The 114,742-nt window shown below is 64.5% G+C and carries 98 protein-coding genes and 1 tRNA gene (1 of these 99 cut by a window edge); 56 read left to right on the forward strand and 43 right to left on the reverse strand.

The genetic code is table 11. The features are described 5' to 3' along the window. The 10 genes from VBO01S_RS01570 to VBO01S_RS01615 form a co-directional block, all read left to right on the forward strand. Positions 1–2,901: translocation/assembly module TamB domain-containing protein (locus VBO01S_RS01570; protein ID WP_062469479.1), on the forward strand; the 2,901-nt coding region annotated here is incomplete at its 5' end. A gap of 58 nt (positions 2,902–2,959) precedes the next feature. Then, positions 2,960–3,034: transfer RNA gene (locus VBO01S_RS01575), tRNA-Arg, on the forward strand. A 176-nt stretch (positions 3,035–3,210) separates the two neighbouring features. Beyond that, positions 3,211–4,434 carry a tyrosine-type recombinase/integrase gene (locus tag VBO01S_RS01580; protein WP_062469482.1) on the forward strand — a complete coding sequence of 408 codons (1,224 nt, stop codon included), beginning with the start codon at positions 3,211–3,213 and terminating at the stop codon, positions 4,432–4,434. Between the two features lie 70 nt (positions 4,435–4,504). Next, positions 4,505–5,134: a site-specific integrase gene (locus VBO01S_RS01585; protein WP_062469485.1), complete on the forward strand. Its 630-nt coding sequence runs from the start codon at positions 4,505–4,507 to the stop codon at positions 5,132–5,134. Further along, the gene (locus tag VBO01S_RS01590; protein WP_062469487.1) at positions 5,131–5,838 is read left to right on the forward strand and encodes a hypothetical protein; all 708 of its coding nucleotides are present in this window, start codon (positions 5,131–5,133) and stop codon (positions 5,836–5,838) included. Before VBO01S_RS01585 ends, VBO01S_RS01590 begins: the two co-directional genes overlap by 4 nt. 190 nt (positions 5,839–6,028) lie before the next feature. Beyond that, entirely contained in the window at positions 6,029–6,292 is a 264-nt protein-coding gene (locus tag VBO01S_RS01595) for a helix-turn-helix transcriptional regulator (protein ID WP_082817927.1), read from the forward strand. A 5-nt stretch (positions 6,293–6,297) separates the two neighbouring features. Beyond that, positions 6,298–6,744: a hypothetical protein gene (locus VBO01S_RS01600; protein ID WP_062469490.1), complete on the forward strand. Its 447-nt coding sequence runs from the start codon at positions 6,298–6,300 to the stop codon at positions 6,742–6,744. Next, positions 6,731–7,153 carry a hypothetical protein gene (locus tag VBO01S_RS01605; RefSeq protein WP_062469493.1) on the forward strand — a complete coding sequence of 141 codons (423 nt, stop codon included), beginning with the start codon at positions 6,731–6,733 and terminating at the stop codon, positions 7,151–7,153. The genes VBO01S_RS01600 and VBO01S_RS01605 overlap by 14 nt, the downstream gene beginning before the upstream one ends. Next, positions 7,150–8,673 carry a YfjI family protein gene (locus VBO01S_RS01610; protein ID WP_062469496.1) on the forward strand — a complete coding sequence of 508 codons (1,524 nt, stop codon included), beginning with the start codon at positions 7,150–7,152 and terminating at the stop codon, positions 8,671–8,673. Before VBO01S_RS01605 ends, VBO01S_RS01610 begins: the two co-directional genes overlap by 4 nt. Further along, a complete protein-coding gene (locus VBO01S_RS01615; protein ID WP_062469499.1) occupies positions 8,670–9,164 on the forward strand; it encodes a hypothetical protein in 495 nt (164 codons plus the stop codon). Before VBO01S_RS01610 ends, VBO01S_RS01615 begins: the two co-directional genes overlap by 4 nt. A gap of 1,120 nt (positions 9,165–10,284) precedes the next feature. Here the strand turns inward: VBO01S_RS01615 and VBO01S_RS01620 are convergent. Further along, on the reverse strand, positions 10,285–11,088 hold the full coding sequence (locus VBO01S_RS01620) for a GIY-YIG nuclease family protein (protein ID WP_062469502.1): 804 nt from the start codon (positions 11,086–11,088) through the stop codon (positions 10,285–10,287). A gap of 340 nt (positions 11,089–11,428) precedes the next feature. On the opposite strand from VBO01S_RS01620, the gene VBO01S_RS32185 reads away from it, so the two are divergent. Next, complete coding sequence (locus VBO01S_RS32185; RefSeq protein ID WP_157627255.1) at positions 11,429–11,596, forward strand: hypothetical protein; 168 nt, start codon at positions 11,429–11,431, stop codon at positions 11,594–11,596. Positions 11,597–11,969: 373 nt separating this feature from the next. Here VBO01S_RS32185 and VBO01S_RS01625 read toward each other — a convergent pair whose 3' ends face one another. Beyond that, the gene (locus tag VBO01S_RS01625; RefSeq protein ID WP_062469506.1) at positions 11,970–13,202 is read right to left on the reverse strand and encodes an alpha/beta fold hydrolase; all 1,233 of its coding nucleotides are present in this window, start codon (positions 13,200–13,202) and stop codon (positions 11,970–11,972) included. 333 nt (positions 13,203–13,535) lie between these two features. Here VBO01S_RS01625 and VBO01S_RS31610 point away from each other — a divergent pair, with 333 nt between their 5' ends. After that, positions 13,536–14,063 (forward strand): MltR family transcriptional regulator, encoded by a 528-nt coding sequence (locus VBO01S_RS31610; protein ID WP_082817928.1) that lies wholly within the window; start codon positions 13,536–13,538, stop codon positions 14,061–14,063. Between the two features lie 17 nt (positions 14,064–14,080). Here the strand turns inward: VBO01S_RS31610 and VBO01S_RS01635 are convergent, their stop codons facing one another. From VBO01S_RS01635 to VBO01S_RS01670, 8 genes are all read right to left on the reverse strand, one after another. Continuing rightward, positions 14,081–14,974, reverse strand: coding sequence for an anti-phage nucleotidyltransferase (locus tag VBO01S_RS01635; protein ID WP_062469754.1), 894 nt, complete (start codon positions 14,972–14,974; stop codon positions 14,081–14,083). A gap of 11 nt (positions 14,975–14,985) precedes the next feature. Continuing rightward, positions 14,986–15,909, reverse strand: coding sequence for an anti-phage phospholipase (locus tag VBO01S_RS01640; protein WP_062469510.1), 924 nt, complete (start codon positions 15,907–15,909; stop codon positions 14,986–14,988). 94 nt (positions 15,910–16,003) lie between these two features. After that, positions 16,004–16,861, reverse strand: coding sequence for a DUF5677 domain-containing protein (locus VBO01S_RS01645; RefSeq protein WP_157627256.1), 858 nt, complete (start codon positions 16,859–16,861; stop codon positions 16,004–16,006). A gap of 397 nt (positions 16,862–17,258) precedes the next feature. Beyond that, a complete protein-coding gene (locus tag VBO01S_RS01650) occupies positions 17,259–17,909 on the reverse strand; it encodes an ABC transporter ATP-binding protein (protein WP_062469517.1) in 651 nt (216 codons plus the stop codon). A 5-nt stretch (positions 17,910–17,914) separates the two neighbouring features. Next, the gene (locus VBO01S_RS01655; RefSeq protein WP_062469520.1) at positions 17,915–18,670 is read right to left on the reverse strand and encodes an ABC transporter ATP-binding protein; all 756 of its coding nucleotides are present in this window, start codon (positions 18,668–18,670) and stop codon (positions 17,915–17,917) included. Then, entirely contained in the window at positions 18,670–19,653 is a 984-nt protein-coding gene (locus VBO01S_RS01660; protein ID WP_157627257.1) for a branched-chain amino acid ABC transporter permease, read from the reverse strand. Before VBO01S_RS01660 ends, VBO01S_RS01655 begins: the two co-directional genes overlap by 1 nt. Before the next feature lie 11 nt (positions 19,654–19,664). Next, positions 19,665–20,561, reverse strand: coding sequence for a branched-chain amino acid ABC transporter permease (locus VBO01S_RS01665; RefSeq protein WP_062469522.1), 897 nt, complete (start codon positions 20,559–20,561; stop codon positions 19,665–19,667). A 24-nt stretch (positions 20,562–20,585) separates the two neighbouring features. Beyond that, positions 20,586–21,911 carry an ABC transporter substrate-binding protein gene (locus VBO01S_RS01670; RefSeq protein WP_062469524.1) on the reverse strand — a complete coding sequence of 442 codons (1,326 nt, stop codon included), beginning with the start codon at positions 21,909–21,911 and terminating at the stop codon, positions 20,586–20,588. A gap of 263 nt (positions 21,912–22,174) precedes the next feature. On the opposite strand from VBO01S_RS01670, the gene VBO01S_RS01675 reads away from it, so the two are divergent. Then, positions 22,175–23,161: an NAD(P)H-quinone oxidoreductase gene (locus tag VBO01S_RS01675; RefSeq protein ID WP_218005375.1), complete on the forward strand. Its 987-nt coding sequence runs from the start codon at positions 22,175–22,177 to the stop codon at positions 23,159–23,161. 61 nt (positions 23,162–23,222) lie between these two features. On the opposite strand, the gene VBO01S_RS01680 is transcribed toward VBO01S_RS01675, so the two are convergent. Genes VBO01S_RS01680 through VBO01S_RS01695 form a run of 4 tightly spaced genes read right to left on the reverse strand, consistent with a single transcriptional unit; the run spans position 23,223 to position 29,039 of the window. Then, entirely contained in the window at positions 23,223–26,009 is a 2,787-nt protein-coding gene (locus VBO01S_RS01680; protein WP_062469526.1) for a winged helix-turn-helix domain-containing protein, read from the reverse strand. 32 nt (positions 26,010–26,041) lie between these two features. Further along, a complete protein-coding gene (locus tag VBO01S_RS01685) occupies positions 26,042–27,085 on the reverse strand; it encodes a phosphotransferase (protein WP_062469528.1) in 1,044 nt (347 codons plus the stop codon). After that, a complete protein-coding gene (locus VBO01S_RS01690) occupies positions 27,082–27,855 on the reverse strand; it encodes an SDR family NAD(P)-dependent oxidoreductase (RefSeq protein ID WP_062469529.1) in 774 nt (257 codons plus the stop codon). Before VBO01S_RS01690 ends, VBO01S_RS01685 begins: the two co-directional genes overlap by 4 nt. After that, a complete protein-coding gene (locus VBO01S_RS01695; RefSeq protein ID WP_062469531.1) occupies positions 27,852–29,039 on the reverse strand; it encodes an acyl-CoA dehydrogenase family protein in 1,188 nt (395 codons plus the stop codon). The genes VBO01S_RS01690 and VBO01S_RS01695 overlap by 4 nt, the downstream gene beginning before the upstream one ends. 169 nt (positions 29,040–29,208) lie before the next feature. Here VBO01S_RS01695 and VBO01S_RS01700 point away from each other — a divergent pair, with 169 nt between their 5' ends. Continuing rightward, positions 29,209–29,877 carry a GntR family transcriptional regulator gene (locus VBO01S_RS01700; protein WP_082817929.1) on the forward strand — a complete coding sequence of 223 codons (669 nt, stop codon included), beginning with the start codon at positions 29,209–29,211 and terminating at the stop codon, positions 29,875–29,877. 253 nt (positions 29,878–30,130) lie between these two features. Here VBO01S_RS01700 and VBO01S_RS01705 read toward each other — a convergent pair whose 3' ends face one another. Together VBO01S_RS01705 and VBO01S_RS01710 are read right to left on the reverse strand one after the other, a co-directional pair. Then, the gene (locus VBO01S_RS01705; protein ID WP_062469537.1) at positions 30,131–30,967 is read right to left on the reverse strand and encodes an alpha/beta fold hydrolase; all 837 of its coding nucleotides are present in this window, start codon (positions 30,965–30,967) and stop codon (positions 30,131–30,133) included. Between the two features lie 239 nt (positions 30,968–31,206). Then, positions 31,207–31,656: a MerR family transcriptional regulator gene (locus tag VBO01S_RS01710; protein WP_062469539.1), complete on the reverse strand. Its 450-nt coding sequence runs from the start codon at positions 31,654–31,656 to the stop codon at positions 31,207–31,209. Positions 31,657–31,802: 146 nt separating this feature from the next. On the opposite strand from VBO01S_RS01710, the gene VBO01S_RS01715 reads away from it, so the two are divergent. The 4 genes from VBO01S_RS01715 to VBO01S_RS01730 all read left to right on the forward strand — a co-directional run bounded on the left by VBO01S_RS01715 (position 31,803) and on the right by VBO01S_RS01730 (position 35,417). After that, positions 31,803–32,642 carry a type 1 glutamine amidotransferase domain-containing protein gene (locus VBO01S_RS01715; RefSeq protein ID WP_082817930.1) on the forward strand — a complete coding sequence of 280 codons (840 nt, stop codon included), beginning with the start codon at positions 31,803–31,805 and terminating at the stop codon, positions 32,640–32,642. Between the two features lie 81 nt (positions 32,643–32,723). Beyond that, positions 32,724–33,710, forward strand: a complete 987-nt coding sequence (locus VBO01S_RS01720) for a hypothetical protein (protein WP_062469543.1) — start codon at positions 32,724–32,726, stop codon at positions 33,708–33,710. Between the two features lie 138 nt (positions 33,711–33,848). Then, positions 33,849–34,781 carry an SDR family oxidoreductase gene (locus VBO01S_RS01725; RefSeq protein WP_062469546.1) on the forward strand — a complete coding sequence of 311 codons (933 nt, stop codon included), beginning with the start codon at positions 33,849–33,851 and terminating at the stop codon, positions 34,779–34,781. 240 nt (positions 34,782–35,021) lie between these two features. Continuing rightward, a complete protein-coding gene (locus VBO01S_RS01730) occupies positions 35,022–35,417 on the forward strand; it encodes a hypothetical protein (RefSeq protein WP_255221030.1) in 396 nt (131 codons plus the stop codon). A gap of 787 nt (positions 35,418–36,204) precedes the next feature. Here VBO01S_RS01730 and VBO01S_RS33540 read toward each other — a convergent pair. Then, the gene (locus VBO01S_RS33540) at positions 36,205–36,309 is read right to left on the reverse strand and encodes a hypothetical protein (protein ID WP_491513625.1); all 105 of its coding nucleotides are present in this window, start codon (positions 36,307–36,309) and stop codon (positions 36,205–36,207) included. Between the two features lie 244 nt (positions 36,310–36,553). Between VBO01S_RS33540 and VBO01S_RS01735 the strand changes: the two genes are divergently transcribed. Together VBO01S_RS01735 and VBO01S_RS01740 are read left to right on the forward strand one after the other, a co-directional pair. Next, entirely contained in the window at positions 36,554–38,293 is a 1,740-nt protein-coding gene (locus VBO01S_RS01735; RefSeq protein WP_062469551.1) for an MORN repeat-containing protein, read from the forward strand. 1,252 nt (positions 38,294–39,545) lie between these two features. Continuing rightward, positions 39,546–39,905 (forward strand): hypothetical protein, encoded by a 360-nt coding sequence (locus VBO01S_RS01740; protein WP_062469554.1) that lies wholly within the window; start codon positions 39,546–39,548, stop codon positions 39,903–39,905. Positions 39,906–40,109: 204 nt separating this feature from the next. Here VBO01S_RS01740 and VBO01S_RS01745 read toward each other — a convergent pair whose 3' ends face one another. After that, positions 40,110–40,796, reverse strand: a complete 687-nt coding sequence (locus VBO01S_RS01745; protein ID WP_062469558.1) for a TetR/AcrR family transcriptional regulator — start codon at positions 40,794–40,796, stop codon at positions 40,110–40,112. Between the two features lie 95 nt (positions 40,797–40,891). On the opposite strand from VBO01S_RS01745, the gene VBO01S_RS01750 reads away from it, so the two are divergent. The 6 genes from VBO01S_RS01750 (at position 40,892) to VBO01S_RS01775 (ending at position 47,910) form a co-directional block, all read left to right on the forward strand. Next, positions 40,892–41,692 carry a cyclase family protein gene (locus tag VBO01S_RS01750; RefSeq protein ID WP_070061241.1) on the forward strand — a complete coding sequence of 267 codons (801 nt, stop codon included), beginning with the start codon at positions 40,892–40,894 and terminating at the stop codon, positions 41,690–41,692. Positions 41,693–41,704: 12 nt separating this feature from the next. Then, on the forward strand, positions 41,705–42,691 hold the full coding sequence (locus VBO01S_RS01755) for a fumarylacetoacetate hydrolase family protein (RefSeq protein WP_082817931.1): 987 nt from the start codon (positions 41,705–41,707) through the stop codon (positions 42,689–42,691). Position 42,692: 1 nt separating this feature from the next. Beyond that, a complete protein-coding gene (locus VBO01S_RS01760) occupies positions 42,693–43,934 on the forward strand; it encodes a thiolase family protein (RefSeq protein WP_062469567.1) in 1,242 nt (413 codons plus the stop codon). Positions 43,935–43,945: 11 nt separating this feature from the next. Beyond that, complete coding sequence (locus VBO01S_RS01765; RefSeq protein ID WP_169805015.1) at positions 43,946–44,926, forward strand: Bug family tripartite tricarboxylate transporter substrate binding protein; 981 nt, start codon at positions 43,946–43,948, stop codon at positions 44,924–44,926. 1 nt (position 44,927) lies between these two features. Further along, the gene (locus tag VBO01S_RS01770) at positions 44,928–46,541 is read left to right on the forward strand and encodes an AMP-binding protein (protein WP_062469573.1); all 1,614 of its coding nucleotides are present in this window, start codon (positions 44,928–44,930) and stop codon (positions 46,539–46,541) included. A gap of 73 nt (positions 46,542–46,614) precedes the next feature. Next, on the forward strand, positions 46,615–47,910 hold the full coding sequence (locus tag VBO01S_RS01775) for a porin (protein WP_062469577.1): 1,296 nt from the start codon (positions 46,615–46,617) through the stop codon (positions 47,908–47,910). A gap of 195 nt (positions 47,911–48,105) precedes the next feature. Here VBO01S_RS01775 and VBO01S_RS01780 read toward each other — a convergent pair whose 3' ends face one another. Next, on the reverse strand, positions 48,106–49,356 hold the full coding sequence (locus tag VBO01S_RS01780) for an MFS transporter (RefSeq protein ID WP_157627258.1): 1,251 nt from the start codon (positions 49,354–49,356) through the stop codon (positions 48,106–48,108). A gap of 337 nt (positions 49,357–49,693) precedes the next feature. Here VBO01S_RS01780 and VBO01S_RS01785 point away from each other — a divergent pair, with 337 nt between their 5' ends. Together VBO01S_RS01785 and VBO01S_RS01790 are read left to right on the forward strand one after the other, a co-directional pair. Next, positions 49,694–50,698, forward strand: a complete 1,005-nt coding sequence (locus tag VBO01S_RS01785; protein ID WP_062469584.1) for a cyclase family protein — start codon at positions 49,694–49,696, stop codon at positions 50,696–50,698. Positions 50,699–50,747: 49 nt separating this feature from the next. Further along, entirely contained in the window at positions 50,748–51,668 is a 921-nt protein-coding gene (locus VBO01S_RS01790; protein WP_082817934.1) for a LysR family transcriptional regulator, read from the forward strand. Here VBO01S_RS01790 and VBO01S_RS01795 read toward each other — a convergent pair. Next, on the reverse strand, positions 51,634–52,293 hold the full coding sequence (locus tag VBO01S_RS01795; RefSeq protein ID WP_062469590.1) for a GntR family transcriptional regulator: 660 nt from the start codon (positions 52,291–52,293) through the stop codon (positions 51,634–51,636). The genes VBO01S_RS01790 and VBO01S_RS01795 overlap by 35 nt on opposite strands. A gap of 126 nt (positions 52,294–52,419) precedes the next feature. On the opposite strand from VBO01S_RS01795, the gene VBO01S_RS32190 reads away from it, so the two are divergent. The 7 genes from VBO01S_RS32190 (at position 52,420) to VBO01S_RS01825 (ending at position 59,627) form a co-directional block, all read left to right on the forward strand. Continuing rightward, positions 52,420–52,614: a hypothetical protein gene (locus tag VBO01S_RS32190; protein WP_157627259.1), complete on the forward strand. Its 195-nt coding sequence runs from the start codon at positions 52,420–52,422 to the stop codon at positions 52,612–52,614. Positions 52,615–52,621: 7 nt separating this feature from the next. Then, the gene (locus VBO01S_RS01800; protein ID WP_062469593.1) at positions 52,622–54,001 is read left to right on the forward strand and encodes an amidase; all 1,380 of its coding nucleotides are present in this window, start codon (positions 52,622–52,624) and stop codon (positions 53,999–54,001) included. 17 nt (positions 54,002–54,018) lie between these two features. Next, a complete protein-coding gene (locus tag VBO01S_RS01805) occupies positions 54,019–55,215 on the forward strand; it encodes a CaiB/BaiF CoA transferase family protein (protein ID WP_062469596.1) in 1,197 nt (398 codons plus the stop codon). Continuing rightward, positions 55,212–56,000 (forward strand): enoyl-CoA hydratase, encoded by a 789-nt coding sequence (locus VBO01S_RS01810; RefSeq protein WP_062469598.1) that lies wholly within the window; start codon positions 55,212–55,214, stop codon positions 55,998–56,000. Before VBO01S_RS01805 ends, VBO01S_RS01810 begins: the two co-directional genes overlap by 4 nt. 33 nt (positions 56,001–56,033) lie before the next feature. After that, entirely contained in the window at positions 56,034–56,969 is a 936-nt protein-coding gene (locus VBO01S_RS01815) for a polysaccharide deacetylase family protein (protein ID WP_062469601.1), read from the forward strand. Continuing rightward, positions 56,966–58,333 (forward strand): MmgE/PrpD family protein, encoded by a 1,368-nt coding sequence (locus VBO01S_RS01820; RefSeq protein ID WP_062469605.1) that lies wholly within the window; start codon positions 56,966–56,968, stop codon positions 58,331–58,333. The genes VBO01S_RS01815 and VBO01S_RS01820 overlap by 4 nt, the downstream gene beginning before the upstream one ends. 133 nt (positions 58,334–58,466) lie before the next feature. Then, entirely contained in the window at positions 58,467–59,627 is a 1,161-nt protein-coding gene (locus VBO01S_RS01825; RefSeq protein ID WP_062469608.1) for an acyl-CoA dehydrogenase family protein, read from the forward strand. Between the two features lie 647 nt (positions 59,628–60,274). Here the strand turns inward: VBO01S_RS01825 and VBO01S_RS01830 are convergent. Next, the gene (locus tag VBO01S_RS01830) at positions 60,275–62,554 is read right to left on the reverse strand and encodes an acyl-CoA dehydrogenase family protein (RefSeq protein WP_082817936.1); all 2,280 of its coding nucleotides are present in this window, start codon (positions 62,552–62,554) and stop codon (positions 60,275–60,277) included. A gap of 109 nt (positions 62,555–62,663) precedes the next feature. Next, entirely contained in the window at positions 62,664–65,348 is a 2,685-nt protein-coding gene (locus tag VBO01S_RS01835; RefSeq protein ID WP_062469614.1) for a winged helix-turn-helix domain-containing protein, read from the reverse strand. 143 nt (positions 65,349–65,491) lie between these two features. On the opposite strand from VBO01S_RS01835, the gene VBO01S_RS01840 reads away from it, so the two are divergent. The 11 genes from VBO01S_RS01840 (at position 65,492) to VBO01S_RS01890 (ending at position 77,297) form a co-directional block, all read left to right on the forward strand. After that, positions 65,492–66,277, forward strand: coding sequence for an enoyl-CoA hydratase/isomerase family protein (locus VBO01S_RS01840; protein ID WP_062469617.1), 786 nt, complete (start codon positions 65,492–65,494; stop codon positions 66,275–66,277). Positions 66,278–66,332: 55 nt separating this feature from the next. Beyond that, a complete protein-coding gene (locus VBO01S_RS01845) occupies positions 66,333–67,586 on the forward strand; it encodes a lipase family protein (protein WP_169805016.1) in 1,254 nt (417 codons plus the stop codon). Positions 67,587–67,632: 46 nt separating this feature from the next. Next, positions 67,633–68,802, forward strand: a complete 1,170-nt coding sequence (locus VBO01S_RS01850) for a thiolase family protein (RefSeq protein ID WP_223301496.1) — start codon at positions 67,633–67,635, stop codon at positions 68,800–68,802. After that, positions 68,799–70,001, forward strand: coding sequence for a thiolase C-terminal domain-containing protein (locus VBO01S_RS01855; protein WP_062469625.1), 1,203 nt, complete (start codon positions 68,799–68,801; stop codon positions 69,999–70,001). Before VBO01S_RS01850 ends, VBO01S_RS01855 begins: the two co-directional genes overlap by 4 nt. Continuing rightward, positions 69,998–70,495 (forward strand): Zn-ribbon domain-containing OB-fold protein, encoded by a 498-nt coding sequence (locus VBO01S_RS01860; protein ID WP_062469628.1) that lies wholly within the window; start codon positions 69,998–70,000, stop codon positions 70,493–70,495. Before VBO01S_RS01855 ends, VBO01S_RS01860 begins: the two co-directional genes overlap by 4 nt. 2 nt (positions 70,496–70,497) lie before the next feature. Then, a complete protein-coding gene (locus tag VBO01S_RS01865) occupies positions 70,498–70,965 on the forward strand; it encodes a Zn-ribbon domain-containing OB-fold protein (RefSeq protein WP_062469631.1) in 468 nt (155 codons plus the stop codon). A 51-nt stretch (positions 70,966–71,016) separates the two neighbouring features. After that, entirely contained in the window at positions 71,017–72,690 is a 1,674-nt protein-coding gene (locus VBO01S_RS01870; protein WP_062469635.1) for an AMP-binding protein, read from the forward strand. A 161-nt stretch (positions 72,691–72,851) separates the two neighbouring features. Continuing rightward, on the forward strand, positions 72,852–74,408 hold the full coding sequence (locus VBO01S_RS01875) for a class I adenylate-forming enzyme family protein (RefSeq protein ID WP_062469639.1): 1,557 nt from the start codon (positions 72,852–72,854) through the stop codon (positions 74,406–74,408). A 27-nt stretch (positions 74,409–74,435) separates the two neighbouring features. Continuing rightward, entirely contained in the window at positions 74,436–75,632 is a 1,197-nt protein-coding gene (locus VBO01S_RS01880) for a thiolase C-terminal domain-containing protein (RefSeq protein WP_062469640.1), read from the forward strand. A 39-nt stretch (positions 75,633–75,671) separates the two neighbouring features. Further along, complete coding sequence (locus VBO01S_RS01885; protein ID WP_062469643.1) at positions 75,672–76,451, forward strand: enoyl-CoA hydratase/isomerase family protein; 780 nt, start codon at positions 75,672–75,674, stop codon at positions 76,449–76,451. Between the two features lie 39 nt (positions 76,452–76,490). Continuing rightward, a complete protein-coding gene (locus VBO01S_RS01890) occupies positions 76,491–77,297 on the forward strand; it encodes an SDR family oxidoreductase (RefSeq protein ID WP_062469646.1) in 807 nt (268 codons plus the stop codon). A gap of 332 nt (positions 77,298–77,629) precedes the next feature. On the opposite strand, the gene VBO01S_RS01895 is transcribed toward VBO01S_RS01890, so the two are convergent. The 11 genes from VBO01S_RS01895 to VBO01S_RS01945 all read right to left on the reverse strand — a co-directional run bounded on the left by VBO01S_RS01895 (position 77,630) and on the right by VBO01S_RS01945 (position 93,120). Then, the gene (locus VBO01S_RS01895; protein WP_062469649.1) at positions 77,630–79,249 is read right to left on the reverse strand and encodes an AMP-binding protein; all 1,620 of its coding nucleotides are present in this window, start codon (positions 79,247–79,249) and stop codon (positions 77,630–77,632) included. Between the two features lie 13 nt (positions 79,250–79,262). Further along, positions 79,263–81,575, reverse strand: coding sequence for a molybdopterin-dependent oxidoreductase (locus VBO01S_RS01900; RefSeq protein ID WP_062469652.1), 2,313 nt, complete (start codon positions 81,573–81,575; stop codon positions 79,263–79,265). Between the two features lie 17 nt (positions 81,576–81,592). Beyond that, complete coding sequence (locus VBO01S_RS01905) at positions 81,593–83,041, reverse strand: MFS transporter (protein ID WP_062469766.1); 1,449 nt, start codon at positions 83,039–83,041, stop codon at positions 81,593–81,595. A gap of 152 nt (positions 83,042–83,193) precedes the next feature. Then, the gene (locus VBO01S_RS01910) at positions 83,194–83,604 is read right to left on the reverse strand and encodes a RidA family protein (protein ID WP_062469655.1); all 411 of its coding nucleotides are present in this window, start codon (positions 83,602–83,604) and stop codon (positions 83,194–83,196) included. Between the two features lie 22 nt (positions 83,605–83,626). Then, a complete protein-coding gene (locus tag VBO01S_RS01915; RefSeq protein ID WP_062469658.1) occupies positions 83,627–84,469 on the reverse strand; it encodes a phytanoyl-CoA dioxygenase family protein in 843 nt (280 codons plus the stop codon). 332 nt (positions 84,470–84,801) lie between these two features. Then, the gene (locus VBO01S_RS01920; RefSeq protein WP_062469775.1) at positions 84,802–85,491 is read right to left on the reverse strand and encodes a TetR/AcrR family transcriptional regulator; all 690 of its coding nucleotides are present in this window, start codon (positions 85,489–85,491) and stop codon (positions 84,802–84,804) included. 130 nt (positions 85,492–85,621) lie between these two features. Continuing rightward, positions 85,622–86,554, reverse strand: coding sequence for an MBL fold metallo-hydrolase (locus VBO01S_RS01925; protein WP_062469661.1), 933 nt, complete (start codon positions 86,552–86,554; stop codon positions 85,622–85,624). Positions 86,555–86,937: 383 nt separating this feature from the next. Further along, on the reverse strand, positions 86,938–88,281 hold the full coding sequence (locus VBO01S_RS01930; protein WP_062469664.1) for an NAD(P)/FAD-dependent oxidoreductase: 1,344 nt from the start codon (positions 88,279–88,281) through the stop codon (positions 86,938–86,940). Then, the gene (locus VBO01S_RS01935) at positions 88,278–91,400 is read right to left on the reverse strand and encodes an efflux RND transporter permease subunit (RefSeq protein ID WP_062469667.1); all 3,123 of its coding nucleotides are present in this window, start codon (positions 91,398–91,400) and stop codon (positions 88,278–88,280) included. Before VBO01S_RS01935 ends, VBO01S_RS01930 begins: the two co-directional genes overlap by 4 nt. After that, a complete protein-coding gene (locus VBO01S_RS01940) occupies positions 91,397–92,491 on the reverse strand; it encodes an efflux RND transporter periplasmic adaptor subunit (protein WP_255221032.1) in 1,095 nt (364 codons plus the stop codon). The genes VBO01S_RS01935 and VBO01S_RS01940 overlap by 4 nt, the downstream gene beginning before the upstream one ends. A gap of 71 nt (positions 92,492–92,562) precedes the next feature. Then, positions 92,563–93,120, reverse strand: a complete 558-nt coding sequence (locus VBO01S_RS01945) for a TetR/AcrR family transcriptional regulator (RefSeq protein ID WP_062469673.1) — start codon at positions 93,118–93,120, stop codon at positions 92,563–92,565. A gap of 83 nt (positions 93,121–93,203) precedes the next feature. Here VBO01S_RS01945 and VBO01S_RS01950 point away from each other — a divergent pair, with 83 nt between their 5' ends. Genes VBO01S_RS01950 through VBO01S_RS01960 form a run of 3 tightly spaced genes read left to right on the forward strand, consistent with a single transcriptional unit; the run spans position 93,204 to position 95,667 of the window. Continuing rightward, the gene (locus VBO01S_RS01950; RefSeq protein ID WP_082817940.1) at positions 93,204–94,601 is read left to right on the forward strand and encodes an efflux transporter outer membrane subunit; all 1,398 of its coding nucleotides are present in this window, start codon (positions 93,204–93,206) and stop codon (positions 94,599–94,601) included. Between the two features lie 40 nt (positions 94,602–94,641). Continuing rightward, a complete protein-coding gene (locus VBO01S_RS01955) occupies positions 94,642–95,205 on the forward strand; it encodes a hypothetical protein (RefSeq protein ID WP_062469676.1) in 564 nt (187 codons plus the stop codon). A gap of 39 nt (positions 95,206–95,244) precedes the next feature. Beyond that, the gene (locus VBO01S_RS01960; protein WP_062469679.1) at positions 95,245–95,667 is read left to right on the forward strand and encodes a hypothetical protein; all 423 of its coding nucleotides are present in this window, start codon (positions 95,245–95,247) and stop codon (positions 95,665–95,667) included. A gap of 300 nt (positions 95,668–95,967) precedes the next feature. Here the strand turns inward: VBO01S_RS01960 and VBO01S_RS01965 are convergent, their stop codons facing one another. Then, on the reverse strand, positions 95,968–97,092 hold the full coding sequence (locus VBO01S_RS01965; protein WP_082817941.1) for an AraC family transcriptional regulator: 1,125 nt from the start codon (positions 97,090–97,092) through the stop codon (positions 95,968–95,970). A gap of 111 nt (positions 97,093–97,203) precedes the next feature. Between VBO01S_RS01965 and VBO01S_RS01970 the strand changes: the two genes are divergently transcribed. Together VBO01S_RS01970 and lipP1 are read left to right on the forward strand one after the other, a co-directional pair. Continuing rightward, on the forward strand, positions 97,204–98,667 hold the full coding sequence (locus VBO01S_RS01970) for a flavin-containing monooxygenase (RefSeq protein ID WP_062469682.1): 1,464 nt from the start codon (positions 97,204–97,206) through the stop codon (positions 98,665–98,667). Positions 98,668–98,703: 36 nt separating this feature from the next. Then, entirely contained in the window at positions 98,704–99,642 is a 939-nt protein-coding gene (gene lipP1, locus VBO01S_RS01975) for a LipP1 family hormone-sensitive lipase (RefSeq protein ID WP_062469685.1), read from the forward strand. A 451-nt stretch (positions 99,643–100,093) separates the two neighbouring features. Here lipP1 and VBO01S_RS01980 read toward each other — a convergent pair whose 3' ends face one another. Next, complete coding sequence (locus VBO01S_RS01980; protein WP_062469687.1) at positions 100,094–101,722, reverse strand: TIGR04141 family sporadically distributed protein; 1,629 nt, start codon at positions 101,720–101,722, stop codon at positions 100,094–100,096. Positions 101,723–102,817: 1,095 nt separating this feature from the next. Here VBO01S_RS01980 and VBO01S_RS01985 point away from each other — a divergent pair. The 4 genes from VBO01S_RS01985 to VBO01S_RS02000 all read left to right on the forward strand — a co-directional run bounded on the left by VBO01S_RS01985 (position 102,818) and on the right by VBO01S_RS02000 (position 106,460). After that, complete coding sequence (locus VBO01S_RS01985) at positions 102,818–103,855, forward strand: outer membrane protein assembly factor BamB family protein (RefSeq protein WP_169805017.1); 1,038 nt, start codon at positions 102,818–102,820, stop codon at positions 103,853–103,855. 113 nt (positions 103,856–103,968) lie between these two features. Further along, positions 103,969–104,136 carry a P-loop NTPase family protein gene (locus tag VBO01S_RS01990; protein ID WP_185993671.1) on the forward strand — a complete coding sequence of 56 codons (168 nt, stop codon included), beginning with the start codon at positions 103,969–103,971 and terminating at the stop codon, positions 104,134–104,136. Positions 104,137–104,685: 549 nt separating this feature from the next. Beyond that, positions 104,686–105,039, forward strand: coding sequence for a hypothetical protein (locus VBO01S_RS32195; protein ID WP_139704773.1), 354 nt, complete (start codon positions 104,686–104,688; stop codon positions 105,037–105,039). Positions 105,040–105,173: 134 nt separating this feature from the next. Beyond that, positions 105,174–106,460: a hypothetical protein gene (locus VBO01S_RS02000; protein ID WP_169805018.1), complete on the forward strand. Its 1,287-nt coding sequence runs from the start codon at positions 105,174–105,176 to the stop codon at positions 106,458–106,460. 309 nt (positions 106,461–106,769) lie between these two features. Here VBO01S_RS02000 and VBO01S_RS02005 read toward each other — a convergent pair whose 3' ends face one another. Beyond that, the gene (locus tag VBO01S_RS02005) at positions 106,770–107,225 is read right to left on the reverse strand and encodes a hypothetical protein (protein ID WP_062469705.1); all 456 of its coding nucleotides are present in this window, start codon (positions 107,223–107,225) and stop codon (positions 106,770–106,772) included. Positions 107,226–107,493: 268 nt separating this feature from the next. Between VBO01S_RS02005 and VBO01S_RS33010 the strand changes: the two genes are divergently transcribed. Next, entirely contained in the window at positions 107,494–107,895 is a 402-nt protein-coding gene (locus VBO01S_RS33010) for a hypothetical protein (protein ID WP_174543619.1), read from the forward strand. Here VBO01S_RS33010 and VBO01S_RS02015 read toward each other — a convergent pair. The 7 genes in view from VBO01S_RS02015 to VBO01S_RS02045 are tightly spaced (at most 27 nt apart) and all read right to left on the reverse strand, a layout consistent with a single transcriptional unit that may run on beyond the window. After that, positions 107,858–108,577 (reverse strand): EthD domain-containing protein, encoded by a 720-nt coding sequence (locus VBO01S_RS02015; RefSeq protein WP_062469706.1) that lies wholly within the window; start codon positions 108,575–108,577, stop codon positions 107,858–107,860. The two genes, VBO01S_RS33010 and VBO01S_RS02015, sit on opposite strands and share 38 nt — an antisense overlap. Further along, positions 108,574–109,758, reverse strand: a complete 1,185-nt coding sequence (locus VBO01S_RS02020; protein WP_062469714.1) for an NADH:flavin oxidoreductase/NADH oxidase — start codon at positions 109,756–109,758, stop codon at positions 108,574–108,576. The genes VBO01S_RS02015 and VBO01S_RS02020 overlap by 4 nt, the downstream gene beginning before the upstream one ends. A 9-nt stretch (positions 109,759–109,767) precedes the next feature. Then, on the reverse strand, positions 109,768–110,691 hold the full coding sequence (locus VBO01S_RS02025; protein ID WP_255221031.1) for a DMT family transporter: 924 nt from the start codon (positions 110,689–110,691) through the stop codon (positions 109,768–109,770). 1 nt (position 110,692) lies between these two features. Then, positions 110,693–111,661: an MBL fold metallo-hydrolase gene (locus VBO01S_RS02030; protein WP_062469716.1), complete on the reverse strand. Its 969-nt coding sequence runs from the start codon at positions 111,659–111,661 to the stop codon at positions 110,693–110,695. 27 nt (positions 111,662–111,688) lie between these two features. Next, a complete protein-coding gene (locus tag VBO01S_RS02035) occupies positions 111,689–112,399 on the reverse strand; it encodes an ABC transporter ATP-binding protein (protein ID WP_062469719.1) in 711 nt (236 codons plus the stop codon). Between the two features lie 20 nt (positions 112,400–112,419). Then, positions 112,420–114,201, reverse strand: a complete 1,782-nt coding sequence (locus VBO01S_RS02040) for a branched-chain amino acid ABC transporter ATP-binding protein/permease (RefSeq protein ID WP_062469722.1) — start codon at positions 114,199–114,201, stop codon at positions 112,420–112,422. Next, on the reverse strand, positions 114,198–114,742 hold the 3' portion of the coding sequence (locus tag VBO01S_RS02045; protein WP_062469725.1) for a branched-chain amino acid ABC transporter permease. 379 nt of this gene lie beyond the right edge of the window; only the last 545 of its 924 coding nucleotides appear in the window; its start codon lies beyond the right edge, outside the window; it ends in the stop codon at positions 114,198–114,200. Before VBO01S_RS02045 ends, VBO01S_RS02040 begins: the two co-directional genes overlap by 4 nt.

Genomic DNA, 114,742 nt, shown 5'->3' on the forward strand with positions numbered 1-114,742 from the left:
AGCGAGCTGTCGGGCGCGCCCGTCGGCGGGCAGATCAGCGCGCGGCAGGCCGAAGACTCCGACACCCTCGTCTTCGACGTGGCCCTCCGCGCCGAAGGCAACGGCGGCGCCGGCAGCAAGGCGCTGCCCGGCTTCGGCCTGGACCGCGCGCTGGCGCAGGGCCAGTGGAAAGACCAGGTGCTCGACCTGCGCACGTTGCGTGTCGAAGCGATGCGCGCCAGCATCGACGGCAAGCTGCAGGTGCGCGTGGCCGAGCAGGCCGCCAGCGGCAAGCTCGCCCTGTCGCTGCCGGGCGGCAGCGCGCAGCTCGACGGCCGCATCGCGCCCACCACCGGCGGCGGCGACCTTCAGGCGCGCATCGACGACGCCGAAGCCATGCAGCGCTGGGTGCAAGGCCTGCCGGGCCTGTCGAGCGTGTTCGCGAACGCCAGCGCCAAGGGCAGCGCCCGGCTCGACGCCAGCTGGCAAGGCGGCTGGCAGACCGTGCAGCGCCGCATCGAGAACCCCGGCGCACCCACCGCGCGCGGCAACGCCGAGCCCAGCCTCAAGGCCGTGCTCGCCGTGCCACGTCTCGACCTGAACCTGCCCGCCGCCCAGCCCGGCGGCACAGCCACCAGCGTGCAGCTGCGCGCGCTGCAGGCCGACCTTGCCGGCAGCATCGCCCAGGCCACGCTGACGCTCAAGGGCGAAGCCACCACCGGCACGCAGAAGCTCGCACTCGACACCCGCGCCAGCGGCGGCCTTGCCAGCGCCAACCAGTGGCGCGCCACGCTCGCCAGCCTGCGCCTGCAGGCACAGGATACCGCCACCGCGCGCCCCGGCCAGGGCCCCTGGGTGCTGGAGCTGGGCCGCGAAGTCACGGCCACCGTGCGCGCCGCCGACAACCGCCTCGACGTCGAAGCCTCCGCCGCCGAGGCCACCCTGCGCGGCCCGCTGCCGGGCACCGTGCGCATCGACTGGCAGCCGCTGCGCTTCAACCAGAGCGGCGCCGCGCCCAACCGCGTGTTCCGCTTGCAGTCCAAGGGCCAGATGCAGGGCCTGCCGATGGCCTGGGCCGGTGCGTTCGGCGCCAACGCCACGCTGAGCGAACTCGGCATCAGCGGCGACCTGCTGTTCAACGGCGACTGGGACATCGACGCCGGCGACACCCTGCGCGCCAAGGCCCGGCTCGCGCGCCAGAGCGGCGACATCCGCGTGCAGGCCGGCGAAGCCGCGCTCGTCACCCGCATCACCAGCACCGGAACCGGCACCGCGAGCGAACGCACCATGAGCTCGGCCAGTGGCAAGAACGAGGTCAACGGCGTCGATGTCACGGCCACCCCGGCCGGCCTGCGCCGCGCCGAACTGCAGCTCGACGCGCAGGGCGACGCCGTGCGCGCCACCCTGGCCTGGGACAGCGAACGCGCCGGCCGCCTCGACGCCGAGCTCGGCACCCGCATGCAGCAGCGCAGCGGCGGCTGGCAGTGGGCGCCCGACGCGCCTCTGAACGGCACGCTGCGCGCCGCGCTGCCCAACCTGGGCGTGTGGTCCATGCTCGCGCCGCCCGGCTGGCGCATCGCCGGCACGCTCGACGCCAACGCCACCCTGTCGGGCATCCGCACCGCGCCGCGCTGGAACGGCACGCTCGGCGCCGACCAACTCGCGCTGCGCGCCCCGGTCGAAGGCCTCGACCTGCGCGACGGCCGCCTGCGCGCCTCGCTCACTGGAGACCGCCTGGAGATCACCGAGTTCACGCTCAAGGGCGGCGCCGGCAGCAACGCGCGCATCGGCGGCCAGAGCGGCAACCGTAGCACCGCCGCCAGCGAAGCGCGCACCGACGGCGGCTCGCTCACCGCGCGCGGCGACCTCAGCTGGGGCAGCAACAACAGCACGACCAGCACCGGCATCCGCATGGCCGTGCAGGCCGAGCTGCGCGCCCTGCGCGTGCTGGTGCGCACTGACCGCCAGGTGTCGCTGTCGGGCAACCTGCAGGCGCGGCTGGACGACGGCCAGTTCAACGTGCGCGGCAAGCTCAAGACCGACCGCGCCGTCATCATCCTGCCCGACGAGACCGCGCCCAGCCTGGGCAGCGATGTCGTCGTGCGCTCGGCCGCCAAGGACAAGGCCGCCGCCGAGGCCGCGCAGCGCGAATCCGCCAAAGCCGACGCCCAGGCGGCCAAGGCCGCCAAGCCCCAGACCGCCAAGCCGCCCGACATCGTCGTCACCTTCGACCTCGGCGACGACTTCGCCGTGCAGGGACGCGGCATCACCACGCGGCTCGAGGGCGAACTGGAAATCCGCAGCACCCGCCTCGATGCCCCGCCGCACATCACCGGCGAGGTGAAGACCGTCAAGGGCCAGTACCGCGCCTACGGCCAGCAGCTCGACGTCGAGACCGGCATCGCGCGCTTCAACGGCCCCTTCGACAACCCCGCGCTCGACATCCTGGCCATCCGCCCGAACATCGCGCAGCGCGCCGGCGTGCAGATCACCGGCTCGGCGCAATCGCCGCGCGTGAAGCTCTATGCGGAGCCCGCGCTGTCCGACGCCGAGACGCTGTCATGGGTCATCCTGGGCCGCGCCTCGGCCACCAGCGGCGGCGAGTCGGCACTCTTGCAGCAGGCCGCCCTATCGCTGCTCGGCAAGATCGGCGGCACCACCACCGGCGGCAGCCTGGCCAGCCGTTTCGGTCTGGATGAACTCGGCTTCAAGGGCCCCGGCAACGGCGGCGACCTGCGCGAGTCAGCCGTGACGCTGGGCAAGCGGTTGTCCAAAGACTTCTACATCACCTACGAACGCAGTCTGGGCGGCACCTTCGGCACCCTCTTCATCTTCTACGACCTGACCAAGCGCCTCACGCTTCGGGGCCAGGCGGGGCAGACGAGCGGGGTGGACCTGATCTACACGGTGAAGTACGACTGAGGGCCGGGACACCCCAAACTGTTAAAGTGCGGGCCGCGCTGCAGCAGCGGCGCACACCGTCTTCGTAGTTCAATGGATAGAACGGGGTCCTCCTAAGACTCAGATACAGGTTCGATTCCTGTCGAAGGCACCATGGGATCGAATCACAACATCCCACAAAGACCCAGAACCCGCACGTTTCCCAAGCGTAGCGGGCTTTTCTTTGCCCCACGTAGTGTCATGACGTAGCATGTCAGCGCAGAGAAATATGGGCATTTTTGTTGGTATCTCGAAAAAGCCCAAAAGCCAGATACCAACAGGAAGGCGGCAATGGCACTCACCGACATCCGCATCAGGCAGCTCAAGCCCCTCGGCGCGGCCAGCGGGGAAAAGTACGCGGACGAGCGCGGCCTGTACCTGCACGTCACCGCCACCGGGAAGTACTGGCGGATGAACTACCGCTTCGCCGGGAAGCAGAAGACCCTGGCCCTCGGGGTCTACCCCGATGTCACCCTGCTCAAGGCCCGCGCCCGGCGCGACGAGGCCCGGGCCCTTCTGGCGGATGACGTCGACCCCGGCGTCGCCAAACGCGACGAAAAGCGAAACAAGGCCGAGGCCTCCATCCACACCTTCGAGAAGGTCGCCCGCGACTGGCTCGCCAAGACGGCGAACAAGCGCGCCGCCATCACCCAGACCAAGGTCACCCGCTGGCTCGAGAAGGACGTGTTCCCGTTCATCGGCAAGCTGCCCGTGTCGACCATCCGCGCGAAGGACGTGCTCGACAGGGTCGCCCGCCGCATGGAGGACCGTCACATCCACGAGAGCGCGCACCGCATCGTGCAGATCTGCGCTCAGGTGTTCCGCTACGCGGTGGCGGTCGGGCTGATGGAGCGTGACGTGACGGTCGACCTGCGCGGCGCGCTGGCCTCGGTGCAAAAGACCAGCTACGCCGCAATCACCGAGCCCCGGCAGGTCGGCCAACTCCTGCGCTCCATCCATGCCTACGGCGGGCACCCGACGGCCGTGGCCGCCCTGCAGCTGACGCCGCTGGTGTTCGTGCGCCCCGGCGAGTTGAGGGCCGCGGAGTGGGCCGAGATCGACCTCGACGCCGCCGAGTGGCGCATCCCGGCCGCCCGGATGAAGATGAAGGTCGAGCACCTCGTGCCGCTGTCGCGGCAGGCCGTGGAGATCCTGCGTGCCCTGCACCCGTTCAGCGGGCACGGCCGCTACGTGTTCCCCAGCATCCGCACGGGCGAGCGCTGCATGAGCGAGAACACCATCAACGCCGCGCTGCGCGGAATGGGCTACGCCAAGGACGTGATGACCGCCCACGGTTTCCGGGCCACGGCCCGCACCCTCATGGACGAGGTGCTGGGCGAGCGCGTCGACCTGATCGAGCACCAGCTCGCGCACACCGTCAAGGACCCGAACGGGCGCGCCTACAACCGCACAGCGCACCTGCCGGCCCGCCGGGAAATGATGCAGCGCTGGGCGGACTACCTGGACAAGCTGCGTACCGGGGCAGACATCGTCCCGATCAACCGGGCCGCGTGATGACTCTCTGCCAGCCGGTCAAGGTGAAGCACATGGCGGCCGCCCTCAGCCCGCGCAGGCGGGCGCATTGATGCGCGTCATCGGCGCCGATGCAGGGCAGCGCGCTGTCCACGCGGGACCGAGGCCGTCTGCGCTGCTGTTCCAGTGGCCCGGCAACGTCCGCGCCATGGCGGGGACCGACCTCGACACCGAGACTGCGGCGCTCAGGACATCCCACCACCCGACGACGAAGCGCCCCCCTCTCGGGAAAGTCAACGGGTGGCCGCATCTCGTGCCGCTCGCGATCCTGGAGGCGTCGCGCGTCCCGACCTGGCGTGGCCGCTTCGTGCCCTCTTCATTGCTGACTGGCGGGCGCTGCGCGAGCAGGAAGACCGTCCGCTCGGCGCTGCGCCGCAGGGGCTACGCCAACGACAACAGGACTGCCCCCGAGTTTCGCGTCATGGCCTCCGGCCGCGCGGAGTTCATGGCCCGGCACCGCCAGCTGATGACGTCATGGGCCGCGTATTTGGATCGCCTGCGAGGGGGCACGGGCGATCATGTTCCAGAAGGCATGCCCCCCGTGAATCCCCTCTTTTGTTGGCAGGTCGCGTCTAGAGTGACGACCGAGAAATCGGTCTTCCCGGTCCCGGCGCGGCGTTCTTTTTCAACGCATCACGAGAGGTATTCATGGAACCGGATTGGATGGAACATTGGCGCTTGAGCGCCGACCTGAGCGTCGTTCACGCAGCACTGCTGATGGCGGGCATTACCCCGGGCAGCGAGGTAGGAGCAAATTGCGATGGCTGGGAGACGAGCCGGCAACCGCCGGCCTACGTCGCGGCGAAGGCTGCGCTGACGACCGCCATCAAGAACAACAGGCTCGAGGCGAAAATTCGTCGCAGTGCCTGGCACCGCGGCTGGGACGAAAACCCCGGAGAGGGAGAAAGCATCGCGAGAGCCGAGGTTTACCCGGACTACTCGGCCGAGGCCGAGTCGCCCGGTCGCGGCAGGGATTCTCCCTTGACCACGAAGTTGCGCGAGCTGGTCTACCGCGCAGCGCCGGACTGGAACTTGACCACGGTGGAGGTCGAGGCGCTGCGCGCTTGGCTCTCGACGCGCGGCATCAGGAACGGATTCTTTTTCCCCCAGGCACGGCACGCAACCGACCTGCCGGCCTACCTCGACAAGTCTCATCCGCGCTACGCGCCCAAGCTGGCCGCATCGTTGGTGGCGTGGGAGCGGGCGGAAGGCAGCCCGGACAGCAAATCCCCCAAGGAAACTCTCGAGCAGATCCTGTACGAAATCGCTGCGGACTTCGGGCTGATCGGCGATGACGGTAGGCCCAACAAACAGGGCATCGAGGAATGCAGCAAGGTCGCGAACTGGCGGCCTCGCGGAGGCGCTCCGAAGACCCCTGCGAAATAACCCACCCACCCCAAGAACCCGCGCCGTTGCTCGCGATTCATTGATTCAGTGGAATAAACCTACCCACCCCTAGGGCCCAAACCCACCCCCCCGCCTGTTCAGTAGGGGGGTGGGTTTTCTGAACCCGCCCATCTATTCCGAGTGCTGCCGACTTTCGAAGATGGCCTCCTGTTCATTCATGGAGGCTCACATGCACGCAGCACCGATCACCAAGCCGCAGGCCGCCCGCCCCAAGCGCGGCACGGTCAATCCTCAACCCCTGCACGTGGCGCAGATTGCCGAGGCGCTGCTCGTCATGAGGAACGTTTCCGCCCTGACGGGGCTGTCGCCGTCCTCGGTATACCGCCGCTTGGCGCGTCACGATTTCCCCCCGCCGGTGCGTCTCGGCAACCGCTGCACCCGCTGGCGCGCGGGCGACGTGACGGCGTGGCTGGCAGCCCAGGCGGAGGCGTAACGGTCATGACCACCAATCAAGATCCACAGAAAGCGCTGCGTACGCTTCAATACAAGGAGGGCCGGCATCTGATCCGCGCCTACCTCATTCGCCTCCACTCGAGCAAGGTCGCTCCCGAAGAAGAGCTGGCGGTCACGGTGGCCTCGCTGAAGGGCTACACGCTGGTGATCTTCTGCCGCTTTCTCGAAAATGCCCTGCTCGAGGGCCTCTCGGCCAAGGCGCAGGTCATCAAGCTCCGCGCACAGATCGACCCCGACGAGGCGCGCTTCGACGCTCTGGCGGTGCGTTTCGCCAAGACGGGCTGTGCGCTGCTGCGCAAAAAGACGGCTGGCTACCCGACCACCTATCAGGTGGCGTGCCTGGGCCGCGTCATCGAGTTCTTCAACGGCCTCGACGCTGCAGAGCGCTTTCTGCAGCAGCACACGATCGGCAACAGCGATGTCGCCACCTAGCCCCCTGCTGCACCGGTTTCTGCAACGGCTCGAATCCGTCAAGCCCTCCGCGCACGGGTTCTCCGCGCGCTGCCCGGTGCATGACGATCGCAGCCCCTCGCTGTCGATCAAGGAGGGCGAGGACGGCCGCGTCCTGCTGCACTGCTTTGCGGGCTGCCCCCCCCAGGAGGTGGTCGCCGTCCTCGGGCTGACGATGGCTGACCTGTTTCCCGAGAACGGACAGCTGCGCCGCCCGCCGCCCGCGCCCGGCGTCACCCGCACGGCACTGCACGCGGCGGTCGAAATCGAGCAACAAGTGCTGTTCATCGTCGCGTACGACCGTGTGAAGGGCAAATCCATCAGCCCGACGGACGCGGCCCGCGAGCGTCTTGCCAAGCAGCGCATCGAACTGGCGCGGAGGGCCGGATGAACGACCACAGCGATGTGTGGGCCGCGATGGCGGCGGCCGATGCCGCCGCATCGGGCTGGCCCGCCCCGACCCCTCTGCCTGACGCGCTGCCTCCCGTGCAGCCCTTCGTTCCCGAGCTGATGCCCGAGGAGCTGCGCGACTGGGTCGTGGACATCGCCTACAGGATGCAATGCCCCGCTGACTTCCCCGCAGTCGGCGTCGTGGCGGCGCTTTCGAGCCTGGCCGGCGCCCGGGTCGTGGTGCAGCCCAAGGCCTACGACGACTGGCAGGTGGTGCCGAATCTGTGGGCTTTGGTCGTGGGCCGTCCCGGCGTCATGAAGTCGCCAGCCCTGGGCGAGGTGCTGAAGCCGCTGCACAAGCTGCAGGCAGCCGAGGTCGAGCAGCACAAAGCGGCGCACCTGACATGGGCGCTCGACAGCAGGCTGGCCGAACTCCAGGGTGCGGAGCGCGAGAAAAAAGCCAAGGGGCTCGCAGGCAAGGACCCGGCGGCAGCGCGCGCGCTTCTGGAGCCGGTGGACACCACGCCCGAGCCGGTCGCGCGGCGCTACGTCGTGAACGACCCCACCGTCGAAAAACTCGGCGAGCTGCTGATGGCGAACCAGTGGGGCATCCTGACCTATCGGGACGAAATGCATGGCCTCCTGGCCGCCATGGACAAGCAAGGACAGGAGGGTGCGCGCGCCTTTTTCCTGCAGAGCTATGACGGGAATCAGGGCTACACCTTCGACCGCATCGGGCGCGGCACGGTGCACATTCCGCGTGTCTGCCTTGCCATGCTCGGCGGCATTCAACCGGGCAGGGTCCAAGAATATGTGCGCGGCGCCGTATCGGGCGGCAGTGCCGACGATGGCCTGTTGCAGCGCTTCGCCCTGACCGTATGGCCCGACACGGCCAGCGAGTTCGTCAACGTGGATCAATGGCCCGACACGCCCGCCAAGATGCGGGCATGGGCAGCGTTCGAGCGACTGGCATGCCTGCAGCCGGCGAGCGAGACCGAACCCAGGGTTTGGAAGTTCGATGCCGTGGCGCAAGCCCTGTTCGCGGAATGGCGCACGCCATTCGAGCAAGAACTCAAACGCGGCGAGCTGCACCCGGCGATGGAAAGCCACCTCGCAAAGTACCGCAAGCTGATCCCGGCGCTGGCACTCTTGTTCGCGTTGATCGACACGCCCGATGCCGGCGCGATCGGCGAGCGTGAGCTGCTTCGCGCCCTGGCCTGGGGCGACTACCTGCGCAGCCACGCGCAGCGGCTGTACAGCGCAGCAGTGACGCCGTCGACGGGCGCGGCTGTGGTGCTGCTGAAAAAGCTCAGGGCTGGCGCTCTGGGTGATTCATTCTCACCCCGCGAAGTGGCTGTGAAAGGATGGTCGGGCCTACCGGATCCGGAGGCGGTGCGCAAGGCGGCAGACCTGCTGTGCGACTTCGACTGGCTGAGGCGTGTCGTGATGCAGGGAGGCGTGATGGGCGGCAGGCCCAGCGAGCGCTACATCATCAACCCGGCGGCGAAGGGGGCGCCATGAGCTGGCTTGCCCGACTGAAAGATCAGAGCACCCCTGCGCCCCACCCTACAAAACCTACAAAAGAGGGTTTCGTAGGTTTTGTAGCCCCCTCTCAGGGGCAGATTGGGATTTTCGCAAAGACCGAGTCGCTCGAGGCGAACGGCACCATCCTCGACCCCGATCGCGATTGTTGGCCCGCCAGTGACGCCATGACCGGCGTGGAGATCGACCGCTTCACCGCGCGGCTGGCGAGGTTCACCGACAACGGGCTGCCCCTCGTCGAGGCCGAGGCGCTGGCCGACCGCTTGGTGATCCGTGACCGGGACGGTGACGACCGGCGGCTGTGCCTGGAATGCGCGCACCTCAGCGGCCGGCGCTGCGGCGCGTGGCAGCACGCGGCCGTGGGTGAGCCGGTTGTGTCGACCGCCCTTCTGGCACTGCTCCAGCGATGCCCCGCGTTCGACTCGGGTCGGACGAAGGAGGATGTTGCCGCACACACTCCGCGAACCTAGAACACCCTTGTGCACGCTTGGCATAGCGCCGCGGCTTCGTAAACGCAGCTTTGTCCCAGGCTCAGCTCGCGGCGGGTCAACTTGGTAGGCTGTCCGAATAGCCTGCAAAAAGACAGCCGCCTGCTTCGACAGGCTCGCGCCCGTAGGCCTCTCTCCACGAGGGGTCACCCCCCTCTTGACAGGGCACGAAAAGCAATCGCCGCGGTCCACCTGTTCACGGTCGGGGAAGGGGGTGGTTGAAGCCGTGATGATCCAGCAGGCGAGCCGATGCAGTCCGCACATGATTCCGCAACACGCGACGCCGCCGCCCACCGCCATGCCGAAGGCGCGTTCTCGTCGATGTGTTGCGGGGGGCGGCCCCCCGGTAGCGTTCGGCAGTGGGCCGCACATGAGCGCCTTGTCGGACCCGCTTGAAACGTTGTCATCATGTCGTGAGCTACCGAACAGGGGCGGACGGGCGGCTCCTCATCGTCGCTGGCGCGAGAGGCACCAACTGCAGCGCAGGGGTGCAAACGGGAACGCAAGGCCGGCAGCATGTAGGTCATCCCTGCATCCGTGCGGGTTCCAGCGCATCCTTCAATAGGTTTCATATGCCCGCGTCCACGCAGAGCATGCGGCCCTTCACCGAAGCCCGCCGAGTTGGCCCGCTCTCGCGGCGTTCGATACCGGTTTTGCCGCTACAGAGGGAGGCGCACCATGAGCGAACGGGTCGCATGCTTGTTCATGTGCATGCTACGAAGCGGCGATTCGGTCGATGAGGGCATTTCTGATACCTGCGAATCGACGCGTTAATCCTTTTTTATGCAGTGCACAAACTGCCAAAACTCATTGAGGTGTAGCGCCCCCAACCCGCTGAAGAACTCGCGAGGGGGTCCCTGGATCGACCGGCTTGCAGTAGTGTCCGTCGCATGGGCGTGCTCGAATGGATGATCCTCAAGGCGGTGGTGCTGGTCATCGCCGTGGCCATCTACGGCGCGTGGCGCGGCTGGACGGGCCGAAAATAGGCCCGACGCCGCCCTAGTTGCTGGTCAGCGCCAGCGGCCCGCCGCGCAGCAGCAACGGCTGCATCGCCACCGAATCTCGCACCAGCTCCTCGGAAGGCCTGATGAAGCGCCGAAGCTCAGGGTCTTGAAATCACGCCGGCAATAGCGGCGCTGTTTGAACCGGGGCCAAAACTCCTTGACCGGATGAGCCCCACGTCGTCGTCGCTCAGGTCGAACCACTCGCCGTTGATGCGCTTGTCGCCAAAGAGGCGGTGGTAGGCGGTTTCCGCTGCGATGTGGTCATCGAACCAAGCGCAAAGGGGGATGGTGTAGACGATGGGCAGTTTGACGCCGAACGTTCTCATGCGGCTTGGAACGTTGCGCGTTCTGCCGACCTTGCAGCCAAACGCGGATTTCAGGACGTAGACGTAGCCACCTCGCGCAGCCTGCGTCGGCTCGCCAATAATTTCCACTGGGTTCAGCCGTTCGGAAGAACCGCCTCGGCCTCGCGTGGCCGCCGCGTGCGGGCCGACGGGGGACCTGACACCACCGGGCAGGACTTCGCGCAACGTCAGTCCTTCGAAGTTCTCCATGAAGAGCTGGTGTAGCCCGTAGCCTGGAATCTTGCTGCGCGCGAAGCAGAACCCCGGTTGTTTCGTCCAAAATCCGCGCCCAGCCGGAGTGTCGACCCAGATTTCGGCCCGCGTCGCGCGCCAATTCACGGTGAGCGCCGTGCCGATCCGGCCGGTCACGAGTCCCATATGGCCGATGAGCCCGGTGTTGGTCGAGTTGTCATACGCGGCTAACAGCAATCCGTCGCCCACGGCCGGGGGCTTCGTTTGCGACGACAAGTTCTCGGGAACGGTGAACTCGCGAGGAGGATCGCTGCTCAAGTCCTCGACAGTTTGTGCGATGCGCCAGTACCGAGACGGAGTGAGCATGTTGTGACCTGCGGGTTAACGCGAAGAGCAGGCGTCGTGTGGGTGAACGGCCTGCTCGTTGACGGAGGGGACCTGACGATAAAAGTAGGTTATGGGCGCCCGAAGCCCATGTGAAGTGACATTTGTCCTTTTCACATGGGTGAAACACCCGGTCTCTTCAGCTGCGCTGGTTAGATCCGCAGTACAAGCCCGGGGCGTTCGGATCTGGTTGAAGCCGGTCATGGCAGGGGTTGGCTCGCTGCACATGGCGGAGTTGAAGGGGCTTTAACGTTGCAACAGGCGGTGCCGCTCTGCGCTGTCGGCAACTTCGACCAGACGCCTTGAAAAAGCGAACTGCGGCATGACAAATGTCCCGCGCGCCCGCGCCGTGGCCGCAGTAGGCCTGTATCAAATCGAAAGGCAGTCGACCATGGGCGTGCTCGAATGGCTGATCGTCGAAGCGGTGGTCCTTGTCATCGCTGTGGCCATCTATGGCTTTTGGCTCGGCCGCAAGGACCGTGACGGCTGAGCAGATGGTTTGCCGACAGCATGTCACGGCACCGCACAAGATTCGATGCCGATGCCGGTACGTTCGTCCGTGTCTCACCACGAAACACCCGGACGAAGGAGAAACAATGGCGGCTCGCAACTGTTACTCGGGCCAATGAGCGACCTTCTGGTCGAAGGCATCTTCATTCCGAGCTATCAGCGCGGCCACCTCACTCGGCGACACGCAGGCGGCGCAGTTGCCTGGTTTGGGGCCCGAAGCCGTCGTTCGAGCAACCATCCCAAAGGACCGCTTTGCAGCGAAAGCTGCCTTCAGGAAGGCAAGCACGGAAGACCGCAAGCCAGCGCTCTGCAGACATTCCTTTGCCGGGCACGCGAAGGTCACGTCCATCGGTTCACGACCGGCCGCGGACCATGTCGATCAGGCGACCCACGATGCGCTCGCCATCGGCCCGCAGGCCGTTGTGGGCGTACTCGTTGGTAACCCAGGCCCGCAGCCCACGAACGCCACGGGCCGTCTCCTCGGCAAATGATCGCTCCACGTAGACATCGTCGACGTACAGGGTCGCTGCCACTGGGACCTCATTGCGGGCGAGGCGGTCAGCGTCGTACAGGCGCGGCCATGGATGCTCGGCCAGAAGCTGGGCCACCTCGCGGTGCGCGCGCAAGCCCGAGTAGTCGTCCCACATCCAAGGGAAGACGTGCTCTGCGCTGAGGAGGTCGCCGGTCATCGCCTCTTCGGGCGCGAGGCGGTGTGCCGACCAGCGAGTGGCACCCCCGTCGGCGTACGAGGACTCATGGAGCGTCGCGTAGATCGGATTGCGCTCCCAGGGTGACGCCATCTGCGCGTCGACCATGAATGCGGCCGAGCGGAAGGGCAACTCGAGTAGATGATGCAGCCGTTCGAACCCGGCGCTATCGCCGAGCCACATTCCGGTCTGCCGAAACCGACGCGATGTGAGCCGGTCGCCGCTGGGCAAGCGGACATCTTCCTCGTCGAGCCGGCGCAGGATCGTCCGCAAGCGATCGAGGTCTCCTGGGTATCGCGCGTGATAGCGCTGGTTCGCCTCGCGCACGCGCGCCCATGTCGCCGCGTAGACCTCGTCGACCCGCCGATTTGTGATCGGCGCGAGGCCGCCGGTGATCAATACCTCCCGCAGACCCCCGGGCGCCAGCGACAGATAGGTAAGCGAGATGAATCCCCCGAAGCTCTGACCGAGCAGACTCCAGCAGTCGACGCCAAGCTCAGCGCGGATCAGTTCGAGGTCGCGCACGATCGAGTCGGCGCGGAAATGCGTGAGGTACTCGGCTTGGTCGACAGGCGCTGCCCCTGGGATGACCGGCCCGACGGGCGTAGAGCGCCCTGTGCCCCGCTGGTCAAGCAGTAGGACCCGGAAGTCCGCAAGGGCACGCGCCATCCACCCTGAGGGCGGGCTCGTCGGGCGGGCGGCCTCGAAGCCTGGGCCGCCCTGCAAGAACACGAGGTAGGGGCGATCGAGACCGTCTGGTGCAGCAAGCTCGCGCGTGAACACGCTGATCGTGCCGCGCAGCGGGTCGCCGTGAACCAAGGGAACGGAGTGCTCTCGCTCGGTCAAAACTGCCCCGGGCATGCGGTAGGTCGTACTCATGGCTCGCATTAGAACCCGAACGTATGCCTGCCTCCGGCGTGACCCGACTACCCGATTGCCTGCGGCGCCCATTCTCCATTCGGGTAGCGCTGAAAGTGCGGTGTAACAACGAGTAGCGAGCGAATCACTGAGACACTTGACGCTCTGTTGATCGAGGACACCCGAGCCAATATGGCCAGCGACATCACAGAACGTCTTGCCGAGTAGTAGAAGACTTCGGTGGGCAGGCGATCTCGCGAAGTTGATCATCGACTACAGTGAGGCAACGTGCTCAAAGGGACCGCTGTGCCTAAATCGCTGGCCGGGGCTATAAATCAAGGTGGGCATGCCCACATGGATGCGCTCAATCGTCTTCTGAGTCTTGTGCCTACGCACGACGAGCGAGGTCGTGTTCTCTGCCTTGCGTCCTTCGCCGAAGAAGCTTTGGGCCGATTACTTCTTGGCTATCTTCGTGAAACGAAGCAGGCCAAGGAGCTTGTGGAGGGCTTCAATGCGCCGCTTGGAACCCTGGCGACTCGCATAAAGGCCGCGTTCACCATGGGCCTCATTAATCGTGAGCAGTTTGAAGACCTTGAAATTCTGCGTCGCGTCAGAAATGCCTTCGCGCACAACTGGGAGGACGTGACTCTTCAACGAGGCGACCTCAAGAGCATAGTTGGCCAACTTCACGGCTATACATTTGATAATCAGAAGGTGACAGGCGACGAGAAGTCGCGACTGACGACTGCGATCAGCACAATCCTAGTTGAACTCACCGTGATGTGCCGTGAGAACGAGCGTCACAATCGGATCGTTCCTCTCCTCGCGTTGCGCTTAACGAACCAAGCGCCTACAAGGGTCAAATTCGTAGACATCACATAGTCGTCACCAACATCGCGCTACCAGTCGTTCCAAAGTTTGATGATCGCGTTCTTGAACGTCGCGTAGTTGCCGGTGGGCCAGCACGTCGCATAGCCGTCTCGCAGCAAGTAGTACTGCTCGTTCGCGGTGACCCACTTGGTATCGTCCTCGGTGTCGTACATCCATTGCAGGACCTTCTGGAGCGACGTGTTGTAGTTGGTCCCGAAGCATTCCAACGGGGCGTTGTAGAGCAGCCCTTCAAGGAAGTAGGAGGGCGCGATCCCAGCCTCAAGAGCTTCGTCGTTCACCATTTTGGTCCGCGCATTCTTGATGATGCGTACCATAGGCTTTAGCCATTCGTTCGAGTCCTGGTGCCGTTTGGTCATGTTCTCGCTGTGCTGCTTCGGGTAGTTGGCGATACGTGTTCCAGCCTTGTCATAGAAGCAGATGCCCTCGGCGTAGCTCTGATCCTGCAACCCATTGAACTTGAAGTATCGACGAAACTGAATTGCGGCGACTACGTCAGTGGCGCGTCGTGCATCAGAAGGAGGTACATAGATGGCCTTGTTGCCATCCTCCACGCCTTTTCCGTACTCGTTCCGGAGGACTATCAGTACGTCCTTCCTGAATTCAACGTGGCCATAGGTTGCGTTCGAGTACGCTTCTTTGTAGGCGGTCTTCTGTTCTTCATTCAGTTCGCTCAGGTCACTCTGCCAGCAGTCCTTGAGTCGTATCACAATATCGACGTCGCTCTCGCCAATGATGTTCGTGTCGTTTCCGTAGGAACCTTGCAGGAAAACGGAGACATCCTTGCCATGGTACGGAGCCACATCTTCTTCAAGGGTCTCTTTAACTAAGTTGTAGGTTTCGCTGGAGCCTTGAATGCTGCCCTGCTTTGCCCACGTGTTGAGTTGGTCTTCTGGAATCCCCATCGTTGCCTCCATCACCTTAGCATTTCGGTCAGTGCGTTTTCTTTGTCTGCAAACGACTCCCTGCCTCGTTGCCGGATCAGATCCAGCTTCTTCATGTCGTGCTCAAGGAAGTCTGTTGCGAGCTCAGGCACGTCAAACATGTCGCTGATGCGAATAGTCTGCACATCATCAAAGAGCAGCGAGCGCAACTGCTCCATGGACTTAGTGTTGACTTCAAGAATCTTCTGCGCCAGTTCAATAGTGACAATCTTCTTGCGTGCAAGATTCAACCAGAAGGATGGCGGCTTGGCCGGGAAGTCCCCAACGCCCACATTCACAACTCGAATCCGGCCACGGGTAATCCCAAGCGCCTTTGCCGCATCAGCGATGGCGTACAGGGTGGGGTTGTTGGCGCAGAAGCCCCCGTCAAACAATTCGATCTCCTCGCCCTGATCCGTCTGAACCCTTATCCGGTCAAAAAACGGATACGCGGAGCAAGACGCCTGAATGGCGCGCGGAAGAGATACTCCGAAGCCAGGTCTAAAAGTGGCCTTGCGTCCGAACGCTTGTGCCGGATCACTCTTGAAGATCATGGGCAACTCGCTCATCCAACGGGTCGCGACGATACCTACGCGGGTCTTCATGTCTGCGAAGGTGTGACTGCCGAACACCTCGTCAGCAAGCCGAGCCAGTGCCGCAGATTTTGGGGCGCCGTCCTTCTCGCCCATGATTGCCGGCACATGCTTCACATACAGCTTGTGAATTTCATCGACCGAGTAGCCCAACGCCAATAGGGTTCCGATGATCGAACCCGTACTGGTACCGTAAATTAAGTCAAAGCGCTCATAGAGGCGGCATCCGAGCATCGCCTCCAGTTCATGGAGAACGCCAAGGGTATAGAACCCTTTCGACCCGCCTCCATCCAAGGTCAGGATGCGAAACTGCTTGTCTTCCACGGCCCCTCCGGTCCAATCTCAAGTTCGTAGATGCTATCTTGTCGCCTGTCCTGGTCGCGCGCCCAAAGAAGTGACCGTTGCCAGTCGAGTCTGGTCAAGCGTTGTTTTCGACGGAGCTCTCTTGGCCTCTCTCTTTAGGGACCGTCAGGTCAGCGGCGATTGCTGCCAGCCTGAACGCCGCTGTCGAGCTAGCGGCAGCCTGCTGGACGCCTGACTGGCCCAGAGCCTGGAGGACTGACAGCAGAGTATCCATTGCGCCTCCGGCCATAAGGTACAGACATGCGAGCGTGCTATGGCGGTGACGATCCAAGCTTTCCTGGTCTCTTGGAATCGCGCCGACGTCGTACGTTCCAAGGTGGAAGACCGCCCCATAGAGCGTTCCATGTAGTGCCTCTGAAGCATCCGCGTAGATGCTGAGGAGGCTCATAAATAGGCCAGTTCGCCCAATTTTTGCCTCTACAACAGCTGCCCTGTCGGGAAGCGAAACGTTGGTCCATCTAGTCTTCTCGCGACCGCGTTCGCTGGTGAACTTCGCTACAGCAGCGGCTATCTCCGGCGGCAAGTCGAATACCCCATCTTTGAGTGCGATACGTGCCCTTGTGTGTCCCTCGGCTTCGATTGATCGGTCGAGTCGGCGACCAACCTTGTTCAAGGTGTAGTCGATGTAGTCGTCGAACTCGGTGTCGGTACAGAGTTGCAGAAAGCAGAAGTTTGTGACGCGCTCAAGTAGCGCACGAGAAATGATGTACGCCTGATTCAGCCTTGCGCTGTCCCCGAGAAGGCGCACCGATATGGCATCCTCGATCACGGCCGACAGCAATGCATAGAGGCGTGAGACCCTAGGAAGGGTACTCTCTCGCACCATTGGTGCGAGTTGGATGAAGCAATGGATCTGATGATCGAGGAAGTTGGCGAGCGCGGCTTCACCTTCGGTAGTTTGAACTTTTTCCACCATATCCTTATGCACGGAATGCGCCGTCTGCCCGTTGTGAAGGGCAAAGTATGACGTTTTTTCGGGGGCGGGCGGTGCCGTGAGTAGGCGCGTTGCCTCTTGGCAGCCCACGCCCGCCGGGCGACCGAGATGAAACGGGCCAACGACTGTTCTCGTCAGCCGCCGACATTCGGAAGGCGAAAGCGAACGGCTGCAACCAGTCTGAACCGGCTATCGGCAGAGGGCAGCTTCGCAGCGATTGCCACCATCAGACTCGCCCCCCGATGGCACGGTTGCATTTTGCGCGGTGCTGCATTCCATTTCGTGCCGAGGCCATCAAGCGCTCAGGACGCATGCGAGAGCGTTTTCATCGTTGCGCCACGCTCGAGGTCGACGAGATCGTTCTGGCCTGAGCTACCTATAGAACTGAGCTGACGTTGGCACCACGCTCTATGGTGTACTCCGCCTCGACGATGCGACGCGAGTGATTCAGATCACTCTGGGAAATGAGGATGGACAGGTCACTGGACTTGAGTTTCAGGATCACGTCCGCCAAGCGCTTGCTGAGTGCGGGCGCGACACCCTCGAAGGGCTCGTCGAGGAGCAGCAGCTTCGTGCCGACGGCGAGCGCACGCCCGAGTGCCACCAACTTCTGCTGCCCGCCGGACAACAGCAGCGCCCTGCGGTCCCGCATCTCTTTCATCTCCGGAAGGATGCGATAGACGAACGCCAAGCGTTCAGCCTCCGACAGCTTGCGATTCGTCCACACGGGCAGCAAGATGTTCTCTTCTACGGTGAGCTCCGGCACCAGGCCACGGTCCTCTGGCATGTAACCAATGCCCAACCGAGCGCGCTCATGCGGCGCCATGGCACAGAGGTCGTGACCGTCGAATAGGATCCGACCTTGGGACGGACGAAGGTGCCCCATCAGTGAGCGCATCAGGGTAGTTTTTCCCGCGCCGTTTCGCCCGACAAGTCCGATCATGGACCGGTCGGGCACGGTCACGGACAGCCCGCGCAGTACCGCGACGGATTGAATCGACACGTGAATGCCTTCGATCTTGAGCATGCTGATCACTCCACAGAGAGTTCGCCCGTGACGTACCGGCGCACGTCGTCCTGGGCAAGGACGGCCCCGGGCACGTCGTCGGCGATGATGCGGCCGCTATAGAACGCGATCACCCTCGTTGCATGCCGAGCGATGATTTCCATATCGTGTTCGACAAAGAGGACAGGCGTATCTGGGTCTTCTTGAAGAGCGGACATGATGGTTTCCATCATCTGGAACTTCTCGTCGGCGGCGACCGCGCTGGTCGGCTCGTCCAGCAGCAGAAGCTTGGGCCGGACTGTCAGCGCCATCGCGATGTCCAGCAGCTTGCGCACGCCACCCGGCAGTTCGCTGACACGCCGGTCGCGGTGCTCCAACAGCCGGAAACGCCGCAGCAGATCGTCCGCCTGCCCAACCCGCCGTGAATCCCGGCCAGATCGCAGAAAGCTCGACCGGCCGTCTCGACAGGCCAGCGCCACCAGCATGTTTTCGAGCACGGGCAGTTCGCCGAACAACTGCGGAATCTGGAAGGAGCGAGCCACGCCAAACGCGTTGATCGCACGGGGCGTCAGGTGCGTGATGTCAGTCCCGGCGAGCCTGATCTTCCCTTCGTCAGGCTTGAGGTAGCCGGTGATCATGTTGACGAAGGTGGTCTTGCCCGCACCGTTGCTGCCGATGAGACCGACGCGCTCACCGGGCCCGACCTTGACGTTGATGTCCGAGGCCGCCACCACGGCGCCGAAACGCTTCGCGACGCCGTGGACTTCAAGAATGGCTTGCATCAGCGTGCCTCCCGTGTCCAAAGAGAACCAATGCCCTGCGGCAGAAACCGAATCACCAGCAGAAGGAACAACCCGAGCACGAGCTGCCAGGTATTGGGGAAGTAGGCACTGGAGAACGAGCGCACGATCTCGAGCAGGAAGCTGGCGATGAACACCGCCGGTACGCTGCGGTATCCCGCCAGGACGGCAATGAAGACGAACTCACCCGAGGTGGTCCAGTAGCTGAAAGCAGGTTCGACGTGGCCCAGCGAGAGCACGACCAGGGCACCACCCACGCCGCCGAAGAGCGCGGCCATCAGGAAGTTCGCGCCGATGAGCCGCCGCACCGACGCGCCCAGGTACTCCACACGCAGTTCGTTGTCCCGCGCGGCGAGGGTGACCAGTCCGACGGGCGAAGCGAAATACGCCCGCGCCAGAAACCCTATCACCGCTGCAAATGCCATCGTAAGCAGGAACAACTTGTAGGAGCCTTCGGGTCCATCGAGACGCTGACCCAACAAGGTCGACCTACCAACAGTGAAACCGTCCGATCCACCGAGTGCCGGCCACTTCATCAGCACGCCATATGCGACCATGGAAAGTGCCAGCGTGAGCGTCGCAAAAAAGATACCGCGGTAGCGCGCAAGCAGCGGCGCGAAAGGCAGGGCCAGAACCATCGCCAACGCCCCACCAGCGATTGCCAGAGCCAGGGCGTCCGTCCACCCCGCATGGTTGAACAACAGGGCCGCCCCGTAACCGCCCGCCGCGAAGAACATGCCTTGCCCGAAGGAGACCACGCCCCCGCGCATGAGGGTCACGATGCCGAGCGAGACAAGCGCGTTGCCCGCCGCGACTGTGATCAGGTAGGTGAGCCAGGCGGGGACATACAGACCGAGCATGGCGAGCGCAGCGAATGTCCCGACCGTGGTCGCCAGCGCATGCAAAGGACGCGAATGCCTTTGCGCTCCCCGCATAAGGACAATGGAGTTGATGGTGGTGTTCATGTGACGTTGTCTCAAATCTTGCGAGCCTGGATGCGCTGGAACAGGCCCTCGGGCCGAAACACCAGCACGCCCGCCATGACGGCATAGATGACGAAGAGTTCGGCTGCGGGCGCCAGATGCACGGCGGCGGACCGGGCCAGCCCCACGAGCAGCGCGCCGATGGCAGCGCCTTCAATGCTGCCCAGGCCGCCGATGATCACAACAGCGAAGGACAGCACCACCACGCTGACCGACAGGCCAGGCTGGACCGAAATCATCGGCGCGGTGAAAGCGCCCGCGAGCGCCGCCAAGAACACGCCCGCCCCGAAAGCCAGCGTGTAGACACGCGAGACGTGGACACCCATGCTTGAGGCCACCTCGGCGCTGTGGATCACCGCAAGCACGATCTTGCCTTGGCGTGTGCGGTTCAAGGCCCACCATGCCACCAGCCCTGCCACCACCGCCAGACCCCACAGCGCGAAGTCGTAGCCAACATAGGACATCGATCCAAAATCGACACTGCTGAATAGGCCATAGGGCTCGGTCACGAAGTACGGGTTCGCCCCCCAGATCAGCTTCGTGAGGTCCTCCATCACGAGGAAAAGAGCATAGGTGACCAGCACGAGCAGTACCTCGTCCCTTCCGTAGAAGAAGCGCAGCAGGCCTCGCTCGACTGCAGGAGCGACCACCACGGCCACAGCGAAGGCCGCCAACAGCATGGCGATGAGCGACATCCACGGAGACCATGAGACGCCAGTGGACCAACCAACGAAGCTGGCGGCCGCATAGGCGCCGAGGGCGTAGAAACTGCCATGGGCAATGTTGAGTATCTTCAATACTCCGAACACGAGCGTGAGGCCGAGGGAAACGATGAACAACCAGGACGCATAGTTCAGGCCATCGATAAGCAAGGTCAGCAGACTATCCATGAGCGGACTCCCAGAAGAATGTGGTCAAGGGCAGCCCTTGGCGCCAGGAAAGCCCGCCTTGATCCACGCATCCGCCGTGGTGCCGGCAGGCGGATTCACGCATTCCGCAGGGAAGCGCACGATGTCTTCCAACACAACCCTCTTGTTGGCAACGTCGTAGCGGGTGCGTGCGATGGCTGTGTCTTGAATGGCTTGGCGCCCATCGGCGAGCGCCATGCGAATGCGCCCGCCCGGTGAGTCCCACTCGCTGCCGCGCAGTGCGGCGGCCAGTTGCTCAGGCGAAGGCTTCTTGCCGCCATTGGCGGCCATGGCCTTCTCCGCCGCGAGCTTGAGTCCCAGCAGGGCCTGCGCCATCCGGTAGGGCGAATGCAGCGGCTGCTGGCCGTTGTAGGCCTTCGCATAGACCTCGTTCCACCAATCGTTCAGCGCCGACTTGGGGGCCATCTGTCCATAGGCCCCGCGCGCGCCCAGGATGACGCCGTCGGGCATGCGCTGGCCCAACACAGGCAGCACGTGGTCGCCCGCGGAGATCACCAGTTGCGTGCGCTTGAACAGGCCGCGTGGCCCGGCCTGCAGCATCAGCGCCTGCAGATCGCCACCCCAGAGGCTGGTGTGCGTGACGTCAGCAGGCTTGGACAGCAAGGCCGAGATCTCCGTGCCGTACTGCCCCGCGCCGAACTTGGGCAGCAGGTCCTGGCCCGCCGTGGCAGAAGGGTAAAACTGGCCCATGGCCCCAGCGAAATCCGCCTTCGAATCATGGCCCCACGCATAGTCTTGGTTGATTAGGTTGATGGAACCTGCCTTGACGTTGCGCGCCTTCAGGTAGCGGGCCAGCGCCACGTTATCCATCGTGGCGTGCGACGCGGTTCTGAAGACGTAGGAGAACTTGTTGTCCTCGAAGATGCGTGGTGTGCCGCAATCGTGCAGGATCAAGAAGCGCTTGAGTTCCTCGGCCACAGGCGCCACGGCCAGACAATCTCCAGAGCCGACATACCCGACGACGGCATCGACCTTCTCGCGGTCATAGAGCGCGCGCAACTCCTGCACCTGCTTGGTGGCACCTCCGGCCTCATCGACGTAGACCGCTTCGATCTTCATGCCGCCAAAGCCCTTCCGGTCATAAGGCGCTGGCGCGGCACCCCGATTGAACGCGTCCACCAGAACCTTGGCACCGTTGACGGCGGGTATGCCGAAACTCTCCGCTGCCTGTCCCGAAAGGAAGGTCACGACCCCAATCTTGAACGACTCCTGCGCGTGCACGGCGCCTGAAAGCAGTAGGGCTGCACTGACGGCAGCAGCGCAGATGACCGAGTGAAACGGGCTGCGGGATGCCGATGGCTGGAAATGCATGAGCGTGTCTCCTTTTGGTGTAGGTGTGAGCGTGAGCCACGAGCGTATGAGTGCATGCCCCGTATGAAGCCCCCTCCGGCGGGGAGGGAGGGGGAAGACCCGCCCCCCCACCGGCCTCCCCGCTCGGGCGCCCCTCCACTGGCCAAGGCTTCCTAGAATTTTTGTGCGCAACCCCCGTGCACGTCCCGGCTACATGCCCACCCTTTCCACATGAATGGCAGAAAGCAAACACTCTCATGCAAGACATCACCGTCCCCACCCGCATGCAGCGGATAGAGATCACCTCGTACGGTGGACCCGAGGTACTGCAATTGAGGGACGCACCGGTGCCTGTTCCGTCTTCAGGGGAGTTGCTCATCCGCGTGCAGGCCGCCGGCGTCAATCGCCCTGACGTCATGCAGCGCATGGGCACCTATCCCATGCCCCCCGGCGTCACACCCATTCCTGGCCTGGAGGTGGCGGGGTGCGTCGTGGGGGTAGGCGAGCACGTCGCCGGATTCCGGGTAGGCGACTTGGTCTGCGGCCTGACCGAGGGCGGCGGCTACGCCGAATACTGCGTCGTGCCCGCAACGCAAGCGCTCCCGATCCCCAGCAGCGTGGATGCACTGCATGCCGCCGCGATCCCCGAGACCTTCTTCACCGTCTGGGCCAATGTCTTTCAGCGCGGCCACATCGCACCCGGCAGCACGCTACTGGTGCATGGTGGCACGAGCGGCATCGGTTCGACGACGTTGATGCTTAGCAAGGAGTTCGGCATCCGCACCATCGCAACGGATTCCGGTGCCGACAAGCTTGCAGCGGCCCTGAGGTTTGGCGCGCAGGAGGCGATCGACTATCGCGAATGCGACTTCGCCGAGGTTTCGCGCGAATGGACCGGCGGCCGAGGTGTCGATGCCATCCTGGACATCGTGGGCGGCGCTTATTTCGAGCGCAACGTCGCGGCGCTGGCCAAGGACGGACGGCTGCTGCTTATCGGCTTTTTGGGCGGCGAAGTAGCGCCCAACGTCAACCTGCTCACCCTCGCCGTCAAGCGACTGACCGTCACGGGCTCGACCCTGCGCGCCCGCTCGCCCGACGAGAAGGCGGAGATCGCGCGCGACCTGCAAGCCAAAGTGTGGCCCCTTCTGAGTGCGGGCCGCTGCCTCCCCACCATCCATGCAGAGTTCCCGCTGGAGCGCGCCGCCGACGCGCACCGCATGATGGAAAGCGGCAGTCACATAGGCAAGATCGTTCTGCGCGTGGCAGACTAGATTGCTGGCGAAGCGGCCTCCAGCGCTTGTCGGTCAAGTGCTGGCAGCTATTGGCAAGGAGCTACCGCGTTTCTCTCAAAGGCGCGAACCCCAGGCCCAGGCCCGCCTGCACGGCTTCGAGACGCGAACCGACGTTGAGCTTCTCGAAGATGTTCTTGAGGTGCCACTTGATGGTCTCGGGGGCCACGCTCAGCGCCCTGGCGATTTCCTTGTTGGAAAGGCCGCCTGCGATGTGTTCGAGGATTTCGATCTCCCGCACACTCAGTGACGCGGCGAAACGGGCCAAAACCGGGCTGGGCGCAGGGTGGTTCAGGGGCGTCGTCCCCTGCCCTTGGCCACCCTGAAGCCGGTCGTCCAACAGGGGTAGGTACGGCTGCCCGACGGACCTGGTATCGCCGCGCAGCCGATCCATGAGGTGGAGCATCGGCGCACCTTCGTCGTTGAAGCTGCTCACCATGGGCTCCACGCTCGCGTAGCGCAGCGCGGCATCCAGCGCACCGATCGCTTCGTCGCTCTCGTTCTGCTGCTCCCAGGCAAGCGCCAGCAGCTGCGACACACAGGCGCTGAGATAGCGCATGCCCGCCGCATCCAGTTGGCCGCGCAGCCGCAGGAGCAGTTCCACGGCGGCTTCGGGGCGGCCCTGGGCCATGGCGACGCGCGCCGAAGCGCAGCAGGCACTGCTCCAAGTTTCCAGGAAACTTCCCATGGGTTGGGGATGCCGCGCGGGCATCAGCCCGTTCAGTTCCGCCAGCACCTGCTGCGCATCGGTCAGCCGGCCAGCCTGCAGCAGCAAGCGAACTGCCTCGGCATCGCATCCGGCGCGCAAGCGCAGCCAATACCGCTCTGTAGCGACCTCGCGAGCCTCCTCCAACACCACGAGCGCGGAAGCCACATCGCCCTGGCGCGCGTACAGGCGTGCGCTGCCCAAGCTAAAGCGCAGTAATGAGCCCAGTGGGCATGCCTCCTTGGCCAGGGAAGTGCGTCCATCCATCACGCGGCAGGCAGCGGCCATGTCGCCGCGCTCATAGTGCAGCGCCACGAGATAGCCCGAGGGCACAGCCGCCGCGGCGGAGTCCCGGCCCACGGCCGTCTCCGCGCGCAGAAGCGCGCTTTCGAGGATCCGGGCGGCATCGGCCAACCGGCCTTCCACCATCGCCCCGAGCCCGACCATGCTTTGCCGGTACACGCTGGAATAGATGGGCTCGCCATCGGACATCTCTTGAGGCGTGGCAGCACGGCGACGGACTTCGCCAAACTGCCCGTCGTAGGCCAGGCCAAAGATCAACGAAGTCTGCGCGAAGCGGCGCGCCCAACGCGATACGGGAGTCGGCGCTTCTGCTTCCTCCACCTTGCGCCCCAATTCCAATGAGCGGGGCGTGTCGTCAGCGAAACCAGCGATGAGTGCGCTGACCGACGCCAGCTCGGCAGGCAAGGCGCTGTCGGCGCGAGCGTCTTCGCGTAGGGCATCAGCGGTGATCTCGTCGCCGATCTCCTGCACAAGGCGCTCGGCCTCGGCGATACGGAACGACAAGGTCAGACCCCAGGCCCGGGCGATACGCAGCCGCAGGCTGCGCTGCACCAGATCGGCGGGCAACTGCGAGAACCAGCCAAGCAACGTGGGGATGTCGCTGCGGTCGATGAGCGCGGCCGCGCAGCCCTCGGCCCACTGCACGGCCTGCTGCGCGTCTCCCGCTGCGATCGCATGGCGCACAGCCTCGGGCCACAGCCGCTGTCCGGCAAACCATCGGCTGGCACGTCGGTGCAGCGCGGTCAGTTCGCCGCCAAGCTGCACCCCGGCCCTGCGGCGCAGAGCGTCGGCCATGAGCGTATGGAAACGGAACCACCGCTGCTCATCGTCGAGCGCCCGAATGAACATGTTGTGCTGCTGCAGCCACTCTAGTTTCTCCCAGCTGCGCGTGCCGGGCTTGATCATCGCGTCGCACACGTCGCTGCAGAAACGGTCGAGGACAGACACGCGCAACGCGAACTGCAGCACCGCCACAGGCATGCGGGACAGCACGACCTCGTACAGATAGGCATCGCCGATCAGCTTCTTGCCGGCGAGCTCGCGCGCCAGCCTCGCCGGCTCATCGGTGTGACGCAGGGCGAGGGCCGCCAATTGCAAGCCAGTGACCCAGCCCTCGGACGCCGTGTTGATCAGCTCCACGCCGGGCCGATCGAGCAACACGCCGTGCGCGCGCTCAAAAAAGGCCAGGGCATCCTCGTTGCTGAAGCGCAGCGCGGCGGCGTCCAGCGTCAGTACCTGATCGGGCATGGCCCAGGCGCCCAGCGGAAGGCCCGGCTCGCGGCGCGTGCCGATGCAAACGTGAAAGTTCGCCGGCGCATAGCGCAGCAGCCGCGTGACAAGGGCGAGGCTAGCGCGTGATCCGATCCGCTCGAAATCGTCAAGGAACAAGAAGACATCGCAGCCCGTTCGCGCGATCTCGTTGAGCAGCATCGCCTGCACGGTCTTGATGGGCGTGAGTGGGTCACGCTGCAATAGCTCGGCCGCGCGGAGCCCGACGCCGCCGGCGGCGGCACTCAACGCCGAAACGAGATAGTGCCCGAGTTGCTGCGCATCGTCGTCCTCCTCGTCCAGCGTCAGCCACGCCACCGCATCGCCGCGCTTGCGCAGCGCCTCGTGCCACTCCGTCATCAATGTGGTCTTGCCAAATCCAGCCGGAGCAACAATGGCCGTGAGGCGCCTGTGCGCTACCTGGGCTAAGAGATCCAGCAAGGCCGGCCGGCCGACGGGCTCGCCCGCCAGGCGCGGCGGCGTCATCTTGGTGTGGATCAGCGCGAGGCTCCAGCCGCCCCCGTCACCCGCATGCGCAGTGTTCAAGTCCATGGTGGCGAAGATGAAACGCTGGGCGTGGTCCGTTATCGCGCCATGTAGCGCTGCGCGGCCTGCCAGCCCAAGTCGGCCAGCGGCCCCGCCTTTCGTCCGGTTTCCACCGCGTCCTGGGCGGCGGCGTTGCCGTCTGCAGCGCGCTGCGCGATGCCGTGCAAGATGGCCGCCATGCGAAACAGGTTGTACGCCATGTAGAAGTCCCAATGCTGCGCCGCACTGCGCCCCGTCGCCAGCTCGTACCACGCCACATACTGTCCTTCCGGTGGAATACCGAGGGACGCCAGATCCAGCCCGCCAATGCCTCGCCACAAGTCGTGTGGAATGCGCCAAGCCATGCACTGGTAGGCCAAGTCGGCCAAAGGATGGCCGAGGGTGGACAACTCCCAGTCGAGCACGCCGATCACGCGTGGCTCGCTCGCATGAAAGATCAGGTTGTCGAGTCGGTAGTCGCCATGTACCAGTGTGGTTTCGTCGCCAGGGGGCAGGTTGCCCGGTAGCCAGTCCATGAGCCTGCGCATGGATGCATTGAGCGGTACGCTCGATGCTTCGCACTGGCGGGACCAGCGCGCGATCTGGCGGCCGATGTAATTTCCCTCTCGGCCGTAATCGGCGAGGCCCACGGCCGCATAGTTCACGGCGTGCAGCGCCACGATCACCCGATTCATTTCGCGGTAGATTGCCGCCCGCTCGCTAGCCTGCATGCCCGGCAGGGCCTGGTCCATGAAGCTGCGGCCCCGCAGGTACTCCATGACATAGAACGGTGTGCCGATCAGGCCGACATCGTCACAGTAGGCCAGCATGCGCGGCACGGGAACGCCGGTGCCACCGAGTGCCTTCATCACGCGAAACTCCCGGTCGATGGCATGGGCGGAAGCGATCAGCGTTCCGGGCGGCTTCTTGCGCAGCACGTAGTCCCGCCCCTCCCCCGCGCTGATAAGGAAGGTGGGGTTGGACTGGCCGCCCGCCAGCACGCGTAGTTGGGGCGATGCACTGCCGATGAGGCGTTGCTGGCGCAGATAGCTGGCGAGTGCCCCGTCCGCCAGGTCCAACCTTGCTTGCTGCTGTACGGTCATAGAGCACTCACCAGATGTGTGCGGTCCACCGCCACAGCTGCGCCCGACATCGCCGCCCCCGCATCCGAGGCCAGCAGCAAGAGCGGGCCATCCAGATCCTCCAACTCGCCAAAGTTCCGACTCGGAATGCGATTGCGCAGTTTGTCCCCCGCCTCACTGAGCAGGAATTCCCGGTTGAAATCCGTCACCACATAGCCCGGCATCAGTGCGTTGACGCGGATGCCGTAGCGTGCGAGTTCGAGCGCCATGACCTTGGTCGCCTGGATCACGCCTGCCTTTGAGATGGCGTAGGGAGCCACGCCGCCAGACACCCGCTCACCCAGGATCGACGCCACGTTGACGATGGAGCCGCACTTGCCCGCCGCGACCATGCGGCGCGCGCCCTCGGTGGCCACCAGCCAGTTTCCCTTGAGGTTGGTGTTCATCACACTGTCGAAATCTTCCTCGGTCTGGTCCAGCAATGCGCGCGTCACGGTGATGCCTGCGTTGTTGACCACCACGTCGGGAACGCCCCATGCGGCAACCGCGTCGAAGCAGTCACGCACGCTGCAAGATTTGCCCACATCAAGCGAGAAGGCGCGTGCCTCGCCACCCGATCGTGTGATCCCGTCGACCACAGTCTGCAGCTTGTCTGCACGGCGCGCGGCCACAGCCACACGCGCGCCTGCATTCGCGAGTAACTGCGCAAAATGCATGCCCAGCCCGCTCGATGCGCCGGTCACCAGCACAAGACGTCCGTCGAGGCGGAAACGGTCGATGGCGGCACTCATGCGTGTGCCTCCATCTCGATCTTCTCGGCCAGATGGACCAGCTTGCGCGCCATGCTCCAGCGGTGCACCTCGCTGGGACCGTCGTAGATGCGGAAGGCGCGCATGTCAGTGAAGATGCGCATCACCGGCGATTCGCCCGTCACACCCTGGCCGCCGAGGATCTGCACGCTTCGGTCCACCACACGCCACTGCGCCTCCGAGCACACGACCTTGGCGCGGCTCGACTCGAAGTTGCACTTTTCCCCCTGATCCAGCAGCCAAGCCGTGTGCCAGATGTGCAGTCGCGCGGTATGCAGATCCATGTCGTTGTCGGCCAGCATGAAGCCCACGCCTTCGTGCTGTACCAGTGGCTGGCCGAACGCGTGGCGCTTGCGCGCATAGGCTAGCGCCGTGTCGTGCGCGCGGCGCGCCTGGCCCAGCCAGCGCATGCAGTGCGTGAGCCGCGCGGGAGCCAGGCGCACTTGCGCGTAGCGAAAGCCCTTGCCGATCTCGCCCAGCACGTCGGCGGCGGGCACGCGCAAGTTGTCGAAGCGAAGCACGCCGTGCCCGCCCGTGAAGCAAGCGTCCATCGCGTCCATGCTGCGTTCGAGCACGATGCCAGGGCGGTCCATGTCCGCGAGGAACATGGTGGCCGAGCCGTCCTCCATGCGCGCCATGACAATCACATAGTCGGCGCCCTCGGCGCCGGTGATGAACCACTTGAGGCCGTTGATCAAGTAGTCGTCACCGTCGCGCACGGCGGTGGTGGTCAGCATCGAGGGATCGGCGCCGGCGCCCGGCGCGGGCTCTGTCATGGCGAAGCATGAACGCGTCTGGCCTGTCACTTGGGGCCGCAGCCAGCGCTCCTTCTGCGCGGGAGTGGCCACCTCCTCCATGAGATGGATGTTGCCCTCGTCAGGCGCGTGGATGTTGAGCGCTGTGGGACCAAGCCAAGAGTAGCCCGCCTCCTCGAACACCACGGCCTTGGCTATATGGCTCAGCCCCAAGCCCCCCATCTCGCGCGAGGCATGGGGCGTGAGCAAAGCCGCGGCTTTGGCACGCCCGACCAATTCACGACGCAGCGCCTCGCTGGGACCGTGGGACGACTGGCGCTCATCGTTCTCGAGCGGAATCACCTGCTCGGCAATGAAGTCACGGGTGCGCTCGCGTAGCGCGCGCAATTCGGGTGAAAGCGAAAAGTCCATGTGGCCCTTTATTCACGGAGCGTTGTGATCCAGTGTTCTACAAAATTGTCCAACAATATTGTAGATACATGTTCACTACAATCACAGTCTCCTCACATGGCAGCTGACGCATACGCGTCACAAGTTCAGATTGCTCCTTCCCTTAGACACCGTGCAAAAGCCGCAACCCATGCGATCCGATGAAGTCACCTCTAGCGCGTCAAGCGCGGTGATTTATGGGATCCTGAATGGCTTGGCCGAGCAGAAACTTTTCCCCGGCCAGCGGCTCGTGGAGCTCGACCTGGCAGAGCAATACAAGGTGAGCCGCAATTCCGTGCGGGAGGCACTACAACAACTTGCAGCGCAAGGCGTCGTCGAGATACCGCGCAACAAGGGCGCCGCGATCCGCTCCCTCAGTCTCCAAGAGACCCAGGAAGTCCTGGATGTGGCAGAGCGCATGACAGGCCTGCTTGCCAGGAGCGCGGCATTGGGCATCGCATCTGGCCAGCCGCGTGATCCGATCCAGCAGGCCCTCGCCGAACTCGATCGCGCCAATACCGCCCAGGATGTCGACGCCTTCGCACGTGCGCGACGTGGGCTGTACCGCGCGCTGTTGAACACCAGTGGAAGTCGCGAGTTGAAGCGGCTGTTTCCGTCCATCCAGATGCCCATCGTCTATGCGCAACATCGCCCTTCGACCTTGCAGAAGGTTCGCATGCGCGACTACCAGGCCATGTGCGATGCCGTGCTGCGCGGCGACGCGCAGGCGGCGGACGAAGCAGGGATGGCTCACGTGCAGAATGTGCGCTCAGCCATCACCCATCGGTTTTCCAGCAGCCCCGCTGAAACCGAGACCTGAGATTCCTTGTAGCTCATACTGGAGCGCCGCTGGTCGAAAAATGGGCAAGTTCAACCAGGAACTGCGCAAGGGCTGACCGCCTGCTTGCGCAGGCCTGGCCCTTTCCATGTCCAAGGCAACGCCCATCAACCTGTCCTTGTGTCGTTGACCGCACGGGAGCGTCATCCGCGCCATCGGCCTGCGGCAACGCCGGATCGGACTGCCATCCAGTCAGACCCGGCAAGATCTACTCAAGCCTGCCCAGCGACGCAAATCACGCGCGAATGAATGCGAGCAAGTCGGCGTTGATGACTTCCGCATTCACGGTGCACATGCCGTGCGAGAAGCCAGGATAGACCTTGAGCTCGCTGTTTTCGATCAGTTCGGCCTGGCGCAGCGCGCCCGCCTTGTAGGGAACGATCTGGTCGTCATCTCCCACCATGACCAGCGTCGGCACCTTGATGGCTTTCAAGTCTTCTGTCTGGTCGGTCTGCGAGAACGCCTTGATGCCTTCGTAATGGGCCTTCGCGCTGCCCATCATTCCCTGGCGCCACCAGTTCTGGATGACGCCCTGGGAAACGCTCGCTCCAGGCCGGTTGTAACCGTAGAACGGTCCCGAAGGCACGTCGATGAAGAACTGCGCCCGGTTGTCGGCCAGCGCCTTGCGAAAACCATCGAACACCTCGACCGGGGTGCCCCCCGGATTGCTCTCGGTCTTCACCATGAGCGGCGGGACGGCACTGATCAGGACGGCCTTGGCGACGCGGCCCTGCGGCTGGCCATGCCTGGCGACATAGCGCGCTACCTGGCCACCGCCGGTCGAGTGACCGATATGGACGGAGTTCTTCAGATCCAGGTGCTCGACCACGGCGGAGGCATCCGCTGCGTAGTGGTCCATGTCGTGTCCATCGCTGACCTGCGACGAGCGACCATGCCCGCGGCGGTCGTGAGCGACGACACGGTAGCCCTGGGCCAGGAAAAACACCAGCTGTGCGTCCCAATCGTCTGCGCTCAAGGGCCAGCCGTGATGGAAGACAAGAGGTTGCGCACTCTTGGGCCCCCAGTCCTTGTAGAAGATCTGAACACCATCCTCGGTCGTCACATAGGCCATGGTCTTGACTCCTTGCTTTGCAATTGCAGGTTGAACGGGTCTTGAGCTGCGCCCCCAGTGAAGTCGGCAGCGATGCACAGGGCAGCGGCACAGACGGCGAGAGTGGGCCGAGCGCTCCCTCACGGGAACGCCCCTCGGCTCGGAGCAGACTTTAAGATTGAACCGGACTTCAATGTCAATACGCCTTCCGCTGTCAGGGGCAGCGATCGAGCGCAGGCAAGAGGTACTCAGTCCTTCACTCAGGTACGGTCGTCTGCAATCGATGGTGCGGGCTCCGCCTGCGTGCTCTCCATGCGAAGCCGATTCAGCACCCACAGCGGCCGGTCGGCACACGCCAGTTCCTCGGGCCGGTTCTTGATGCTGTCGATGGCCATCAGAAGCTGCGCCTTGTTCTGCGCCAGCCGCGCTTGCAGCTGCTCGATCTCGCCGACCTTGCGCTGCAGGCTGTCCACCAATGCCTCGTGCTGCCAGGTGTCCTGGGCATCGGGCAGGAGGCTTCGGATCTCGTCGAGCGAGAACCCTGCGCCCTGGGCGCTGGCAATGATCTCCAGCATCCACAGCGCCTCCGGCCCGTACTCGCGGTAGCCGTTCTCCTTGCGCTCGATGCCGTTGATCAATCCGCTCTTTTCATAGAAGCGGATGCGGGACGTCGCCAGACCGGTCCGCTTGGCCAACTCTCCGATCCTCATCGTCGATTCTCCAAAAATACGCTTGACATTAAAGTTAACTTTAACCTTAAAGTTTCGCCATCGTCAAGTGAAGAAGCGCCATGCCAGCGGGCACGGCCGGCCGCCTTCCTGGCACATGTGCTCGCCCTCCAACCTCTCGCGCCGTCATGAACTTGCTACTGAAAACCTGGATGCCCCTGCTCGCGGCGGCGCTCTTCGCGCTTCCCTTGCTGGGAAGGACTCAAACCCAATCCCTCGAGGAGGCCCACATGCCCAGTCCTGCTACGGCCCAGCAACGCGTGCTGATCGTCGTCACCAATCACGCGGACTATCCCGGTCGCCAGGACAAGACCGGGCTGTGGCTGACCGAATTGACGCACTTCTGGGACGTGCTCCATGAGGCGGGGATCGCCATGGACATCGCCAGTCCGAACGGGGGTCACAGCCCGCTCGACGAACGCAGCCTGGGCAACTTCTACCTCGACGATTCCGCGAGGGCGCACCTGAACGATCCGGCCTTCATGACTCAACTCGCCCATACGAAGCGCGCTGCGGATGTCGACCCGCAAGCCTATGCGGCCATCTACTTCACGGGCGGCCATGGAACGATGTGGGACTTCCGTGATGCCCCGGCGCTCAAGCGCCTGGCCGAGGCCATCTCCGGGCAGGGCGGCGTCGTTTCGGCGGTCTGCCATGGCAATGCGGCCCTGGTTCAGCTTCAGGGACCGGATGGCAAGCCTCTCATCGACGGACGTCGCGTCACGGGCTTCTCCAACCTGGAAGAACGCTTGTCAGGCATGAGGGACGTGGTCCCGTTCCATCTGCAGGATGCGATGGCCGGTGCGGGGGCGAAGTACGAGAAAGCGCTCCTGCCCTTCACGTCCTATGCGATCACCGACGGGCGTCTCGTGACGGGGCAGAACCCTCAATCCAGCCGGGCTGTCGCGACACGGGTACTTGCGTTGCTGCGGGCCAGGTCCCAGGCCACATCCACACCATCGAGCTGATCCGCAAGAGGCACAGCGAAGCCGGTCTTGCCGCCTTGAGCGGCACTCCGAACCATTGATCTCCACCCAGGAATGTCCAATATGAACATCAGAAACCTCACCGCAACCGCAGCCATCGTCCTCGGCACCCTCGCGAATGCTTCGTGGGCCGAAGGCTCGACGGACTCCAAGCAATCGGAATCCACCACGATCAACATCGCCGGCCATGTCGTCCCCTTGGTCAAGGGCGGGCTGTATGACCGTTATCGCTCCAACCCGCCGCTTTCCGTCATTGCGTCGGAGGCGCCGGAGGTTGACCTGAGCTGGTTCCAGCAACTGAAGAAGGAACGGGTCGACATCGGGTTCGAATCCTATTCACCCAACTTCTACTACCAGAACAGCCGGGTCACGGCCATCTTCACCGCGGACCTGGACACGTTGCGCGGCCTCATGCCGGCCAAGGTCCTGGAACAGGTTCAGCCGCTGCAGGTGTGGCCGGGCCGAGGCCTGGTCGCCCTGACTGCCTATTCGTACCGCTATTGCGACAACGACAGCTACAACGAAATCGGCCTGTCCGTCGTCACCAACAAGCCCGGGGCGACGAGCTTCGGACCGCTCACCCTGCTGGGCCAGTCGATGTCGAACGACTTCTGGGGCTACGTGCTCAAGCTCCCCGTGAACACGGAGCTGGCCAGGGTCCGGGGCGTCGTCGGCTACAACCTGCCGAAGTGGCTGACCGACATCACCTACAAGGAGACCGAGACGTCGGTCGTCGTCGAAATCTTCGACAGCGAGACCCGCAAGGTCGACGTCACCCTGGAGACCAAGAAACTGGGCGACGCATCCAGCAAGGAGACCCTGGTGACCAACAGCTTCACCAACGTGGACCCAAAGGGGCAACTGACCACCGGCTATTCGGTTTCGCGCCAGCTCAGTCACGCCAGCAGTTCGAGCTCGGACTCGGTCAAGCTCACGTTGACCGAGGGAAGCCTGTCGACGTACATCAAGGCGCTGAAGTTGGGAAAGCTGGTCAAGTATGAGTACGTGCCCGAGTTCCAGGGCGCGTTGTATTCCCCTAAGCCGCTGTGACCGCCCGCAGCCGATGCCCCGCGCCGTTGCAGCCGGCCCTGCGCTTTCTGTCCCGCGTCGCAGCGCAGGCCTGCTGACCCATCGGGCACCGGGGTTACGGTGCACAGTTCAGAGAACGCATTTCAGGAGCAGACAGACATGCAAACGATATTGGGAGCGAGCGGCCAGATCGCCATGGAGTTGGCGCGAGAGCTCAAGCACGGGTACACCAGCGACTTGCGGCTGGTGAGCCGCAATCCTCGCAAAGTCAACAAGACCGATGCCTTGGTGTCTGCCGACCTGCTCGATGCCAGGCAGACGGCCGAGGCGGTCAAGGGAAGCCGCGTCGTCTATTTCACCGCCGGCCTGCCACCTGACACGGCGCTGTGGGAAGCACAGTTTCCGACGATGCTGAAAAACGCCATCGAGGCGAGCCGAGCGGCTGGCGCCAGCTTCGCCTACTTCGACAACACCTACATGTACCCGCAAGACGACAGGCTTCAGACGGAAGACACCCCTTTCGCGCCGGTCGGGCGCAAGGGCAAGGTGCGCGCGGCGATGACCTCCATGGTGCTCGAGGAGATGGCACGCGGCGATATTCCTGTTGTCATCGGCCGCGCCCCGGAGTTCTACGGCCCGGGAAAAACGCAGAGTTTCACGAACGCGCTGGTCATCGACAAGCTCAAGGCCGGCAAGACACCTCGCGTGCCGGTGCGGGATGACACGCTGCGAACCCTCATCTGGACGCCCGATGCGAGCCGCGCGCTGGCGGCCCTTGGAAACACAGCGGACGCTTTCGGGCAGACCTGGCATCTGCCCACCTGCGACGACCGGCCGACCTACAAGCAGTTCGTCGGCATGGCGAGCGAGGCATTTGGCGTCGACGCCTCCTACAGCGTCATCGGCAAATGGACCCTACGCGCCGCCGGCCTCTTCTCCCGGCAGGTGCGCGAGATCCGGGAGCTGCTGCCACGGTACGAACAAGACAACCTCTTCGACTCGTCGAAATTCAAGCGACGGTTTCCGGAGTTCAAGGTGACGACCTATCGGGAGGGGCTCGGCCTGATTCGGCGTGAGTCGATGGGCAAGTAGACGGCAGACGACCACCGCCGGGGTGTCGCGGCGCGCCTCGGGACATCCGCATCGCGGCCACCCGTTTAAAGGGGGCATACCCGAAGGGCGGCTGTGCAGCGGAAACGGTCGCTGGACTCATGCTCGTGCACTACCAAGAACAGGACAAAAAGCCCATCGACGGGGATGCGTTTTTCGGAGAAGCTTGCCTAAAAATTTGGGTTAGGCACCATGCACGATCTCCGAGACCGACTCGTTACAGTGACTCTGGAATGGGAGCGTGCATTTGGAAACGCTCCCGCGATTACTTCAACGCTCTCGGAGTTTGACGCCGCAATTTTGCTTGGTCTCACCCTTGAGGAGTACGAGGAAAGCATGCGCGGTGCAACGGCGGTTCAGAAGGGCTATGACTTCAAGTACCAAGGCAAACGGTACCAAGTCAAGGGGAACCGTCCCAGCGGCAAGCCTGGGAGCTCCGTGACGTGGGTGCCGAAAGCGATGAACTACGATTGGGACTGCCTCGTGTGGATTCTCTATGACTCGAAGTACAAGATCGAGGAAGCGTGGCTCTGGGACGTTGCCGACTATCGCAATGAGTTTGACGTCATCAAACGCCTTTCGCCTACTCACTATCGGAGAGGACAGCAGCTTCGATGACTGGCCGCGACTTTTGCGAATGGCAAAGCTTTTCGCATGAGCGCCCAGTCCCAACGACGTTCCTACTACTCTGACGGCATGCCGGGCTCAGCCGCCCAAGGTTCCGCCATGGGCGCCCCCAACCGCGCTATCAATCCGCACATGGCAGTTTTACCCGGGCATTGGCGGCGGCGTCATCAATCCACGATCCAGCGAGGTGTACCCCCAGCAGCAGGGCCCAAACTCGTCGTCAATCCCCGGAACGGTCAGGCCATGCCGGTCCACGGATGTCCCTGACGATGTCCCCGAGGGATGCATTGAAGTTTGTTGGTACTTTTGTTGGTATCTTTTTTCTGGCGATCCAAGAAAGCCAGTCTCCAAGCGGGCATTGAGCCTTATTGCGATTCCTGTCGAAGCACCACGCTGACGTCCAACCAAGTTCGACTAAGGACGTTGGAGCGACAACCCTCCCTCTAAGCCATTGGGAATTTGTCCAGGATTGTCCAAAGAAGTGAGACACCATCCGAGAAATTTGGGGGCATCTCTGGGGGCAGAAAGCATCAGCCTGGGGGCACCTATTCTAAAGCGAGTTCTTCACAGGGAAAGGCAAGGGCGATTAGGGAACATCTCTTTCGCGGAAGCCATGGAGCGCAAGCTCAGATAGGCCGCAGAAGAGGGGCAGCCCTTCCCATCTGGACCACGAAAGTCGGATCGAAGAAGCTCAGGAAAGAAGACTTCGGGGCCTCCGCAGAAGGAAATTTAGGCCGACGTTCTATTGGCCCAATAGATATCCGCCCGCCGAATCGCATTACCAGATCCAAGGGCGTGCCACACGGTCGGCGCGTTGGAAGGCCTCGATCTCATCCTTTCGCTTCAACGTCAGTCCGATCCCGTCGAGCCCTTCGAGCAGCATCCTTCGCTCGTTGGGTGGCGCGTCAAAGTCCAGACGCCGTGTGTGACACCCCACGTACTCAGTACAGGCGTGGCACCAGGATTGATGATTGGCGCAAGCAACAAGCGTCTTCACCGTAGCACGCTCAATCCCACCTCACAACGAAGGCGATGCCACCGGGTTCCGTGGACTCCCACAAATGCGGTATTTGGCCTACAAATTGCACGACTAGACTTTTGGCCGTCCGGATCGAGGAGACGCCCCAATGATGAAGACAACCGCGCTAGGCCTTGCCTTCTGGGCAAGCGTTCTGGCCATCCCCCTGAGCGCCCAGGCACAGCCCCTGCCTGAGTTGAAGTGCGAGGAGTTGAAGGAAGAGGCCGTTGCGCCCATTGCGGCGCTCTGCAAAGCGCATATTGGCTGCGGCTATGTCCTGAACAGCCATCGCCGCTGCGCCGATGCCAAAGGTTATCTCGAGCGCTTGCAGCCACTTATCGGCGAGGGAACGAAAACGCTTTTTGGCATCCGCAAGGAGGTCACGCCGGACGCAGTGTTCACCGCCGTTTTGGGAGGCGAGGCCTACGCGAACGCGCGCGACTTGGAGGAGCGCTCCCCAGAAGCCAGAGAAACGATCCGAAAAATCGGCGAAGCGGTTCGCGCGGTCGGAGCAGGCGAGGTGTTGACCGGCCGGTGGAAAACCAACGTCCAGTGGGTCTATTACGGGCAGGTACGCGACGGCAAAAGCCAAGGCGTTGGCACGTTGATCTCGGAGTATGGCTCGATCGAGCGCGGAACATTCGGCGATGACGGCCTGAAGGGCGATGGAGACGCACCGAAGAAGACGACGCCCAACCCGATGACCGGGAGAAAGTCCATCGACGGGCCTGCCCGCACGGTCGGAAGATTTATCGATGGACACTTTGTTCGGGGGCAAATCCTCAGTATCAGCAGCGACGAGTTGTACCTGCTCGATGGAGCTTGGTCTTACGACAACGGCAAACAAACTTTCACCGGAATCAAGACTTATGCCGACGGCCGGCGCTTTGAAGGACGTATCGTCAGCAGTCTGTATGACGCGGGGCGGTTGTTGCGTGCAGACGGCACATTGGCGGAAGCGGGCAACTACGAAAAAGGCAAGCTATCGGTGGGCAGGCAATACGACGGATCAGGCAAGACCGTCATCGCTGAGATTGATCTTCCGGCCGAACGCAAGGCTGCCGAGGCGAAGGCGGAGCAAGACAAGCTGTTGCAGGCACAAGAGCAGGAACGACGTAAGCAGGAGGCTGCCGCACAGGCCGAGCAGCAATTCCGTGCCAGCTTGCAGGCGATGAATGCCGGCCAACTCTTCGCGCGAGCCGACGAACTGAACGTTCAGGGCGACCGCACCCGCGCCCGGGAAGTGCAGCGCGTACTGATGAGCCGCTTCCCCGACCATCCGCTGACGGCCACGACGGCGCGGCAGATAACAGGTGAGTCCGGTGGCAGCACGGCAGCGGGCGGAGGTTCGTCGCCAGCGGGTACGGCAAACGCAGCCGGCCGCCCCGCAGGAACGCGCCTTTCCAGCCAGACCTGCGAAGCCATGAAGCAAACTGTCATGACGACCAGGGTGCCGCCCGATGCATCGGTGACCGCCAGCACGGAAACGGTGATGTTCATGACGAAGACGGTGCTGGACATGATTGCCGGCGGCTGTCCGACGGACGGCACCACACCGGCACAGATCGAGGCGGAGCGACAGGAGCGCCAACGACAGTACGCAGCGGCCGAAAGCGCCTGCAACCAAGTGCAGTCTGGCGGGCGTCGCTGCGTGCCGCAGGCTCATTCGTCAGCAGGAGCGGTGAGCAAACCTCCAGTCGCATCAGCAGCAAACAATGCGCGGCAGTCCGCGGTCGGCTATGACCCTGTGACTGGTCGTTGCTTGCCGGTTGATTCGTGTGAATGCCAGCAGGCCTGTGGCGTGCCCCGCAGTTCTTCAGGCGGCGGGGGTATCCGAACGGCGCGCTGACCAGGCAGGTTTTTAATCTCGCCTCAAAGAGGTGCGCCAACGGTGATCTGCTTTTGGGCCACCTGTCAGCACGCTAGCAGCCCGCTCTAGTGCCGTAAGCATCGCTTTTTTTGGGCGCATCCACCTTGCTCACCGGAGATAGCGACGGCTGACTGCTTGGGCCTGTCAGCGTTAGTAGACCTTGGACGGCGACCGGTATGACTCGCGGCAAGGCGGCCTCGCGCTAGAAAGCAACCAATGCCGGCTTCGCAGCGATTTCCGCCGCCGAACTCGGGGGCCGCCGATGTCTGCTTTAAGGACGATCTCGACAGGCAAGTCCGTAGAACGGCCTGTCGTAGACCGCATTGGAACTCCCCTTGACCTGAAATTCCCTGTGCGATCGCAGCAACTGCTTCCTGCTCGCTCGGCAATGCACAACTCGATGCACTGAGCGCTCGCGGCGACGCGCCGATGATCCTGGCCATCGGCCCCGACAGCGATCTGCGTTTCGACGTGGCGATGCGCACCTATGACTACACGCCGTCGGTGCGCGCGGACGGTCCGACCTGGGACGACGAGGAGCGTGGTCGGCCAGGCGGCGGCGCCGATCATTTTCTCGACTTCATCGTCGCCCAAGCGGTGCCGGCCCTGGCGGCGCGCGCACCGCTGGATCCGCGACGCCGCACGCTGTGCGGGACACTCGTACGGTGGTTTTTTCGCGCTGCACGCGTTGTTGCGCCGGCCGCAGTTCTCCTTGCGCTACGCGGCGGCGGCCCCCCTCGTTGTGGTGGCAGGCCGGCTTCATCCTGCGCGAGGCCGAACACCCCGCCCCCTGCCGGCGGGGCGCGAGACCATGCTGTTGTTCATGCAGGGCGCCTCGACCGAAGGCGAGAGTCCTGCCGCGCCACCTCCTGCAGGTGTCAGCGCGGCGCGCGCCGAACGCCTGCGACGCCAGCGTGCCGCCGTGCCACCGCAGGCTGGCCGGGACCTGGCGGGGTGACTCGACCGCGCAGGCGTGCGTGCGCAGTACCTCGCCTTTCCCGGCATGCCTCACGGCCCGATGCTGGCGGCATCCCTGCCGCCCCGTTGACACTGGCTGCGCACCCGTTGCCGGCTTGAGCCGAAAGCTGGAGAAAAGTCGTTTCGTCCCCCCACAGGTCGCGAGGATTCTTGCGGGATCCATAGCCGCATATCCGACCCGGGCAGCCGGAATTCGGATGCATCAACCATTGCGCATGAGAAGCTCGGTGAGCTTCATCACTTTGAGAGTGCAATGGTCAAAAAGACAACTGGACAGAAAGCTGCAGAGGCGCTTCGTTACATCGCTGCCAGTGGAGCGGCCAATGCGGTTGAGCTCGAGCCCTTCTTGACTGATCCCAATCAGGCCATACGCGCCGTGGCGGCCATGAACCCGGATGCAGACGAAGAGATCCTGGATCGTTTTGCGAATGACAAGTTCTGGGGCGTCCGCATGGAAGTGGTGCGCAATGCCAATGTCAGCCAGGCCACGTTGCGCAGGCTGCTGGAGTCCGACACGCGCAAACGCGGCGTGGTGCACCACGCCGCGCGCGAGAAGCTGGAAGAGCGCGGTGTCGCATTTGGTGCTGGTGGCATGCCGGAAGACGCGGCGTAGAGAACGAAGTCGCATTTCCTGAGCGTCATTTGATCGCGTCGCTTTCGATCTCGATCACTGCGGCCGGTGTTCGTGCGGGGTCCTGTTATTGGCGCTCCGGCCTCTTGTTTCGGACGAGCAGTGCCATGGCCGCCAGCGCGACCGGAACATTCGAATCACGTATCTCAGTGCTGCCCCCCAGACGCTTGTCTGTCAGGTGGCCCGTCAACCCGCGGACCTGGGCGCCGGCTTTGCCTTGAGGCCCGCCTCGATGAAGTTCACCAGGTAGTCGACACCGGCCTCGATGCTTGTCTCCTGCAGCTTCTCGGGCCACAGCGCCTGCACCCGCGTGTGCGTGCTGTGCGAATAGAAGAATGCGCCGTAGACGAAGATGACGCGCCAGTAGAACTCTTCGCTGCTCAAGTGAGGAAGCTCGTGGCTTACGACATCCACGAAGCGGCGCGCGAAATCGTCCACGATGGAGGCTGTCAGCGCATGCACTTCATCGGCAGGGTCCATCAACATGCGGCCGTAGAACGCACGGAACGACTCGCGCTCCTGGACACTGGCTCCCGCGACAAGCAGTGAGGGCGCCATGGAGGCCCGCAGGATGTCTCGCAACGGGACCTTCCGACCCTCGAATGCATCCAGGCGCTCCTTGCGCTCCTTCATCACCGGCCCCAGGCGGCGCTCCAGCACGGCCTTGCACAGCGCCTGCTTCGATCCCCAGTAGTAGTGGAAGGCTCCCAGGTTGGCGTTGGCCCGCTCCGCGATCGCTCGCATGCTGGTGCCCCCGTAGCCATGTGCAGCAAACAGGGCCTCGGCGGCGTCGAGGATCTGGTTTGCGGTGGTGTCGGAAAGCGCCTGCCGCTTCGAAGAGACGGCGGTTTTCGCTGCGGTGGGCTTGGGCATGAGGGAAGTGGCGAGGTATTGAAGTTCGTTGACAGCCAATCCTTGAAATCATACAGTTGTATATTTATACGCACGTATGACTTAAAGGAGGCTTCATGAGATTGATCGATCTGTCCTCGACGCTGGATCCGCACGACCGCGATCTGCTTCCTCCCGCCATGGCCGCCGCTGCGGGCGTGGTGGCGCCCCGGGTGGACTATTCCCACCCGGCGACGCCGGACGGCCGAGATCGCTTCTGCCACTTCTTCGGCTGCAGCCACGACGACTTGCCCGACGGCGAGGGTTGGGGCTCGGAGGTGCTCAACGACATGTCGTCGCATTGCGGCACGCACGTGGACGCACCGCTGCACAGCGGATCGACCTGCGAGGGACGAACCTCACGCACCATCGACCAGGTCGAACTGAACGAGCTCTTCTGCCCCGGCAAGGTGCTCGATGTGCGCCCTTGGGCGCAGCCTGGGCAGGCCATCCCGGTCGATGCGCTTCGCCAGGCGTTGTCCGCAGTGGGCGAGCCCATCCGTCCCGGCGACGCCGTGCTGATCCGGACCGGACAGGAGCGATATCGCCTGGGCGAGCCGGCCTTCTTTCAGTACCCGGGGATGAGCCGCGAAGGCACGCTGTTCCTGTCGGAGCAAGGCGCCACCGTGCTCGGCACCGATGCGGTCGGCTGGGACCGTCCCTTCGCCGTGATGGCCCAGGCCTTCAAGGAAACGGGCGACAAGCAGCAGCTGTGGGACGGCCACAAGGCGATCCGCGAGAAGGAGGCCTTCATCGTCCAGCAACTGTGCAACCTCGGCGCCTTGCCGCTTCGCGGCTTCCACGTGGGCTTCTTCCCGTTGAAGCTGGCACGCGCCAGCGCCGCCCCCGCCCGTGCCGTGGCCTTCCTGTCCAACTGAGGAGCGACTTCAATGCGTATCGTGACTTTTGTGCGTGAGGGCTTTGACGCACCTCGCCTCGGTGCCCTCATCGGCGTCGACGGCGTGCTAGACCTCACGGCTCGCCACCCTGGCGAAGAGGCCTTCGGCTCGGCGTTGGCTTTCCTGCGCGCAGGCCCTGCATCCTGGGACCTTGCGCGTGCGCAGGTCGTCAAGCACGGCGGCGCTGCAGACTCCCTGGCCGGCGCCGCGTTGCTTCCCCCGCTGCCCAATCCGCCGCTGATCCGGGACTGGGGAACCATGCTCGAGCACCCCAGGTTCTTCCTGCGGCGACGCGCCGAGCAACTGGCCGCCCGAACAGCCGACCCGGAGGCCGCCATGGCCGCCGCACGAGCCGATGGCTCGCTCGAGTTGCCCCCGAACTGGTTCACCGTGCCTCGCTTCTACACCGGCAATCCGCTCAACATGATCGGGCCGGATGCCGAGATCGCCTGGCCGGGTTTCGCCGAATCGCTGGACTACGAACTCGAACTGGCCGTCGTCATCGGCGTGGGTGGCAAGGACATCCCCGTGTCGCGAGCACGCGACCACATCTTCGGGGTCACGCTGTTCAACGACTTCACCGCGCGGGATACGCAAGTGGCTGAAGGCAGCCCGGCCGGCAAGAGCAAGGACTTCGATGGCGCCTACGCCATCGGCCCCTGCATCGCCACGCTGGACGAGATCCCCGACCTCTACCAGCTGCAGGTGCAGTCGAGGCTCAATGGCCTCGTCCAGACCACCCGCAGCACCGCCGACATGCAGCTGACCTTCGAGGACATCGTGAGCTATGCCAGTCGCTCGTGCACGCTGCACCCTGGCGAACTCTTCGCCTCGGGCACCTTCGAAGGTGGCTGCGGCGTGGAGACCGGCCGGCTGCTGCGCGATGGCGATGTCATCGAACTCGAGGCGCAGGGCATCGGCACGCTGCGCAACCGGATCCGCCGCACGGCAGCGCCCGCCGCGGCAGCGAAGGCCTGAGATGACGGTTCCGCTGTACATCGTGGGCGTGGGCAGCACGCCCACGGGCCGCTTCGCGGACGTTGCGCTGCGCACGATGGCCCGCCAGGCCATCGATCTCGCCCTGGCCGACGCTGGTGCGACGGCCGACCAGGTGGGTGCGGCGTTCTTTGCCAACGTCGGCCAATCGCTCCTGCAGGGGCAGCACATGATCGGTGGTCAGGTGGCGCTGCGCGAGGCAGGATTGGATGGCATTCCGATCATCAACGTCGAGAACGCATGTGCCAGTGCGTCGACCGCCTTCTACCTCGCCTGCGCCCATCTGCGCGCCGGACTGTGTGACGTCGCATTGGCGGTGGGAGCGGAGAAGCTGTCGCACCCGGACAAGGCCCGCACCTTTTCCATCTTCGATGGCGCCCATGACGCCGAAAGGCCTGAGGCACTGCTGCGCTTTCTCGCACAACAAGCTGGTGAGGACCCCACACAAGCCCCCGTCGCACAGCAACGCAGCGTCTTCATGGACATCTATGCGGCCCTGGCTCGCGCGCACATGGCACGCCACGGCACCACGCAGCGGCAGCTGGCCCATGTGGCCGCCAAGAACCACGGCCACTCCGTGCACAACCCGTTGGCCCAGCATCGCGTCGCGATGTCGGTCGACGAGGTGCTCGCGGCCCGCGCCATCACCTGGCCCCTGACTCTGCCGATGTGTGCGCCGATCGGCGATGGCGCGGCTGCGGCGTTGATCGTGCGCGAGGACGCACTGGAGCGCTTCGATGCGAAGCGTGCGGTGCGCGTACGGGCCAGTGTTCTCGTCAGCGGATCGGACCGCATCGATGGACGCGAGACGCCCATCAGCCGCCGCGCCGCACTGCGTGCCTACGCAGAGGCCGGCGTCGGGCCCGAAGACATCGACGTGAGCGAAGTCCATGACGCCACGGCCTTCGGAGAAATCGTCCAGTGCGAACACCTGGGATTGTGCGAACCCGGCCAGGGTGGATGGCTTGCGGAACAAGGCCACACCACCTTGGGCGGTCGTCGACCCGTCAACCCCTCGGGGGGACTGGAGTCGAAGGGCCACCCCATCGGCGCCACCGGCCTGATGCAGATCCATGAGCTCGTCCTGCAATTGCGCGGCGAAGCCGGCGGACGGCAGGTGGCCAATGCGCGCCTGGCGCTCGCCGAGAACGGCGGCGGTTTTCTTGGCCATGAAGAAGCGGCCGCGACCATCACGATTCTTGAACAGGCTGCGCGACGCGCATGAGGAAATTCACCATGTATTCCAGACGCTCTCTCATCGGGCGATCACTCGCACTGGGGCTGTCCGGCCTTGCCGGCGGCGCAGCCCGGGCCGCAGCGGCCTGGCCGTCCAAGCCGATCCAAGTGATCGTGCCCGCAACCACCGGCAGCGCACCCGAGATCGTGGCTCGTCTGATCGCCGACGCGTTGTCGGCGCGCCTGTCGAACCCGGTCTATGTGGAAGGCATGCCGGGGGCCTCGGGGATCATCGGCACCGACAAGGCGCTCAAGGCGCCCGCCGACGGGCACACGCTGCTCTACGCCATGAACCAGGTGGCGACGATGAACCCGCACCTCTACCCGCGGCTTCCCTACAACCCGGCCAGGGACATGGCGCCGATCAGCCTGGTTGCGCGCGGCGGGTACGTGCTGCTCGCCCACAGCGGCCTGCCGGCCTCCGACCTCCCGTCGCTGATCGCCCTGGCCAAGCGCGAGCCCGGCAAACTGGCCTATGCCTCCACGGGCAACGGCAGCGCATTCCACCTGGGCATGGAGCTGATCAAGGCGCAGTGCGGCATCGACCTGCTGCATGTGCCCTACCGCAGTGGCGCCAATGCCAACACCGAGCTGATGGCGGGGCGCGTGCAGGTCCGGCTCGAGCCCCAGGCCTCGGCGCTGGCACTCGTTCGCGGCGGCCGCGTCAAGGCCTTGGCGGTGACCACACCCACGCGACTCCCCGTCCTGCCGCAAGTGCCGACGGTCCGGGAGACCCTGCCCGGATTCGAGCTGAGCGGCTGGAACGCCCTGTGGGCACCGGCGGGCACGCCCGCGCCGGTCATCGTGCGACTCAACGCCGAGGTGCAGGAGATTCTGAAGAGCGACGCATTCCGAAGCCATCTGCTGCAACTCGGCCTGACACCCGAGGGCTCGACGCCGGCCGAACTGGCTGCGCTGACGGCGCAAGAGACGGCGCAATGGAAGGCCCTGATCGACAAGACGGGCATCAAGGCGGACTGACATGACGGATTTCAAGACACTGGCCGATCTCGTCGGCCACCATGCGCGCACGCGTCCCCATGCGATCGCCCTCACGTTCGAGGCGGGCCGGGCCTTGCCCGAGCAGCAGCGCAGCTTCCTGCAACTGCACGAAAACGGCCTGGCGCTGGCCCGGGCCCTGCAAGGCCTGGGCATCCGACGTGGCGACGCCATCGCGCTGGTGATGGCGAACCACCCCGAGTTCGTCGAAGCCGTGGTGGCGACCGCGCACCTCGGGGCGGTGCTGGTACCGATCGATGCGCGGGCGCAAGGCGACAGGCTCGCCGCACTGATCGATCGCACGCACTGCGTGGGTGTGATCGCCGCGGACTATGCGGCCGCTGCGGTCGCGCAGATTCGATCGCGCGCGACCCACCTTCGCTGGGTCGTGCGTGTGGTCTCGGGCGAACTTGCGGCAGATGCGCCGCGCGCCTGCGAAGCGCTGGACTACGCGCAACTGCTGGCCCGTCACACACAGGCAGGCCTCCCCTCGGCACACTTCACGCCCGTCGATCCCGATGACCCCATGCAGATTCTCTTCACCTCCGGCACGACCGGAGAGCCGAAGGGGATCGTGATCACCCACCGCCGCTTCGTCGACACGGCGGCACTGGCGGCCTCCGCCTTCGGCTACACCGGCGACGATCGCCTCTACTCCGGCCTGTCGCTGACGCACGCCAATGCCCAGTTGGTCACGCTGGGTGCAGCCCTGAGGCTCGGGATCGCCTGTGTCATCTCGCGCCGCTTCACCAAGTCGCGGTTGTGGGAGATCGTGCGTCGGCACCGGTGCACCGCCTTCACCTTGCTGGGCGGCATGACCACCGCTGTCTATTGCGAGCCGCCGTCGCCCGGCGATCGGGATCATGTCGTGCGCTTCGTCGTCGCCGCGGGCATGCCGCAGGCCATCTGGCGTGACTTCGAGCAGCGCTTCGGCGTCCATGTTCTGGAGTTCTACGGCACCGCCGAAGGCGGGCTGACGGTCAACCCTTTCGGGAAAGGTCCGATCGGCAGCATCGGCCGCCCGCACCCGGCGTTCTCCGTCCGCATCGTCGCCGAAGACGACAGCGATGCGCCTGCGGGCACGCCGGGCGAACTGGCGTTCCGGCCGGCCAACGGTGCACCCTTCGACATCGCCTACTTCGAAGACCCGCAGGCCTCGCAGAGCAAAGGCAAGGACGGTTGGCTCTGGACCGGCGACATCGTGCGCGCCGATGCGCACGGCTGGCTCTACTTCGAGCACCGCCGCGGCCATGGCATTCGCCGCAACGGCGAATTCATCGACTCGGCGCAGATCGAGAAAGCCATCGCGGACACCGGACTGGTCCGCGATGCGTTTGTGTTCGGCACGGCAGCGGCCTCGGGGGCGCCTGGCGAACGCGATGTCGTCGCAGCCGTCGTCCCCCATCACGCCGACCTGGACCTTTCGGTGCTCCATGCGCGTTTGCGCGAGACGCTGTCGAAGAACGCCCTTCCCGGGCGGCTGATGGCCATCGAAGCGATCCCCAAGACCGCGTCGGAAAAGCCGTTGGCGCGGGTTCTGGAGGAATGGCTGCGCGACGGGACGGTCGCGACCGTGTTCGAGGCGCCCTCAGCCTAGACACAAGACCTGGGCGCAGGCGGCGGCAGGCCGTTTTCCCCCTGCGCAATCAACAACAACGAAGGAGACATTCATGCACAACCACGGGCGTAAGCTTTTTCTTCCCATCTCACTTGCATCGCTGTTCATCGGGCCTTCGAGCTGGGCGCAGTCTTCTGTGACGCTCTTCGGCGTCATTGACATCTCGGTGAGCCACTACCAGACCAAGAGCGTGCTGCCCGCAGGCCTGCCTTGGTGGTCCCTGGCAGCGCCGGCATCCATCTCGCAAGGCGCCACGAAGCTCGCGTCGGGCGCGCACACCCCTTCTCTCTTGGGCATTCGCGGACAGGAGGATCTGGGCGGCGGGCTTGCTGCAGGCTTCTGGCTGGAATCCACACTCACACCGGACGACGGAGCCCAGGGGCTTGGCGTTTTCGACCGCCGCTCGACAGTCAGCCTGTCGGGGCCGTTTGGCGAAGTGCGCCTGGGCCGGGACTATGTGCCGACCTATTGGAATCTGACGGTCTTCGATCCCTTTGGCACGGTCGGGGTTGGCGCGAACCTATGGAATCCGATCGGCACGGGGCTCACCACCAGCCACGGAAAGTCGCCCGCGAACCTGATGCCCTTTGACAACTACGTTCGCGCCTCCAACAGCGTCGGCTATTTCCTGCCGGGCCATCTTGGCGGGTTCTACGGCCAGGTCATGTACTCGCTGCATGAGAACCCGAAGCAGAGTGGCGTGAGCCACAGTCCGAGCAAGGGAGGGCAAAACGTCGGGGGGCGGTTCGGCTATCAACGTGGCCCGCTCAACCTGGCCATCGCCTACCAGGAAGACACCAAGGACGATCTCAGCGGATTCGACAAGGACCGTTTGAAGATCCTCAACGCTGGGGTCTCCTACGATTTCGATGTCGTCAAATTGTTCGGCCAGTTGTCGCAGATCCGGGATGAGCGCAGCAAGATGAACGTAGCCAACATCGGCGGCATTCCATATCCCTTCAGGAACGAGAGCAATGGAAAGTACACCGGCGGCTTGATCGGCATCACGGCCCCGGTCGGGCCTGGATTGATCCGTGCGTCCTATTCGCGCGTGAACTACGCATCTCCTCATGCGGTGAATGCCTTGAATCCCGCTGCATGGGTGCAAGACAACGATGCCAGGATCGAGAAGTTCGCCGTCGGCTATGTGTACAACCTGTCAAAGCGCACGGCGCTCTATGCCACTGTTGCGCGAACCAAGATGAAGTGGAACGGGTCCGTGAATGCGGCGATGGCCATCAGTCCCGGAGGCGGGGTGAGGTTTGCGAACGGCATTGCCGGGGTCAGCGCACCTTATGTCCCCTCGAGCACCACCGGCTACGACATGGGCATTCGGCACGCCTTCTGAGGGCACTGACTCGCGCTGCGGACCTTCCAGGTGGTCGGCCCTGAACTCCCGCGTGCCGCAGCGCTGCGCGCTTGCCGGGCAAAGGGAAGGCCCGCACAGGGGCCGTCTCTTCCGCCCCGGAAGGGCAACGCTCTTTGACTCACAAGGCGCACGCGGTGCAACGGCAAGGATCCAGAAGGAGCGATGCATCACTGTCTAGCGTGCTCGATTGCGCATCGCATACAACAGCACGAGCGTCGCGATGATTTCCAGTCCCGCGACCGCATAGAGGCCCGCGGCCACGCTTCCCGTCGACGTCTTCAGCCACCCCATCGTGAAGGGCGCAGCGAACCCCGCCAGGTTGCCGACCGAGTTGATGAAAGCGATGCCACCCGCCGCAGCGGTGCCCGTGAGAAAGGAAGCGGGGATCGACCAGAACACGGGAAAGGCGGCGAGGATGCCGATGGTCGCAAAGCTCAACGCGACCATGGCGAGCACAGGTTGCTCGATCAACACGCCGGTGGCCACGAGCCCGACGCCGGCAATCAGCGTCGCATAGGCGCAGTGCCGCCGCCGCTCACCGGTGGCATCCGAATGCATGCCATTGAGCACCATCGCGACCGTTCCCAGAATGAACGGAATGGCCGACAGCAGGCCGATGTTCAGCGTGCCCTTCACGCCCAGCTCCTTGACGATCGAGGGCGTCCAGAACGCAATGGTGGCGTTGCCGCTCACGATGCAGAAATAGGCGGCGGTGCACAGCCACAGCATGGGGTTGCGCAACGCCCGGCCGAAGCTCGATTGCTTGGGGGCGTCGGCGTTCTCCTTCTGCAGTTCGGCGGCCAGCGCGTGCTTCTCGGCCTCGGTCAGCCAGCGTGCGGATTGGGGCCGGTCCGGCAGCCAGGCCAGCACCGCGAAGCCGGCAAGCACCGAAGGAATGCCTTCGAGCAAGAAGAGCCACTGCCAGTTTCGAAACGGCGCGACGCCTTCCATGCCGCTCATGATCAGTCCCGCGAGCGGCCCGCCGACGACGCCCGCGATGGCAAACGAGGTCATGAAGAGGCCGTTGATCTTGCCGCGGCGATGCGCCGGCACCCAGTACGTCAGGTACAGCATCACGCCCGGGAAAAAGCCGGCCTCGAATGCGCCGAGCAGGAAGCGCAGCACATAGAAGGACGTGGGCGTTTCCACGTAGATCATCGCCATCGACGTGAGGCCCCAGAGGATCGTGATGCGCGCGAGCGTCTTGCGCGCACCGATCTTCTGCAGCAGCAGGTTGCTCGGCACCTCGAACAGGAAGTAGCCGATGAAGAAGATGCCGGCGCCCAGCCCGTAGACCGCTTCGCTGAACTGCAGGTCCTGCAGCATCTGCAACTTGGCGAAGCCCACGTTGACGCGGTCGATCCACGCCAGCAGGAACAGGAACACCAGGAACGGCACCAGCCGCCATGCGATCTTGCGGTGCATGCGGTCGTGATCCGAGGGAACATGGGCGCCGGCCGAAGGCCGCGCGAGGGATGAGACAGAGGTAGCTTCCACAGCAGTTTCCTTTTTCTTCAATGGCAGAACTCCAGGAATGCGCCAGCCCTTCATGGTGTACGCATAATGTTTATAAATATATTTATAGACATTCCACCGCACATTGGTAGTTACCCTCCGTGGGATCTGTCTCCGCCGGTTTCATCGTTCGCGAATCGAGAAAGGACCTTTGCCGCCGGCACGGTTTCCGCGCGACTTCGTTCCTCCTAAGGTCAGCACCTGGCACCGCGCAGTGCGTGCCAAGCCAACCAAGCAACCGAACGAAATGGAGCAGTTTTCAATGTCGCAATGGATACGCAGGATCGGCGCCGCGGCGTCTGTGTGGGGCGCAATGAGCGTCACCCTCGCCTTCGCAGCCCCCGTCGTGGGCAAGAGCCCGTGGGGCCCGAACGACGAACTCGGCCGACTGAACCTCATGACCGCGAGCACCAAGGCCCAGGTGCTTTCCCGCGCGGACGGTGCGCGTGTGTACGACCTGTCGGTCGAGTACTTCGTCGGCATGCCGAGCTGGCACGGCATCGGCGACCCGCGCTACCAGATCTGGATGACGCACACGCCGCACGGCACCGTGGTCGATGACCCGATGGGCGTCGGCCACACGCAGAACAAGCACGTGAGCTACACCGGCGCGGCCATCTCGATGTACACCCACATGGGCACGCACATCGACGCGCTCAACCATTTCGGCCTCGACGGCAAGATCTGGAACGGCTTCGAGGCGCGCGAACACCTGGGCGACCGCGGCTGGAAGAAGACCGGCGCCGAGACCATCCCGCCGATCGTGGCCCGCGGGGTCCTGATCGACGTTGCTGCCGCCAAGGGCGTCGAGATGCTGGCGCCCGGCTACCGCGTCACCCGGGCCGATCTGCAGGAGACGCTCGACAAGCAGCGCGTGAAGCTGGAGACAGGCGACGTGGTCCTGATCCGCACCGGCCGCATGAAGCTCTACGACAAGGCCGACGCCTACATGGATTCGCCGCCGGGCATGAGCGTGGATGCCGCGCGCTTTCTCGTGGAGTCGGGTGGCGCGATGGTCGTGGGTGCAGACAACCTGAGCTTCGAGACCTTCCCGCCCGACGCCGACGACAACTACGTGCCGGTGCACACCTACCTGCTCGCGCAACAGGGCGCGCCGATCATCGAGCTGGTCAACCTGGAAGCGCTCGCCAAGGACCGCGTCTACGAGTTCGCGTTCATCGGTGCGTCGCTCAAGCTGCGTGGCGGCGACGCTGCACCGATGCGCCCCATCGCCATCCCGCTGCGGCGCTGAGACGCTCGCGCGTGCTGCGTTGGCCTCGTCGGCTGGTACGCTCGGCGCCATGGATCGCTACGCTGCCATGCAGTACTTTTGCCGCGTCGTCGAGCAGGGCAGCCTGGCCGCTGGCGCCCGCGCGCTGAACCTCTCGAACTCGGTCGTCACGAAGGCCATCCAGTCGCTGGAAGCCTGGACCGATTGCCGCCTGCTCGCGCGAACCACGCGCAGCATGCAGCTCACCGAAGCCGGCGAGCGCTTCTACAGCTTCTGCCAGCGGACACTGGCAGACACCGAGCGCACGCTGACCGATGTCCGTTCGGTGAGCCGCGGGTTGACCGGGCGGCTGGTCGTGGCCGCGCCGGTGTCGCTCACGCTGTCGCATCTCCACGTGCATCTGCATGCGTTCCAGGCGCAACACCCGGGCATCGAGCTCGAGATGCGGCTGAACGACCGGCCGGTCGATCTGGTACGCGAAGGCATCGACGTCGCGCTGCGCGGCCAGGCGCGGCTGGAAGATTCGAGCCTGGTGGCCAGGCCGCTGATGGACCTGGCCCGCGTGGTGTGCGCCGCGCCCTCCTACTGGGAGCGCCATGGCCGGCCCACGACACCCGCCCACCTGTCGGGCCACAACTGCCTGCAGTACCTGTTGGGCGACGACCGCGATGAATGGGTGTTCGACGGACCGGACGGGCGCGCACGTGTGCGGGTGAGCGGCACGTTCCGCGCCGACAACAGCCTGCTGCTGATCGACGCGATGCGCCGGGGCGTCGGGCTGGGCCTGGTGCCGTCGGTGATGGTGAAGGATGCACTGGCCGATGGCTCGTTGCAGACCGCGCTCGACGCCTACGTGGCGCCGCCTCGGCGCCTCTTTGCGGTCTACCCGACGCGCGACCACCTGATGCTGAAGGTGCACGCGCTGGTCACCTTCCTGAAGCAGCAGTTGCCGCCGCTCACCCCATCAGTTCCTTCGGTAGCGCCGCCATGAACGACGCGAAGTTGGTCGAGCCCTGGCCGGGGCTCATGTGCTCGACCATCAGTTCGGCCGCCGCCCTGGCATCGCGCCGTTGAATCGCGTCGAGCAGCTTGGAATGCTGCTCCCATGACGACTTGAGGCGCCCGAACGCGGCAAAGGCGTGGCGCCTGTAGGCGCCCGTCTGCGAACGCATCCGCAGGATTTCCTGGCGCAGGTAGGGATTGCGCGCCCCCTGGTAGAGCGCCTCGTGGAAGCGCCTGTTGTGCTCCTGCCAGGCCTTGACGTCTTCTTTCTTGACCGCGGCGGCGGCGCGCTCGTGCGACTTGGCGAGGTCGAGCCGCTCTTCGGGCGTCATGCGCTCACAGGCCAGCCGCACGCACAGGCCCTCGAGCTCGGCCAGCAGCTCCCACATGGCCAGCAGCTGGGTCATGTCCATCTTCGCGACGACCATGCCGCCACGCGGCAGGCTTTCCACCAGGCCCTGGGCCTGCAGCTGAAGCAGCGCCTCGCGCACCGGCGTGCGCGAAACCTCGTAGGCCGTCATCAGCGCCTGTTCGTCCACCGTGTCTCCGGGCAGGAGCGTGCCGTCGCGGATGGACTCCTCGACCGCAAGGCGGATGCGTTCAGCGGTTTTCATGGGGCGAGCTCCCGTAAAACAACGATTGAATAAAACATTTTTGTGAGTTATAAATATATTTATAGACCTCATCCATCTTTTAATTTTACCTGCTCCAGAGAGAGCGCACGGTGCCAGGAGACCGCTTTGACCGACCCCACCCTCGAGCCATGGAAGACATGGGTCATGCTGAGCCTGCAGTTGCATGGCATCGATGCCGCACCCGGACTTCAGGTCCGCGCGGCGCGCACGTTGGCACGGCTGGCGCCCATGACGAGCCGCCTGGCCGCCGGCACCACACCGCCGTTCGACATCCGCCCCGTGGAGCTCGCGCATGAGTGATGCGGGCATGCCCTCCATCGCCGCGCTGCGCCGGTCGATTGCCACGGGCGCCAGCTCGGCCGACGAAGCGCTGGCTTTGCAGCGCGACGCCTTCGAGCGCGGTGCTGCCGTCCATCACTGCGTGGTCGAGCGCGCGACGGACAGCCGGCCGGTCGCGCATGCGCCGCTCTCCGGCATCGCGATGGCGCACAAGGACGTGTTCGGCACAGGGCTGCGCGCCGCAGGGCAAGGACGACCGGAAGGCGCTGCGGCCGATGCGGTGACCAGCCCTCCTTCCGCCCCGTTGCGACGCCTCTCCGAGCATGGCGCGACCTACCTCGGCGCCCTTGTGATGGCGGAGTACGCTTGCGGCGCCACCGCGGAGAACCCGCACTTTCCCGCACCGCTGAATCCGCTGGACCCGGCGGCGGCGGTCGGCGGGTCATCCAGCGGCTCGGCCGTGGCGGTGGCTGCCGGCTTGTGCCGGGCCTCGCTGGGGACGGACACCGCGGGGTCGGTGCGCATTCCCGCATCCACCTGCGGCGTGGTCGGATTCAAGCCCGGCGCCGACGTGATCGATGCGGGTGGCGTGTCGCAGCTCGCGCCGTCGCTGGACACCGTCGGCGTGGTGGCGCGCTCGGTGTCGGATGCGGCCCATGTGTTCGCGGCGCTGCTGCCCGACGAGGCGCCGATGGCGCAGCGTCTGCTCAGCCTGGAAGGCATCGAGGAAGACCTGTCGCGCCACCGCCGCTGGCGCGTGGCGTCGGCACTGGACCAGCCCGACCTGCGCGACGATGTTGCAAGCCGGCTCGGGGCATTCGAATCTCGCGCCACCTCGCACGCGGTGGCATGGCATCGTGCGTCCTTGCGTGGACTCGACGAACTGTCGAGTCTTGCCCAGATCGTGCTCCACGTCGAGGCCGCGGCCACGCATGCGCACAGCGTGCGCCACGCATTCGGCTCGCTGGCGCCGATCACGCAGGCAATCCTCCTGCCGGGCTGGGCCGTCCCGGCCGCCTGGTACCGGCACGCCTGCCAATCCCGCGCGGGCTGGCGCGACGCCTTCGTCGCCGGGCACCTTGCGCAAGCCGACGTGCTGCTGTTGCCTTCGCTGCCGCGCGGCGTGCCCGATGCACAAGCGGTGACCACCACCTCCGACCGCTTCGACCCGCGCGAACTGGTCGCACTGCACCGGTACCACGCCTTCGTGAACTACCTCGGACTCCCTGCGTTGTCGTTCCCGATCGGCACCGACGCGCGCGGCCGGCCCGTTTGCATCCAGGCCATCGGTGCGCCGGGCGCCGAGGCCGAGCTGCTGGCCTTCGGGCACCAGTTCGCCGCGTCGACAGGCGCTCCTTCCGTTCCCGCGCCGCGCACCGCCCATCGCGCCAGCACCCCGCTTCATTGACTTCCCACGGAGAAACCATGCCCAAGATCAACGCCTCCCCTGCCCTCGCACGCTTTCGCGTGCTCGACCTGTCGCGTGTTCGCGCCGGCCCCACATGCGTGCGCATCCTTGCGGATTTCGGCGCCGACGTGATCCGCATCGAGCCCCCGGCGGGTGTAGACCCGAACGAGGCGATGTTCGCAGCCGACCGCTGGGGCGGCGACTTCCAGAACCTCAACCGCAACAAGCGATCGATGACGCTGAACCTCAAGAAGCCGGAAGGGCTCGAGGCCTTCATGCGGCTGGTGAAAACAGCCGACGTGGTGGTGGAAAACTGGCGCCCCGACGTCAAGGCGCGACTGGGCATCGACTACGAGGCGCTGCGCGCGGTCAATCCCCGGATCATCCTCGCGAGCATCTCGGGCTTCGGCCAGGACGGTCCCTATGCCTGGCGCCCGGGCTTCGACCAGATCATCCAGGGCATGGGCGGGTTGATGTCGGTCACGGGCTTCCCGGCACAGGGCCCCGTGCGCGCCGGTCTCGCGGTGGCCGATTCGGGCACCGGCGTCTATGCAGCAGCGGGCATCCTGATCGCGCTGCTGGAGCGCGAGCGTTCCGGGCAGGGGCAATGGGTGCACGGCTCGCTGCTGCACGCGCAGGTGGCGCTGATGGACTTCCAGGCCGCGCGCTACCTCAACGACGGCGACGTGCCCGCCCAGGCAGGCAACGACCACCCGACGAGCAGCCCGATGGGCCTCTTCCAGGCGAGCGACGGCGTGTTCAATCTCGGCGCGTCGGGCGAAGGCAACTGGGTGCGGTTGTGCGAATGCCTGCAGGCTCCGCAGCTGAGAGCGGTGCCCGAATTCGCCACCGAGAAGCTGCGCGTCGAACACCGGCTGGCACTCAACGAAGCCCTGGCCGAGGTCTTCAAGAGCCAGACGGTTGCGCACTGGGTCGAACTGCTGAACCGCGCCGGCGTGCCCGCGGGCCCCGTCTATTCGATTCCGCAGGTCTTCGAGGACGCCCAGGTGAACCACCTGGGCATCGCGCAGGATGTGGAAGCGGGCAATGGCCGGCGCTACCGGCTGGTGTCGCAGCCCATCACGCTGGCGCGCACGCCAGCGCGCATCGCGCACGCCGCCCCGGCCTGGGGCGAGCACACCACCGAGATGCTGACCGAGATCGGCTACACGCCTTCCGACATCGAACAGCTGCAAGCGAAGGCCGCGGTATGAGCGAAGGACACATCCGGGCCGAGACCGCAGCGGGGGTCGGGACCCTGGTGATCAGCCATGCGCGCAAACACAACGCGATGACGCTGGCCATGTGGCAGCAGCTCGCCGAAGCCGTACAGGCGCTGGCCGACGACCGCGCCGTGCGCGTGATTGTCGTCACCGGTGAAGGCGACGCCGCTTTCGTCTCGGGCGCCGACATCAGCGAGTTTGCGCAACAGCGCAGCGGCACCGACGCCGTGGCCACCTACGACCATGCGGTGGCGACCGCCCAGCGCGTGCTGGCCGAATGCGCCAAGCCGACAGTGGCGCGCATCCAGGGCATCTGCATGGGCGGCGGCATGGGCATCGCCCTCGCCTGCGACCTTCGCTTCGCCGCGTCGAGCGCGCGCTTTCGCATGCCGGCCGCGCGCATCGGCCTGGGCTACGCGTTCGAGGGCATGCAGCGGCTGGTGAGATTGCTGGGCGCACCGGCTACCTTCGACCTGTTCTACACGGCGCGCAGCCTCCACGCCCCCGAGGCGATGCGCCTGGGCCTGGTCAACGACTGCATCGACGCCGAGATCTTCGACGCCGAAGTGGCGTCACGCGTGGCGCTGATCGCCCAGAACGCGCCGCTGGCCTTGCGGGCCGCAAAGGCCGCGATTCTCGCTACGCTGGAGCCCCCGACAGCGCAAGCCCGGGAAGCGATCGACGCGATGGTGCGCCAATGCTTCGCCAGCCGGGACTACGCCGAGGGCCAGGCTGCATTTGCCGAGCGACGCGCGCCGCATTTCGAAGGGAGCTGAACCGATGACCGCCACCCTGCAAGAGAACCCGTCATGAGCAATCCCCGCGTCCCCTTTCAACTCTCGTCCGAGCGCCCGCCGTTGATGCCGCTGGACGGCGGCCACATCCTCGCGCACATCGTCGTGAACGTGGAGCACTGGCCTTTCGACCGCCCCATGCCGCGCACGCTGCTGACGCCGCCGCACGGCAAGGAGACGGTGCCCGACGTGCCGAACTTCAGCTGGGCCGAATACGGCCTGCGCTGCGGGCTGCCACGCATGATCGAGGCGCTGCGCAGCCGCGGATTGCGCGCGTCCGCCAGCCTCAACGCCTCCGTGATCGATTCGCACCCGAGCGCCGCGCAGGCCATCCTGGAGGCCGGCTGGGAATTCATCGGCCACGGGGTGCAGCAGCAGTCGCTGGCGCAACTCGACGGGCACGCCCAGGCGGAAGCCATCGTGAAGTCGCTCGACCGCATCGCCGCCTTCACCGGCGTCCGTCCGCGCGGCTGGCTCTCGCCCGGGCTGCGCGAAGCGGCGGACACACCCGACATCCTCGCCGCCGCCGGCATCGACCATGTGTTCGACTGGTGCCTGGACGACTTGCCGTGCTGGATGCAAACCGAGCACCGTTCGCTGATGGCCCTGCCCTACATGCTGGAGGTCAATGATTCGGTGATCTATGCGGTCGAGAAGCACTCCTCGCCCGAAATGAAGCTGCGACTCGAACGCACCCTGGAGGTCTTTGCGCGCGAGGTCGCCCGCCTCGGCCAGCCCCGGGTGCTGGCCATCGGGCTGCATCCGCACCTGATGGGCGTGCCCCACCGCATCGGCGATTTCGAAGCCATGCTGGACCTGCTGCTCGCGCACCCGATGGTGCGGGTGGTCACGGGTTCGTCCCTCCATGACTGGTACGCCGCGCAGGTCCCCGCGCCGGCGCCGCTCGTTGCCCGGTCCGGCGACGTCCCCTTTGTCCCGATGCCTCAATGAACGCCATCGACACCCTCATCGCCCACGTGCGCTCGCGCGATTTCGACTCCCTGCCACCCGAAGCGGTGAATGCGGCGCGGATGTTCATCTACGACACCATCGGCGTCGGCATTTCCGGCTCGCGCCATCCGCGCATGCCGGCGCTCAAGCAGGCAGCGCAGTCCCTGGGCGACGGCGACGCCGTCACGGTCTGGGGCAGCGGTGAGAAGCTGCCGTTCCCATCGGCCGTGATGCTCAATGCCTACCAGGTGTTCAACCAGGAGTTCGATGCGGTGCACGACGTCGCCGTGGTCCATGCCTTCGCCTGCATCGTGCCAGCCGCGCTCGGCTATGCCCAACGCGAAGGCGGCGTCTCGGGCAAGGCGTTGATCACGGCCGTGACGCTGGGACTCGACGTGGCCATCTACGTCGCTCTGGCGCAGCGTGCGCCGATGCGCTTCTTCCGCCCTGCCATGTGCGGCGGCCTCGGCGCCACGGCCGCACTGTGCAAGCTCGCCGGCATGGACGCCGACACGATGCACAACGCGCTCGGCCTCATGTACAGCCACCTCTCCGGCACCATGCAGGCCCATGCCGAGGGCTCGCCCGCGGTCGGCCTGCAGGTGGGACTGAATGCACGCGCAGCCGTCACCGCCTTCGAACTGGCGCGTGCCGGCTTCCCGGGACCGCGAGACATCCTGGAGGGCCCGTTCGGCTACTTCGCGCTCTATGACTTCGGCCAGTCGCGCTGGGCCGACGTGGCGAACGACGTCGGCCAGGTCTTCCAGATCGCGCGCATGAGCCACAAGCCCTACCCTACCGGCCGCGCGACCCATGCGGGCGTCGATGCGGTCGTCGATCTCATGGCCACGCACGGCTTCGGTGCGGACGACGTGGAAACCGTGCGCGTGCATGCCTCGGCGCTGATCGCGCGACTCGTGGGGCGGCCGGCGCAGCCTGGCATGGACTCGGCCAGCGCCAAGCTCAGCATGGGCTACGTGGTGGCAACGGCACTGCGCAAGGGTCGGGTGGGCATCGAGGCCTTCGACCCGCCCGCGTTGAACGACGCACGCACCTTCGAGCTGGCACGCCGGGTCGAGGTGCTGGACGACGGCAATCCCAACCCGAACGCCCTGGGCCCGCAAGTGGTCGAGGTGGTGCTCAAACGGGGCGACACGCTGCGGCTGGCCGTGCCGCACTTTCTCGGCAGCCCCGGCCGGCCGCTGCCCGCACCCGATCAGCAGGCCAAGTTCATGGCCTGCTGCGCCTCGATCAAGCCGCGGCTGCCGCCGTCACAGGCCGAAACACTGGATTCGGCACTGCGCCGGCTCGAGGAACTGCCTGACGTGCGCGAACTCATCCCACTGATGACGGCGCCCGCCTGACACCCCGGGGCCGCCCGGCCCCCTTCGCTTCTTTCCGTTCCCTGCATCGGTCGTTCATTGCGCCCTCGTGGCCGCAAGGGATGCGCGCGCTCGCGCGGCCGATGCCCCACTCACCCTGCCATCGAGATACACCATGAACCGCTCTTCCGACAACTACCAGGACATCCGTGACGCCGTGCGCGCGCTGTGCGCCGAGTTTCCCGACGAATACCACCGCAAGATCGACGAGCAACGCGCCTACCCCGAAGCCTTTGTCGATGCGCTGACTGCCGCGGGCTGGCTGGCAGCGCTGATCCCGCAGTCCTACGGCGGTTCCGGCCTCGGGCTCGCGGAAGCCTCGGTGATCATGGAGGAGATCAACCGCTGCGGCGGCAACTCCGGCGCCTGCCACGGCCAGATGTACAACATGGGCACGCTGCTGCGCCACGGCAGCGAGGCGCAGAAGAGCCGCTACCTGCCGAGGATCGCCAGCGGCGAGCTGCGGCTTCAGTCGATGGGCGTGACCGAGCCCACCACCGGCACCGACACCACGAAGATCAAGACCACCGCCGTGCGCAAGGGCGACACCTATGTCGTCAACGGGCAGAAGGTGTGGATCTCGCGCGTGCAGCACTCCGACCTGATGATCCTCTTGGCGCGCACCACGCCGCTGGCCGAGGTGAAGAAAAAATCCGAAGGCATGTCGATCTTTCTGGTTGACCTGCACAAGGCCATCGGCAACGGCCTGACCGTACAGCCGATCGCGAACATGGTGAACCACGAGACCAATGAGCTGTTCATCGAAAACCTGGAGATTCCGGCGGACCACCTGATCGGCGAGGAAGGCCAGGGCTTCCGCTACATCCTCGACGGGCTCAACGCAGAGCGCACGCTGATTGCCGCGGAATGCATCGGCGACGGCAAATGGTTCATTGACCGCGTGACCGGGTATGTGAAGGACCGTGTCGTGTTCGGCCGCCCGATCGGTCAGAACCAGGGCGTGCAATTCCCGATTGCCGAGAGCCACATCGAAGTGGAAGCCGCCGACCTCATGCGCTGGCGTGCCTGCGAGCTTTTCGACGCCCGACAGCCTTGCGGCGCGGAAGCGAACATGGCGAAGTACCTGGCCGCCAAGGCCAGCTGGGAGGCCGCCAATGCGTGCCTGCAGTTTCATGGCGGTTTCGGCTTTGCCAACGAGTACGACGTCGAACGCAAATTCCGGGAGACCCGGCTCTACCAGGTGGCGCCGATCTCGACCAACCTGATCCTCGCGTATGTCGCGGAACATCTGCTCGGTCTGCCGCGCTCGTTCTGAAGAAGCCAGGCTGGGACTGCAACACAAGTGGAAGCGGACACTCAGGTGGGCCGGGTTGAGTGTCAGCAACCAGTCTGAAGCAGCCGCCCAACGCGGGCGACGTTCCGTATGTCGGCCTGTTGGGCCACGCCCTGTCCCATCAAGGCGCCTCTGAGAAAAACCACTTTCGCGCCAACGACGAACCTATTGCCCAACCGACGATAACGATAGGCACGTAAACGCCTGGTTATCGGAAGTTGAGAGCGCAAAGCAACCAGTAGAAACGTGCTGCACTCAGGTCAATAGTTCATCCCTGCGAGAGGCAGGTATGCAGCGGCTGCCGGCATCCCCCGGCCTCGCTCGACGGGTACTATCAACCAGGAACGGAAGTTCACGGAAAGTGCATAGGCCGCTAGTAAGCGCTCATTCTTGGGAGCCGCCGAATGAAGTTTCGGATTGATCACATCTTTGCCCGTGGGCGGCCTGTGCGCTTCTTTTATGAAAGCTAGATGAGGGCGAATTTTCTCTCTCTCTCTCTCTCTCTCTCAGAAACACCTTGCCTCGGTGGGGTCCCAATCAAGTGGTCGCTTTCTCAACCGCGTGCAGCTCGGGGGGAAGACGGGTAGATCCGTAATGGTCTTTTTTTTCCCAAGAGTAGCGAGCCCCGATCAGGAGCGCGGCAATCCCAACCCATGCAGAGCGATCAAGTTCCGCTGAATCTCCGCCGTGCCACCGCCGATCACGGTCACGATCGAAAAACGCAGCAGTTGCTCGAACCGGCCCGCGGCGACCGCGCCATGCGCCCCCTTGGATAGCGTCGCCGCAGCGCCCAGAATATCGAGCGAGACTTGCCCCAACTGCTCCATCAGTTCGCCGGTGTACGCCTTGCTCATGGCGGCTTCATGGATCGGGGCCTTGCCTTTCTCCGCCATTTCAATACTGTTCATGAACAACTGCCGTCCGGCCTCGACCTGGGCGGCGAGCGCTCCAATGCGATCACGAACGGCACCATCGGTACGGCCTGATTGCAGGCTGTCGTCGACCTCGCGCACGCATCGGACCAAGCATTCGAATTCGGCACGCGCGTTAGCGATGAAACTGCCCATCATCATTCGCTCGGTGGCCAATGCGGAGGTGAGGATCGTCCAACCTTGGTTGACCTCACCGACAAGCGCATGTGCAGATACTCGCACGTTGTCGAGGAATTCTTGGCAGAAAGTGTGCCCGTACATGGCCATCGACGGGCGCACCGTGAGACCCGGAGTCTTCATTGGCACGATGAAGAGGCTGATGCCGGCGTGCGGCCGCTGCGCAGTCCGATCGGTGCGCGCCGCTAGCCACATGTAGTCGGCTTTCTCTGCGGCCGTGGTCCAGATTTTCTGTCCGTTGATCACCCATTCGTCGCCGTCGCGCTCGGCGGTGGTCTGCATCGAGGCGAGGTCGGAGCCCGAGCCGGGTTCGCTGTAGCCTAGGCAGAAGGTGATTTCCCCGCGAGCGAGCTTGGGAAGGAACTCAGCCTTCTGCGCTGGCGTGCCGAACGACATCAGGGCATGAGCCTGGATGTCCCCACGGCCACCCATCGGCGCGCCAACGCGCTGAATTTCTTCCATGAAAGCCAATTGCTCGCGGGGCGTGCGGCCTTCGCCGCCGTAGGCGCTGGGCCAACTCAGACTGTTCCATCCTTTGCGGCCCAGCAATGCGGTGAACCTGGTGTCGTAGCCCCATTCTTCGTACGGTCGGTCAATCTCGTCTTCCCGGCTTTCGGGCACCCAGTTGTCCTTCAGCCAGTCGCGCACTTCCACGCGAAATGCATTGCCCGCAGTCCCCAGGTCCTGTTCTGGAAGTGCCTGCCCCTGGTCGAGCAGCGCCTGGGCCAATTGCTCCCGGGCACGGCGCACCCCACCCAGGCGTGCCAGGTCGGCATGAATTCGCCGGAAATGCCGAGGTGCCTCATGTTCTTCCGAGTAGCCGACGGCACCGAAGGTGTGGTGCACCTCCAGCGCCAGCCGGCGCAGAGCAGGGCCGGCAAAAGCGCGCGCGCTCGCGCCGAGCACACGCCAGTTGTCCATGCCGAAGTCGTAGCTGCGGGCCGCGTTGTTCAGCAATAGCCTCGCAGCCTCCAGGCTCATCAGAGCGTTCGCGAGCTTGTGCTGAAGTGCCTGGAAGCGGCCGATCGGTTGGCCGAACTGACGGCGTTCCTTCGCATATTCGACCGCCATGTCGAAGCCGCGCTGTGCAGCACCTAGACTGCGCGCCAGCAAGGCCAGCCCTGCGATCTGGTGGAGATCCTCGGCCAGTTGCTGCGAAATGGCCAAAGGGACTGCGGCCACGCAGTCGAAGGTCAGCCGAGCCAAGGGCGGGATCGCCAGACCCGGCGTTTCCTCGATGGCCAGACCCGGTGCACCGCGCGGCACAACTACCAGCAATGGACCTTGGTCGGCCAGCACGAGCACGTGAGTGGCTGTCGCACAGCCCTCGGCAAAGTCCACGCACCCTTGCAACCGATCACTGTTCCACCGAAGCGTGCCAGCGCACGGATCGCCGTCAAAGCTGCCCAGGGCGAAGGCGATAGTGGCGTCGCCCCGATGGAGCGCGTCCAGCAACGCATCCGTTTCCTGCGAACTGCTTCGCAGCGGCGAAAGCACAATATTCACAAGCACGGCGCCGACCAGCGGCGCGGGACAGCCCGCACGCCCCAGTTCTTCCAGCGCCACAGTAATCTCGCGCAGACCGCCTTCGAGCGGATCGCGGCCCAGGCTTGCCACACCCTGTTCCGCCAGTGCGTGCCAGATCGACGCAATCGCTTGCGTGTCGGCAGCCAGCGCTACGGCGCGCTCGGCGGGCCAGAGCCGTTCAAGCAGACGGCGCAGGCTTTCGCGCAACATCTCCCGCTCTTCGTCGCTCGGCAGCATTTCGGGGGCAGGCACAGCGCGCTCTTCTTCTGCCATACGACATCTTTCGTGTGGAGCAGTCCGACCTCTGGACTGCGCCGAAGATTCTGGTGTGCGCCAGAAAAGCGATCACCCCTCTTTTCGAGTGGAGCCTGCGGCAAGCGACTCAGTCGATCAGTCCGCGCTTGCGTGCCACCATCACCGCGTCGTACCGGCTCGGGACGCCAAGCTTGCCGAAGATGCTCTTCAGGTTCCACTTTACGGTTTCGAGCGTGATATTCAGGGTCAGCGCGATCCGCTTGTTGGACATCGATTGACCGAGCAGTTGCAGGATCTCGATCTCGCGCGGCTTCATGTTTTGGTCCTGCACCGCAGCCTCTCGCAAGGGTAGTCGGGATGTGCGCGCGGCATCGGCTCGCTGCAGCAGGTCGGCGAGGTAATCCCGGGTGTCGCCGGCCTCCAGCGTCGTCACCAGTTTCCTGAGTAGAACATGCAGGGCTTCGCCTTCGTCCAACACGGTGCGCACCAGACCCAAACGCAGCGCGGCCTCAATGCCGACCATTAGCCCGTGTCTCGATTCCGCCTCGCGCCCCATCTGATCGAAGGCGCAGCCTGACAGTAGGTCGGCCAGCACCACGCTCTTTTGGCGGGCGAACGTGACGCCGTGCTGCCGCAGGCGCCCGAGCGCAGGCAATGCCGCGTCCCCGTGGCCTTCGGCTAGAGCGAGGCGCGCCGCCGCCAGCGCGGCAATAGCGTCGATTTCGGCAAGGAAACCCGCGGCGCCGCGATGGCGTTCAGCCAGCGCATCGAGCTCGGCCTGTATCTGCTGCGCGATCTCCTGGCGGCCAAGCCGCAGATGTAGGCGCGCCTGCTCGGCCAGCACATACGCCAATGGGCGATCGAGCGCTTGGTCGCGATATTGGGATTCGTCTTCGGCCAGACCCTGGAGCGTTTCTAGTGGTGACAGTTGCACGCCCGCCAGCCGGTTACGCGCGATGAGGGCGCGCACCATCGGCTCCGGGGACGAGAAGCGCAGCAGATCGAGGCGGTGGGCGAGCACGTCGCGCGCCTCGGCGAGGCGATCAGCTTCGTAGTACGCATCGGCGGCGAAAGCCGCGCAGTTCACGGCAGACACCGAGCGGCGGCCGTGCGCGTCCTCGGAGCGCACAACCAGCGGCCCGGCAATCCGGATCGCCTCCGTGTTGGAGCCCTCCAGTAGATGGCTAAGTAGCAAGGTCGACTCGGCCACTAGCGCCATGTCGTCCAACAACTCTGCACGCGACAGGCGTGCGAGGTTGCGGTGCAGGCTCCGTGCGTCGGCGTAGCGGCCTTCCGCACAATACGCAAAGCTGAGTATGGCTAGGTGGGCCTGGCGCAGGAACCGTTCCTGCAAGGCATCGAAGTCCGAAGGCGCGATCAGCGCCAACGCGGCACTGGTGTCATCGCGCTGAAGCGCGATACTGGCGCGCAGGTAGCGTGCGTGCAGGGCGAACTCGGGGGCCAGCATTGCTTGACCTTGCTGCAGCCGATCGAGCCAGGCCTGCGCATCTCTCCATCGGCAAGTGGCGACAAGCGCCCAGCAACCGAGCACGAGCAGCCGGGGGTGGGCCATCAGCACCTCGGCCGAGAGCTGACTCATCCAGCGTTGCAGCGTGCTGATGAAGCTCATGCTGCGCACCGGCAGGTCAGCGCGCTCCACCAGCCGAGCTGCGGCCTCGAGATCGTCCGCGTGGTAGGCGTGCCGCAGGGCCTCGATCAACGAGCCGTGTGCCTCGAACCAATGGCTCGCGCGCGCATGAGCCGCGCGCACCTGCTGCGGATCGCGCGCTGAAAGGCGCTCCTGCAGGAAGCTGGCGAACAGCGGATGCAGGCGATACCACGGCGTGGGACTGTCGATCTCGACGGGTAGGAGCAAGAGGTTTTCGCGCTCCAACTGATCAAGCAGAGCCCGGGCCTGCGGGCTCTCCGTGACGTAGTGGACCAGGTCGGCATTGAAGCGCCGGCAGATCGAGATTTTCTCGATGAAGTCAACGAGTTCGGGCGCCAGGTCGCGCACCACGTCCTCCGACAGGTAGCGTTGCAGGTCGCCGCGGTGGTGCACCAGTTGTGATAGCAGCGCGCGGTTGCCCGACGCGCGCTTGAGTCGGATGCAGATCATCTGCACGCACAGGGGCCAGCCGTCAGTGATGTCGTGGATCAGGCGCGCGTCGTCGGGCGTAACTTCGCCGAGCTGTTTGGCCAGAAAGTCCTGCGTCTCATGGAAATCGAATGGCAGGTCTGCGAGGGCGATTTCGCTCAGCTCGCCGGTGAGGCGCATGCGACTCACAGCAAGCGGCGGCGAGGTGCGCGATGCGAGGACCAGGTGCATCTCCTCGGGACAGTGGTCCAGCAGGCCCTGTATCAACGCATGCGTCAGCGGGTCGTCGACATGGTGGTAGTCGTCGATGAAGAGGTAGAGGGCCTTGCTCGACTGACAGGCCGCATCGACGATGGTGGCGACGGTCTGCGCCACTGGCAGCTCGGCGCGTGCCTCGGAAGGCAGGGCGGTGCTGTCTTCAACGGCCAAGCCGGCCTGCTGCAGCGCGCCCAGGAGGTAGGCGCGGAACTGTGGAAATTGCTGCTCCTCCTGCGACAGCGAGAGCCACGACACCTGCTCGCCGGCTTTCAGCAGTTCCTGGCGCCACTGCGCCAGCAGCGTTGTCTTGCCGAAGCCCGCGCTGCCGCACACCAGCGCAAGCCGGCAGTCGCGCGCTTCGCGAAGCCGCGCCAGCAGGCGGGTCCGCGCGGTCGATTGCGGGCTGATGCGCGGCGGCGCGAACTTGGTCGGAATGAGAAGGTGGTCGAGCGGCAAAAGGCGGGCTCCTTGCACGAGGGATTTTAGGGAGCGCCTCCTCGGAACGCTCTCCGCTGCAACCCGCCCCTCAACACGAGGGGTGCGCCCGGGAGGGGGGCGTCGCACCATTGCGACGCGTCCATGCAAGGAGACAGACCGCAATGACCTACCAGACCATCATCCACGAGCAGCGGGAGTCCGTCGCATGGATCACGCTCAACCGTCCCGCTGAACTCAATTCGGTGAACTTGCGAATGCTGCAGGAGCTGTCGGCGGCGCTGACGGAGGTCGCGGCCGACGCTTCGCAGAAGGTGCTCGTGCTGACTGGCGCAGGCCGGGCCTTCTGCGCCGGCGCCGATCTGAAGGCCCTGCGCGGCGCCATCGATGCCGCCCCGGGCGAGCCGAACTTCTCCGACCTGACCCTGTCCACGCTCTCGCAGTTACGCAATATGCCCAAGCCGGTCATCGGCGCGATGAACGGCCTGACGGTCGCCGGGGGTCTCGAGCTGGCGATGTGCTGCGACTTTCTCGTGGGCGCGGCGAGCGCGAAGATCGGCGACGGCCACGCGAACTACGGTGTGTTCCCCGGCGGCGGAGGTGCGGCGGTCCTCCCGCGCCGGATCGGCCTGCCACGTGCAAAACAGTTGTTGTTCACCGGCGACTTGATGAGTGCCGCGCAGATGCAGGCCTGGGGTTTGTTGAACGAGGTGGTGGCCGATTCTGAGCTGCAGCCGGCGGTTGCCGCTCTGGCGGCCCGCATGGCCGGCAAGAGCCCTCTGGTTCTGCGCCGCATGAAGACCATCGCCGAGCGCGCCCTGGATCAGCCGCTCGACTTGGCGTTGCGCGACGAGTTGCTCGAATGCCTGCAGCACACACGCTCCCATGATTTTAGCGAAGGGCTCGCAGCCTACGGCGAGAAGCGCGCGCCGGCCTTCCGGGGCGTCTGAGGCCCGTTACTCGCCGGCCCTTGGCACTGAAGAACAACACAACAGGAGACAAAGAATGAATCGCTTGATGAATCTGCCGGTGGTTCGACGCGTCCGGTCGCTGGGCCGGATGCTGGGTCGGATGCTGGGCCGATGGATGGCCGCGCTGATGCTCTGCCTGGGTGCGTCGGCCACCGCGGTAGCTGGCCCGCTGCAGGACCCGGCGGGTGCCCCCTTCTACGCGCCGCCGTCGCCGTTGCCCGAGGGGCCGCACGGCACACTCATCCGTTCGCGCGCCTATGTGCCGCTGGGACTGCCCGCCTGGGGTTGGCAGATCATGTACAAGTCGACCGACGTCAACGGCAACGCCGTCGCCGTCACTGGGAACGTGATGGTGCCGTGGCTGCCATGGTTCCAGTCTTCGCCGCGACCGATCGTCGGATGGGCGTCGGGCACGCAGGGCATTGCGGACCGCTGCGCCCCGTCGCACCAACTCGCCGTCGGCACCGAGTACGAGGCGATCGCCGGCCCCATCGGCTGGACGCTGGCCCGCGGTTGGGCCATCGCCATGACCGACTACCAGGGCCTCGGCACGCCGGGCGACCACACCTATGGCGTCGCGGCGCCTGCGGGTCGGGCCATGCTCGATGCAGTGATCGCGGCCCAACAACTGGGCGGGGCGAACTTGTCGGCCCAGGCACCGGTCGGCCTCGTCGGCTACTCGCAGGGCGGGCACGCCTCGGCCATCGCTGCCGAGCTGCAGCCGAGCTATGCGCCAGCGTTGAAGGTCAAGGGTGTGGCCTCGGGCGCCGGGCCGTCGAGCATTGATGGCCTGTACGCGGCCAACAACGGCGGCCTCTTCGGCGGTGCAATCCCGTACCTGCTGATCGGACTGAACGCTGCCTATCCCGAGCTGAGCCTCGACACCATCCTGACTCCCTATGGCCGCTCGATCATCGCCGAGGCGCGCAATAACAAGTGCCTGCTCGCCATGGCGGCCAGCTATCCGGGACTGGGAGATGCGGTGCTCGTCGACGGGCCGGGCATCTTGACGCGTTCCGACTGGAAGGCGCGCTTCCTGCAGCAGCGCACCGGCACCGCCACGCCGGCGGTGCCCGCGCTCGTCTACGCCGGCCTGCTCGACGAGCTTGTGCCCTACGAGAACACGAAGAAGACCTTCACCGCATGGTGCGCCGGCGGGGCGAAGGTGAGCTTCCGAACCATCGGCATCACCGAGCACGCGACCGGGATGCTGTTGGGCTATCCGCTCGCCCTGGACTGGATGGCGGACCGCTTCGCCGGCGCACCTGCGCCTTCCGACTGCCCGTGACCTGTCTCGTCGAGGGCCGGGCCCGATCAACCCAGAGAGGATGAACATGTCCAACCGTGTAGCCATCGTGTCGATGGCACAAGTCAACTACAGCGAGAAGCGGGCGTACTCACCCGAAGAGCTGGCCTACCGGGCAATCCGGCCGGTGCTGCAGGAAACCGGCCTGCGCTTCCTGCCGGCCTACGAGAAGGGTGGCATCGACGCGAGTCTGATCTGCCATGAGCACTCGCGCATCGCACGCCCGTTCTCTGCGTCGCTGATCGTCGATGTGGCGGGTGCCAATCTTCGGCCTGACGAGAAAGTGGACCAGGACGGTGCCGTCGGCGTACTTGAAGCCTTCTGGCAAATCGCCTCGGGAGAATTCGAGACCGTGCTCGTGGTCGCGGTCGGCCAGGATTCGACGGCGGCCAGTGGTGGCAATGCCATCGAGAACAAGGTGTTCGACCCCTTCTTCTGCCGGCCCTTGGGCCTGGACAACGTACAGGCCGCCGCGCTCCAGGTACAGCGCTATGCGCACAAGTACGGCATCACGCCGGAGCAGCTCGCTGCGATCTCGGTCAAGAATCTCGGCAACGCCCGCAACAATCCCCTGGCCTTGCGCGAGGGCGACTTCAGCATCGCCGATGTGCTTGGTGCGAGGATGCTGGCTGACCCGATCACCACGCTGCAGTCGCGTCCGCAAGGCGACAGCGCCATCGTGATGCTGCTGGCCAATGAGCAGCGCGCCCGACAGTTGACGGACAAGCCGGTCTGGATCAAGGGCCTGGCCAACTGCTGCGACGGCTATTTCCTGGGGGATCGTGATCTCGCCGACTCAGAAGTGCTGACCATGGCGGCCAAGAAGGCCTACCGTATGGCCGGTATCGACAACCCGCGCACCGACATCGACCTGCTGGAGGTCACCGACGAGTTTGCCTACCAGGAACTGATGGCCTACGAGGGGCTGGGACTGTGCGCAGCGGGCGAAGGTCCTCGCTGGCTGGAGTCCGGCGTCAGCGGCCACGATGGGCTGCAGCCGGTCAATCTCTCCGGCGGTGCTCTCTCCGGCACCAGCCACACCACCATCGGCATGGCGCGGGTCGCCGAAATTGTGCTGCAACTGCGCGGCGAAGCCGGCAAGCGCCAGGTGGGCCGTGCCCGCACCGGCCTCGCACACCTCGCTTCCGGCCCCGCCGGGCAATTCCACCAAGTAATGATTCTGGGAGTCAATCCATGAAGCGCCGCGTCGCCATCGTCGGCTTCGGCCAGACCGAAATGACCGCCCACAGCCCGCTGACAAAGGCGGAGTTGGCCAACCAGGCCGTGCGCCGCGCGCTCGCGGATGCCCGGATCACGATGAAGCAGGTCGAAGAGATTGTCCTCGGCGACATCGACTGGGTTTCCGGTACTGCCGAATCGGAAATGGAGCTGGCCGATTTCGTCGGCCACTACCGCAAACCCCTGGTCAAGATCGAAACCGGCGGCACCGTCGGCGGCTCGGCTGCGATATCAGCCATCCACCATGTAGCTGCGGGCGCTTGCGACGTGGCCATGATCTCCACCACCTCGAAGTTCGTCGGCCCGCCGAGCGACGTGATGCCGCGCGGCCCCTTCCTGCAGGCTGGCATCTCCTCAGGCGTGCACGCGCTCACCGAGAAATGGTGCGCCATCGGCGCGGTCGGCACGCTGTCGTTGATGGCCGCGGCCTACGCCAAGCTCTCGGGCTGCCCCGAGGAAGCGGTGGCCATCGCGCGCGTCAAGGCCTCCGAAAACGCCGCTCGTAACCCCTACGCCCATCTGCGCGAGCGCCTCAGCGTCGAGCAGGTGATGCAATCCCCGATGCTGACGGCGCCCATGCGCCAGCTGCACATGTGTCCGATCACCGAAGGCTCTGCCTCGATCATCTTCGCCAGCGAGGATGTGGTGGACCAGATCACCGACAAGCCGGTCTGGGTGCAGGACGTCGTGAGCATCCATTCCGCGCAGCATTGGTCTGCCCTGCAGGACTTCATCGCACCCAAGGAGCGCTGCGTGCTGCCCAGTCTGCAAAAGGCCTGCGAGATTCTCTACAAGCGCAATGGCATCACTAGACCCGCTCAGCAGCTGGACGTGGTCGAGATGTACGAGCCCTGCACCTGGGCCGAGCTGGTGTGGATGGAAACCATGGGTCTGGCGGAGCCCAATCAGGCATGGCGGATGGCCGCCAGCGGCGCCACAGCCATCGATGGCGTGCTGCCGATCAATCCCTCCGGCGGCGTCACCTGCACCAACGGTGGCGTGCCCTCCACGACCCAGCGCTTCGGCGAACTGGCGCTGCAGATCCGCGGCGACGCCGGCGCGCACCAGGTGCCGCGCGAGCCCCGGCTGGGCATCGCCACCGGGTTCGGCGGCACCGGCTGGACCCCGCTGCTACTTCTCTCCAAGGACAAGCCATGAGCGATACCACGCACAAGCCTGTGCCACCGACGCGGTTGCGCACGTACTTCTCGATGGACTACCCGGTGGGCCTGTTCAATGGCCGCTTCGCGCGCGAGATGCGCGACAACGGCCGGCTGATCGGCATCGTCTGTCGCCACTGCGGCTTCAGCATGCTGCCGCCCCAGGCGGTATGCACGGTCTGCCACGGCGAGAACATCAAGGACCCCAACTGGGTGGAGATGGGGCCCGAAGCGACAGTCGCCGGCTTCATGACCTTCAACATGCCCTTCATCGACACCAACGACCTTTCGGTGCAAAAGGGCCACTACACGGTCGGCCAACTGATGGTCGATTCACCAGGCCGCACCAGCGGCTTCCTCTGGCATTTCATCGGCGAGGCCGACGCCAGCCAGTTACGCAACGGCATGCGCGTGCGCGCGATCTACCGTCCGCGTGACGAACGCAAGGGTCTGATGACCGACATCCTGCATTGGGTGCCGACAGGAGAATAACGATGTATCCAGCTGAACTCGAAGCCGCCGAGCCCATGGTCCTGCGCCAGCCGGTGCTGTACTGCGACATCAACTACGACGTGGGCCGGATCAACGGCCAGTTCTTCGCCGCGCTGCGCGACGAGGGCCGCATCACGGCCACCCGCTGCACGGCCTGCGCCCGTAGCTACCTGCCACCACGCATGAGCTGCCCCGAATGTTTCGCCGAGTTGGACGAATGGGTGGATGCAGGTGATACCGGCACGCTCACGGCCTTCACCATCGTGCGCGAGCCCGGCATGCTCCAGCAAATGCCCCTTCCCTATGTGGTCGGTCTGGTCAAGCTCGACGGCGCAGACACCGCACTCGTTCACTACCTCGGCGAAGTCGCGCCCGAGGCGGTGAAGGTCGGCATGCGCGTGCGCGCCGTGCTGGCTGAAGAGCGACACGGCAATATTTGGGATATCCGCTATTTCAGGCCGACGACCTGAGGCAAGAGGCCGAAACGCCACCTGAACACTTATAGCAAGAGGAGACATGACATGCCGCACATCCACGCCCCCATCAACCCCAGCGCCTGGCTACAACGCCACGTGCAGGAACGGCCCGACCAGCGCTATCTCACGCAGCCCCTGGGCGGCGGACAGGAGCGCCACTTCACCTGGGCGCAGGCTTCAGAAGAAGCGCGGCGCATGGCCGCGCATCTCGCGTCTTTCGGCTGGGAGCCTGGTTCGCGGGTCGCGATCATGTCGAAGAACTGCGCCTGGTGGTTCCTCGCCGACTTCGCGATCATGTTGGCCGGGCATGTCTCGGTGCCGATCTATCCTTCTCTCACGGGAGCATCGGTTCGCCACGTCCTCGAGCACTCGGGCGCCAAGGCATTGTTTCTGGGCAAGCTCGATTCCGACGATTGGGGAGCCATGCGTGCCGGCATCCCCCCGGGGATGCCGGTGGTGCGGTTTCCGCTGCGCGCGGACGGGGAATTGTCCGACCAGCCCGTGGCCGACTGGGACACCGTGATCGCCCGCACGCCGCCGCTGACCGGCGAGCGCTCGCGCGGCGTCGACGAGTTGGCCACCATCGTCTACACCTCGGGCACCACCGGCGTTCCCAAGGGCGTGATGCACACCTTCGGCACGCTGGGGGCGTCGCTGGGCATCCTGATGGACGACTATGGCTTCGGCCCGCAGGATCGCATGCTGTCGTACCTGCCATTGGCGCACAGCGCCGATCGGATGTTTTCCGAGATGGTGTCGCTGGCAAGCGGCTGCAGCGTGACCTTCAACGAAAGTGTCGAGACCTTCGTCTCCGATCTCCAGAAGACCCGACCCACCTTCTTCATCGCAGTGCCGCGGCTATGGGCCAAGTTCCGCCAGGCCGTGCTGACGCGCATTCCACCTGCGCAGTTGACGGCGATGCTGGCCGATCCCGAGAAAGGGCCGGCCGTGCGCCGGCAGGTGCTGGCGCAACTGGGCTTGGCCGAAACGCGCTATGCGCTGTCGGGTGCCGCGCCGCTGTCGCAAGAACTGCATCAGTGGTATCTCGACCTGGGCCTGGAGCTGCTTGAGATCTACGGCATGACGGAGAACATGGGCACGCATGCGAGCCGCCCTGGAAAGGGACGAGTGGGTTACGTGGGTCAGCCGCGACCTGGCGCCGAAGTCCGGCGTACCGACGACGGCGAGATCTTGGTCCGCTTCCCAGGCAATATGCGCGGTTACTTCAACGATCCGCAGCGCACCGCTGAGGTCATGACCGAGGACGGCTTCCTGCGCACCGGCGACGTCGGCGACATCGATGCCGAGGGCTACTTGAAGCTCACTGGCCGTGCGAAGGAGATCTTCAAGACCAGCAAGGGCAAGTACGTGGCGCCCACCCCCATCGAGAATGCGCTGTGCGGCGACCCGCTGGTCGAGGCCTGCTGCGTGACTGGCGTGGGCTTTCCGCAGCCGTTTGCCGTCGTTCTGCTGGCGCCGGGCGCTACGCGAAGTCCCGAACTCGCGCGAACGCTCGATGCGCTGCGGCAAGCTGTCAACCAGACTCTGGACCCACACGAGCGACTCGATTTTCTGGTCGTCGCCGCGCAGTCGTGGACCATCGAGAACGGACTCATGACCCCGACGTTCAAGCTGCGTCGCAACGTGTTCGAAACACGCTTCGGACCGCATTTCGAGCGTTGGGCGAGCCTTGGCGAATCTGTCGTCTGGGCCGAATGAGTGCATAGGGGGCGTGTCAGGTTTCGCCCCTATCACGGGAGGGGGCCTTCGCGCATCCTGGCACCCTCGCACTCCCCTCCATTCGAGGGGCGAAAGAAATCATGCGCGTCGGCAGACTTCACGCCACCGAGAAAAAACACGACGCCTACAGGAGACCCAACATGGCCATCATTGACTTCTTCGACCGCGGATGGGAGATCGATCCGCAAGCACCTGCTTACGTGATGGACGATGCGGTCTACAGCTTCGATGATGTCGGCACGCTCTCGTGCCGCATTGCGAACGCCCTGCTGACGATGGGCCTGGGACGAGAGAAGGTCGGCGCGGTCTGGGCCGCCAACCATCCGGTGCCATGGACCTGCACCCTGGGGCTGTGGCGTGCCGGCATGGCGTGGATGCCTGTCAATCCGCGCGGAGCGCTCGAAGAAAATCGTCAGTTGCTCGATGCCTTCGACTGCGAGGTACTGTTCTTCCAGCAGGCCTTCGCACCGGCCGTGGAAGCATTGCGCGCCAACCTGCCGAAGATCCGGCTGTTCGTCTGCATCGAAGGCCCCGTGCCGGGGGCGCTAGGACTCTCCGAATGGATCGGAGGCCATTCGGCCAACAGGCCGCAGGTGACCTACCAGCCCGACGACACGGTGGCCGTGATGCCGACCGGGGGCACCACGGGTCTGCCCAAGGGCGTGATGAACACGCACCGCAGCTTCCAGGCCTTCTGCGCCCAGTTCATGATCGCCTGCAGCTACCGGGCCGACGAGAAGATCGTCAACCTTGCCGCAGCTCCGATGACGCATACGGCGGGTGTCTTGTCGCTGCCGTGTACAGCACGTGGCGGCACGGTGGTGGTGCTGACCAAACCCGATCCCACCGCCCTCCTTGATGCCATCGAGACGCACCGTGTGACCGAGTTCTTCCTGCCGCCGACGGTCATCTACCGATTGCTGGACATGCCGGGCATCGAGGGGCGCGACTTTTCCTCGCTGAAGTACTTCCTGTGCGGCGCTGCGCCGATGTCGGCCGAGAAACTGCGCCGCGCCATCACGGTGTTCGGGCCCGTGATGATGGAGGCCTATGGTCAGACCGAGGCGCCCGGCGCAATCGCGATGAAGCGGCCGGAGGAGAACTTCGTCGGCGGGCAACTCGCCAGCGATGCGCGCCTGCTGTCCTGCGGCCGTGCCAGCCCGCTCACCCGCGTGGCGATCATGGGGGAGAACAACGAGCCGCTTGGCGTCGGCGAGACCGGCGAGATCTGCGTGCGCGGTGACCTCGTCATGAAAGGCTACTACAAGGCGCCCGAGAAGACGGCCGAAGCCGTCGTCGACGGCTGGCTGCACACCGGCGACGTGGGGCACCTGGACCGCGACGGGTATCTGCGCATCACCGACCGCAAGAAGGACATGGTGATCAGCGGCGGCTTCAACGTCTACCCGAGCGAGGTCGAGCAGGTGATCTGGGCTCACCCCGCTGTGCAGGACTGCGCCGTGATCGGTGTGCCCGATGCCGCATGGGGCGAGGCGGTGAAGGCCGTCGTCGAACTGACGCCCGGCATGCAGGTCTCGGACGGCGAGCTGATCGCCCTGTGCAAGCAGAAGCTGGGCAGTGTGAAGGCGCCCAAGTCGGTGGACTTCGTGGCCTCGCTGCCGCGCAGTGCCAACGGCAAGGTCCTGAAAAAAGATCTGCGCGCACTCTACTGGACGGCGCAGGACCGCAACATCTGATCCGCCGAGGCGGAAAGCGAGCAACCGATGACCCAGGAAACCCTCATCGCCGGTGTCGGCATGGTGCCTTTTGTGCGCCCTGGCCGCAGCGAACCCTATGACGTGATGGCGCAAAAGGCCGTGCAAGCGGCACTGGCCGATGCCCGCATCGACTACGGCCTCGTCGAGCAGGCCTTCGCGAGTTTCGTCTATGGCGACTCGTGCTCGGGCGAGCGCGCTCTCTACCGCGTCGGCATCACCGGCATCCCGATCACCAACGTGAACAACAATTGCGCGTCGGGCTCGTCGGCGCTGTTCCTGGCACGGCAGGCCGTCTTGTCAGGTGTCTCGGAGTGCGCGCTGGCGGTCGGCTTCGAGGAGATGCGGCCCGGCGCGTTGGACCGCATCTTTCCCACGCATGCGGACCCGCTCGAGCACCACCGCGCCAGTGTGATCGCTGCGATGGGACTCAGCGTGCAGGAGCAAGCACTGCCGCCCGCGCTGCTGATGTTCGGCTCTCAGCTCGAATGGGCTGCGCGTGAATTGCAGCTGACCGATGAGGTGTTCGCGCGCGTGGCCGTGAAGGCGCGCGCGCATGCGAAACACAATCCCTTCGCGATCTTCCGCGATCCGCTGAGCGTGGATGAAGTCCTGGCCGCCCCAACCGTGTGGGGGCGCTTACGCAAGCTGTATGCCTGCGCACCAAGCTGCGGTGCCGCTGCGGTGATCCTGTGCAGCTCCGATTTCGCCCGGCGCCATGGCCTGCGCGCCGAGGTGTCGATCCTCGCTCATGAGATGGGCAGCGACATCGCCACCGACCTTGACCCGCCCAACGTGCCCGACGCGTTGAGCCGAGCCGCCACGCGCCGTGTTGCGGATCGTGCCTACGCGCGCGCGGGGGTGGCGCCAACGGACATCGACGTCGCGGAGGTACACGATTGCTTCGTCAGTAACGAACTGCTCAGTTGCGCGAGCCTGGGCTTCTGTGCCGAAGAAGATCTGGCCGGCTTCGTCCTAGAAGGGCGCAATACCTATGGTGGGCAAGTGGTGGTCTGCCCGTCGGGGGGGCTGCTGTCCAAGGGCCATCCGCTCGGCGCAACCGGGCTGGCGCAGATCACCGAGCTCACTACGCAATTGCGCGGCCAGGCCGGCGTGCGGCAGGTCGAGGGCGCTCGCCTGGCCCTGCAGCACAACGGCGGATTGGGTACGGCGGTGTCGGTGGCCATCCTGCAGCGGCGTGATTGACCCAAGATCGAACCGAATGAGAAGAGAAAGAGAACCCGAATGACTGCACCTGTCGTGCTCGAACGCGACGGCCATGTGGCCGCCATCGTATTGAACCGTCCCGAACAATCCAACGCCATCGACCCGGAAGCGGCGCAGGCGTTGATCGGGTGCATCGATACCGTCGCGGCCGATGCGTCGGTCCGCGCCGTGGTGCTGCGCGCTGCGGGCAGGCACTTCTGCGCCGGCGGCAGCATCGCGTTCTTCGACCAGGCCGGCGCGGCGCTGCCGGCGCTGCTGGAGCAATTCATCGGTCCACTCCACGCCGCCATCCACAAGCTGGCGACGCTGCCGGTGCCGGTGATCAGTGCCGTCAACGGGCCGGTCGGCGGCGGCGGCATCGGCCTTGCGCTGTGTGCGGACATCGTGCTGGCGGCCGAATCGATGAAACTGCGCGGCGGCTACTCGGCCCTTGGGCTCACACCGGACGCCGGTTCCTCGTGGCTACTGGCGCGCCGTGCCGGCGCAGCACGCGCCAAACAAATCTTTTTCACGAACGCCCCGCTGTCGGCACAGCAATGCCTGGCGTTCGGCATCGTCGACGAGATCGTCCCGGACGAAAAATTGGCGGCCCGCACGACAAGCCTCGCCCGTACTCTTTCGCAGGGCGCGACGGGCGCGCTCGCGCGCATCAAGCGGCTGGTCGACGGAGCGAACGAACGGTCGCTGCTGGAGCAACTCGACATGGAGCATCGGCTGATGGTCGAGGCAGCCGCATCGGTCCATGTGGCCGAGGGCATTGCCGCTTTCCGGGAGAAGCGCGCCCCGCGCTTTACCTGACGGCCTGTCCGGCTCTCCGCAATCGCTGAAAGATCCCCCATGCAAATGAACCTCGATTTCCACGGCCGCCATGTCTTCGTTTTCGGTGGCACCACCGGCATCAACTTCGGCATCGCGCAGGCCTTCGCACGGCAGGGCGCCGCCGTGACCGTCGCGAGCCGCAAGCAGGAGAACGTCGACAACGCCTGCCGAACGCTTTCCGACGTCGGTGGCCCGGTACATGGCGCGTGTGCCGACGTGCGCGATTTCGACGCGGTCGGCCGTGCGTTCGAGAGCGCGGTCGGACGATTCGGGCCGGTGGATGTACTCGTCTCGGGAGCAGCCGGCAACTTCCTGTGCGCGGCGCGGGACATGTCGTCGAACGGTTTTCGCGCGGTGGTCGATATCGATCTCGTCGGCACCTTCCATGTGCTGCGCCAAGCGCACGCACACCTGCGCAAGCCCGGCGCGGCAGTGATCAACATCACCGCGCCGCAGTCCTTCGTTCCGATGCGCTACCAGGTCCATGCCTGCGCAGCCAAGGCCGGCGTCGACCAGTTGACGCGAGTGCTGGCGCTGGAATGGGGCGGCGAAGGTATTCGCGTCAACTCCATCTCGCCCGGCCCGATCGAAGGCACGGAGGGTTTCAGGAAGCTGATGGCGCCAACGCCGGAAGACCACGCCGCCGCGCGCGGCCACGTGCCGCTGCAACGCTTCGGCTCGCTCGATGACATCTCCAACCTCGCGCTATTCCTAGCTTCGCCCTATGCAAGCTACATCTCAGGTGCGCTGATCCCCTGCGATGGGGGTGGGGCCATCGAAAGCGTCAAGCCTGCGCTCGAGGCCGCGAGCCAAGCCGGCCTGTAGGCGGCAAGCACCGAGATAGCACATCCGCCGACGCGGGACTCCCGATGTCTTCAGGTCGATGAAGCGAACGCCGATACTTCACGCGCCCAAGGCATCGTAGGCTGTTTCTAGCCGCGGCCACTATCGACGCCGCGGAGCATGTCTGTACAAGACATCCAAGTTCGAACAGCAGGGTTTTGACAATGCGCTGCACCAGCAGACTGAGCCCTCCAGTGCTCCGTCGGGCGCCGATAGAAGTCGGCACCTTCCGCACCAATTTCGCGCGCAGTGCGGCAATGAGGGCCGAACGTCATATCGCCGGACTACGCTCTGTAGCAGACACACTCACAACATCATTCGACGTCTTTCAGCAAACGTCGCAGCACCTTCCCCGCTCCCGCGGTCGGCAGTGCATCCAGGAAACGCACATGCCTGGGCGCCTTGTACGGTGCCATGTTGTCTCTGCACCAGACGATCAACTCATCGGCGGCCAGTTCGGTTCCCGCCTTCTTCACGACAAAGGCTTTCACTACCTCGCCTTTGTCCACGTCCGGCTGTGCGACCACCGCCGCTTGGGAAATGGCCGGGTGCTTGATCAGAATGGTCTCGACTTCCTCGGGGAACACCGGATACCCCGACACCTTGATCATTTCCTTGAAGCGCCCCATGAAGGTGAGATAGCCATCGGCGTCCATGCGCCCCATGTCGCCGGTGTGCACCCAGCCGTCGCGCAACGTGGCGGCGGTGGCTTCGGGGTTGTTGAAGTAGCCCTTGAAAACGCCGGGACTGGTCAGCACGATCTCTCCCTGCTCGCCCGCTGCCAGCGCATCGCCGGTGTCCGGGTCGAGGATGCGTATCACCACCCCCGGCACCGCCAAGCCCACCGTGCCCCAACGGATGGCGTTGGTCGGCATGTAGGTGTCGCAGCTATGGGTTTCCGACAAACCGTAGGCAGCCTCGCGCGCATGGGCGTTCGGAGCGAAGCTCTTCCACTGCAGGGCCAGCGCTTCGGTGAAGGCGATACCGAAGCTGGTGACTGTGTTCTTGCTCAGGCTGGACAGATCGAATCGGGTGATGTCGGGCTGCTGCATGCAGGCCGCGTTCATGGGTGCGATGCTGTACCACGCCGTGATTCGGTAGCGGTCGATGGCCTGCAGCGTGGCACGCGGCTCGAAACGATGCAGCAGCACGGCGGTGTCTCCGCAGAGCACCGGTACGTTCACGCCGGTCAACATACCGGCGACGTGGTACATCGGTGCGACGCATAGCTGTGTGTCATCCCGCTCCACCCCCATGGCGAAGGCCGAAGTACGCGTCTTGTACAGCGCATTGCCATAGGTGAGCATCGCGCCCTTGGGCAGCCCCGTGGTGCCTGACGTATAGAGCATCAGCGCCAGATCATCCATGTCCAGTTCGACGGAGGCGGGTCTGGCGCTGCCGGACATCACGGCCAGAAAGTCTTCGCAGTCCGTCGGCACAACGCGCGCGTCTTCACGCGCCGTACTCAGTTCGGCGGGCAGGTCCAGTGTCGGCTGCGCGGGCAGCAGGTCGGCATAGTGCACTACGAACACGTGCGCCAGCGTGCTCACTGGCTTCACCTTCTGCACCACCGGCAAGAGGGCCGCTGCCGCCACGATCACCCGCGCCTTCAGGTCGTTCACCTGATAGGCCAGTTCATGCTCCTTGTTCAGCGGTCCGTTGGGGCACACGACGGCACCGATCTTCTGAATGCCGTAGTGCGCTACGACGTACTGCGGGCAATTACCGAGGAACAGCACCACCGGATCGCCCTTCTTCACGCCAAGGGCCTGCAGGCGGGCGGCGAAGGCATCGCTGGCACGGTCCAGGTCGGACCAACTCAGCACGGTGCCGTACCAAACCAGGGCAGCGGCATCGGGCCGTTCTCGCGCATGCATGCGCAGGTACTCGTGCAGAGGCTGGATCGGGCAGGCGGGCAGGGCTGTTGTCACCATGTCGATACTCTCTTTATTTCTTGGAGATGAAGGCCGGCGGATCGAAGCAGGTCGTCGGCGGAGGTACGCCGGCGAAGCGTTCGATCTCGACGAGGCATGAATTGGCCGTGCTGCCCTGCGCGATCTCCGAAGTTCCGAAGTCGCGCGTCAGCACATTGGCGTTTCCATGCTTGTCGAGGGGGATGCCGTCGCCGTCTTCCGGCTCCAGGTCCAGCCAGGCGCCGGTGGCCATCTGCAGCACACCCGGGATCACTGCATCAGAAACCACCGCCCCCGCAAGACAGCTGCCTCGCGTGTTGAACACCCGGACGATCATCCCGGTCTCGATGTTCCGGCTTGCCGCATCGACCGGGTGAATCCGTATCGGCTCCCGCTCGGAGATCTTCAGCTTCCGGCTGTGCGGCGCGTGGTCGTACTGGCTGTGCAGCTTGGAGCTCGGCTGGTTCGACAGCAGGTGCAAGGGAAACGCCTGCGCCTGGGTCGCGCCCAGCCATTCTTGCGGCTCGATCCAGACCGGATGCCCCGGCTGCCCCTCGATGCCGAAGTCGCGGATGGTCTGCGAGAAGAGTTCGATGCGGCCCGACGGCGTGCGCAAAGGCTTGCCGACCGGGTCATGGATGAACTCCGAGAAGACCGCCGCGGACTCCTGCGTCGGCACCTCGACCATTCCCTTTGCCCAGAACTCGTCGAACGTCGGAAGCTTCAGGCCCTGCTCGTCGCCTTGCTCCTTGATCTGCGCATAGAACGAGCGCAGCCAATCCTCCTCCGTCTTTCCCCCCGTGAATTCTTCGAGGCATCCCAGCCGGGTGGCGAGCTCGGAGAAGACCTCGTAGTCGTTCCGCGCATCCGCATGGGGTTTCGCATGCGCAGCGGAGGCGATGACAAAAGGATCGCTACTGGTGCCCACGATGTCGTTTCGCTCGTACGCCACGGTGGTGGGAAACACGATGTCTGCATGCTTGGCCGTCGCCGTCCACCAGGGCTCGTTGACGATGATGGTTTCCGGCACCGCCCATGCCTTGCGAAGACGGTTCAAGTCCTGATGGTGATGAAAGGGGTTGCCCCCTGCCCAATAGATCAGCCGTGTGTCCGGGTAAGTGAGCGTTTGGCCGTTGTAGCGAAACGACTGTCCCTTGTTGAGCAGCATGTCCGCGATCCGGGCCACGGGGATAAACGAAGACACGGGGTTCCTGCCCTGCGGCAGCGCGGGAATCTTCACCGTGATCGACTCAAGGCCGATGCCGTTGACGGCGGCATAGCCGAAGCCGAATCCACCGCCCTCCAGACCGATCTGGCCGATCATCGACGCCAGCACGACCGTCATCCAGTACGGCTGCTCCCCGTTCTCGGCCCGCTGTACAGACCACGACATAGTGATCATGGTCCGGTGCCGCGCCATATCGCGCGCCAGCTGCGCGATGTCCTGCGCCGGCACGCGGCAGATGGATGATGCCCACTGCGGTGTCTTCGCAATGCCGTCGGACAGTCCCAGCAGGTAGGCACGGAACTGGTCGTAGCCGACCGTGTACCGGGCCAGGAATGACCGGTTCGCGAGGTTCTCGGTTTCCAGCACGTAGGCCAGCCCCAGCATCAGCGCCACATCGGTCTGCGGACGGATGGGCACCCATTCGCAGGGCACGCTTGTGTCGTCCCGGATCGGGCTTATCGAGACCAGGCGCACACCCGCCTGAGCGAGCTGCCCGAGCGTGTCGCGATAGCGATGCCGTGTGACGCCACCGGCATTCACCTGCGCGTTCTTTTCCGGCAGCCCCCCGAAGGTGACCAGCAGCCGGGTGTGGCCGATCATGGACTTGAACGAGGTGTGCCGACCCGCGAGGCTGTGCATCGAGCCGACCACGCGCGGGATGATCACCTCCCCGGCGCCGTAACTATAGGAGTTGATCGATCGCGTATAGCCGCCTAGCAGGTTCAGGAAGCGATGGATCTGGCTCTGCGCATGGTTGAACCGGCCGGCACTGGCCCACCCGTAGGAGCCGCCGAAGATCGCCGTATTGCCGTGCGTCGCGCGCACCCTGTCCAGCTGCGCGGCGGCCATGTCGAGCGCGGTCTTCCAGTCGACCTCGACGAAGGGCTCGCGCCCGCGGCCCGCACCGCTCGCACGATGCTGCTTCTCGAGGAACGATTGCCGGACAGCGGGCGCGGCCACCCTCGGCCCCGTGTGCGAGCCGTCCAGGCCCTCCCAGACCGGCGCCGGCGCGGGATCGCCCGACCAGGACCGGATGCCGGACACCCTCCCCTGGTTCACGGACACGCTGTAGGTGCCCCAGTGCGTGGAGACCACGCGGTTCTCTTGGACAGGCAGCATGAACGGCTCCTGCGGACTCAGGCTGCCGCCCGGCTGGAGGCCAGCGGCGGCGGCGCCTCGCCCTGCCCTCGGCCGAGTTCTTCATCGGCCACGTCTTCCAGCGAACGGTTGGTGGTGCGCGGGCCGAACAGCAGCACGGGGATGGCAAAGACGATGTAGATCGCGGCAGCCGTCCACGTCACATACTTCAAGCCACCTGCGGACACCAGTGCCGCGCCCATCACGCCGGAGACCGCGCCGCCGACCCGGGCCCCCGACATCACGATGCCGTTGCCCAGGGCGCGCAACTGCGTGGGCATCGTCTCGGGGATGTAGGTGTAGTAGGCATTGAGGACGAATCCGGCGAAGACGGTGAGGATGCCGCCGATGATGGATACAGCCCAGTAGCCGGTGGACATGCCCAAAGCTGCCAGTGTGAGCGCCGCGAACACGGACATGAAGAGGATGGTGTTCTTGCGCTCCCACCGATCCAGAAATCGCATGGCGAGGAAAGGCATGGCGCCGTAGACCACGGTCCAGATGAACAGGATGAAATACGCGTCCTTCTGCGCGTACTTGAGGTCGTACACCAGTGCGTAGATGCTCCAGTTCGCCCAGGTGTAGTACGCGAGGTAGACCCCGAAATAGGAAACGAAGAGCACGGCCAGGTTGCGTAAGACGGACCTGTTCTGGAACAGGTCGCGCAGCGTCGGCTGCGCTGCGGCGTACGGTACAGCCGACACCTGGGGCGTGGCGAGCGGGCCCTGGCGCAGCGCACGCGCTTCCAGCCGGCTGACGATCTTCTCGGCGCGGTCGACTTGTCCGCGCGCCACGCACCAGCGCACCGACTCCGGCAAGCAGAAGTGCACCAGCGGGGCAATCAGCAGGCCGATACCGCCTGCGAGGAACAGGTGACGCCAGGTGTCCGGCCCGCCGGTCGGCAGGTAGAACATGGCCAGCGCCGCCGCAAGCACTGCCGCAGCAGTGAGCCCCATCGTCACGACCGACAGGAAGCGCCCGCGCGCGCCGCTTGGAAACATCTCGGAGACGTAGACCAGCAGCACCGACGTGGCCGCCTGCACTCCGAGGCCGGTGATGAAGCGGGAGCCCAGGATCAGTTCGTACCCGGGCACGAAGGCGGTCGCCACCACGCCGAGCGAATACATGACCGTGCCCCACACCAATACCGGGCGACGCCCCCATCTGTCCGAGAGCCAGCCGCCGACGAGCGCGCCGATCACCATGCCTACGTAGAAGGCGCTGCTGATGAAGCCGATCTGCTCGGTGCTCATGCCGGTGTGCGCCTTGATGGTCGGACTGGCATAGGCAAAGATGGCGTTGTCGTAGTACTCCAGCATCATGTTGAGCGCCAGCAGAGCGGCCCAGACGTAATGCAGCCGCATCGTGGGCAGGCGGTCGAATCGCGCCAACAAGAACGAAGGGGCGATTCCGGCGGAGGTTGGCCTCGTCTCGTCAATACGGTTCATCATTTGTCTCCATCAGCGTTTCATCTGTTGTCTGGTTTTGTGCTGTGCCGCCACGCCCACGGAACACGCGGACGCAGCCATCCCCCGCCTGCGGGGCGATGCGCTCTTCGTGGAAAGGCCGCGGCTGATGCCCGCGGCCTGCAGGCCGGGGCCTAGTCTGCGCCGCAGCCGACCACAGCGACCGCGCGGACCTCGACCAGGTACGCCGGGTGGGCCAGCTGGGTCACGCCCACCCCGGTCCACGACGGGTAGCGGTCGGGCAGGAACTCGTCCTTGACCTTGGCGAACGCCTGGATGTCCGGGCCTTGCATGTCCATGTGGAAGGTCATGATCTCGACGACGTCGGCCAGCGTCGCGCCGGCCTCCTCGAGCACGGCTTTGAGGTTCTGGAATGCCAGCCGGGCCTGCGCGGCCATGCCCTGGCCGGGCTTGCCCGTCGCCACGTCGAAACCGACCTGGCCGGACACCCAGACCATGTCGCCCACACGGGTGGCCGACGAGAAATGCAGCTGGTCGTAGTGCTTCGCCTTGACGGACGCGGGGTTGATCATTTGTCGCTTCATGGTGGTGGTACTCCTGGTGATGTCAGATGCCGGCAACCTGGCGGAAGATGGGCGAGCGGAACGAGTCGCCCTGGCTGAAATGAGCCATTTCCTTGCGAAAGAGCGGACCGACGCGGGCATAGCTCGGCTTGCAAGTGGGCAGTTCCCGAAAGGTGGCGTCATCGCCGAAGAAGCGCATCACCAGGGTGTGACGGGTGGGGCAGCCGGCGTCGACCGGGGCGCCGCCGTGCAGCGAACGCGGGTGCAGGAACACGATGTCACCGGGGTCGATGTCGAAGGAGACGATGTCCCACGACGTAGGGTCACGCGCCAAGTCCTTGTCGATGTGCGGCAGGCGGGGGTAGGTGCCGTCGCCGTAGAGCGGATCCGTCGGATCGTCGGCGCTCATGAAGCTGGCGCCGTCGTACTGGATGCCCAGGTGCGAACCGCGCACGATCTCCAGCGAGTTCCTCTTGGGAATCTTCTGGAAGGTGATCCAGGCGTTGCCCCAGTGGCGGCCGGCCCAGGGCAGATTGGCCGTGTCCTGATGCCAGGGACCACGACCGCTCTTGCCTCCTTCCTTGGCGAAGATCTCCTCGGCGAAGTACCAGACGTTCTCCGAGCCCCACAGCTCCTGGAAGATCTGCCCGAAGGGCAGCGACGCTGCCAGTTCGTCCAGCTTGGCCTTGGCCTCGGGGTTGGCATTGTCGATATGGGTCTCCAGCGCAGTCCCGTTCAGGCCCCGGTAGACGTGGGGACCGGGGTTGGCCATGTCCCACTTGAAGGCGTCGTAGCACCGGGCCAGTTGGGTTTCGTCGAGACAGTTCTTGAAGACGGTGGCACCGTCGTTGCGGAACTGGTCGCGCATCTCGGGGGTGGTCAGCATGGTGAGGCTCCTTTGTGATCGGGCAGCAGAAATTTCCTTGCCCTGGATACCTCACTGTAGCCATCCATCCAATTTTACACAACAGTCGTTCTGTTAATGAAATCCCATATTTACATGACACTCGTTGTGTAATATTTAGACCCCCACAGGGGAAACGAAGCTGACGCGAAGAAAGCTGTTGCCAGAACATGACGGCCACGACTGCACCGCAGCGAGGGGTCGCTGCGAATTCTCGTGTCGGGTATCAGGGGCAATCGGCCCCTACGGCACCATCGCGGCCGGCGCCGAAGCGACGCGCAGCATCGCTGCGCGCGCAGAGATGACAGTGCGGCCTAGCCGGCGTTCGCGCTGCGCGATCCGGGTGCGGGTTGCACGCCAGATGCCGGAGCGATCAGGACGCCTATAGCGTCGATGAGCGCCCGGATCCGCTTGGAGGTGAAGCGCTTGGGCTCGACGGGATACATCAGCATCCAGCCGTCCCCCATCGCGCTGAGTTGATCGGCAAGCAGGTCGGCCGGAATGTCGCAGCGAACGCTCCCTTGCTCCTGCGCTTCCTTGAGGATCGACGTCTGGATTTTGCGAAATTGCGCATAGCGCCGGGCGATCACCTCGGCGAATGCGGGCTCATACCGCCCCTGCGCCAGCAACTCAGAAGTCGCAGGCCAGAACCGTGTGTTGCGCTCGTTCAGCTGCAGCCAGTGTTCGAAGAGCAACCGGATGTCACCCTTTTCCCGGACCGACTCCAGCATGGCATCGAAGCGATCGAACGCGCTTTCCAGCAACGCGACGATGAGCTCCTCCTTGTTTGCGAAGTAATACGTCACGGCACCGGTCGAGTGCCCGGCGTACTGCGCGACCGTACGCAGCGATGCCTTCGCATAGCCTTCCCGTGCGATCACCGATGCCGCAGCCCTGAGCAACTCCTTGCGCTTGATTTCGGGGTCGCCGGCGGGGCGCCCCCTTGTCGGCGTCTGCACACGCTCCCCGGCGCCGTGCGCTGGCTTGGTCTTCTTATCTGACATCGTTGAGGTCATCCACGAACAACTTGCACATCCATATCCATTCCTCGTGGACCGAAGCGATCGGTTTCGTCGGCCGAGATCCCACGGTACTCAGTTTAGTAGGCGCCCATGGGCACCACGAAGACTGCCATCAAGCGGTCCGATAGACACCCCGCCCGTCGACCTGCACCTGCCCGTCGGCCAGCAACTCGACCAGGTGTTGCGAGATGGTGCGGGTCTCCGCATCGACCACCCAGGGGCTTTCATAGCCCGGTGGATACAGCATCCGATGCTGGGCCAGCTGCGCCAGCGTCTTTGGCGATTCGCGCAGCAGGTCCAGCAGCCGCTGCGCGCGCTCGTCGAACTTGGCGGCGAAGGCCGCGAGATCGCGTAGAAATCGCTCTCTCTCGGTGTACACGCCACGGTGGTGCGAGGTGACCCACACCTTGGCCGGAATGTCCGGCAGCCGCGCCAGACTGCGGCGGAAATCCCGCAAGCTGGAGCCGGCGTCGCCGTAGTAAGGACCGAAGCCGGTCAAGTCGATGTCGCCGATGAATGCAACGCCCTCCGGCTCGACCAGCAGCACGGTGTGGCCGGCCGTGTGGCCGGGCATGTGAAAGGCCCGGATGCCCGTCCGGCCCAGGTCCCACCTCGCACCATCCACGTAGCCTCTTGCATCAGGTCGCGGAGCATAGAAGAAGTCGCGTTGGAACTTGGCGAGCATGTCTTGGATGACGGCCGGATCGGTCATGCCGAAGGCTTTGAGCATGCCGTCCCAACCTTGCGCCGCAGGCAAGTCTGCTTCGTGCACATGCACCGCCGCGGCGGGCAGACGGTGCAGCCCAGCCATGTGGTCTTCGTGCACATGCCCCATGACCACCAACTCGGTGGCATCGAACTCGGGACCGATGTGGTTGGCGACGATCGGCGTATCGAAAGCGGCGCGCGTATCGGTGCCACGTATGAGCACTTGGTTGCCATCGGGATACTTGCCATTCTTCTGGCCGAAGAAAACCGAGACGCGGCCAAAATCAATGCGGCTGACGGCAGTTAAAGGATCGGTTTGGCGGAAGACAGCGGTCATGCCGCCTCATTCCTGGTCATGCCGAACAGCCGATCGATGCATCTCATCCCTCTGCAAAGGGGCAATGTCCCATTCTCTTGGTCCCACCGCATGCCCCTTCTCCCCTGCATGGCAACTATCGAAGTGAAGCGACCTCGACGAGGGCAGCTTCGCTCCCAGTGGAATCTCCCGTCTGATGCTTGCATGGCGCGACCTTCCAACTCAAGGCAAAAAATCAAAGACTAGCAAATCACATGATTTTTTACAACGATCGTTTTGCGAATGCATGAGCGACGAACAAGTCCGCCGATGCGCCACAGCGGGATCAGACCAAGGGCCGGTCTTCTCCGCGGAACGAGCAGGACCACAGCCCCACGGGCTCCGGCTTCCTCTGAATTTCCTATCTAGTCCAATCGCACTGAAGGGCGCAGTCGTGCATTCAGCAGGTCCACCAGCCACAGCAGACTGCCTCGAGCGAAGCCATGCAGCCTGGCCTGATGGCTCCGATACAGCAGCACGTGGCTGAGCTGGGCCAAACGTCCTTTGAAGGTCACACCTTTGAACATGCCCGTTTTTCCCAGCGAACCATAGGCGTCGTAATCGGCCAAGGAAACCAGGGCACCGAAGTCGGTGTGGCTGAAATCCGGCACCTGCGTGCAGTACTCAAGCGCAGCAGGCAGGTGACGAATCAGGTGCTGCGCCTGCTGATGCGCCACCTGTGCCGTGGGCGGCAACGGCAGATCGCCGCCGACAGGCACTAGGCTCGCGCAGTCGCCGACAGCATAAATGGAAGGATCGAGCGTTGTCTGCAGCGAGGGACGCACCAGCAACTGGTTGCTTCGGTTAGTTTCCAGGCCGCCGAGCCCAGCGAGAAAATCCGGAGCCTTGACACCGGCAGCCCACACCCGCAGCGATGCTGCGAGTTCGGTGCCGTCGCCCAGCACAAAGCCCCGCTGCGTGGCTGCCTTGACGCGCATTTTTGTCAGGACGCGCACCCCCAAGGCCCCCAGGCGCTGCCGGACTGCCCCGGAGATGTCCTGCGGAAAGGCGGCCAGCAAGCGTGGGCCGCCTTCGATCAGCGTGACGCTCAAGCGTGCCGTTAATCCGCTGGCCCCATAGGCCTCAACCGCTTCCACCAGCCCGATCAGTTCTGCCGCCAACTCTACCCCTGTAGCGCCGCCACCAACGATGGCGATCGAGAGGCGACCCTCACTACCCTCGCGACCCATGCACTCCAGCAGACGCATGCGCACCTCGTCCCCAAAGGATGCGGCTTGCGAACGCGAGTCGATCGTGTGGCAATGCTCAGACACGCCAGGCGTTCCAAAATCGTTCGCCTGACTTCCCACCGCCAGGATCAAAGTGTCGTACGACAGTCGTCTCGCGGGCATCAACACGCGACCGTCAATGGCCTGTACTGCAGCGACTTCCACCTCGCGCTTTTCGCGATCTAGCCCCAGCAGTTCCCCCGGCTCATAGCGAAAGCCCGCCGCATATGCCTGAGCGATGTAGGAGGTCTGCTGCTGATACACGTCACGCGTGCCCGCGGCGATCGTGTGCAGCATGGGTTTCCACACATGAGCGAAGTCACGATCGATCAGAGTGACGGGAGGAAGTCGGCTGCCCCGCGAACCGCCTCGGCGTCCAAGTGCCGTAGCGATTTCGAGACCGGCAACCCCACCCCCCACGACGAGCAAGGATTGACGCTGTTCGCTGGCCTTTCCGCTTGAGGTCAAGGTCTTTCTCATTTTTGCACCTGCGATGCATCGTCGCGATGCGCTGCCGCGAGTCGATTCGCCCAGTCTCCCAGGCGTCCGCCGAACAAAAGGTCATAGAGCACCGGGACCAGCCCAAGCGTGATCAGCGTGCCCAGCAACAACCCCCCAATGATGGTCACGGCCATGCCCGCCCACAGGCTGCCGCCGAATAGAAGCAACGGAATCAGGCCGGCGATGCACGTCAGCTTGGTCATGACGATCGGGCGCAGTCGCGCCACTGCGGCTGCCACTACAGCCTCGCGCCGAGGCTTCCCGGCGGCCAGTTCGGCTTCGATGCGCTCCAGCAGCAAGACTGCGTTGTTGACGATGATGCCCGCCAGCGAGAGCAGCCCGAAGTTGGCCATGAAACCGAGCGGCTCGCCCGAGATGATCAGCGCCGGTGCAACACCGATCAGCGCGAAAGGGATGGTGCACAGGATCAGCGCCAACTTGCGGAAGGATCCGAACTGCCAGATAAACAGGATCAGCATTGCCGCCACGGCGTGCGGAAGGTAGGTCCCCAGCGCGTTGTTGGCCTCGGCGGCCTCCTCGACCTCGGCGCCAAGTTCTATCCGGTAGCCCGGTGGCAGCTGGATCTTGGCGATCGCCGGCGCTGCCGCATCCACGGTTTGTTGTGCTGTGGCAAGCATGCTGCGCCCCTCCACCGTCAACGTGCGGGCAAGGTCGCGTCGGCGAATGGTCGAAGGCTCGGACTGGACTGTCGCTGAAGCTAGCGCAGACAGTGGCACGGGCGTCGCGCCGCTAGCCGGATGGATCAGCGTGTTCACAAGGTCTTCGGGCCGTGCGCGCTCGGCATCGCTGCCGCGCACAACAAGCGGCACAAGCGTGTCTCCATCACGCAGCACCGAAACATCCACGCCGGTGAAACGAGCTCCCAGCGAGATTGCGATGTCCTCGCTGCTGATGCCCAGGACGCGGGCCTTGCGCTGGTCGATCTGGACATCCACGCGTGGCACGCGCGACCCCCAGTCGTCGCGCACCTGCACAAGTCCTGGCAGCGGGCGCAGAACGCCCTGCACCTGGCGACCGATGTCCCGCAAAACGACCTCGTCTGGCCCAGAGATACGGTACGCCACGGCACCTGCATCGTTGGTGCTACGGGAAAATCGCTTGGCGTCCACACGCACATCCGGATGGTGCTGGGCCATCCATTGACGAGTGCGTTCGATCGTGGTGTCTAGCTCCTTGGGGCTTCGCAGACTGACCGTGAAATAGCCAATGTGCGAGGCGGGCAACGGCGGATTGAGAACCAGCACCACGCGCGGGCCACCTTCGGCCACGTAGCCGATACTGGTGGCGACCTCAGGGTTACTCTTCTCGTCGCTGAGCCAGCGACTCAGATCCCGCACCACGGCCTCTGTTCGCCGCGAATCACTGCCTGGTTGCAGCTCCAGAGCTACCTGGAACTGCGGTCGATCGGAGGGCGGCAAGAAGCCTGCAGGGACATGCGCGAGCATGAACAGCGCACCGGACAGCAGCACGGCCATCGCAGCCAGGAACAGTCCCTTGTGGTCCAGCACCCGCCGAATCAAGCGAGAGTAGCCACCATAGAAGCGACTGTTCTTCGGCGTCTCATCGGCATCGTGGTGCCCGGCCTTGAGAAACAGATAGCACAGTAGCGGAGTGACCGTCAGGCACAACAGCCAAGAGCCCAGCAGACAGAGTCCCAACACCACCACCAGGGGGCGAAGGTATTCATTGGAGGTGGTATTGCCGAAGAAGAATGGCGAGAACGCCAGGATGATGACTAGGCAGGAATTCAGCAGCGGGATCGCCAACGTTCGCCCCGCCTGGATGCACGCCGTTGCGCGATCCTCTCCCACGGCCAGCCGGCGTTCGACGTCCTCGGCGATCACAATGCCGTTATCGACCAGCAGGCCCAGCGCAATGATGATCGCAGCCATGGAGACGATGTGTAGTTCGATGCCGAGCATGCTCATCGCCAGCAGCGTAGCCAGGATCGTCAAGGGGACGATGCTGCCGACGATGATGCCGGCGCGCCAGCCGAGAAACAGCACCACCACCGCCATCACGACTGCGATGGTCTCGCCCATGACTTGGTTCATGCTGCCCATCTCGCGCTCGACCACATCGGCCTGGAAGGTCACGTAGTCCAGCGAGAAGCCGGCTGGAAGCTGCTGCTCCAGTTCCGCCACGCGCGCCTTCAGGGCCTTGCCCACCTTCGCGATGCTCTGACCGGACTGCATCGACACGCCCAGCACGACGGCGTTCTCTCCGCGATATATGGCCGCCGTATCCGGCGGATCGGCCGGCAGCACGCGTACCTGGGCGATATCGCCAAGACGGACGGTGGTCGCTGGTGCGCGAGCAGCAGAGCCACTACCTAGTGGAACGGCCAGTACGAAATCGCGCAACGCATCTGGCGTGCGAATCTCCCCTGAGGCAACCACAGCGCTGTTCAGGCCCGAAAAAACCACCTGCCCGCCCGAGAGCACCACGTTCTGCTGCTGGAGTTGCTGCAGCACGGAAGCTGCGCCCAGGCCAAGTCCGGCCAGCCGTGTCCGGTCGAATTCGATGTAGATGCGTTCATCCTGCAGGCCGTGAAAGCTCACGCTTTGCACGCCTTCCACGCCGTAGATTCCTTCGCGCAGACGTTTGAGTGGCTCGCGCATCTCGCTCATCGAGAAGCCCGGCGCGGTGACGGCAATGGATGCGATCGCAACCCGGCCGAAGTCATCGTTGATCTGTGGCGGCAGCGTGCCGGCGGGAAACAGGGGCACCGCCTCTTCAACCTTAGCACGCATGCGCTGCCACACCGGCTTCAGTTCTTGAACATCTTCGCGCAATGTGACCTGCAGGATGGCGCTGCCGGTGCGCACGGTACTGACCACGTGCTTGAGCTCGGACAGTTGGCGCAGCCGCTCCTCCATCGGTCGCGCCACGAGTTGCTCCATGCGCTCGGCCGGCAGCCCGGGGTTCGAGACGAAGATCACGGCCTCGCGCACTGTGGTGGAGGGCTCCTCCTGCGAGGGGAAATTGAGGAACGCGAGTACGCCAGTCACCAGAACCATCAGCGCAACAAATATCGTCAGGCGGCTCGACTTCAGCGCGGCTTCGGTGAGTTTCATCGTGCGCCCCCGGGCAGCACGGTCTCGGGCTGATGGACAGCCACCGACTGGCCCTCGTGCAGGAAGGCCGCTCCCGCCACAACAACCTGCTCACCCGGCTTCAGGCCATGGGAGATGGCGACGCGCGATTCGGGCAGCAGGGTGCTTCCGGTCTGTATGTCACGCCGTGCGATCTTGCTGTCCTCGTCCAGCACAAAGACGCTGGCTTCACCAGGCTTCGTACCCGGCATCACGGCCGTCATGGGCAGCGTCATGGACGCAGCGACCTTGGTTCGATGCAGTTCCACGGAGACGACACTCCCGCTGCGCAAAGAGCTCGCGGCTTCCCCACTTGACGCCGGGGGGACCTGGACGCGGAAGATCGCCTGCGCCAAGGACCCGTTGTCGCTGCGCGCGGACAGGCGCTCGAGAATCAATGAGAAGGTCTGCGCACCACTTTTCCCCTGTGCCTTGACGCCAGGGACGAGCGCCGAAGCAACGGCATCGGGCAGCATCGCCACCACCTCGAGTGTGCGACCGGCCTGCACTTGCAGCACGGCCTGCCCGGAGGCAACGTCGGAGAAGGGTTGAGTCAGGCGCGCAACGACCTCTCCGTCGAAGGGAGCAGTGATGCGCGCGAGTGCCAAGTCTCGACGGGCAGTGGCCAATGCTGCATCAGCCGACTCCAGCCGGCTGCGCGCCTGCAGATGGGCTGCGCGCGCGGACTCCAGCGCTGTGGCGGAGATGATCTTGTCACCCGCGAGCGCCTCCTGTTGCTTGAGTTGTGTGCTGCGCTCTGTCAGCGCCGCAGCGGCCGCTTTACTCTCGGCCTGCGCGTTGTTCAAACGCCAACGTGCAGGCGATTCATCCAGGCGTGCAAGCACCTGGCCGGCCTTGACCTGATCGCCCACTTCCACGTGGATTGCAACCACCCTTCCGGCAGCCTCAAAGCCGAGATCGCTGCGCTGGCGCGCCCGCAATGTACCGACGAAGCTGTCCGTCTGGCCGGCCGCGCCGGCTTGACCGACCACTTCGACCTTGACGGGCTTGGGCAGTGGCGCCTGGAGTTCAGCGGATTGCGTACAGGCGCCGAGCATGACGGCGCAGAGCACAGCGGCCAAGGCCGCTGTGCTGTGGAGGCATATGAGTCGAGTAGGCATGGGAGCTTCGGTGTTCCGGGCAATCAAGAGAGTTTTTGGGCCAGTTCCAGCGCTGACTTGCGCAAGACCTTGCGCTGCGCGGCTGTGAACTGGTGTAGCTGGAGAAGGTCGATCAGAAGGAGCCCGTCCATGGCCACAGCCAACAGCAGGGCCAAGCCAGACTCCGTGCCACGCCCCAATTCGGCGTAGCTGCGCATGAACAGCTTTTGAGCCGGCTCGATCAGGTGCGGATGCGACGCATTGGCCTGCAAGAGGTTCTTGAGCAGCGTCTTTTGGCGCTCGGGCATGTCGAAGGTCATGTCGATGAGCTGCCGAAGCGACGCCTGAAGCGACACGGTCGGCTCCTTGGGCGAGCTCATGTGCCGGCTCAGGACATCAACTTCCTGCATCATGCGTTCGACAAGCGCGCTCAATAGGTCGTCACGGGTCTTGAAGTGATAGATCAACCCGGCCTTGGTGACACCTGCAGTCGCCGCGACAGCCTCGATCGTGAGGTTGTGCACGCCGTGCTCAGCCACCAGGGAAGCGGCGGCATCAAGAAGCTTGTCTCGTGAACTGGGACGTCTTACGGAAGTGGACATGAATATTGCCTTGATCTTGAAACTTGACTGTACGTATAGTAAAGTAATTAAGATCATCCCGTCAACACCTGGAACCTCTTCGCATGCACATACGTTCTTCCGCCCGTCATTTCCTACCCCGGCGGACCCTGCTTGGGGCAAGCAGCCTGCTCCTGTTAGGACTGGCGGGCTGCGCTTCAGCGCCGCTCGGCACCCAATCCCAGGCCCCGTCCATCCAGATCCCGAGCCAATGGAGTGAAACGACACAAAGCCAAGGCACCCTCGCCTCCGAATGGTGGAAAGACCTTGGCAGCCCAGAGCTCAACAGCCTGATCCGGTCGGCTCTGGATGCAAACCGGGATCTGAAGGTCATGGTTGCGCGTCTAGAGCAGGCCAGGTCGCTGACCGACGGCGCTGAAGCGGATCGTCGGCCACAACTGAGCGCAGCGGGTGCTGCGCGGCGCGGTCGCGACAGCAATGCCGACCCCAAGACCGAACAGAGCGCCTTCGGGCTGCGAGCCGCTTGGGAGATCGATGTCTTCGGCCGAGGCGCGCTGGCCGTTGACGCGGCTCGGGCTGACGCACAGGGCGCAGCCCATGCACTGGAAGCAGCACGCATCACGCTCGCGGCGGATGTGGCCTCGGCTTATTTCGAGTTGCGCACCTTGGATGCGCGCGCGAGACTCGCACGCGATGCAACACAGCTCGCGCAACGCCAGACAGAAGTGACCCAGCGCAAATTCGACGCAGGCCAAGCCACGGCATTGGATGTCGAGCGGTGGCGGGCCGAACTGGCACAAGAGCGAGCCACGTCCGAACAACTGGAAGGCGATTTGCGCGTTCGGAAGCGTCAGTTGGCCGTCCTGCTAGGCACCGCTCAATCGCCTGTACTGAAGTTAGGCGGTGCCATCGAAGCTCCGCCAGCGCCGACGCCCGTCTTGCCAGGCGAACTGCTGGAACGTCGCCCGGACGTCCAGCGCCAGGCCCGCGCACTAGATGCTGCGCTTGCGCGCGTGGGAGTGGCGCGCCGCGAGATCTACCCTCGGCTGCAGATCGACTGGACGGGATCTCGTCAGCGATTGACGCCCATTGGCGACTCGGCTTCGCCAATGGCTGTTTCAGCCTATGGCATCTCCGTTTCTCTTCCCATCCTAGACGGCGGTCGGATCCGCGCCAACGTCGCCGTGCAGGAAGCTCAGGTACAAGAAGCGATGGCGGCATACGAGCAGACGATGCTGACAGCCCTGGCCGATGCGGACGCTTCGCTGACCCGATGGAACGCCGCCGAAGCCTCGCTGCAGGAATGGCAACGTGCATTGCGTGCTGGAGAGGTGGCGACACAGCGCGCCGTGCGCTTGTTTGACGCGGGTCTGGTCGATCTGAGCGCAGTATTGGACGCAAGGCGCAATCGGCTGCGCGCGCAAGACGCGGTCAGCCAAGCGGAAGGAGCGCGTTGGTCTTCCGCAGTGGGCCTGCGCCGCGCCTTCGCAGGGACTGTTTAGCTCGGAAACGGACGATGCGTGAAGAACTGAGGACAGACGCATGAGTACACAGCTCACGCCCGAGGACCGCCGACTTCGCTTCGAGGCCCACCGCTTCTCGATTGAAACCTTAGTGAAGATCCATCTGGAGCATATCGAGGGTTCGCGGTTGCTAGTGATCAGCCACCTGCGCATGATGTTCACCCTGTCACTGGGAGCGCTGGCAGGTCTCATCACCCTGTACGCATCGGTGCTTCGCTTCGGTAGTGCGGTCTCGGGGGCACCCAACGATCCCTTGAGCGTCGACTTCGCCGTGACCGCTCTCGCTTTGGTGGTCGCATCTGCGCTGCTGTCAGCCATCGGACTCCAACGGGCGAGCGCCAGTTCATCGAATTTCCTGCGCGATCCGTTTCCCGATGCGGAAACAGTCATGACAGGGTTAGCCGGAGATACTCATGCAGATGAGCATCAAATCCTGCGGCAATTGGATGAGATGCTTGAAATCCGCCTGTCTCGCCAGCCTCAGTTCAAGGCGAGAACGCTCACAACGAACACATTGCTGATCTGCGGAATCATGTTTGCGGGGCTTTCGTTCCTGGAGCGGATGCACATGGTGTTCCCCTGAGTGCGTGCAGCCTCCATCTCTCTACATTGAAGGCCCACCATGAGAAATCGCGCCAATAAAAGAGACAGCGACTCCTTCTTCTTCCGTCTGCTTTTTGGCAGTTCAGAGGAAATCACGGACGGGGATGTTTCGTACTTTCGCGAGCACCCCGATCAGATTGACGAGATCACGGCACCAGTCAACATCCACAGAATATTCCTTTGGGTCTGCGCAGTTTTGGGAGTTGTCTTTGTCGGTGTCTCCAAGGCTCTGAAGTACTCTGCGACGCTGTCCTTCTTATCGGAAGGCTTCAGGGAATTCACGATTGATATCGTTTACGAGAGTGGCGTGGCGCTCGTCAGCGCGGCCCTGACTGCCTACATTTTGGGCATCGTTCTCAACAGGCAACAGGAAAATGCTGCAGCATGGCGCACTGAAATCCGTCGAAGGATCGACCGGCCTGAATCACCTGACGATCAGTAACTTGATGTTGAAGTCCTTATGCTGTTTACGCATTGCAGCCAGATCGCAGGCTTGGTCAGAACCTTCAATTCGTCGAACGGCAACGACAGCGTGCGGCAAGAGCACCCGCTCGCAATCGAGCCATTGAGATCGTGAGGGACACCGCGCAGAGGGTGAGCGGCCGCTCGCTCTTGGTCGTGCGCTGGCCGACCCGCACGCTACCGGCCGCAGTGATCGTCTTGGCGGCGGCGATCGAGCAGGCTCGAATGCAGGCGTGCAATCAGTTACGGCACTTGCCCAACTTGCCGAGCCGCCGCGACCTCACGGCAGCAATCTGGCGCTGCGTGGTGCCGTAACCGAGGGCTCACCCAAGTTAATAACACTAGCAACCTGCCCCCCTTGATTGCCAGGGGCCAGAGTTGCTCTTGGACTCTCCCGGCGCAGCCGCCGGGGCGCGACGCCAAACCAGCGCTGGCAGGCGCGCGTGAACACCGACTGATCCGCATACCCCATCAATTGCGCGATGCAGCCCAGGCTCAAGCGGTGCTGTTCCAGCAGTTGGGTGGCCCAGGCCTTGCGGGCGACGTCGCGCAGTGCTTCAAACACGACACCTTCAGCCTGCAGCCGGCGTTGCAAGGTGCGCGGGTGCTGCCCCAAAGCACGCGCCACGGCGCCCAGATCTGCCGTACCGGCGGGCATCAGGGTGCTCAGCACACCGCGCACCTGGTCTGCTGCGCTGGCGTCCGGCCCTACCGACGACCCGAGCAGAAAGCGTTCGACGAATTTCCGCAACATCCGGTTGTGACGCGGCATGGGCTGGCGCCAAGCCAGCGGATCGAGTGCGATGCCGTCGAACGCGGCATGAAAGCGTGGCAACTGTCCCAAGTGCCGCCGGTACTGCGCACTGCTGCCCACGGGCGCATGGCGCATATGGATGGTGGCGGGACGCAGTGCGCCGTCAGATAGCACGTCGGCCAGCCGGCACATGTAGGCGACGCAGATTTCCGCGACCTGCGGCACATCGGGCGGCGCGTGCTGGCGCTGGAATACTTCTAGGCATTCCAGCCCGGTGCCGGCATCCATGAAAGTGCGGTAGCCCAGCGTGGGGTTGTGGAAGTGGACGTACTTGGCGCCCTGCATCATCCCTTCGCGTACGGTAGGCGCGGACTGGATCACCAATCCCAGCAAGCCCAGGGTTTCCACGCCCTGCTGAGCGGACAGACGCAAGCCGAAGTCGCGCACGCCGAGCACTCGAGCGGCTTCTTCGATAGCCCGGGCCACACCTTGACTGGGCAGGTAGCGGTCGGGGTCGCCCAGATCGTCCAAGGCCAAGCCGCAGGTGTGCAGGATGCCAGCGGGATCACCCCCGTGGGTACGCACCAGGTCCTCGAAACCCGCGAGCGCGGCAGCGCGGACCACGCTCAGGGAAGGCGAATCAGCGGACATCGAGGCATGGATGGCGTGTCGTACAGAGTCAAAATTCTGTCGCGCAAACACAAGTTTCGCCAGAGGGTTGAACCTAGCATCTCCCGGAGATAACCACAGGAGACAGCCCCCATGGCAGAGCACTTCGACTTCCTCATCATCGGCGCCGGCATTTCCGGCATCGGCGCGGCCTGTCACCTGCGCCAGCGCTTCGCGGACAGCAGCTTCGCCCTGCTCGAAGCCATGGATGGCTTTGGCGGCACCTGGTGGACACACCGCTACCCCGGCGCGCGCTCGGACAGCGACTTGTTCACCTACGGCTACAGCTTCAAGCCCTGGCGCGGCCGCGCCATTGCCACGGCCGACGAGATTCGAGACTACCTGGCCGAAGTGATTGACGAAAACAGCCTGGCGCCGCTGATCCGCTACGGCCACACGGTGCAGGCAGCCCGCTGGTCGTCCGAGGACAAGCGTTGGACACTGGAAGTCTCCCGCACCGGATCGGACGAGGTGCTGACTTTCACCACCGGCTTCCTCTGGATCTGCGCTGGCTACTACGACCACGGCCAGGGCTACACGCCCGAGTGGCCCACGCTGAAAGACTTCGAGGGCCAGGTGGTACATCCGCAGCACTGGCCACAGGACCTTTCCTATGCAGACAAGCGCGTGGTAGTCATCGGCTCCGGCGCCACGGCCGCCACGCTGATCCCCAGCCTGGCGGACGCCGCGGCGCACGTAACCATGCTGCAGCGCTCGCCCACCTTCTTCGCGGCCGAGCCCTGGGAGCATCCGCTGGAGGCCCAGTTGCGCCCGCTCAATCTGCCTGACGAGTGGTTCCACGAAATCATGCGCCGTGCCTTCATCGCCAAGACCGACGAGGTGGTGCGCCTGGCCTTCTCGCACCCCGAAGACCTGCGCGCCTACCTCATCGGCGAAACCCGCGCGCGACTGCCCGAGGGCTTCGACGTCGACAAGCACTTCAACCCCCGCTACCGCCCCTGGCAGCAGCGCATCGCCAACGTGCCCGACGGCGACCTGTTCCACGCCATCCGCGACGGCAAGGCCTCGGTGGTGACGGACACCATCGAGCGCTTCGACACCCGGGGCATCCAGCTCGTCAGTGGCGAGCGCCTGGATGCAGACATCATCGTCACCGCCACGGGTTTCAACATGCAGCTGTTCGGCGGCATTCCGTTCAGCGTGGACAACGCGCCGGTGGACATGCACGAGCGCGTCACCTACCGGGGCATGATGATCGAGGGCATGCCCAACATGGCCTACACGCAGGGCTACTTCCGCTCCAGTTGGACGCTGCGCTCCGACCTGGTGTGCGACTGGGTGTGCCGCCTGGTCACCCACATGCGCGAACAGGGCCACAGCGTGGTGCAGCCCACCGTGCCCAGCGCCGACGTCGGGATGCAGCGCCTATCCTGGATCGAGGCCGACAACTTCAACGCGGGCTACGTCGTGCGCTCGCTGGGCGCCATGTACGGCCAGGGCGACCGCCATCCATGGAAGCACGGCATGGAGCACGCCGAAGAGCGCATCACTCTGCCCGCCGCCTCCCCGCTGGACACGGCACTGGCCTATCGCTGAACCCTTCCTCATTCACAACTCCAGGAGACTTCGACCATGCCTCTCGATCCTCATCTTGCCGGCGTCCTTCAGATGATGGCTGGCTCCGGTGCCAAGCCGGTCGCCGAAGGCACCCCCGAGGAAGGCCGCAGCGGCTACCTGGCCCTGACCGCAGGCTCGCTCACCCCCGAGCAGCGCGTGCCGGTGGGCAGCGTGCAGAACACCACCGTGCCCGGCGCGGCCGGCTGGGTCCCCGCGCGCATCTATCAGCCCGAAGGCGCGGGCCCGTTCCCCACTGTGGTGTACTTCCACGGCGGCGGCTACGTCATCGGCAACCTGGACACGCACGACAACATGTGCCGCGAGATCTGTCGCGTTGCGCAGGCTGCGGTGGTGTCGGTGGACTACCGCCTTGCGCCCGAGCACCCCTTCCCCGCCGGAATCGAAGATGCGGTGGCCGCCGCGAAATGGATCGTGGCGAATGCGCGCGAACTGGGCGGCAATGGCATCGTGGCCGTGGCTGGCGACAGCGCGGGCGGCAACTTCTCCGCCGCGGTGGCACAGCAGTTGCGCGACGCGGGCACACCGCTGGCGGCGCAGTTTCTGATCTACCCTGCGGTAGACCACGTGGCAGCTGCGTACCCTAGCGCCGAGCAGAACGCCAGGGGCTACTTCCTGGAAGCGGACACCATGGCCTGGTTCTACAACCACTACGCGGGCGGCTACGCGAACACTTTGGACCCGCGCCTGGCCCCGCTGCAAGCCGCCAACCTGGCCGGCCTGCCACCCGCCGTGATCGTGACCGCCGAATTCGACCCACTGCGCGACCAGGGTGCGGCCTACGCCCAGGCGCTGCGCGCCGCAGGCAACCAGGCCGAACTGATCGAGGGGCCAGGCATGATTCACGGCTTCTTCGACATGGGCCGCTGGTCGCCGGGCGCGCAGGCCATCGTCACCCGAAGCATCGAGCGCTTCGGCGCACTCCTGAAAAAGTAGCCAGCCCTGGCAAGGCCTGGCGCTTTCGTTGCGTGAGCCGCTCAACGCGCCGATGATCCGATGAGCGCGTTCGTACATCGCGCAACACGCGATGCCTACAAGGCTGTCGTCCGAGCTAGAGCGAGGGCGACGGCATGGTGTCTAGGCTGTTCGTTCGGCACCGGGCGCGGCCACCGCCGGCCGGATTTTTGAATCCACTGGCCCCTGCGGCGGAACGCTGGGGCCAGTGTTGATCGCGACTCTTCCGTCGCCTCAATGATCCACCATACGGCGCACTCGACCGTCAGATTGGAGGGGGCGTACACGAAGGACAGCCATGCAGCGTAAGCCGTCCTTAGGCAAGGTAAATGAGAATGACGGCGACTTGGCGCTCTCCCGGCATTCATCGTTGCCAAACGATGCTGTCCAGGTCCTGACGCAACGTCGTGGATGTCGATAGAGCATGAACGCGCTACGCCTTTTTCTTTCCCTTTTTCGGAGGGATCGTGACGGTCTTCGCGTATACGTCGTTCACGGCGATCTTTAGAAGTTCGACCTTGTATCCAAAGCCCAGAAGCACCTTGCGCGTATTGACAAGATTGACCTTGGAGAAAAAGGGTAAATGCAGATCAGCGCCAGGCGCATCGCTGATAACGGCATAAGTGATTGTGAACGACTCATGTTCCGGCTTCGGCTCGATCTTCAGCAGTTCGCGGTGGGTCGGTGCAAGCTGTGCTCGGACTTTCTCACGAAATTTAGGGTCGATTTGAATGAGTTGACCGGAGACAAAGCCTTGAGCGAACAGGTGGCTCAAGACGCTGGACTTGCCGTACATCTTCACGTGGATCAGTTCGCGCTTGGACGAGAAAAGATCGCAGATCTCGACCTGTCCATGGCCGCCGCCGTGCATGACTTTCTTCTTGTCATCGAGCAGGTCGTAGATCGCCGGCTCGAGCGCAGCCACCTGTGCGTTGTATACCCCTTCTCCGCCACCCTGGTACTCGGGGAGCTTGACGCTCGACAGCGGGATCGCCGCATAGTCTTGGCTCGTTCGTTCGACGAAATCCTTGGCGATGCTGAACCACTTGCCGTCGTTTAGCACATGTGTGACACCGTCGAGTTCGATCTCCGCATAGAGGCACTTGAACACTGGCCACGACTTGAAAACCTTCATGTGGTCCGCGTCGGCGCAATGAACATGGCGCGCGCGCAGTACTTCAAGAGTGATCGGTCCATCGACGGTATCGCGAAACCCTTCCATATTGATGTCAGGGTGAAGAATGCCACCGCCGTACGGTGAATACATGAACCCTTTGACCATCGTCCATTCGATGATTTCCGGAATCGACAGCCAGATGCCATCGAATTGGCCCGCGGCCATTCTTGCTTCGAGGGCGTTCTCAAGGGCGCTTATGACCGCCGCACTCTTAGTGGTCGAGATGTTGTTGACCCATTGATAGTCTTCTGCGTTCAGTTCGGCTTCGAAAAGTTGCCGGTACTGATCGAGCAGAAACGGTAGGTCGGAAAGATCCAACCTGACCGAGACAGCCAGCGCGTCGCTGCCTGCCATGCGGTTGCCGAGGATTGAATTCTTGGGCGCGCCGACGATGGCCTTCAGCATGTCCTGCTCAACACTCAGGCCGAACTGATCCGGCGTCGTCTCCTGACCGGACTGGATACGCATGTGGCTTTCAATGGCATTCAGCGATTGAACATCGACGCAGCGGAACGTCTTCGGGTCAACGGCATTGAGAGCACAAAGAAGTCCGAATCGCTCTTCGATCACATCATCCCTCAGAAGAAAGCGTCCGCCCTGACCGAAGGCAAGGACAAAACAACGTTCATTGATCTTGATGAAAAAGGCAGCAGCGACGCCCTCGACGGCTAGATCCTTGGGGTTGATGAACTCCTTGAACAGCGCAGACCATTTCGGCGGCGACGGGGGATTCTTCCTGACGAAAAGCAGTCCGGCTCCGTGGCCCGCGATGGCAACCTCAGTAGGCGCGTCGCAGGCCTCGAGCTTTATGACTTCGTGATTGGCCGTGAATTGCTGCTTGATGAGGAAGATGCTGAGATGGTTGACTTTCTTTTCTTGTGGCACCGCTTGGTCTCCCCCAGGATAAGTTCTTACGTGGCAATTTGGCCTTCAAGTCAATCGCCACACCCCTTGAAGTTGAGGGGGTCGACAATTACCACACAGCATCGTTTTCTTCAATACTTGGAGGCTATATGGACACCTCATCTCTCGGGTTTGCGGCTGCTGCGACGACTCTCACTTCCTTCTAGCGAGACAGCAACGGCCACTGAGTGAATCGACCGACCGAGGCGAAACTTTGACCCAGTCCCTCTCGCAGCGGTTGCGGTCCGTCACGCTTTCCGCATGGATGGCCGCTCTGGAAACCGCAACTGGCTAAGCATTCGCTGCAGCGTCGCCAAGCCGTTGGCGAACATCGTCGGAATTCATCGCGGGTACCATCCTGGGCTGTGTAGATCCGATAGCGTGCCAAGCAAGGCGGCATCGCAAGCATTGCCGACTTAGTTCGATACCGAATAGGAGAAAAGGGCGTGGGGACAATACGGCGATTGGTGCTCAAGAATTTCAAACGCTTCAAGGCGCTGGAACTGGAATTCGATCCGGAGTTGAACATCCTCGTTGGCCCATGCTATGGGGGACAGCGGCCTTCGATGCTGGGAATGTCTCTACTTGTGACTTTCGATAAAGTCTTCAACAATGCTGCGCCTCGGTAATGCGCGCCCCGCCCATGTGGAAGCCTGCCAGCCCTATCGTGATCGCCGGCCACCCCCTGACCGATCAGGACGCGTGGTGGCACGAGTTTCGAGAAGAGCTTCTCGATCAGTGCAACGGCAAGCTCGACGGCGATTGGTTCACCACGGTCTGCAACGTCGTCCACCCCATCGCCCTCAATGATGACCCTCGACATATCGCCAGGCTGGCGCATGCTGTCTTTGGGCTCCAAAGCTCGAAACCCGGCAGTGCGGCGCGCAGAGCACATATGCGCCGACCATGGTCGAATCAGTGCAGGGGCGCCTCTCGGCCTCGACGATAGAAGTCGCTCGTCGTGAGCCATCTTCTACTCCTCGGCAGACTTGGGCCTCGGGCATACTGGAGCACCGCCCAGAGCGACGCTGCCAAGCGAGCAGGCGACATCTTGAATGCACTCGCGAGAACGTGCGCATGAAATTGAGTTGGTCATATCGGTTGCCGAAAGAGCGCCAGATCGGCACCAGAGCCCCTGTCGCCTCTGCCGATACGGTGCTCGTCGCCTTTCACTACGACAAGGCGGATTTTTTCGAGAGCACGCTCGTTGCATTCGAGCGCATGACCGGTGAGGAGCGCTGGCGCACCACCATCCCCCATGTGATCAATGAGCCTGTGCTGGCACAAGATGGCTCCGTGTACGTAAGCAGCTTCTCCGGAACGGTCCACGCCTTCGACAGCAACGGAAAGAAACTTTGGGACTGCCGGTGCGGTGATCGCAACATGGGCAAGCCCTGCCTCGTCGCAGGCGATCGCCTCGCAGTCGCGGAAACGGGTGGCGGTGCGTCGAAGACGTGGTGCCTCGATCTGCGCACGGGCTCGATCGCCTGGGCTTTCGAGAATCATGGGCACAGCTATGGCCTTGCCACGAACAACGGCCGCGTCGTCCATGCCACGGTGCTCGCAGAGGGCGCAGGGGTTCGCCTGCATTGCGTAGAGACGTCAAGCGGCCGTTCGCTCTGGGCCGCCGACAGCGCAGAGTGGCTGTTTCAGCCGATTGTGCAAGACCAGGCCGTCCTTATCGGTGCGAGGGGATCTCTGCGAGCCTATTCATTGCAGTCGGGCGATCTGCTGGCACGGTTGGACCTTGAGGATCAGGAGGCGATCGATGGTCAGATGCTGAGCGCGGGCGATCGCATCTACTTCAGCACAGATTCCGGACGCGTTGGTTGCGCTTCGTTGCAGAGCGAACGATCTTTCTTCAAGGTCAAGCACTCGCTCCAGAGCGGGTGGTTCGCTGCCTTCGAAGGCAGCATTCGTGGACGGCCGACCATGACCGGGAACGCCGTGGCTGTGCTCTCGCAGGAAGAGGGCATTGTCCTTCTCGATCCGGCCGCAGGGAATCGGCTCTCCGCACTCAAGATGAGCAAGGGCAACGGTGGTGGTCTGCTGTACCACCGCGATTGGCTTTACGGATCGTTGGGGGCGGAAGTCCGAGCTTTTGGTCTTGGGTGAGGCTGATGCGCCCGCCCAGGCTGCCCGCGTCGCATTCGGCCCGGGCCGGGCGCTAACGCGAGCTTTGAAGTTGCAGCATCGCCAGGCTCCTGACCTGCACGATGTACCAGGACATGTGGAAGCCCACCAGCCCCATCGTGATCGCCGGTCGCATCCTGACCAGCCGGGAAGACGCAGAGTCCGGCGCATGGATTCGCGCCGATCATCAGGCCCAGGTTGCCGCAACGAAGCACCTTGCCGGCGCGAAAGACATCAGCGCCTTGGTGAAGCTGGACGCCTAAACCACCTTAGTCCTCAACGTCCGTACCACGCCGAGGCAATCGCCATGCTTGCGCGCCTGTTGAGGGCTTTTTCTAGCCTACTGCCGACTAGACGTCCAGATTGCAGCACCCAAGCTCAGAAGAGTTTCCACGTTGGACTCATAGCAGCTACTACTCGGGTTCAGTTCACCGATCATCTGCAAGACTTGCGAAACGGCATCGTCCGGCAGCTTGGCCAGGTCCAGGTCAGTCAACTCGGAGAGACGCAGCGCCACATCCGTGCGAGTCATCTCTGCACCCGATACGGTCGGAGGAAACAGCCGGCGGCTTCGCGCATCGTTGAACATTAGTAATTTGCATTACTCTTGTCAACAATTAATCCCTTGGGCCTCGTCTAGCGCCCTCATCTGAACCGCCTCCTGGAGGCCCCCTTGCCCGCCTTCGCGCTGGCTTTTTCTTGACTCAGGCACTGTGACCACCGGGTTCCGTGGGCTCCCACAAATGCGGTATTTGGTTTGTAGTTCTCGAAGCTAGATTCTGCGCACCGAAACCAACGTCCCTGGAGGAAAGATGCGCAAATTTCAACTGATTGTGACGGCGCTTCTCGGCCTGCTATTGCTCGCAGCATCGGCGTCCCATGCGCAAAAAAGGTCCATTACGATCGAGCGCAAAGACGGTCAGACGGCCTTCTACTGCTCCGCTAGCACTTGCTTCGAGTCCGGCGAACTGCAACGTCGCTACGACGCCAAAGCGGAGCACGTAAGAAGTCATGCGTGCAAGCCGTCGCTCTCATCGGACAAATATTGCCAGAATCAGAAAGAGGAGCTGTACGCGATCAAGATGTGCTCGGACTATTGCCAGGCAGCACGCTGCTTGGAGAAAAATGTGACGACAGGACACTGTTTGAACGCGGTTTTCCGATAGTCGGCGGCACTACGGTCCCCAGCAGCGCCCGATCGTTCCTCACAGTGCCGAGCAGAAGCTGCGCTGATCTCGGTATTGCAAGAATTTCGAGCGCGGATGGCCTCCTAGACCTAGGCTACGCGTCGGTGAGCTAAGTGCGTATTGCGGTGCTTGGCAACAGCCTTGGCCCCAAGGGTAAGCTCGCCAATGTCGCACGCACCCATGGTCGGCCGACACGCGGCAATCAAGCCAAGCCATCACCTAGCAACTGGAAAAAAATGCCAAGACAGACCATCGTGCTGCGCGTTTTCGTGGCGTCGCCCTCGGACGTAGGGTCCGAGCGCAGCTTGCTGGAAAGCGTGTTGAGGGAATTGAACCAAGCTTGGAGTCAAACCCTAGGCGTCATGTTCGAGTTGGTGAAGTGGGAGACCTCCGTGCGCCCCGCATTTTCATCAGACCCTCAAGCCGCAATCAACGAACAGATTGGCGAAGACTATGACGTTTTCGTCGGGATCTTCTGGGGCCGATTGGGCACAGCGACGCCGCGGGCATCGTCCGGTTCAGTTGAGGAATTTGAGCGAGCGCACAAGCGGTTTGTTGCAACCGGCGGGTCCCCGGAAATTCTCTTGTACTTCAAAGATGCTCCGATAGCGCCTTCAAAGATCGATATCAAGCAACTTGAAAGCGTCCAGATCTTCAAGGGCTCATTGGCTCCCAGAGGAGGTTTGTATTTTTCTTTCGACGATCTTTCTTCGTTCGAATCGTCGTTGCGGTCGCATTTAGCCGCCATCGCCCAGAAGTTTTCCACAGAACGGCGAGAGAGTGGGATCCGTCTCATAGATGTCGCGACGCCTGCTGTAGAGGCATTCCTTGTCAGCGACGAAGACGACTTTGGGTTCATGGATTACATAGAAATCTATGAGTCTCGCCAAGCAGAGATGACCGTTGCGATGGGTGTAATCAATGAAGCAATGGTGCGCGTCGGAGAACAGATCACACTACGAAGCAAGGAGATGGCTCCAACGTCCACGACCGACGCAAAGAACGTCAGACGGATGGTCAAGCGGGCAGCCGATGACCTGAACAACTTTTCAGACACAGTCTCGAAAGAACTGCCTGCCATATCTCACGCGAGAGAAAAGGCATATGGTGCACTCAGCAAAGCGCTGGTTCTGCGGGGAGATTTCACCTCGGGAGATTCCGCACTGCTAGAGCTACGAACTGCTATCACCACGATGCTCAAAAGTGCTGCGGCTGCGAAGGACAGCGTCTTGGGGCTGAGGCATTCGACAGATTCGTTGCCACGCCTTAGCAAAGAGATCAACCAAGCCAAGCGCGAGATGGTTCGGCAGCTTGATTTTTTTATCTCCGAGATCGACAGCTTGCTCTCCACTGTCACAAACATAGTTGGCGCAATTGATCGCATGGTCGAGAGCGATTGAGCGCCAGCAATTGCGAAATCCGGTGCCAAATCGATCGTGATGAAAGCTTGAGGCTGAAGGACATTCACTGGCCCGGGACCAATCGGCCGTTGAGTCGAATGCACACAAAGTCGGGCGCATCGAATTCGCCGGTACTGCTCAAGCGAGAAGTCAAGAAACCCAGCATCCATGTGATCTGACGGGACGTGCTCGACCCCTCTCGGGCACAACGCACCTTGATCACGGCATCCCACACAAATTCAGAAACCCACACGCCCCATGGCCTTGCGGTTTCTTGTTTGCCTTCCAGTCGAAGCCTTCGCCGACCCCCTACTTGAACGGCGGCGGCACCCGGATCTTCTGCCACTCCTCCGGCGTGATGAACTTCGCGCAGGTCGGCAGTGCGCTGATGACGCGCCGCTGCAGCTTCATCGGAACGAGCTGCGCGTTCTCCTCTTCCCGATAGAGGTTCACTCCGCAGGCTTCGTACGCGATGCCCTGCTTGCTCTCGATCTCGCGGCGCGCCTCGAAGCGTTCGCGCAGGTTTCGGAACGACTGGCCGACGATCCGGTAGCGCTTGCCTTCCTCGGGCAGGAACGAAAACGAAATCCGGCACGCGGCACGGCCGTGGTACTCGATGAGCGCCTCTTCTCCCGCGCGGATGAACATCGCACCCTTGAGTTCGGTGCGCCCGCGGTAGCAGCCCTCTGCATTGAGGTTGTTGATGACCACGTCGTCCTTCGACTCGACGGTGACCTGTGCCCGGCTTTCCTGCTCGGTCGGCAAACGGTACGGTGTTTCACAGGCGCTCAGCAATGCAGCGGCGGCAATGGCGAATGCGTACGGGCGAATCGCTCTGGGTGACATGGTGCGGCGCTCCCCTTAGTCTTGTGGTGCCGCGCGATGCTAAGGCAGCGGCACCCCGCGTACGCCCCGCCCCGCGCAGCGACGAGATTTCAATCGACGACCCGACGGCGCGCCGGACTACTTTTGGATGCACCGCGTAACGGCATGCTGTCCTTCGTAGCAAGAGACAAGCAACAGGGGGCAAGCGATGAACAAGACCGAGGCCTTGGCGGCCATGGTGGAAGTGGCACGGATCGGGCGCGGCATGACGCCCGCCGACGCACTCAAGCAGCTGGGCGAGCTGATCGCGCAGGAGTCGCCGGACGATCCGGCGCATGACGTGAAGGTCGAAAAGCTGCTGCGCCTCGGCGCCTGCATCTGGTCGTTGCGGCGTGGGGTGTTCCTGCCCGAGCCGCCCGGGCGCAGCGACGAAGCGGAGGCTGCGCCGGTGCAGCGGCCCCGCGAGATCGCGCCCATCGGCACGGTGCCCGCGCGCGCATCGCACCCTGTCTCGCACCACCCGGTGATCCCGGCCCTGAGCACCTCGGTGCACTACGGGCTCGCGTCGGCCTTCACACCACCCGAAACTCCTCCACCACAAAGGCCGTGATCTCCGCCAGGAAGGTCTTGGCGTGCGCCATGGTGCGCTGGCCTTCGGGCGAGGCGAAGGCGGCGTTCAGCGTGTCGGTGTTCTCAAACCACAGTTCCACGATGCCGTCGATCGGCAGCTCGGCGTAGCCGCAGGGCGTGCCCTTCTCGAACTCGCGCGCGACCACCACGTTCTGGCGGTAGCCGGCCACGCCGGGCATGCGGCGCACGTGGTCGGCGTGCACCTTCCATTCACGGCGGAAATCTTCTTCCGACTGCGCGACCGGGCGTCGCAGGGTCGAGATGCGCTTGAGCATCGCCGGCCCCGCCGACGATGCGGGCGACGGCGGTGCAATGACCTCGGTCTGCTCGACCGTCACGATGTGCAGCCCGCCCAGAAAGTGCCGCTCGTCGGCACGGATCTGGGCCGCCAGCTCACCGGTGTTGAAGGCCGCATCGGCCTGCGCCGCCGCGTCGAACTGCAGCTGCGAGAAACCATCGAAGTCCCACGGTCCGCGCGCGAAGTCGATGCCGCGCTGCAGCCGGTCGGTCACGCGGTTCTGGCGGTAGGCGCGCAGCGTGGGCAGCCGCGCGACGAGCGGGCCGTGGCGTTCGCGCCAGTGGCGGCTGAAGGCCTCGTCGGTCCAGCCGGGCTGCTTGCGGATCAGACCCATGCGCAGGGTCGTCGTCGTGGGGTCGGTCATCGGTCGGTCTCCTTGTGGGCTTGCGCGTTCTGCGCTTCGGCGCGCGCACGCGCCAGGCCGGGCGCACGCTTGGCGAGCCACACGCCGTGGCGCACGGGCCAGCGCTGGTACTGCGGATCGGCGCCGAGCGCGGCGGCCGCGTGGTGCGGCCAGTAAGGGTCGAACAGGGCTTCGCGGCCGAGCGCGACGAGGTCGGCCTGCCCGGCGGCGAGCACGGCCTCGGCCTGTTGCGCGTCGACGATCATTCCGACGGCCTGCGTGACCACGCCGGCCTCGCGCCGGATGCGCTGCGAGAACGGCACCTGGAAGCCCAGGCCGCGCGGCACGGGCAGTGCGCGCGTTTCTTCGGTGAGGCCGCCCGAGGAGCAGTCGATCACGTCGACGCCGCAGCGCTTCAGCTCGCGCGCAAGCACCACCGAGTCGTCGAGACTCCAGCCGTCGAGCGTGCCGTCCACGGCCGAGAGGCGGCAGAACAGCGGCTTGCCGGCGGGCCATGCGGCGCGCACGCGCTGCGCGATTTCCAGTGCGAGCGACATGCGGTTCTCGCGGCTGCCGCCGAGCGCGTCGTCGCGGTGGTTGGCGTTGGGCGACAGGAAACTCGCCACCAGATAGCCGTGGCCGAAGTGCAGCTCGACCACGTCGAAGCCGGCCTGGTCGGCGCGCACGGTGGCATCGACAAAACACTGCACGACCTCGGCCATGTCCGCCGCATCGAGTGCGCGCGGCGCCGACCAGCCGGGGCCGGCCGCGAGCGCGCTGGGGGCCAGGCGCTCCCAGGGTTCTTCATCGGCCGCCATGCGCGCCGGGTCGATGGCCGCCCCGCCCTCCCACAGCGGCTCGCTGCCGGCCTTGCGGCCCGCGTGCGCCAGCTGCACGCCGATGGCGCTGCCTTGCGCATGGACGAAGTCGACCACGGCCTTCAGCGGTGCGATCTGGCTGTCGTTCCACAGGCCGAGGTCGGCGGTGCCGATGCGCCCGCGCGGATCGACGGCGGTGCTCTCGGTGAGGATCAGGCCCGCGCCGCCGAGCGCGAACTTGCCCAGGTGCACCAGGTGCCACGGCGTGGCATGGCCGCGCTCGGCGGCGTGCTGGCACATGGGCGAGATGACGATGCGGTTGGCCAGCGTGAGCTCGCGCAGCTGCACGGGCTGGAACAGCAGGGGAAGAGATGAATCAGGCATGTGAAGGAATCAAGGGGCCGGCGCAGCCACCGGCCGCGTGCCGAGCCAGGTGCCGGTCATCACCGCGGCAAAGCCGAACAGGTGCCACCACGTGAGCACTTCGCCCAGCAGCAGCGCCGCGAACAGCACGCCGAACACCGGCACCCAGTAGAGAAAGACGGCCGTGCGCGCCACGCCGATGACGGAGATCGCACGGTTCCAGATGAGGTTGCCCGCGGCAGTGGCCGCGCTGCCCGAGAACAGCACGAGCGCCCACGGCCACAGGCCGGGAAAGAGCTGCGCCGCGCCGAGCCGCGACGGCCCGAGCAGGGTGTGCACCACGAGCATGAACGTGCCGATGAGGTAGATGACCCAGCTGATCGACAGCGGATCGACCTGCCGCGCCAGCCGCTGCACGCCCACGCCGCCGACCGCGAAGCTCACCACCGACAGCGCGAGCATCAGGTCGCCGATGCCGGCGCTCGACAGCCCCGCACCCGGGTGGCTCAGCACCACCGCCGCCACGCCCGCGAAGCCCAGCGCCACGCCCACCATGCGGCGCGCCGTCAAGCGCTCGCCGAAGACCAGCGCGGCCATCAGCGCCGACACCAGCGGGCTCAGCGCCATGATGAGTGCGCCGTTGGTGGCGGTGGAGCGCAGCAGCCCCTGCGCGAACAGGATCTGGTTGCCGTAGACCATGAGGAACGCACAGCCCGCCATCACCGCGAGCTGCCGCGCCGTGAGCCGGGGCACGCCACCGCGCCGCCACAGCACGATGGCGCTGAGCGCGATGCACGCCACGCCCATGCGCAGCGCCGCCAGCGGCAGCGTCTCGAAGGACGCGGTGAGCGCCTTCACGGCCGAGACGTTCACGCCCCACACCAGCATCGCGAGCAGCATCCAGCCCTGCACGGACGCGGGCGTGGCGCCGTGCGAGGGCGCGGGTTGGTTCACCTCAGCTCTCGAGCGCGTTCCACATTTCGATGTCGCGCTCGGCCGTCCAGATGCGCGGGTGCACGTGGCCGGTGGCTTCGTCGTAGGCACGGGTCACGTCGAAGGGCATGCAGTGGTCGAAGATCACCCAGTGGCCGTAGGTCGGGCGCAGCGCGGCCACGGTTTCCTTGTAGATCAGGTTGAGCGACTTGCCTTCGGCCACGCCGTTGTTCACCAGCGTGTAGACGTCGGAGATGAAGGCGCGCGTGGAGGCAATCGCCTTGCGCACGTCGGCGGCGTTTTCCAGCGCGGCGCCACGGCCGGGCACCAGCTTCTCGAAGCCGAAGCCGGCCAGGCGGTCCAGCGTGGTGGGCCAGTCGCGGAAGTAGCAGTCGCCCGCGTAGGCGGTGCTCTGGTATTCGACGAGGTCGCCGGCAAAGCAGATCTTCTGGTCTTCGAGGTAGGCGATGGTGTCGCCCTTGGTGTGGCCGCGGCCGACCTGCGCGATCTTCACCTCGAGCTTCTTGCCGAGCCACACGCTCATGGTGCCGTCGAAGGTCATGGTGGGCCAGGTGAGGCCGGCGGGCACCGACTCGACGTTGCGGAACAGGCGCGGGAAGCGGCCGATCTCGCTGGCCTTGTCCTGCTCGCCGCGCTCGACGATCAGGTCGTAGGTGTCGCGGCTGGCCAGGATCTGTTCGGCGCCTTCCTTGAAGTACGCCGACGCGCCCAGCACGCGCACCGCGTGGTAGTGGCTCAGCAGCACGTACTTGATGGGCAGCGGCGTGACTTCGCGGATGCGGCGGATCACGTCCTGCGCCATCGCGGGCGTGGCCTGGGTGTCGACCACCATCACGGCCTCGTCGCCGATGAAGACGCCGGTGTTGGGGTCGCCCTCGGCGGTGTAGGCGTAGGCGTTCTCCGAGAGGCGGGTGAACGAGACCTTCTTTTCTTCGAGGTCGGCCTGGCTGGCGAATTTCTTGGTGGTCATGAATGGTCCTTTGAAGGAGAGGAAAAGTCAGTGCGTGCCGAGATAGGCGGACTTCACCTTGGGGTTGTCGAGCAGCTCGCGGCCGGAGCCTTCGAGCGTGATGCAGCCGGTTTCGAGCACGTAGGCGCGGTCGGCCACGCCCAGCGCCTGCTTCGCCATCTGTTCCACCAGCAGGATCGTGAGACCCGAGCTGCGCAGCTGGCGGATGGCATCGAAGATGTCCTTGATGATGAGCGGCGCCAGGCCCAGCGAGGGCTCGTCGAGCAGCAGCAGGCGCGGCTCGCTCATGAGCGCGCGCGCAATCGCGAGCATCTGCTGCTCGCCGCCCGACAGCGTGCCGGACAGTTGATGCGCGCGTTCTTTCAAGCGTGGGAAGCGCGCGAACTCGCGCTCGATGGCGCGCTCCACGAAGGCCTTGTCGTTGCGGCGCGAGTAGGCGCCCAGCATCAGGTTCTCGCGCACGGTCTGGTCGGGGAACACGCCGCGCCCCTCGGGCGACAGCGCCACGCCCAGGCCCACGCGCTGGTGCGCGGGCACGTGCGTGCAGTCCTTGCCGTCGACGAGCACGCGGCCTTCGGCCACGGGCTCCAGCCCGACGATGCTCTTGAGCAGCGTGCTCTTGCCGGCGCCGTTGGCGCCGATGATGGTGACGACCTCGCCCGCGCGCACTTCCAGGCTCACGCCCTTGACGGCCTCGATGGCGCCGTACGAGACCTTCACCGATTCGATTTTCAACATGATGGTTTCGGTCCTCTGGCTCAGGCGGGCACGGCGGCCATGTCTTCTTCGTCGTCCACGCCCAGGTAGGCCTCGACCACGCGCGGATTCGACTGCACCTCGGCGGGCTTGCCCTCGGCGATCTTCACGCCGTAGTCGAGCACGATCACGTGGTCGGAGATCGACATCACCAGGTCCATGTGGTGCTCCACCATAAGGATGGAAACGCCGCACTTGCCGATGCGCACCAGCAATTCGCCGAGCTCGGCGGTTTCCTGGGGGTTGAGGCCGGCGGCGGGCTCGTCGAGCAGCAGCAGCTGCGGCTCGGTGGCCAGCGCGCGCGCCAGTTCCACGCGGCGCTGCAGGCCGTAGGGCAGGCTGCCGGCGGGCCAGTGCGCCAGGTGACCCAGGCCCACGAGGTCGAGCAGTTGCAGCGCGCGCTCGCGCGTGGCGCGCTCCTGCTTGCCGGCCGTGGGCCAGGCCACGAGCGACGACAGGAAGCCGTTGCTCATGCGGCTGTGCCGTCCGAGCATCACGTTGTCGAGCACCGAGAGGTCGGCGAACAGGCGCAGGTTCTGGAAGGTGCGGCCCATGCCCAGGCAGCAGATGGTGTGCGCCGGCTGCCCCACGATGTTGCGGCCCAGGAAGCGGATCACGCCCGCGTCGGGTTCGACCACGCCGGTGAGCATGTTGATCATGGTGCTCTTGCCGGCGCCGTTCGGGCCGATGAGCGCATGGATGTGGCCGCGCTGCAGGCGGAACGACACATCCTGCGCCGGCTTCACGCCGCCGTACGACTTGGTCACGCCCTGCACCACCAGCAGCTCGCCTTCGCCGCCGGGACCGATCTGGCCCGGCACGCCGTTGCCGGCCGCCCCTTCGCCGCGGTGGCGCGACTTCAGGAACCACTTGTTGAACAGGCCCACCACGCCGCCCGGCATGACGTACAGCGCGAACAGCAGCAGGAAGCCGTACAGGAAGTGCTGCGCCGAGGGCCAGCGCGCGAGCAGCGCGTCGGTCGCCGTGAGCAGCACCGCGCCCACGATGGGGCCGTACATCGAGCCCGCGCCGCCAAACAGCACCAGCAGCAGGATGAAGATCGACAGGTGGAAGGTGATGAAGTCGGAGTTGATGTACTGGTTCTGCTGCGCCACGAGCGCGCCCGCGATCCCGCAGGTGACGGCCGCGACCACGAAGGCCATGACCTTGGCGCGGTACACGCGCACGCCCACCGACGACGAGGCGATCTCGTCCGCCTGCAGCGACAGCAGCGCGCGGCCGAAGCGGCCCTGCAGCAGGTTGCGCAGCAGCAGGTGCAGCGCGGCGCTGAGCACGATGCCCAAAATCACCCACTGCACGCTGCTCAGCGGCTGGCCGTTCCAGGTCAGCGGGCGGATGCCGTAGATGCCCTGCGCGCCGCCGAACACGTCGGTCCATTCGCCCACGAGCTTCTCGACCACGATGCCGAAGGCCAGCGTGACCATCGCGAGGTACGGGCCCTTCACGCGCAGCGAGGGCAGCGCGATGAGCACACCGCACACGCCGGACACCACCGCCGCGATCACCAGCGCGAGCCACGGGCTCAGCTCGGTGCGCGAGGTGATGAGCGCGACCGCGTAGGCGCCGGCCGCGAACAGGCCGGCCTGGCCCAGCGATTTCTGTCCTGCATAGCCGACCAGCACGTTCATGCCGGCGGCGCACAGGTAGTAGACGCACATCATGAAGGCGATGCGCAGGTAGTAGTCGTTGCCGGACAGCGAGACGAGGCCGCACAGCACGGCCGCCACCAGCACCACGGCGGCGGGATGGGCGAGGCGCTTCATACCTTCTCCACCGTCGAGCGGCCGAACAGGCCCGTGGGCCGGAAGGCCAGCACCAGGATCACGAGCGCGAACACCGCGACCTCGCGCCACTGCGCCTGCCAGAGGTTCACCATCGACTCGAGCACGCCGAGCAGGAAGCCGCCGATGACGCAGCCGCGCGGGTTGCTCAGGCCGCCGATCATGGCGCCCGAGAAGCCCTTGAGCCCCACGGTCAGCCCCATGAAGAGCGAGGCCTGCGCGATGGGCGCAAGCAGAAAGCCCGACAGCCCGGCCAGCGCCGAGCTGACGACGAAGGCGCCGATCATCATGGCGTTGGTGTTGATGCCCATGAGGCTGGCGACGTTGCCGTTCTGCGCCACGGCGCGCATGGCCTTGCCGATCATGGTGCGGTTCATCACGCGGTCGAAGCCGATCATCACGACCACGGCCACGCCGAGCGTCAGCAGTTCCTGCGGGCGCACTCCCACGCCGAACATGCGGATCACGGTGTCGCCCACGGGCGCGGGCACCACCACGGGCTTCGGGCCCCAGATCGCCAGGC

The organism is Variovorax boronicumulans NBRC 103145, from assembly GCF_001591345.1.
GTDB classification, from domain to species: Bacteria; Pseudomonadota; Gammaproteobacteria; order Burkholderiales; family Burkholderiaceae_C; genus Variovorax; species Variovorax boronicumulans.

Excerpts from the sequence above, each read along its gene's own strand:
- VBO01S_RS01695 (WP_062469531.1), bottom strand. The coding sequence starts at position 29,039 with ATGGACTTTTCGCTTTCACCCGAATTGCGCGCGCTACGCGAGCGCACC.
- VBO01S_RS01780 (WP_157627258.1), bottom strand. The coding sequence starts at position 49,356 with ATGCACCGCAAGATCGCATGGCGGCTGGTGCCGTTCCTGGTGTTCCTG.
- VBO01S_RS01800 (WP_062469593.1), top strand. The coding sequence starts at position 52,622 with ATGCCCTCCATCGCCGCGCTGCGCCGGTCGATTGCCACGGGCGCCAGC.
- VBO01S_RS01920 (WP_062469775.1), bottom strand. The coding sequence starts at position 85,491 with ATGTCAGATAAGAAGACCAAGCCAGCGCACGGCGCCGGGGAGCGTGTG.
- VBO01S_RS01850 (WP_223301496.1), top strand. The coding sequence starts at position 67,633 with ATGTCCAACCGTGTAGCCATCGTGTCGATGGCACAAGTCAACTACAGC.
- VBO01S_RS01965 (WP_082817941.1), bottom strand. The coding sequence starts at position 97,092 with ATGTCCGCTGATTCGCCTTCCCTGAGCGTGGTCCGCGCTGCCGCGCTC.
- VBO01S_RS01625 (WP_062469506.1), bottom strand. The coding sequence starts at position 13,202 with ATGAGTACGACCTACCGCATGCCCGGGGCAGTTTTGACCGAGCGAGAG.
- VBO01S_RS01755 (WP_082817931.1), top strand. The coding sequence starts at position 41,705 with ATGCGTATCGTGACTTTTGTGCGTGAGGGCTTTGACGCACCTCGCCTC.
- VBO01S_RS01675 (WP_218005375.1), top strand. The coding sequence starts at position 22,175 with ATGCAGCGGATAGAGATCACCTCGTACGGTGGACCCGAGGTACTGCAA.
- VBO01S_RS01810 (WP_062469598.1), top strand. The coding sequence starts at position 55,212 with ATGAGCGAAGGACACATCCGGGCCGAGACCGCAGCGGGGGTCGGGACC.
- VBO01S_RS01955 (WP_062469676.1), top strand. The coding sequence starts at position 94,642 with ATGAGTACACAGCTCACGCCCGAGGACCGCCGACTTCGCTTCGAGGCC.
- VBO01S_RS01605 (WP_062469493.1), top strand. The coding sequence starts at position 6,731 with ATGTCGCCACCTAGCCCCCTGCTGCACCGGTTTCTGCAACGGCTCGAA.
- VBO01S_RS01895 (WP_062469649.1), bottom strand. The coding sequence starts at position 79,249 with ATGGTGACAACAGCCCTGCCCGCCTGCCCGATCCAGCCTCTGCACGAG.
- VBO01S_RS02020 (WP_062469714.1), bottom strand. The coding sequence starts at position 109,758 with ATGCCTGATTCATCTCTTCCCCTGCTGTTCCAGCCCGTGCAGCTGCGC.
- VBO01S_RS01985 (WP_169805017.1), top strand. The coding sequence starts at position 102,818 with ATGAAATTGAGTTGGTCATATCGGTTGCCGAAAGAGCGCCAGATCGGC.
- VBO01S_RS01715 (WP_082817930.1), top strand. The coding sequence starts at position 31,803 with ATGAACTTGCTACTGAAAACCTGGATGCCCCTGCTCGCGGCGGCGCTC.
- VBO01S_RS01870 (WP_062469635.1), top strand. The coding sequence starts at position 71,017 with ATGCCGCACATCCACGCCCCCATCAACCCCAGCGCCTGGCTACAACGC.
- VBO01S_RS33540 (WP_491513625.1), bottom strand. The coding sequence starts at position 36,309 with ATGCTGCTCGAAGGGCTCGACGGGATCGGACTGACGTTGAAGCGAAAG.
- VBO01S_RS01685 (WP_062469528.1), bottom strand. The coding sequence starts at position 27,085 with ATGACCGTACAGCAGCAAGCAAGGTTGGACCTGGCGGACGGGGCACTC.
- VBO01S_RS01910 (WP_062469655.1), bottom strand. The coding sequence starts at position 83,604 with ATGAAGCGACAAATGATCAACCCCGCGTCCGTCAAGGCGAAGCACTAC.
- VBO01S_RS01745 (WP_062469558.1), bottom strand. The coding sequence starts at position 40,796 with ATGCCCAAGCCCACCGCAGCGAAAACCGCCGTCTCTTCGAAGCGGCAG.
- VBO01S_RS01680 (WP_062469526.1), bottom strand. The coding sequence starts at position 26,009 with ATGGACTTGAACACTGCGCATGCGGGTGACGGGGGCGGCTGGAGCCTC.
- VBO01S_RS01830 (WP_082817936.1), bottom strand. The coding sequence starts at position 62,554 with ATGGCAGAAGAAGAGCGCGCTGTGCCTGCCCCCGAAATGCTGCCGAGC.
- VBO01S_RS01720 (WP_062469543.1), top strand. The coding sequence starts at position 32,724 with ATGAACATCAGAAACCTCACCGCAACCGCAGCCATCGTCCTCGGCACC.
- VBO01S_RS02015 (WP_062469706.1), bottom strand. The coding sequence starts at position 108,577 with ATGACCGACCCCACGACGACGACCCTGCGCATGGGTCTGATCCGCAAG.
- VBO01S_RS01650 (WP_062469517.1), bottom strand. The coding sequence starts at position 17,909 with ATGCTCAAGATCGAAGGCATTCACGTGTCGATTCAATCCGTCGCGGTA.
- VBO01S_RS02030 (WP_062469716.1), bottom strand. The coding sequence starts at position 111,661 with ATGACCACCAAGAAATTCGCCAGCCAGGCCGACCTCGAAGAAAAGAAG.
- VBO01S_RS01885 (WP_062469643.1), top strand. The coding sequence starts at position 75,672 with ATGACTGCACCTGTCGTGCTCGAACGCGACGGCCATGTGGCCGCCATC.
- VBO01S_RS01845 (WP_169805016.1), top strand. The coding sequence starts at position 66,333 with ATGAATCGCTTGATGAATCTGCCGGTGGTTCGACGCGTCCGGTCGCTG.
- VBO01S_RS01600 (WP_062469490.1), top strand. The coding sequence starts at position 6,298 with ATGACCACCAATCAAGATCCACAGAAAGCGCTGCGTACGCTTCAATAC.
- lipP1 (WP_062469685.1), top strand. The coding sequence starts at position 98,704 with ATGCCTCTCGATCCTCATCTTGCCGGCGTCCTTCAGATGATGGCTGGC.
- VBO01S_RS01840 (WP_062469617.1), top strand. The coding sequence starts at position 65,492 with ATGACCTACCAGACCATCATCCACGAGCAGCGGGAGTCCGTCGCATGG.
- VBO01S_RS01620 (WP_062469502.1), bottom strand. The coding sequence starts at position 11,088 with ATGCTCACTCCGTCTCGGTACTGGCGCATCGCACAAACTGTCGAGGAC.
- VBO01S_RS01795 (WP_062469590.1), bottom strand. The coding sequence starts at position 52,293 with ATGAAAACCGCTGAACGCATCCGCCTTGCGGTCGAGGAGTCCATCCGC.
- VBO01S_RS01705 (WP_062469537.1), bottom strand. The coding sequence starts at position 30,967 with ATGGCCTATGTGACGACCGAGGATGGTGTTCAGATCTTCTACAAGGAC.
- VBO01S_RS01585 (WP_062469485.1), top strand. The coding sequence starts at position 4,505 with ATGCGCGTCATCGGCGCCGATGCAGGGCAGCGCGCTGTCCACGCGGGA.
- VBO01S_RS02040 (WP_062469722.1), bottom strand. The coding sequence starts at position 114,201 with ATGAAGCGCCTCGCCCATCCCGCCGCCGTGGTGCTGGTGGCGGCCGTG.
- VBO01S_RS01815 (WP_062469601.1), top strand. The coding sequence starts at position 56,034 with ATGAGCAATCCCCGCGTCCCCTTTCAACTCTCGTCCGAGCGCCCGCCG.
- VBO01S_RS01930 (WP_062469664.1), bottom strand. The coding sequence starts at position 88,281 with ATGAGAAAGACCTTGACCTCAAGCGGAAAGGCCAGCGAACAGCGTCAA.
- VBO01S_RS01960 (WP_062469679.1), top strand. The coding sequence starts at position 95,245 with ATGAGAAATCGCGCCAATAAAAGAGACAGCGACTCCTTCTTCTTCCGT.
- VBO01S_RS01735 (WP_062469551.1), top strand. The coding sequence starts at position 36,554 with ATGATGAAGACAACCGCGCTAGGCCTTGCCTTCTGGGCAAGCGTTCTG.
- VBO01S_RS01950 (WP_082817940.1), top strand. The coding sequence starts at position 93,204 with ATGCACATACGTTCTTCCGCCCGTCATTTCCTACCCCGGCGGACCCTG.
- VBO01S_RS01805 (WP_062469596.1), top strand. The coding sequence starts at position 54,019 with ATGCCCAAGATCAACGCCTCCCCTGCCCTCGCACGCTTTCGCGTGCTC.
- VBO01S_RS01595 (WP_082817927.1), top strand. The coding sequence starts at position 6,029 with ATGCACGCAGCACCGATCACCAAGCCGCAGGCCGCCCGCCCCAAGCGC.
- VBO01S_RS01785 (WP_062469584.1), top strand. The coding sequence starts at position 49,694 with ATGGAGCAGTTTTCAATGTCGCAATGGATACGCAGGATCGGCGCCGCG.
- VBO01S_RS01875 (WP_062469639.1), top strand. The coding sequence starts at position 72,852 with ATGGCCATCATTGACTTCTTCGACCGCGGATGGGAGATCGATCCGCAA.
- VBO01S_RS01655 (WP_062469520.1), bottom strand. The coding sequence starts at position 18,670 with ATGCAAGCCATTCTTGAAGTCCACGGCGTCGCGAAGCGTTTCGGCGCC.
- VBO01S_RS01765 (WP_169805015.1), top strand. The coding sequence starts at position 43,946 with ATGTATTCCAGACGCTCTCTCATCGGGCGATCACTCGCACTGGGGCTG.
- VBO01S_RS01635 (WP_062469754.1), bottom strand. The coding sequence starts at position 14,974 with ATGGGGATTCCAGAAGACCAACTCAACACGTGGGCAAAGCAGGGCAGC.
- VBO01S_RS01890 (WP_062469646.1), top strand. The coding sequence starts at position 76,491 with ATGCAAATGAACCTCGATTTCCACGGCCGCCATGTCTTCGTTTTCGGT.
- VBO01S_RS01740 (WP_062469554.1), top strand. The coding sequence starts at position 39,546 with ATGGTCAAAAAGACAACTGGACAGAAAGCTGCAGAGGCGCTTCGTTAC.
- VBO01S_RS31610 (WP_082817928.1), top strand. The coding sequence starts at position 13,536 with ATGGATGCGCTCAATCGTCTTCTGAGTCTTGTGCCTACGCACGACGAG.
- VBO01S_RS01865 (WP_062469631.1), top strand. The coding sequence starts at position 70,498 with ATGTATCCAGCTGAACTCGAAGCCGCCGAGCCCATGGTCCTGCGCCAG.
- VBO01S_RS01880 (WP_062469640.1), top strand. The coding sequence starts at position 74,436 with ATGACCCAGGAAACCCTCATCGCCGGTGTCGGCATGGTGCCTTTTGTG.
- VBO01S_RS01710 (WP_062469539.1), bottom strand. The coding sequence starts at position 31,656 with ATGAGGATCGGAGAGTTGGCCAAGCGGACCGGTCTGGCGACGTCCCGC.
- VBO01S_RS01935 (WP_062469667.1), bottom strand. The coding sequence starts at position 91,400 with ATGAAACTCACCGAAGCCGCGCTGAAGTCGAGCCGCCTGACGATATTT.
- VBO01S_RS01970 (WP_062469682.1), top strand. The coding sequence starts at position 97,204 with ATGGCAGAGCACTTCGACTTCCTCATCATCGGCGCCGGCATTTCCGGC.
- VBO01S_RS01820 (WP_062469605.1), top strand. The coding sequence starts at position 56,966 with ATGAACGCCATCGACACCCTCATCGCCCACGTGCGCTCGCGCGATTTC.
- VBO01S_RS01905 (WP_062469766.1), bottom strand. The coding sequence starts at position 83,041 with ATGAACCGTATTGACGAGACGAGGCCAACCTCCGCCGGAATCGCCCCT.
- VBO01S_RS01750 (WP_070061241.1), top strand. The coding sequence starts at position 40,892 with ATGAGATTGATCGATCTGTCCTCGACGCTGGATCCGCACGACCGCGAT.
- VBO01S_RS01790 (WP_082817934.1), top strand. The coding sequence starts at position 50,748 with ATGGATCGCTACGCTGCCATGCAGTACTTTTGCCGCGTCGTCGAGCAG.
- VBO01S_RS01615 (WP_062469499.1), top strand. The coding sequence starts at position 8,670 with ATGAGCTGGCTTGCCCGACTGAAAGATCAGAGCACCCCTGCGCCCCAC.
- VBO01S_RS01760 (WP_062469567.1), top strand. The coding sequence starts at position 42,693 with ATGACGGTTCCGCTGTACATCGTGGGCGTGGGCAGCACGCCCACGGGC.
- VBO01S_RS33010 (WP_174543619.1), top strand. The coding sequence starts at position 107,494 with ATGAACAAGACCGAGGCCTTGGCGGCCATGGTGGAAGTGGCACGGATC.
- VBO01S_RS02035 (WP_062469719.1), bottom strand. The coding sequence starts at position 112,399 with ATGTTGAAAATCGAATCGGTGAAGGTCTCGTACGGCGCCATCGAGGCC.
- VBO01S_RS01915 (WP_062469658.1), bottom strand. The coding sequence starts at position 84,469 with ATGCTGACCACCCCCGAGATGCGCGACCAGTTCCGCAACGACGGTGCC.
- VBO01S_RS01990 (WP_185993671.1), top strand. The coding sequence starts at position 103,969 with ATGTGGAAGCCCACCAGCCCCATCGTGATCGCCGGTCGCATCCTGACC.
- VBO01S_RS01775 (WP_062469577.1), top strand. The coding sequence starts at position 46,615 with ATGCACAACCACGGGCGTAAGCTTTTTCTTCCCATCTCACTTGCATCG.
- VBO01S_RS01660 (WP_157627257.1), bottom strand. The coding sequence starts at position 19,653 with ATGAACACCACCATCAACTCCATTGTCCTTATGCGGGGAGCGCAAAGG.
- VBO01S_RS01670 (WP_062469524.1), bottom strand. The coding sequence starts at position 21,911 with ATGCATTTCCAGCCATCGGCATCCCGCAGCCCGTTTCACTCGGTCATC.
- VBO01S_RS01825 (WP_062469608.1), top strand. The coding sequence starts at position 58,467 with ATGAACCGCTCTTCCGACAACTACCAGGACATCCGTGACGCCGTGCGC.
- VBO01S_RS01725 (WP_062469546.1), top strand. The coding sequence starts at position 33,849 with ATGCAAACGATATTGGGAGCGAGCGGCCAGATCGCCATGGAGTTGGCG.
- VBO01S_RS01690 (WP_062469529.1), bottom strand. The coding sequence starts at position 27,855 with ATGAGTGCCGCCATCGACCGTTTCCGCCTCGACGGACGTCTTGTGCTG.
- VBO01S_RS32185 (WP_157627255.1), top strand. The coding sequence starts at position 11,429 with ATGACAAATGTCCCGCGCGCCCGCGCCGTGGCCGCAGTAGGCCTGTAT.
- VBO01S_RS01665 (WP_062469522.1), bottom strand. The coding sequence starts at position 20,561 with ATGGATAGTCTGCTGACCTTGCTTATCGATGGCCTGAACTATGCGTCC.
- VBO01S_RS01610 (WP_062469496.1), top strand. The coding sequence starts at position 7,150 with ATGAACGACCACAGCGATGTGTGGGCCGCGATGGCGGCGGCCGATGCC.
- VBO01S_RS01945 (WP_062469673.1), bottom strand. The coding sequence starts at position 93,120 with ATGTCCACTTCCGTAAGACGTCCCAGTTCACGAGACAAGCTTCTTGAT.
- VBO01S_RS01770 (WP_062469573.1), top strand. The coding sequence starts at position 44,928 with ATGACGGATTTCAAGACACTGGCCGATCTCGTCGGCCACCATGCGCGC.
- VBO01S_RS01855 (WP_062469625.1), top strand. The coding sequence starts at position 68,799 with ATGAAGCGCCGCGTCGCCATCGTCGGCTTCGGCCAGACCGAAATGACC.
- VBO01S_RS01700 (WP_082817929.1), top strand. The coding sequence starts at position 29,209 with ATGCGATCCGATGAAGTCACCTCTAGCGCGTCAAGCGCGGTGATTTAT.
- VBO01S_RS01925 (WP_062469661.1), bottom strand. The coding sequence starts at position 86,554 with ATGACCGCTGTCTTCCGCCAAACCGATCCTTTAACTGCCGTCAGCCGC.
- VBO01S_RS01900 (WP_062469652.1), bottom strand. The coding sequence starts at position 81,575 with ATGCTGCCTGTCCAAGAGAACCGCGTGGTCTCCACGCACTGGGGCACC.
- VBO01S_RS01860 (WP_062469628.1), top strand. The coding sequence starts at position 69,998 with ATGAGCGATACCACGCACAAGCCTGTGCCACCGACGCGGTTGCGCACG.
- VBO01S_RS32195 (WP_139704773.1), top strand. The coding sequence starts at position 104,686 with ATGCGCAAATTTCAACTGATTGTGACGGCGCTTCTCGGCCTGCTATTG.
- VBO01S_RS01580 (WP_062469482.1), top strand. The coding sequence starts at position 3,211 with ATGGCACTCACCGACATCCGCATCAGGCAGCTCAAGCCCCTCGGCGCG.